The organism is Halocynthiibacter sp. C4, from assembly GCF_028823805.1.
Lineage (GTDB): Bacteria > Pseudomonadota > Alphaproteobacteria > Rhodobacterales > Rhodobacteraceae > Falsihalocynthiibacter > Falsihalocynthiibacter halioticoli.
The window spans coordinates 1-115343 of the sequence record NZ_JAPEIE010000005.1 but is presented as its reverse complement, the minus strand read 5'-3'; the positions used below and the strand labels follow the sequence as shown (position 1 = coordinate 115343).

The following is a 115343-nucleotide window of genomic DNA, read 5'->3' as shown; positions in this document are numbered from 1 at the left end:
TTCCGCGCGATGGTTTCGAACCTTGATGAGCAGGGAAATCTTCTTGGTGTGTCTGCCGCCGTCATGTCTGCCTTGGTAGACGAACATTATTGGCATGTTCCGCTAGATCGCATTGTTCCATGGGGGCAGGGTCCGGTCTTGACCGCCGCCGCTGCACGAAGTGCGTTCCTCGGCAAAGCTATCTCTTAGCAATTGAATACCAAGCTGGCCCATGCTGCGCGCGGGCCAGTGGTTTGTTGGCTTAATCGCCCGAGCGGATGTCGTCGTACATTCGTATCGTCACACCGCCGTCCATGACGATATTTTCTCCTATCATGAAGCGCGCTTCTTCGGATGCCAGCATTGCCGCCACGGCGGCTATTTCGTCGGGGCGACACAGTCGGCCGACGGGCTGCATGGCTTCAACTTTCGCGCGGGCCTTGGCAGCATCTCCCGTTGCGGCAAAGTCATTCTCGGCGATTTGGGTATCCGTGTAGCCGGGTGATATCGCGTTAATTGCGATTCCTTTGTCCGCATACTCCAGCGCAAGAGAACGGGTTAGTCCAAGTAAGCCATGCTTGGCGACGGGATAGGGAAAAGTTCCTTTGATAATCGAAAAGGCGTGATTGGAAATGATATTGATCACGGCACCATTTTGCTTGGCGAGCATGTCGGGAAGCACAGTCTTTGTACAGGTCCAAGCGCCTTTCAGATCGACATTCATGCAGAGATCCCAATCGTCATCGCTGGTCTCAAGTGGCGCGCGGAATACAGCGATTCCAGCATTATTAACCAGCACATCCACAGGGCCAAACCGTTCCAGAACGGCGGCGTGCATGGCCGTAACACTTTGGGTGTTGGATATATCTGTTTTGACAAAAAGCGTCTCTGCGCCAGTTTCGCTTGCGATCTGTTCTGCAGCGTCTCTTCCCTTGTCTTCGTTCAGTTCCGCGATCACCACGTGCGCGCCTTCTGTCGCGAATCGGCGTGCGATGGCTTCTCCGATTCCCTGGCCGGCACCGGTCACGATGGTGGTTTTCCCTTTTAGTCTCTGCACTTGATTGAACTCCTCGCTGCGCTTGTTGACTTTGTCTGATTAACTGATTATATCCTTTAACCGTCGAGATGAAAATACTCGAATAAAGATCACCTTTGGGAGGAGAATACATGCTCAATCGAGTTAAACCTGCACTTCTTATGTCGATTGCAGGGACGGCCCTGCTTGCCGGAACGGCAATGGCCGACGACAAAGAAATCGTCGCGATCTACAAGAGCGGAACGCAACAATACTTCATTGATCAAGGTGACGGCTTTAAAGCTGCCGCTGAAGAGCTTGGCTACACTGCCAAGATCATCAACGTTGAACTTGATGCAAACCTTGCCATCTCTGCGGTTTCTGACGCGATCGCATCCGGTGCAAAAGGCATTGGACTGACCGCGCCCGATCAGGCGCTTGGCCCTGCGGTTGCGCGTTCCGCTGATGAAGCGGGCGTTCTGCTCGTAGCGACTGACGACCCGATCATGAAAGAAGACGGTAGCCCTGTTCCATTCGTTGGTTTTGATGGCGTTGCAATGGGCACCAAAGTTGGTGAGCGAGCTGGTGAGTTGCTGAAGGAAAGCGGATGGCTTGATGGCGCGCGCTACGGTGTTTTGAGCGTTGAGGTTCAAACGCTTTCGGTTTGTAACGACCGCACTGACGCCGCCAAAGAGCAAGTAATTGCGGCTGGTGCGAGCGCAGATAGCATCGTGCAGGTTTCATATGACGGCACAGCTGACACGTCTCTCGCGGCGACTGGCCCAGTGCTAACGGCGAATCCCGGTGTCGACAAATGGGTTGTGTTTGCCTGTAACGACGAAGGTGTGCTTGGCGCAAACAACGCACTTAAGAATGCGGGCTTCAATCCAGATGATGTAATTGCTGTAGGGCTTGGCGCTTATGAAGCGTGCCGTCCTTGGAAAGAGGGTATTCCTTCTGGCTTTAAAGCTGCGCTTTACATCTCGGGTAAGGATGTTGGTGACGCCGCAGCGCGCACACTCATCAATTCCATTGAGACTGGTGAAGATCTGCCACTCAAGACCGTTGCAAACACGACCATCGTCGGCCCCGATAACTACGCCGATTACATGTCCTGCGACTAATAACCTCCCGGGCGGGCGCCAAACGGCGCTCGCTACTCACTACAGGAACAAAAGGAGCAGGTCATGTCATCTGCGATCCTCGACGTTCAGGGAGTCGGAAAGTCTTTTCCCGGTGTTAAGGCGCTCTCGAACGTTAGTATGAAGGTTTTCCCCGGAGAAGTTGTCGCGTTTGTCGGCGAGAACGGTGCCGGAAAATCCACCTTCCTTAAAATTCTTTGCGGAGACTACACGCTTGATGAGGGCAAGGTTGCCCTTGATGGTACAGAAGTAAGTCACGCAAGTCCGCTAGAGGCGCGAAACGCAGGCTTCCGTCTTGTCAGGCAGGAACCGGAAATTGTTCCGCATATCTCGGCGGCGGAGAATATCTTTATTGGCGAATATCCGCGTCGCGCGAGCGGCCGTGTTGATCATGCAAAGATGCGGCAAATCACAACCGAAATGTTAGAGCGTTACGGTTTTGTCGGGGTGCTCGATATCGATGCACTCGGGCGCACGCTTTCACCCGCTCAGCAGCATATCGTTGAGATCCTCCGAGCCCTGAAAGACGGCGTCAAAGTCGTGGCTTTTGATGAGCCGACCGCATCTTTGACAACCGAAGAGGCCGACCGACTTTTCGCGTTGATCCGGCAGCTTCGGCAAGAGGGGCTCGGCATCATCTATGTTTCGCACCGTTTGCACGAGGTGATGGAGATTTCCGACCGTGTGGTGGTTCTTAAAGATGGTGTTCAGACGGGCGATCTGCGGATTGAGGAAACAACCGAGCAAGACATCGTGAACCTGATGGTCGGTCGTGAACTGGCGCACGGATATAGTCGCGAAGAGGTTTCGACCCCAGAAGTCGTACTTGAGGTCGAGAATCTGTCCAGCCGTTGGCATCGCGATATTTCTTTTCAAATCAGAGCTGGCGAAATCGTTGGTTTTGCGGGGCTTGTTGGCGCTGGGCGTACTGAACTCGCCAAAGTGCTATTTGGCGAATTCGAGAAAAGCGGAGGCACAGTGAAAATTTGCGGAGAGGTGAAGACCATCCGTTCACCAGCTGACGCGATTGCCGCAAACATCGGATTTGCGCCGGAAAACCGCAAAGCGGAGGGGTTGATCCTCGTTCGCTCGGTAATTGAAAACGCATCAATGGCTGTATATTCGGCCCTCGCTCGCATGGGCGTGCTGCGTACGTCCGCGATGATTGAAAAGGTTTCCCCATTCATTCAGAAGCTGGAAATCAAGACACCGAGCCTTGAGCAGGAAGTCGGCAAGTTGTCGGGCGGCAACCAGCAAAAAGTCGTTTTGGCCCGCTGGCTCGCGGCGGCGCCCCGTTTGCTTATTCTCGATGAGCCGACCCGCGCGGTTGATGTGGGTGCCAAGGCCGAGATTTACCGTCTGATCGACGATCTATCCAAGCAGGGGTTGGCGATCATGATGATCTCCTCCGAGATGCCCGAGCTTCTGTCTATGTCAGACAGGATTATCGTCATGCGCGACGGACAGATTTCTGAACCAATAGAAAAACAGGATGCCACCGAGGAGGCGATCGTCAATCTCGCCCTCGGGACAAAGGCGGCCTGATATGCCCACGGAGGACAAAAAATTGAGTATCACTGAAAACGCAACGCTCCAGATTGCTTCGCCCAAGAGCAGTGCGCTGAAGCGGTTCACCAACTTCGTTGGCGCCGAAAACCTTTCGCTGATTATAGCGCTGATCATCATGGTGGCGCTCATCGCCACGCAAACCGAGTTCTTCTTTTCCGCGCGAAATCTGATGAATATCGGGCAAAATATGGCCGTGGTCGGGTTGATCGCGGTTGGTATGACGCTTGTCATTGTATCTGCGGGGCTCGATATTTCGGTTGGCTCTATCGCGGGCTGTGCTTCGGTCGTTTGCGCCCTGACGGTTACCCAGATGGGAACAGTGACTGGCGGCGTGTTTGCGGGAATGGGTATTGGTATCATTCTGGGTTTGATCAACGCGACGATCATTTCGATCCTGCGCGTAAACCCTGTTGTTGCAACGCTTGCGACATTTTCGGCCTTTCGCGGAGTCGCGTTTTTGATAGCGCCCGATGGCCGCCCTGTGGGCGTTCTTGATCCAAACCTTGCATGGTTGGGTTCTGGACGGCTGTTTCAGACAGAGAGCTTCCCAGGCCTTCCCGTTGCATTCCTGCTTCTCGTTCTGGTCGCTGTCGTGGCGCATTTCGTAATGACCTCAACGGTATTTGGGCGGTCAATCTATTCGATGGGTGGGAACCCCGTTGCAGCGCGCCTTGCTGGTATCAACCTAACGCGCATGCGCTATGCGATTTATGCGGTCTCCGGCGCTTTGTCAGGCCTCGCTGGCGTGCTTGTAACCGCGCGGACATCATCTGGGCAGCCAGCTTCCGGTACCCAGGGACTTGAACTCGAGGCGATTACGGCTGTGTTCCTCGGCGGCGCTCTGATGGCGGGTGGCAAAGGTACGATTGTTGGCTCCATGTTGGCGGTCTTGCTTCTGGCAACACTATCAAACGGCATGAACCTACTCGGTATTCCAACATTCTATCAGCTTGTAGCTAAAGGTCTCTTGTTGGTTCTGGCCGTTGCGATCGGACAGTGGCGCCTTGCGCGCTCTGAAAAACAGCAGGCCAAGCTTGCGGCTGCAGGGAAGTAAATCCAATGCAGCGCGTCACCCTCTCGAACGATCAGGTGTTGATCCAAGTTGTGCCCGAGTTCGGTGCAAGAGTGGTCGCCCTTGGGTTTCAGAAGAAAGCGATGGCGCTCTTACCTATCGCTATATCGGGGAACAGTTCTCGTTTAGAAGAACGCTGCGCCTCGAGGGACCAAAGCTTCTGTGTGACTACGAGATTTCGGCGGGCACATCGGGCACGAAACTTCCATGGATGTGGAGTCAGCACCTGTTACTCGCAACCCGCCATGGCGAGCGAATTGTACTCGATGGGGTGAGTGATTGGGCAGAGTTTGGCAAGGAACCCGCAACCACTGACGTACTGGGTTTGGAGGCGGGGTTGGTTCGAAAGAGCTACGGCAAAGTAACCGACCGCGCAAGCGTTGGAATTGACGGATCAGACGGCGGCATCCGCCTTGAATGGTGCGGCGCGCAAGTCCCGTATTGCGGTGTTTGGATGGCGTTCGGTAACTGGCCGACCGCAGACAAACTGCTGCACCAAATGGCATTGGAACCGACAACCGCACCGTCAGACGACCTCGAAGGTGCGCGTTTGAACGGAACAGAACGCTGGCTTGAAGCCGGTCAAAAGGAACACTGGCAGATCGAGATAGAGCTTCTGCCGCCTAAGAAAGATTAGAAGGAGCCGATCATGTCGGAAGAAAACATTCTTTATCGAGTTGAGGACGGCATTGCCTACCTCACTATCAATCGTCCGGAAAAGATGAATGCAATCACGGCTGCTATGGGGAGTCGCATTGCGCAACTTTGTCGGGAAATCGATATCGACGACAACGTAAAAGTGCTTATCATCGACGGTGCTGGCGATAGAGCTTTCGCGGCTGGTAGCGACGTGAACATGCTTGATGATCTCGGCACCCCATGGGACGGGCGCAACCGCGCGCAATATGATCGGGATTATGTGGAGCCACTGCAGCGGCTTCGCAAACCCGCCATTGCAGCAATTGATGGATACTGTCTTGGCGGCGGTTTGGAGGTCGCAATGATGTGTGACATCCGTGTGGCCACCCCGCGCTCAACGTTTGGCGCTCCGGAGGTCCAGCGCGGATGGCACGCTGGCGCCGGTAATACTTCTGTTTTGCCGCGTTTGATTGGTTACGCAAATGCCGCGATGTGGATTTTGACAGGCGACAGGTTCCCCTCTGATGAGGCGCTGCGGGTTGGTTTCGTCCAAAAACTCGTTGCTCCAGAAGACTTGATGAGCACCGCGCAAGCGATCGCAAATCGTATCGCGAAAAACCCGCCGATCGCGGTTCAGTCAGCCAAAAACGTCATTAAGCGCAGTCAGGGAACATCGCTGGAGCAGGGGCTCTCGATGGAGAATGACGGCTACACGCTTTGCATGATGACTGAAGACGCCAAAGAAGGAATGGCCGCATTTGCCGAGAAGCGCGAGCCGGTATTCCGAGGTAAATGAAAATGAAGGACCAAACGATGTCTGATACGGCCACAAATACACGCGCGCCTCTCGAAGGGCTTAAGGTGCTGGACCTTACCATCGCAATGGCGGGGCCACTCTGTACACAGCGGATGGGCGAAATGGGTGCCGAAATCATCAAGATTGAAGCTCCTGGCGGTGGTGATTTTTCGCGCCATGCGCCGATGGCCGGCATCACCAAATTCGGCGATGCAACTTGCTTTGTGACGCTGAACCAGAACAAGAAATCACTGGTACTTGATCTAAAGTCTGATGCTGGCCGAGAGGTCCTCTATAGATTGGTTGAGCAAGCAGACGTTCTGATCCAGAACTTCCGCCCTCGTGTGGCAAAAAAGCTGGGAATTGAGTACCAAACCCTTCGCGAAATCAACCCGCGTCTCGTCTATGGGTCTGTCTCTGGATACGGCGAAGATGGTCCGATGAAGGACCGGCCAGGTCAGGACCTCCTTTTGCAGAGCTTTACCGGACTGACGATGAACGGCGGCAAGGCCGGAGAGTTGCCTCAAGCCAGCCCGCTTTACATGGTTGATGTTTCGGCCTCGCACATGGTGTGTGAGGGGGTGTTGGCGGCGCTTGTCGCCCGCTCGATCACGGGCGTGGGACAGGAAGTCAAAGTGACAATGCTGAGTGCTATTATGGAAATGCAGTGTCAGGAAATCATGTCCTATATCACTGCCGATGCCCCGCCCAAGCGCGGCACCTCTCCACAGGTTTCGATCTACCAAGAGCCGCCATATGGTATCTACAAATGTTCCGAGGGATTTCTTTCCATCGCGCAGGCGGATCTGGATGTACTGGCCGAAGTACTGAAGCTTCCCAAGCTTTCCGATATGAAGCTCGCACGACCAGAGCAATCGAACGGTGATGCTGTTGCGGAGTGGCGCGATGGTATTTATGCGGAGTTGGCGGCGCTGTTCCTTACAAATACGGCCACTCATTGGGATGCAATCCTCGCGCCGTTGGGTGTTTGGTGCGTTGTTGTGAACGATTACGACTCCTTCCTGAACCACCCTCAGACACAGGATAAGCTCATTGAAGTCGAGCATCCTGTTGGCGGGAAGTACACAGCGGTTGCGCCAGCGATTTCCTTCTCAGACAATCCGAAACCATCCGTAAAACATGCACCACAGTATGGCGCAGATACCGTTGATATCCTCGCTTCATTCGGTTTCAGCGGCGATGAAATTTCGACGTTGGCAGAAAATAAAACCGTTATTGCGGGATAAGACTGACAATGAAAATTACAGCGCTTCAAACCTATCTGGTTCCACCGAGATGGTTATTCCTGAAGGTGGAAACAGACGAGGGGATTTCCGGCTGGGGAGAACCAGTTCTGGAAGGTCATGCAGAGACGCTCGCCGCAAAGATTAAGGAGCTCGAGGATTTCTTGATCGGATCTGATCCTCTGCGGATAGAAGATATCTGGCAAATGCTCTATCGGAACGGGTGTTATCGTGGCGACCCTGTATTGATGAGCGCACTTGCCGGTATCGACATGGCGCTGTGGGATATCAAAGGTAAGTACCTCGGCGCGCCGGTTCATTCGCTGCTTGGTGGACCTGTTCGCGACAAGATCCGCACGTATTGCTGGATCGGCGGTGATCGCTCTGAAAACCTGATTGAAGGTGTTCTGGCGTTAAAGGCGCAGGGCTACTCGGCCGCAAAAATGAACATCTGTGAAGAGCTTCAGATCGTCGACAGCTATGCAAAGATTGATGGGATCGTCCGTAAGCTTTTCGAGTTGCGAGAGGCTGTGGGCACATCAATGGATTTGGCATTTGATTTCCATGGCCGCGTTCATGGCCCTATGGCTAAAGTGCTGTTGAAAGAACTTGAAGCGATTAGACCCATGTTCGTTGAGGACGCCGTGGTTTCTACGCAGGTTGATCTGATGGCCGAGCTTGCCAGCACCACGTCAATACCGCTGGCGATCGGAGAACGCCTACATTCTCGCTATGATTTTAAACCGGTCTTCGAGAAGCGTGCAGCCAGCATCGTTAACCCAGACACGGCCCACGTTGGCGGAATCTCTGAAATGGTGCGCATAGGTCATTGGGCCGAGGCTTATGATGTTGCGCTTGCACCGCATTGTCCACTTGGCCCGATTGCTCTTGCCGCAAGTTTGCAGGTGGACGCAGTGTGTCACAACGCCTTTATTCAGGAGCAAAGCCTTGGCATTCACTACAATTCGGCGAGCGACTTGGGGGATTACACCTTGCCCGGCGCTGGTTTGACTGTGAAAGATGGTTATCTCGACATACCAAATGGGCCGGGTCTAGGTATCGAAATTGATGAGGAAAAGGTCGAGCGGGCAGCGGCTGAAGGGCATCGTTGGAGAGCTCCGGTTTGGCGGCATGAGGATGGCTCGATCTCTGAGTGGTAACACTGGCAACAGTGTCTTGAATTCTCGACGCAAAAAGGAGGGACGAACGGATGGATAACACAACAAGACTTGCCGAGATGCTCGCGGAGATTGGCGCAGATTGGGCCATTCTGACATCTCCAGACTCTGTGTGTTTTGCGACTGGTCATGTTGTCCCGATCGAGATTGGCCCTTCGCCATTTTCTGGCGGCCCAACGACGGCCTTCGTAAGCCGAGACGGCGTAGCGGGCGTTGTCTGTCCGAATACCGATGCAGGACAGGCAATCGAATGCGAAGAAATCTCCTATACTGGGTTTGCGTGCTCCGTTGTGGATCAGGTTAGCAACTACCTTGCAGCGGTGAAGGCGATGTTAGAGAAGCTGGGTGTCTCGGGGCGTGTTGCTGTTGAGCCTGCGAGTTTGACTGCGGCATTAGCAGAGCTTCTGCCAGAAAATCGCAGTGTAATTGACGACTCTCTCAAGCGCTTAAAGGCGATAAAAACGACGAGAGAAATTGGTCTGTTAACACGCTCTGCAGAGGTTGCAGCGATTGGCCAAAAAGAGGCCGTTGCGATTTCGATTTCTGGACGTACGGAACTGGATGTTCTGAACGGTATTCGTGCACGAATGGAAACTGAAGCCGGAACGCGTTGTGCGCTCGCGGGTGAGTTCCTCGCTGGAATCGAGCGGTCCTCAACTCTCGGTCTGATGCCCGGTGCCTATGAGTTGCAAAAGGGCGATCCAGTTGTTTGCGATTTGGCGCCGCGAGTTCAAGGATATTGGGGAGACAGCTGTAGTAGTTTTGTTGTCGAAGCTGAGAAATCTGATGAATTTGCGAAAATGCACGAAGCGTGTTTTGAAACGCTCCAGTTTGCTATTTCCGAGCTAATGCCAGGGTTGAAAGTTTGTGATTTTGACAGGCTATTGCGAAATCACTTGTCAGAGTATGGCTATTCCTACCCGCATCATTCAGGCCACGGGATAGGAACCTCCGTCCACGAGTGGCCGCGGTTGATTCCGGATGAAACAGCGATGATCGAGGAGAACATGGTTTTGATGGTCGAGCCGGGAAGCTATGTTCCCGGTCTCGGTGGCGTGCGGTGTGAGTTTATGTTGCGCGTTACAAATAGCGGCGCGGTGCCAATGGCGACGTTCTAAGTTTTCGCCAGCGTGCCATATCACCCGATGACGTTATGATCTGGACCATAGGGGAAGCCGGTTATGTTCTCGTTGCCGTCTTCCGTTATGATTAGAATGTCATGCTCGCGATATCCGCCAGCACCGGGTTGGCCCTCGGGTATTGTGAGCATTGGCTCCATTGAAATAACCATGCCGGGCTCAAGCACCGTGTCGATATCCTCGCGCAATTCGAGTCCTGCTTCGCGGCCGTAGTAGTGGCTCAACACACCAAAAGAATGGCCGTAACCGAAGGTCCGGTATTGCAGCAAATCACGTTCAGCGAAGAAGTCGTTGATCTTGTGTGTAACCTCGGAACAGGACGCGCCGGGCTGTAGTAAGCTCATGCCATATTCATGGGCCGCCACATTTGCTTCCCAGATGCTAAGGCTCGCCTTATCGACCGTTTCAACAAACAAAGTGCGCTCCAACGCCGTGTAGTAGCCCGAAATCATCGGGAATGTATTCAGGCTTAGGATGTCGCCGCGTTCGAGTCTTCTGCTCGTCACTGGATTATGTGCGCCATCTGTGTTGAGGCCGGATTGGAACCAAACCCACGTATCGCGATATTCTGCATCAGGAAAGCGATGCGCAATTTCGAGCTCCATTGCGTCTCGTCCCGCCATGGCAATATCGATTTCTCTTGCTCCGGCCTTGATTGCGTCGCTAATTGCATAGCCGCCGACATCTGCAGTTGCGGCTCCCGCACGGATTAGGTCCAGTTCAGCGGATGATTTGTGAAATCGCTGTTTCATCGTGATCGGAGCGATATCAACTTTGCTTGCAGGTTGCAGAAATTCATCAAGCAGTGCCATCTGAGCAATCGATAGGTGATCGCCCTCAAATCCGATTGTTTTGCCAGTTCCGGTCACCGAACGGATCGCGCGCCAGTAGTTGTTTCTCTGCCAGTCAGTGTAGGTGATGTTGTCACCATAGCAGCGTCGCCATGGTTGGGCGGCGTCGATGCCAGCGCTGAAGGTGACGGTATCCGATTGTGTCACGACTTGAGCGTAGGGTCGGCCAAAGGAGCAATACAAAAACCCAGAGTAGTAGGCGACATTGTGCATAGATGTCATGACACAGGCATCAATGCCTTGTTCGGCCATCTTTGAACGAAGTCCGGCAAGGCGCGTTTCATATTCAGCATCCGCAAACGGAAGCAGTTTCTCTCCTTGGTGGAAACGATAGTATTCTGGGCGTGCAATCGCGCTTTTGTTGGCTGTTCTGTCCATCGGTTCACTCCTGTTCCAGCCGCTCGTTTCGGTGGGGAGTGTGCTTGTTCGCTGTACGCACCTTCCCTCACCTTATTGCGGCAAAGTCAGATCCCGGCGTTCAGGATTGTTGGGTCGGGAGACTATGATTGGCATTCAATCACCGGCGACGCCATCGCCGTTCCCTTCTTTCTGGTTAAGCCAATACGGAAACTCAAATCAAGAGTGATTGCGAAATTGAGGTCGCTGCGCGCCGCAAACTTGCTTCAACGCGAAATTACTCCTGCAAGTACTTGATCAGGTGTTTGGCGATTTCATCGGGCTGCTCGGATGAAAGCGCATGTCCGGCATCTGGTATTTCGACATAGCTTACTTGGTCGCCCAGCTCAGCTTTCAGCTTCTTTCCGGCTTTGTCGGGTGGTGCGATATAATCGTCCGCGGCCTGAATAATGAGAAATGGTTTTCCGCCGGCCTTTTTGAAGAAATCTTCACTGATCATGCTTGCGGCAAATGTTTCTGCTTTCCCTAAATCTGGGTACCATCCGTTTAGCCAAACGCTGGCGTCATTCCCTTTGGAAAAGAAGGCGCATTGAAGGCTTTTGGTTCGGTCCTCGTCAGATTGTGTCAGGTCAAACGAGCCAAAAAGGCATTTCTGTTGGTCCTCTGATAGCGAGCTGCCACCCGACGCCATGAGCGCCAGTTTGTCAACTCTGTCTGGAAACAGGGTTGCAAAAGTTCGCGCCAGTCGATTGCCCCAAGCATGGCCGACAAGGCTTACACTCTCAATTCCAAGACCGTCAAAACTTGCTTTCAGATCGTGAGCAAAGGCACTCATCGTAATGTTTTGCGGGGTCAGGTCGCCGCTGCTTTTTCCGATTCCGCGCGGCTGAACGAGCACGACACGGTAGCCTGCTTTGGCCAGATGCGTCACGATTGTCGAGTTATATTGTTCTGTGTAGTCCTCTACGCCGCGCCCCAAAGACGGAATGATAGAGACATATGCGCCGTTGTTCGGGTCTTCGGCAAAGATGCGCACGTGATTAGATGCATCTTGGTGATTGATAATCGTATCGCGAACAAGAAATTCATAAGCGGGCCATGTTGGTTGATCCGATCCATAAATCGGGCCCGCAAAAATGGCGGCGAAAAAAGCAAATGCGAGGCGTCTAAGTAGCGGTTGAGTTGGCATAACTGTTTCCAATACTTCTAAGCTAAAGGTGTAACAGGTTTTAGGGTTTGAGATTGAGCGAGGCTGAACGCCAAATGGGTCTATCCAATGCAGCGATTTTTCCTCCGGCGGTTCGCCTGAGTTGGCCTATTTAGAGGCCTCTCTAAAATACTCCCAAGCATCCCTGCTTTCGCTATCTGGGAGCGTGCAGATACCCTTTTGCGAGCCATCGTCGGCTGTGACGATTTGATAGGATCCGCCACTTTCAACGCAGAATGCTGCTGCTGGGTTAACCATTTTCGTGGATTCAGCATGGGAGGCGCGCAGGTATTCCCAACCATCTACAATCTCGCCATTTGCCAACTCGCAGCTTCCATCTTCAAGATTGTAGGTTCCGCCATTTGCACTGCAAAACGTTGCCGCTGGATTTGCGATTTTCGGGTTTGGTTCATGTGCTTCTCGGAGCATATCCCAAGCGTCTTGCTCGGTTCCGTCGCTCATTCGGCAAACACTGTGGCTTCCGTTTTCGTCGCTTTTTTGCCCGTAAAAGCCGCCTTGGTCGATGCAATAAACCGCCGCGGGGTTTGCGAGCGTAACGCCAGCATCAGCGAGTGTGTTGCTTGGCGAGAAAATAGTAAATCCAATAGTCGCGACCAATAGAATAAGGGCGGTAAGCCTCTTGAAAATAGAGGAAAATCCAATGGAAGGTATCATAATCGAGCCTGTTCGGAAATCAGAATAATATCGAAAAATTAGTAATGCCCGTGTAAAGCATCACACAGTTTTCGCGTTATCTTACTTCAGAACAGGTTGGCGGCAATCGATTTTAATATGGTCTTTTTTGTCAGAGTCGCCTCGGCCGCATCTAGAAACGCAAGCGGAATGCCAAACCCGCGATAGGAGCTGTATCGTAGGATTGCTTCGAGACAGTCTTGCCAGACGTTGTTTCGAGCGCAAGCTCCCCGCCGAACTCTGCGCCGGCAAATGCGCTAAAGCTCAGTCCTGGATTCGGGCTATATTCAAAAGAAACGACAACGGGATAACTCTGGTCTTCGCCTACACCGTTTGGCGCGATACCTTTGTCATCCAATCGAAAACGAACGCTCTCGCTTCGTGCGGTTAGGCCGACGGCGGTCGTATCTGTAGTGGCGTATTTCAGCGTTAACCCAGGACCTTGCGTCGCACCGAGCCCTGATCCGGTTGTCAGATTCAGGCGGTCTGTAATGTCCCAATCGATTAGCAAAGCAGGGAAGAGCTCAAGATCATCGTTACCGATCTGGGTAAAAGCCCCAAACGCTGGACCGATTGTCAGATTGTCGCGAACTTTCCAAGAAATACCGCCAAACACCCCGTATGTCTGACCATCAGAAGCATCGACCCCTTGCTGGTAATCCCACCGGATTGAAGGCGCGAGAAAGACATTCGCGCCGCTATCCAGTTTGAAGCGAACAGGAACAGCGAGCCGAATATCCTGAATATCGGTCCATGGCTGTGTTGCGGTGTTGGCAAATTCATAGTCGAACTGTCCGAGGCTGACGGAAAGCCCAACCGCTGTTCCCGATGCGCTCGTGTTAAGTCCTGTCACACGCAGGAAACTGCGCGTTGCGGTGAATTCATTGCCGTCATCGAGTTTTGTCTCGCTCTGGTAGGAGGTCAGTCCATCAACCTGCGTGCTCCAGCCTGTCATGGATTGAGCGTGCGCGGTGCTGATTGTGAAGGATGCCGTGATTGCAAGGATATAGCGCTTCATTGGATTGCCTGCCTGTTAAATTTCGACCGAGTTTTAATTGGTTACGAAGCATCCCGCACTTTAGATCACAAAAATATGAGTTTAGTTCACATTGAGATGCTTGTTGGTCTGTATGCCACAAAAATACAACGATTTCAGGCCGAGCGTTCAGAAATTTCAATACGTTGCTGATTGCTCGCAGAATTCTGGATGGCTTCCACGACTTTGAGGCTGCGTAATCCTTCGCGACCGCTTACGCGCGGCTCCTCATGGCCGCGAATGACTGCCACAAAATGCCTGATTTGATTTTCGAGAGGATCGGACGGAATGACTTCGGCTTTTGAGGTTCGCATCGGGTTAAGCCAGCTTCGCTCGCCGTCGTTCTGCCAAAGTTGTAGATCTGGCAGCGAAAGTGATCCGTGCGAGCCGCCTATCAAATAACAACTCGCTTCACTTTGCGGATAAGCGTCGTTCTCTCCGGATGTATGCTCCCAACTCCATGGGGCAACGATTGCATCAGAGACAGTGATCGTGCCGACGCCGTTTTCCTTGAATTGAAATACCGCTCCTGCAAGATCCTCGTTTTCAAACCCGCGCTGGGCTGGCGTGGCCATGGCTTGCACCGCGGTAATCTCGCCACACAGATGGCGAATGAGATCAATATCATGCACCAGATTGACCGAGATTGGCCCCGCCCCCTTTTGTGTCCGCCAAGGAGCAACCTCGAAATAGTCATCAGGCTTGTAGAACCACGCCGTCGCCTGAACAGAACGGACTTCGCCAATGGCACCAGATTTAATCAGCGAATGGGCCTTTTCGATAAGCGGATTGTATCGCCGATGGTGCCCGACAAGAATTGGAACGCCCGCCTCCTCGGCCTGATTAACCAGCCGTTCACCCTCCGCCGCAGAGACCGCCAGCGGCTTTTCGACAAGAGCAGGAATGCCATGCTCAATACAGCAAAACCCTTGGTCTACATGCAGGGTCGTTGGCGTTGCGATGATAACGCCGTCGGGCTTGGCTTCAGTAAGTGCCTCAATCAAATTAGCAAAGTGGGGTATGCCTTTTGACTGGGCGAAAGCGCGCGCTGCTTCACTAGGGTCAATAATTGCCGCAACACTAACGCCTTTTGTTTTTTCGATCGTCGAGATGTGACGTTTTCCGATCAGGCCTGCGCCGGAAACGGCAAGTCTAACATCGTTTGTCATAAGGCCTCTCGCTGCGTTACTTTCATTGTGTTGCAATGAGTATGGCTTGAAACGAGGCGGTAAGGCAAAGCGAACTGGCGGCACAATGTGGCTTTATAGATGCTTGATCTAAAGCCGATAACAATTTGCGAGAAACGAATGGGAGCGCATATGGAGTATCTGGATTTTCTTGTTGAGCTACACGGGAATGCAGAACGCCAAGGGCCCGGCGGGGATGAACAGACACGCCGTGCAGTTGAGCTTTCGGGCCTCGCGAACAAGCAAGGATTACGGATTGCAGATATTGGCTGTGGAACAGGAGCGTCCGTGCTTACTTTGGCGAAGATGCTGGATGCGGAGATTACTGCGGTTGATTTCCTTCCCGCTTTTCTCACGGAGTTGAGCTTGCGCGCCGCTTCAAATGGAGTTTTTGACCGGATAACGACAGTCGAAGCGTCTATGGACAAACTCGAATTTGAGCCTTCCTCATTCGATGCGATCTGGTCAGAAGGGGCGATTTATAACATTGGTTTTGAAGCAGGGGTCCGCGATTGGCGACAATACTTGAAGCCCAATGGAATTCTAGCAGTCTCTGAACTGACATGGCTCACGGACACGCGTCCTCAAGACTTGGAGCGTTTCTGGAATGCAGCGTACCCTGAAGTTGGGACGGCATCAGAAAAGCTATCTGTTCTTGAACGCAACGGTTACACGCCACTTGGATATTTCCCACTTCCCAAGGAATGTTGGATGGAGAATTACTATCATCCGGTGCGGAGGAAGCTGAACAGTATGCGAGTCAAATATAACGACTCCGAGGTGGTTCCGAAGTATGTGGAGCAAGAGCTTGAGGAGATCCGGCTCTATGAGGCACATTCAGATTACGTGAGTTACGGTTTTTACATCGCCAAGAAACTTACCGATTGATTACGAGGCGTCTTGCCCGCAAAGTGGCAATGAAATTGATTGAATATTAATAACTTCCACGACGATGCGTTCAGCGCGTCCAATAAGACTTAACGTCAAACACCCGATGCATCAGGGGGACATAATGCAAGACGGATTCCGGCAAACAACCTTCGGGACAGCAGTATTACTCTTGGCAACTATCGGCATGGGGGTTGTCCTGTTTCCGTTCTGGAAGGCGATCTTCTGGGCTGTTGTCCTGACGATTTTGTTCTGGCCTCTTCGCGAAAAGCTGATGAACTGGCTAAACGGTCGCAAAACACTGACCGCTTCGATCATTGTTTTGATGAACCTGCTTTTCATTCTTTTCCCAGCTCTGTTGATCCTCGGTATTATTGCAGAAGGTGCTGTTTCGGTGCTTTCACAAGTTGAGTTCGATTCATTCCCGCCGGGAAAAATGCTTGAAACGATTTCCGGTAAATTCCCAAGGCTTTCCGATGCCCTGGCAACGCTTGGAATTGATTTTGCCGCGATCAAATCTGTACTCGGCAATATGTTCGCGTATATCGCGCAATTCCTTGCGACGCACCTCGCGCAGATCGGGCAGGGTGCATCGACCTTGGTATTCCAAGGCTTCCTCGCGTTTTATGTCTTGTTCACGTTCCTGCTTTTTGGCGATCGCATGTATGAGTCCTGCTTTGCGGTTATTCCTGCGTCTCGTGAGCACAAGCAGAAGTTTTTCACTGCTTTCTCGGAAATGGCGGTCGCTACGATTAGGGGCATGGTCTCTGTTGGGTTCGTTCAAGCCTTGCTTGGCGCGATAATATTCTTCTTCCTCGGCATCGATAATGCTGCGTTTTGGGGCGCTATTATGGGGCTGCTTTCTGTGATCCCGCCATTTGGCGCAGGGTTTATCTGGGGGCCTGCTGGCATCGCGATGGTGCTCTCTGGCGATACTGTGGACGGCATCATACTGCTCGCCTTTGGAGCGGGCGTTATCAGTATGTCTGATAATGTGGTGCGGCCAATTGTTGTTGGACGCGCGAGTAGCGTTCCAAGTTTTCTGATCCTTGTTACAACGCTTGGTGGGCTTGCTGTGTTCGGGCTTACGGGGCTTGTTCTGGGGCCTGTGATTGCGGCAGTGTTTCTTTCGATTTGGCAATTGCTTTATGATGAAAAAAAGAAAGCCGCCTCATCAGTCGTTGATGATGAAACATTGGGAACATTTTCTCATAAGGAGTAAGTCATGAGCTATGTGCTATTCCTAGGATTTCTGCTGATCCAGCTTGCAACAGCAGCACGAGTCATGACGCGCCCGAATAGAGCACCCGCGTCACGTATTGCGTGGCTGGCGATCATCTTCTCAATTCCGGGTCTGGGCGTCATCGGGTATTTGCTTCTTGGCGAAACCAGTATTGGCAAAACGCGGGTGGAGCGGAAAGCGAAACTCAATGCCGAACTTCGCCAGATTGCGGACGTGCCCGATTATGAGGGGTCAGCGAGCGGAATCGAAATGCCGGCGCGGTTCAGATCGATCTTCAACCTTGGGCAATCTATTTCTGGCATGCCTGCTGTCGGGGGTAACGCAGCTGAATTGCTCGCAGATTCAGAGACCGCAATTGATGCGATGATAAAGGATATCGATAACGCCAAAGAGCACGTTCATTTGGTGTTTTATATATGGCTCACAGACGAGAGCGGCACCAAGATGGTCGACGCGCTGGTTCGTGCCGCGCAGCGAGGCGTGACCGTACGCGCAATGGCGGATGATCTTGGGTCTCGCGACTTAATTAAAAGCGAACTCTGGAAGGTCATGGAGCGCGCTGGCGTCAATCTTGCTGTGGCGCTTAAGATCGGAAACCCACTTTTGCGCATGTTTGACGGACGGCTTGATCTGCGGAACCACCGCAAAGTGCTCGTCATAGATAACGAGGTTACATACTGCGGTAGCCAGAACTGCGCCGACGCTGCATTTTCGCCAAAGCCGAAATTCGCGCCTTGGGTGGATGCTGTTATGCGTTTTACGGGGCCTGTTGTTCTTCAAAACCAGATGGTTTTTGTGTCTGATTGGATGACTTACACCGACGACGATATTCTTGATGTTGTCAGAGTAGAGATTCCCCACACCAACGAAGGCTTTCCCGCGCAAGTTATCGCAACCGGCCCGACAGTTCGATTTGGCGCAATGTCGGATATGTTCGCTGCGCTTATGCATGCGGCAACTGACGAGCTTATTATTACGACGCCCTATTATGCGCCGAATGAAGCGATGCAGTCTGCTTTGCGCTCTGCGGCGAACCGAGGTGTGAAGACGACAATCGTATTCCCGGCCCGCAATGACAACTTCTCCGTCGCTGCAACGTGCCACAGTTATTATCAGGAACTGCTCACATCAGGTGTGCGGATTATGGAATACCCTCTTGGGCTTCTGCACACAAAATCGCTCACGATTGATGGGCAAGTTACATTGATCGGCTCTGCAAATATGGATCAGCGTAGTTTCGATCTGAACTACGAAAACAACATTGTGTTTTACGATCCGGAAGCAACTTCACAACTGCGGGATCGGCAACTCGAGTATATTGAAGATAGCAACGAAGTATTGTTGTCTAATGTTGAAAGCTGGCCATGGCGGCGGCGGCTGTGGAACAACGTTATGGCCGTCATCAGCCCCGTGTTGTGATACCAAACTGAATGAGCAACCGTGCCGCCTGGGTTGTATTATTCTTGGGCGCCAACAAAGTCTATCGTGCTAATTTGAAGCTTTAAGATTTACTGAACAAAAATTGGATGCACCAAATCGCATTTGGAGAAGGACAATTTGATATGAAACAACTCTATTCGCACATAACCAAGACTTGCATCGCCGCAGTGTTTGGCGCGGTCGCCAGCGTTGCTATCGCACAGGATGACCCATTGCCTTCGTGGAATGATGGCCCGTCAAAAACGGCGATCCTCGAGTTTGTTGCTGCGGTTACGGAAGAGGGCGGGAGCGATTTCGTGCCAGAGATGGATCGCATTGCGACCTACGACAATGACGGAACGCTTTGGGTCGAGGCTCCGATCTACACACAGATATTGTTTGCGCTTGATCGGATCAAAGAGATCGCTGCAGACCATCCGGAATGGCAGGATGACCCTGTTTTGAAGGCCGCGATTGATGGTGATATGGAAACCATTGCGAAATCGGGCGAGAAAGGTGTAGCGCAGATACTTGCGGTAACACACACGGGCATGACCACCGATGAATTTGCTCAGATCGCGACAGATTGGATTACGACAGCCAAGCACCCAACGATGGATCGCTTGTATACAGATTTAACATATCAGCCGATGAAAGAACTACTGGCATATTTGCGAGAGAACGGGTTCAAAAACTATATCGTATCGGGCGGCGGCGTTGACTTCATGCGACCATGGACACAAGAAATCTATGGTATTCCGCCAGAGCAGGTGATCGGGTCGAGTGTCGTAACCAAATTTGAAATGCGTGATGGGACTCCAGTATTGGTGCGCGAACCAGAGCTGTTTTTTTATGATGACAAAGAAGGCAAACCAGTCGCCATTCAGAAGTTTATCGGCAAACGCCCAATCGCGTCTTTTGGGAACTCGGATGGTGATTTGCAGATGCTGCAGTGGACTTTGGCGGGTGAAGGCCGCCGCCTTGGGATGATTGTTCATCACACAGACGAGGAACGAGAGTTTGCCTATGATCGTGACTCACACGTTGGAACGCTTGTGGACGGGTTGGACAATGCAGAGGCGGAAGGCTGGCTCTTGATTGATATGAAGTCCGAATGGAATACGGTGTTTACTGAAGAGTAGCCTTACCATAGAGGGATATCCCTTTTTGTTTACACGTTAAGGTTGAATTGATAGGGTGACGGTACTGTTAACTGAAAGGCATGTACCGTTACTGTCCATTCTCTCATAGTTCCGGTTGTTCTTGCGGGTGGGTCCGGCACGCGGCTTTGGCCTTTGTCGCGCAAGAGTTACCCCAAACAGTTCTCCAAGCTGCTTGGAGAAGATACACTCCTTCAGTCGACTCTTCGGCGTTTCAAATCGAATGAGTGCATTGAATTCGCGCCACCAACGGTGATGACGCACTCTGATTTTCGGTTCATCGTCAAAGAGCAGATGGACGAAATAATTCCCGAATGCGGGCCGATTTTTCTGGAACCATTTGGTAAGAATACAGCGCCAAGTGTGCTCGCTGCTGCCTATCACCACGCGGCTTTGAATTCAGATGCGCTGCTTTTGGTTGCGCCTTCTGATCATGCAATCTCCGATTACGAGGCTTTCCATGCGTCTATATCGAAGGGTTTGCATGCGGCGCGTGAAGGTCATCTGGTAACTTTCGGAGTGTCGCCTACGCGTCCTGAAACGGGATACGGGTATCTCAATGTCGGCGATAGTTCGGAAACCTCACAGGTGGCGCGCGTCGACGCATTTGTTGAGAAACCGGATATTGCAATTGCGACTGAAATGGTTGCTTCAAAGCAGTTCCTTTGGAACTCAGGGATGTTTCTGTTTAAGGCAAAAGCGATCATTCAGGCCTTTGAGACACACGCGCCACAGATGTGCGAGGCAGTGCGGTTGGCCGTTCGATCTGCGCGCCGAGATTTGGATTTTCTTCGGCTAGACGAAGCATACTGGCGAGAGGTTAAAAGCATCTCGATTGATTATGCGGTGATGGAAAAAGCCAAAAATCTTTTTGCGGTGCGATACTCTGCGGATTGGTCAGACCTCGGCGGCTGGGATGCGGTTTGGCGCGAAGCATCAAAAGACAACTATGGTGTCGCAACATCTGAAAATGCGCATGCGATAGAATGCCAGAACACGCTTCTTCGCAGTGAGAATGCGGGGCAAAAGATTGTTGGAATTGGGCTAACCAACATTTTAGCGGTTGCAATGCCAGATGCGGTTTTGGTTGCCGATATGAGTCGGGCGCAGGATGTAAAACGCGCGGTTGACGTATTGCTAAAGCACGCTTCTCAACAGGCTCAAGTATTTCCAAAAGAGCATCGACCTTGGGGATGGTTTGAGAGCCTAGTGATTGGCGCAAGGTTTCAAGTGAAACGCATTCAGGTGAAGCCGGGCGCGTCGTTAAGCCTACAGAGTCATTACATGCGGTCGGAACATTGGATTGTTGTAGAAGGCACAGCACAGGTTACGGTGGACGAAAAAACCGAACTGGTCAGCGAGAACCAATCTGTCTATGTGCCGCTGGGATCAAAGCATCGCCTAGAGAATCCGGGGAAGTTGCCTATGGTTCTTATAGAAGTCCAAACCGGCCCATATGTTGGCGAGGACGATATTGTAAGGTTTGAAGATGCCTATGCGCGGGTATGAAAGTCAGGACCCTGTTTGCGCGAAGGCCACTCGGACGGTTTTCAGAATAAGTTTGATATCTAGTAAGGCCGAAACAGAGTGGGCGTACTCTTTGTCCATTTGAATGCGCTGTTGATAGCATGGGTTTTTACGGCCCTGCGTTTGCCAGATGCCAGTTAAGCCCGGCTTGGTTGCACGATAGGCCCAGATCGCATTTTTGTACCTTGGGGCTTCTTCTTGGGTGATCGGGCGCGGACCGACGAAACTCATATCCCCAACAATGATGTTCCATATTTGCGGAAGTTCATCCAACCCTGATCTTCGTAAATATCTGCCGAATGGCGTCACCCGTGGGTCGTCTTTTAGTTTTTGACTATTTGCCCATTGGAGCGCAGCCGCCTCATTTTGCTGGATAACAGCATGCAGTTTTTCATCTGCCTCCTCACACATGGTTCGGATTTTCCAGCATTTGAAGCTGCTGCCGTCTTGACGCAGCCGCTCGTGTGCGAAGAAGCCCGAACCCCCGTCTCGACGTGCGCCTAACCACAGAGCAGCGACGACGATCGCTGTAGGTATAAGAAGTATCAGAGCCAACCCAATATCAAAGACGCGCTTGAAATGCCTTTGATAGCTAAGACGGCCAAAGGGGGATGTTCGCAAAAATCTTGAAGCAGAGAGTGGGTAACTAGAGTTCAATTGTTTAGCCCGTTCCGATGGTCATACTCCATTATCGATACGGCTGAGTCCTTAGCACTCAGTAAAGAGCGAGGGCATTTGGGGTGTTCGTTTCTTGTGCGGGACTAGAATGTGTTGCCAATTTTATTAGCTTTTTTCGGGGCAGCTTGTATGGAGAAGAGTGTAGATAGTATTTTTCCAGTGTTTGGTTTATCAGTTTGCCATGAAATTTATTCGAAATATTTTTAGTAAACCTAAGCGAGAAGTTAGTTTTCCTGACCCCGCGCCTGAACAAGAATTTTATGCGATTGGGGATGTTCACGGTCGGGACGACTTGCTCAAACTTGCATTGCGGAAAGTTCCCCGTGGTTCGACCATTATTTGCGTGGGCGACATTATTGACCGTGGCGAGAATTCTGCTCAAGCATTGCGGCGTTTGCACGCGACAAGCCTGCGCCCAACGCGCACGCTTATCTGCTTAATGGGCAATCATGAACGCATGATGCTCGATTTTCTGGATGGGGCTGATGCAGAGGCGGAGCGTTGGCTTCGCAATGGTGGTTTGCAGACGCTGGGGAGCTTTGGGGTTACATCTGTCGTTGATCTGAGCAGCAAAGAGTCGCTGGATGAAGCGCGCGCAACGCTCAAACAGGCGATGGGCCGCGAGCTGGAAGAGTGGCTTCGCGGATTGCCATTCCAATGGCAAAGCGGAAACGTCGCTGTTGTTCATGCTGGCGCGGACCCAGAGCTGCCGATGGACGAGCAGCCTGAAAAGGCGCTGGTTTGGGGGCACGCTGACTTTTTCAAGGTGCCGCGCAAAGATGGAGTTTGGGTTGTTCATGGGCATACGGTTGTCGACGAGCCCTATATCAAGCGCGGTCGGGTTGCGATTGACACGGGCGCTTATGTTACCGAACGACTAACCGTAGCCCACGTGACACCAGAAGGAATAACCTTCATTTAACCGCGCCTAACGGTCAGATGTTTGCCAATCTGGATGTATCCACGGCTTTGCATGATCTTTTGGTAGAGGAGTCTTGCCAAGGATGTGATCCGCGGCCTTCTCGCCAACCATGATTGAGGGTGCGTTAAGGTTCCCGTTGGTGATCCTCGGGAATATGGAGCTGTCTGCAACATAGAGCCCCTCTGTCCCGATGACTTTGCAATCCGGCCCGACAACTGCTGTTGGATCATCCACCGCGCCCATCTTGCAAGTGCCGCAGGGGTGATAGGCGCTTTCGGCTTCTTCCTTGATGAACGCATCGATTTCTTCATCTGATTGAACCGAAGCTCCTGGCTGGATTTCAGCACCACGGAATGGGTCTAACGCGGCCTGACCAAACACTGTGCGGGTCAGCCTTATGCAATGTCGGAAATCAATCCAGTCCTGTGGATCAGACATATAGTTGAACTTAATGCGCGGGGCCTCAAACGGGTCTGCCGAGTTAAGCGAAATATGACCTCGAGACGCGGATCGCATCGGGCCAACATGGGCTTGAAACCCATGTCCCTCGGCAGCGGCGGTGCCGTCATACCGAATAGCCATTGGCAGGAAATGAAACTGGATGTCCGGATACGGAACACCAGCAGCGGAGCGCACAAACGCCGCGCTTTCGAATTGGTTAGAAGCCCCAAGACCCTTTTTAAAGAAGAGCCATTGCGCTCCGGCGAAGGCCTTTCCAAAGGTGTTCCAATGCTTGAACAAGGTGATCGGCTGTGTGCAGGCTTGTTGGATGTAAACTTCAAGATGATCCTGCAGGTTCTGACCAACGCCTTTTCGGTCCGCGACGACGTCGATACCATTTTCAGCAAGGTGAGCGGCGGGGCCTATACCGGAAAGCATGAGAAGTTTGGGCGAGTTAATCGCGCTGGCCGCTACAACGACAGAACGGCGCGCCGTGATGACTTCGCTCCGACCATTTCTGCGGATACGAACGCCAGTGGCACGTTTCCCGTCAAACTCGATTTTCTCTGCATAGGCCCGAATTAGAGACAAATTTTGCCGCTTTAGAGCTGGTTTTAGATAAGCGTTCGCTGTGGACCACCGCACTCCTTTGTGGATCGTATGTTCCATCGGGCCGAAGCCCTCTTGCTTCTCACCGTTATAGTCATCGGTTGTTTCAAACCCTGCTTGCTGACCAGCTTTCACGAAAGCTTCAAATAGGGGGTTTGATCGCGGTCCGCGCGTAACATGCAGTGGTCCGGATGTGCCGCGCCATTTCGGGTCACCACCTTGGCCGTTTGGGCTCCAATGCTCCATGCGTTTGAAGTACGGCAGGACATCAGCATAGCTCCATCCCTTCGCACCGCTGTCTTCCCAATGGTCAAAATCCATCGCGTGTCCACGCACATAGACCATCCCGTTAATCGAAGATGAGCCGCCGATCACTTTGCCCCGCGGTGTGGCGAGGCGTCGGTTGTTAAGGTGTGGCTCCGGTTCGCTCTGAAAACCCCAGTCATAGAGCCGCATTCGCATAGGATAAGAGAGCGCGCCTGGCATCTGAATGAATGGCCCCGCATCGCTTCCCCCATACTCAATGAGAATGACGGAATGCTTGCCGTTTTCGCTCAGTCGCGAAGCAAGAACAGATCCGGCAGACCCAGAACCAATGATGACGAAATCAGCTTGCATCATGTTTCTCAATAGGGGCTGTCGACGCGGCCCATGCCGACATAAACGGATTTGATCTGGCTGTAGTAATCAAGCGCGGCTTTGCTGTTCTCCCGTCCCACGCCGGATTGTTTAGAGCCACCAAACGGAACTTCTACAGGCGCAAGGTTATAGGTGTTGATCCAGCAGGTTCCGGCTTCAAACGCTTTGGCAACGCGATGCGCGCGCGAAATGTTCTTTGTAAATACACCTGCGCTCAAGCCAAACTCGGTCCCATTCGCCCGCGTTAGAGCCTCTTCTTCGGTGTCAAAGCCCAAAACGGCCATGACGGGCCCAAAGATTTCTTCGCGCGCGATTGTCATGTCATCGGTCACATCCGCAAAGACTGTGGGTGCAATGAAAAAACCAGCTTCATGACCGTTGACGCGCGGAGAGTCGCCTCCTGTTACAAGTGTAGCGCCTTCGCTCTTGGCTATTTCAATATAGCGTGTAACTTTCTCCAACTGAGCCTTGGAGACCAACGGCCCTAGGTGCGTGTCTTCGTTCAATGGGTCACCCACGCGAATAGCTTCAGTGCGCGTTTTGAGGCGCGTTAGAAACTGTTCTTTGATCGAGTTATGAACAAAAACGCGCGTTCCGTTGGAGCAAACCTGACCAGTTGAATAGAAATTACCGAGCATTGCCCCGCTAATGGCATCTTCGATATCTGCGTCTTCGAACACAAGTAGTGGAGACTTACCGCCAAGCTCCATCGTCACATGACGCAGCCCTTCAGCAGCGGCGGCATAGACCTTGCGCCCTGTCGGGACGGACCCTGTAAGAGAGACTTTATCGACGCGCGGGTCTGTTGAGAGCGCTGCTCCTACATCGCCAAGCCCCTGAACCACATTGAATAATCCGGCGGGGGCGCCAGCTTCTATAAAGATCTCAGAAATTTTTAAGGCGCAAAGCGGCGTGGTTTCGGATGGCTTGAAAACCATAGCGTTACCACAGGCGAGTGCTGGGGCGGCCTTCCAGCATGCGATTTGGGTTGGATAGTTCCACGCGCCAATGCCGACACATACGCCAAGTGGTTCGCGGATGGTGTAGGCAAAATCCTCGCCCAGGGGCACGGTTTCGCCTGTCATACCAGAGACTATTCCACTGAAATACTCCAATGCATCCGCACCAGAGGTCGCGTCGGCAACGAGCGTCTCCTGAAGGGCTTTGCCCGTGTCCATGGTTTCGAGTTCGCTCAGTTCGCGGTTTCGATCACGAATGATATCAGCCGCGCGCCGTAGGACCCGCCCACGCTCTACAGGCATCAAAGCAGCCCATTGTTTCTGTGCGCGTCGGGCAGAGATCAGCGCAGCTTCAATGATAGACGGCGTGGCAGAATGAAACTTTGCGATCACTTCTCCGGTTGCGGGATAAACGCAATCAAATGCTGTTCCTGCTGTGTCTTCAATATAAGCGCCATCAACAAAATGGCTCTCTTTGGGCTGGAATAGGGTCATATTTCGGGCCTAGTTGTTTTGGTGTCTCAGGAGGCAGAGGTCGAGATAGTCAACAACCAGTGCTTTTGTGGTTTGCCTGTTTGGAGCCATATCTTGAAGCGCGTGCCGGATGTAAAATCCGTCAATCATCGAGGCGAGGCCTTGTGCGATGTTGCAGGCTGCGTCGTCCGAGACGATCTCCTTTAACTGAAAAACGAGATTGCTGTTCAGACGGCGCGCGTAGACACGCAGCAGACGGGCAACCTCATTTGAATTTTGTGCTTTGACATAAAAGGCGAGCCACGCCGCAACGACATTGGGATCGAATTGCTCCTGATCAAAGCTCGCATCAATAATTGCGATGATCCGGTCTCGTGGAGACATTGCCGTGCTTGAGCGTTCAGCAACGCTTTGCCCAAATTGACGAAGGATATGTCGGATCACGGCGAGGAAGATTTGCTCTTTACTGCCGAAATAGTGATGGGCAAGCGCCGAGGACATGCCGGCGCGCCGCGCGATTTGGCTCACAGTGACGTCAAGCGAACCGTTTTGTCCGATCTCTGCGATCGTCGCATTTATAAGTGCGCTGCGGCGCACAGGTTCCATTCCAATCTTGGGCATAAGCCGACTCTTTCACCAAGGGCGTTTACAATAACGAGCTTATGAGGTTAATTGACTAGTCAATCAATAAAAATCAGACATGGCCAAGCATGTAAAGATTGCGTTAGGTATGTCGCATCAACGGGAGATTAATCATGACAAAAACATTTCTTGCCAGCACCACGGCGCTTGTTGTGGCGACAACGGCTGCTTTTGCCGAATGTAACACAGTGACGTTCGCCGATGTGGGCTGGACCGACATTACAGCAACGACCGCAGCAACAACTGTTGTGCTTGACGCTCTGGGCTATGAAACAGAGGTGAAAGTTCTCTCTGTTCCTGTGACCTACAAGGCACTTGAGGGCGGCGATGTTGACGTATTCCTCGGCAACTGGATGCCGACGATGGAAGCGGATATTGCAAGTTATCGCGAAGCTGGAACGGTTGATACCGTTCGGGAAAACCTTGAGGGCGCGAAGTATACGCTTGCAGTGAATGCGGCGGCTGCGGCGCTTGGTATCAAGAGCTTTGCAGATATCGCAGCGCATAAAGATGCGCTTGATGGCAAAATTTACGGTATTGAGCCAGGCAATGATGGCAACCGTCTTATTCAGTCAATGATTGACGGCAACGCCTTTGATCTTGAAGGTTTCGAAGTTGCGGAAAGCTCCGAACAGGGCATGCTGGCGCAGGTAGATCGCGCAACCAAAAGAGACGAGCCGATTGTGTTCCTTGGTTGGGAGCCGCATCCGATGAACGCCAACTTTGAAATGTCGTACCTAGAGGGTGGCGACGAGTTCTTTGGCCCTGATCTGGGTGGTGCGACAGTCTATACAAACACGCGCGCGGGTTATGTTGATGAGTGCCCGAACGTTGGTGCGCTTCTCAAGAATCTCAAGTTTACCCTTGCTATGGAAAACGAGATTATGGGTGCGATCCTGAATGACGGCGCTGACCCAGAAGAAGCTGCATCTGAATGGCTCAAAGGCAATCCTGATGTTTACGCATCATGGCTCGGTGGTGTGACGGCGCTGGATGGCGGCGAAGCCCTCGCAGCGGTTACAGAAGCACTGAAGTAAATCAATCGGGGCGCTTGATCGGTTCAAGCGCCCCTTTTTCGATCAGCTCAACAGTATACAGGCATCCATGGACTGGCTCACCGAAACGAAAATCCCCGTCGGCAAAACGGCGGCGCGCATGTTTGACTGGCTTCAGGCGCGCGGCGAGCATGTTTTCGATTGGATATCATACGTCATGGAAGGCATGATTGATGCGTTCCTATGGCTTATGCAGACGCCACCACCGCTTGTTGTTGTTTTTGTGTTCGCAGCGCTGGCTTATGTTTACCAGAGAAGCTGGAAGATCTCCCTCTTCGTCGTGCTTGGGTTCCTGTTCATTCTGAATCAAGGGTATTGGGAAGAGACAACAGAGAGCCTAACGCTGGTACTTTCGGCCTGTGTTGTCTGTATGGGGATTGGCGTGCCGATTGGAATTGCTGCCGCGCATCGTCCTCGGTTTTACCGAGCATTACGGCCTATTTTGGACCTGATGCAGACTCTGCCGACGTTCGTATACCTCATTCCTGCGATTGTATTCTTCGGGATCGGTATGGTGCCGGGGCTAATTGCGACCGTAATTTTTGTATTGCCCGCGCCGGTTAGATTGACGCACCTCGGGGTTACATCAACGCCCCAGCCGCTGCTTGAAGCGGCAGAGGCCTTTGGTGCAACGCCGCGACAGAAGCTTTGGAAAGTCGAACTTCCCTATGCATTGCCGCAGATCATGACCGGCTTGAACCAAACGATTATGTTGTCGCTCTCGATGGTGGTGATTGCCGCGCTCGTTGGGGCAGATGGGCTTGGCGTTCCGGTTGTGCGGGCGTTGAATCAGGTGAATACGGCGCTTGGGTTTGAGAGCGGCTTCGTGATTGTTGTGGTGGCGATCATGCTGGATCGAGTGTTGAGGATAGATAGCAAATGAGCGCGGAACCACTTCCCTCTGTTGTATTTGATAATGTGAGTATTGTTTTCGGGAACAAGCCACAAAAAGCGCTGCCGCTGATGGATCAGGGTATGTCGCGCGCAGAAGTGCAGTCTGAAACCGATCAAATCCTCGGTGTCCATGATTGTAGCCTTTCCGTTGCCGAGGGTGAAATTCTCGTGCTGATGGGGCTCTCTGGTTCGGGGAAATCGACCCTATTGCGGGCGGTTAACGGCCTAAACCCCGTTGTGCGTGGCGCTGTGCACGTCAATGACGGCGAGGGCATGATAGATGTTACCAACGCCTCGGCTGATACTTTGCGGGAAATGCGCCAGAGGCGTATCGCGATGGTGTTCCAACAGTTCGGCCTATTGCCTTGGAGAACGGTTGAGCAGAACGTTGCATTGGGGCCGGAATTGGCCGGAGAAGCCGCGTCTGATTACCTTCCTTTGGTGCAGGAAACCCTAGCACTTGTCGGTTTGGCCGACTGGGCAGACCGTAAGGTTTCAGAATTGTCTGGTGGCATGCAGCAACGTGTTGGCCTTGCCCGTGCATTTGTGACGAAAGCACCGATTTTGCTGATGGACGAGCCATTCAGCGCGCTTGACCCACTTATCCGTACAAGACTTCAGGATGAATTGCTCGATCTTCAAAATAATCTACGGCGCACCATTATCTTTGTGAGCCATGATCTGGACGAGGCGTTCAAACTGGGCGATCGGATCGCAATTCTTGAAGGTGGGCGAATTGTTCAATGCGGCACACCCCAACAAATCATCCGAAATCCAGCAAACGAATACGTGCGCGACTTTGTAGCTAATATGAACCCACTTGGCGTGTTGTGTGCGGGCGATGTGATGACCGACGGAACAGACAGCGAAGCGCCGGAAATACAGTCTAACGCGCCGCTTTCCGAAGTAATGACCCTTTTGAATTCGGGCGTTATGCAGGTTTCCGTTAAAAACGGAGAAACCCAAGTCGGTTTGATCCGCGCGCGGGATATTGTTCGTACGCTTGGCGCCGTAGCCGAAGGCGAAATTTCAGACGAAATGCAGAGTTAGAGACTATTCGTCGAGCAAATTAGGCGCGCCGAAATGGCGCTCGCCGCGTTTCTCGGCAAGTGCGATCTGTTTTTGGCGCTCGCGGAAACGCTCTTTGCGCTCTTCCGTGGTCTTGTCGTGGCAGAGATGGCAGCTCACACCGTCTTCATACTCTGGGCGCTTCGTATCCTCGGGCAGAATTGGTTGGCGGCAGGCATGGCACAACAGATGTGGCCCTTCGACAAGCCCGTGGCCGATTGAAACGCGGCCGTCAAAGACGAAACACTCGCCGTTCCAAGTGCTTTCTTCGGCAGGGACCTCTTCGAGATATTTCAGAATACCGCCCTTTAGGTGGAATACGTCTTCAACACCCTGGCCAAGCAAGTAGTTCGTTGATTTCTCGCACCGGATACCACCGGTGCAGAACATCGCGACGCGCTTGTTGTGAAAGCGGTCTTTGTTCTCTTCCCACCACGCAGGAAACTCGCCGAAAGTCTTGGTTTCAGGGTCTATTGCGCCTTCAAACGTCCCGATTGCCACTTCGTAGTCGTTGCGTGTATCAATCACTACAACGTCTTCCTGCTGGATCAGGTCGTTCCAATCTTCGGGGGCGACGTAATGTCCAACCTTGGCGCGTGGGTCTACATCGGGTTGGCCCATTGTGACGATCTCTTTTTTGAGACGCACTTTCATCCGCCCGAATGGCATCTCGCTTGCGGCGCTTTCTTTATGCTCGAGATCCGAGCAACCGGGCAGGGCGCGCAGATGCGCGAGCAAACGATCAATACCTTTGCGCGGACCGGCAACAGTTCCGTTGATGCCTTCTGCGGCAATCAAAAGCGAACCATTAATGCCTTCTTCCTTGCATAGAGCCTTAATAGGGGCACGCAAAGCGTCCGGATCATCGAAACGGGTGAAGTGATATAGTGCGGCTACAACTGTCATGGGCCTCAAATAGTGTGAACCTGAGCGCCCTGCAAGAGCAACAGTTGACGCAGGCCAGAAGGCAATCTACCCCTTATGCAACGAAAGGTTGTCTCATGCGTCCAGCAAACGAAGCTCTTCTGGTTATCGATGTTCAAAATGATTTTTGCCCTGGTGGTGCGCTTGCAGTCTCTGAAGGGCACCAGGTCGTGCCCTACATCAATGAAATGATGCTGGATTTTCGGCACATCGTGCTTACGCAGGACTGGCATCCCAATAGGCATTCGTCTTTTGCCTCGAGCCACTCCGGCAAGGGCGAATTCGAGCTTACGCAAATGCCCTATGGGCCACAGGTTCTCTGGCCGGACCATTGCATCCAAGGAAGCGAAGGTGCGGCGTTTCACGAAAAGCTCGATACCGACCGCGCAAATGTCATCATTCGTAAGGGCAGCAATCCTGAAATAGACAGTTACTCCGGCTTCTTTGAGAATGATCATAAAACCCCAACTGGTTTAGACGGATACCTCAAAACCCGCGGAATAGACACTGTTACCATTGTTGGTTTGGCTACGGATTATTGCGTGCGCTTCACTGCGACGGATGCGAGAACGCTTGGCCTGAGCGTTGCTGTGGATTTGGCAGGTTGTCGCGGGATTGGGCTGGGTGACTCGCTTGGAGAAGCATATGACGAGATGCGTAAATCCGGCGTGACTTTGATCGAAGGCTAACAGCAGGAAATTGTTAAACAGTCTGCCCTAGAGTGGCTTCCATTCAATTGGAATCCACTGTTTATGTACTCAAATGTTCGACGAACGCGCCTGCAAAGCGAACTTGATAGTTTTGAAACGCGCAACTCTACCGAGGGCCTGCTGCTGCGATATGCTAGGGGGCGTGTTCGGCAAATTGGCAATCGACAGATACTTGCGCTTGTTGGCGGAGTTGCGATCGCTAGCCTTTATGACTTTGAGCTTGGCATTGCGCTCGCCCTCCTTTCCTTGTTCGGAGACTTAATCGAGTGCACGTACCTTTTTCGAATTTCAAAAAACGGAATCAAGCGAAATGGGCTCAATCGCGCGCAAGTAATTTCAACCACCTTAGCTGGCATTCAAGGTCTATGCGTTTCGTTGATTGTCTGGACACTCTGGAACCTCGGCGAAGCTGGAGAATTACATTTCTTTGCAATGGCGATTTTACTGGGCGCGGGGATCAACTCTGGGTTGGTTACGCCGTTTCACCGATATGCAGGGCTCGTCCGGGTTGTCACATTTCTGGCTCTCGGAGTTTGGCTAACCTTCTCCGAGCTCCCAAGTCCGCAAGGAACCTACAAAGAAATTTATGACGCATTGGCCTTTGCGCTCCTGCTCTATCTTGCCTACGTTTTCGTTCAATTTTCAAACGTCAGCTTTGCGCGTCGGCAGTCTTATGAGCGGAAACTGTTGGAGCAGAAAAACGCAGTGGAGCGCATGCACGCTGAGCTTCGCGAAGAAAGCCAGCGCGCTAGAAATCTTGCTCTTGTTGCAAAGCATGCCAATGACAGTGTCATTATCTCTGACGCTGATCGAAGGATAGAGTGGGTTAACCCAGCATTTAGCGAGGTGACCGGATACGGGAGCAGCGAAGCGATTGGTAAGACTCTTGGGCAGCTTTTGAATGGCAGCAATACATCAATGGAAGCCGTTGATGAGATCAAAAATGCAATCGAGCAAAAACGATCAATTCGTACAGAGATCATAAACTATACTAAATCCGGCCGCGAAATTTGGATTGAGACCAATATTACACCTCTTACAACGCCTGACGGCGAGTTGGACAAAATCATTTCGGTCGAGCGCGATATTACCGAAACCAAAAAACGGGAGCGGGAACTGGCTCTTGCTCGAATCGAGGCCGAGGACAATGCGAAAAGCAAAGCGAACTTCCTTGCCACAATGAGCCATGAAATTCGTACACCGTTGAATGGGATCATCGGCATGGCGGAATTGCTGTCGCGTGCGCCGATTTCAAACGAACAACAAGATTACGCCTCGACAATCCTATCATCTGGCGAGGCTTTGCTTCAGATCATCAACGATGTGCTCGACCTTTCCAAACACGAGGCAAAAGGCATCACGCTTGTCGCGGAGCCATTCTCAGTACCTGATTGTGTTCAGAGCGCCGTAAAGCTTCTAGAGCCGTTGGCCCAAAGCAAGGGGCTTGAATATGAATTGAATTTGCCAACTTCGCCTTTGCCCCATCTAATTGGGGATGCGGGACGCCTTCGCCAGATCGTGCTGAATCTGGTTGGAAATGCGATCAAGTTCACAAGCGAGGGCCATGTCAAAATCGCTCTTTCTACAAAGGCTCTGGCGGACAGACAGAGAGTTGTGATTGAAGTTTGCGACACGGGTATCGGAATTGCACCCGAAGCACGGCAGAGAATTTTTGAAACATTTACACAGGCTGAAGGCGATACGCCGCATAAGTACGGCGGTACTGGCCTTGGCCTGACCATCTCACAGAACCTTGCGCGCCAAATGGGCGGCGAAATTTCAGTAGAGTCAAGGGTTGGTAAGGGATCAGTGTTCAAGCTTGCCCTTGAGCTAGACATTGCTGAAACGCAAACGCAATCAAAGGCGCTTAGTGCTACGAAGAAAATCAAAATCACTTGCCTTAGTAATAAGAAAATTCTCGTAGCAGATGATAATAAAACCAACCGCTTGCTTCTTAATAAAATGCTTGGGCCACATGCAGCGCACATCGAGTTTGCGGTTGACGGAGAAGAGGCAGTGAACCTTTTCAAGAAACAAAAGCCGGACCTTATTTTGATGGATATATCGATGCCCAAGAAAAACGGGTTAGACGCCACAAAGTGTATTCGGGAACTCGAAAAGCATCGGAGTGCGACAACGGTTGTTATCGCGCTAACTGCGAACGCATTTGAGACCGATCGCGAAGAGTGTTTGCGCGCTGGCATGAATGGTTTCATGACCAAGCCCTTCAAGCTTGCCGATCTCGCAGAAAATGTTGCAGAGCATATGCGTGAAAACTAATTGCGGTTTGCGTTGCTTCTGTGATCGTCTATCAGGGATGGAAACCTAATTTTGGGGTGCCCCGTGGTCGATATTGCTTCGCGTGTATATAATCATAAGTGGAAGATCGATCCGATCGTACGGTCGTTGATTGATACAGATTTCTACAAACTCCTGATGTGTCAGTCTGTGTTCCGCAATCACCGCGACGCGAACGTTACATTCTCGCTCATCAATCGCAGCAAAAAGGTCCGGCTCGCGGATATCATTGACGAGGGCGAATTGCGGGAGCAACTCGACCATATGCGTTCGCTTTCGCTAAGCCGCGGCGAGAGCACATGGCTGCGCGGGAACATGTTTTACGGCAAGCGCCAAATGTTTCGGTCAGATTTCATGGAGTGGTTCGAGGGCCTAAGATTGCCGCCCTATCACCTCGAAAAGCGCGACGGGCAATATGAGCTGACTTTCGAAGGCACGTGGCCGGAGGTTATGCTTTGGGAAGTTCCTGCGCTGGCCATTTTGGTCGAGCTTCGCAGCCGTGCTGTCATGTCTGACATGGGGCGTTTTGAACTTCAGGTTCTTTATGCGCGCGCGATGACAAAAGTCTGGGAGAAGGTTGAAGAACTTCGTCCAGTTGAGAACTTGCGTATTGCTGATTTTGGCACGCGCCGTCGCCACAGTTTTCTTTGGCAGGATTGGTGCGTTCAGGCCATGCAAGAAGGCTTGGCGCAGAAGTTTGTTGGCACGTCAAACTGTTTGATTGCCATGCGTCGCGAGGTCGAGGCGATAGGTACAAACGCACACGAACTTCCGATGGTTTATTCCGCACTCGCCGAAACTGATAAGGAATTGCGCGTTGCGCCGTACAAAGTTTTGGAAGATTGGCAGGAAGAGCACGAAGGGAATCTTCGAATAATTTTGCCAGATACCTACGGCACATCGAGTTTTCTTCGTCAGGCGCCGGATTGGCTGGCAAGCTGGACAGGCATCCGGATCGATAGTGGCGACCCTGAAAAGGGTGCGGAGACAGCAATTCAGTGGTGGAAAGATCGCGGCGAAGATCCGCGCGAAAAGCTTGTTATTTTCTCTGATGGATTGGATGTCGCGAAAATCAAAGAGCTGAGCGCAAAGTTTGCGGGTCGTGTGCGGATTTCTTTCGGGTGGGGCACATTGTTGACCAATGATTTCAGAGGCCTCGTCGCGGATGACGGCCTCGCACCATTCTCGCTTGTTTGCAAAGCGGTGGAGGCCAATGGCAAACCGACAGTTAAGCTTTCGGATAACCCGAACAAGGCAATGGGACCGTTAGACGAAATTGAAAGATACAAACGCGTGTTTGATATCGGTGCGCAGCAAAAATTCGACGTAATTGTGTGAACTAGTCGTCTCCAGAAACACGACCGCGGAGTGATTTTATCTGGCCACGTCGGACTTTGCTTTCGACACGACGCCTTTTGCTTGCCAATGTTGGGCGGGTTTTGATCCTGCGTTTTGGACGCTCAAGCGACTTTTGAACCAATGTACAAAGACGTTCGCGCGCAATTTCCCGATTACGTGCTTGCGAGCGTGTGTCCTCAACCCGAATAAGAACCGCGCCTTCTTGGGTCCATTTCTGACCAGCAAGCTTTTTCAGGCGGGCCTTGGCATAAGGGGGCAGGTTTGGGCTTCGCGCGGCTTCGAAACGCAATTCGACTGCGGTTGAGACTTTGTTTACATTCTGTCCGCCGGGCCCGGAACTGCGGGTGAAATTCTCTGAGAACTCCCAGTCTTCCAAGGTTATGTCGTCGTTGATCCGCATGCCTTACCAATATGGGAATTCAAAGAAAATTGCATCTGAAATTGAAAGAGCCTTAGCGGATGTCGCTAAGGCTCTCCTCGAGAATCGGAGGTGGCTAGTGGGACAGAGCTGCCCCTAAGCCGGTGCATAATTTAGGAGGGTTGCCCCCTAAACAATTCCCAGCTCGTGACCTTCGCCATCTGCTCCATTTTCCCAATAATCATAGGCACCTCCTTTCAAGTTGTTTCTATAACTAGGAGGTTGCCACAGATTTTGTGTTTGTCAAAACTTTTTACGCAACATTTGGGTGAAGTTTTGTGACAATAAGGCGAAATGGCACCAAAGCGATTAATGCTAGGGCAAGTTTGACCAACCAATCAGCAAAAGCGAGAGAAACCCAAAGCGGCACAACGCCACCGAAGCCGAGGAACGGAACGCCTTCCCAAGCCCAACTGATCGCGGCGTCAGCGTTTGCTCCGAAGATTGTTACCGAGGCAGAGAACGCGATTGTGAAAAACAGCACAGTGTCGAGCACAGAACCGAAAAGCGTCGAGGCCAAGGGAGCGCGCCACCATGCGCCAGAGCGCAACCGATCAAAGATTGCGACGTCAAGGAGCTGCGCCGAAAGGAAGGCAACCGCAGAAGCAACAGCAACGCGGAGCGCAACGAGCGGGCCGTATTCCCCGTGAATTTGCGAGCCAATCAAGGAGCAGGCCACCCCAACGCAGAAGCCAACAAACACGACGCGTCGCGCAGCGCTTGCGCCATACACGCGGTTCATAATGTCGGTTACAAGAAAGGCGAGCGGATAGGTTAGGGCGCCCCATGTGAGCCAGTCGCCCAATAGAAATTGAACGAGAATGTTGCTGGCCACAACAATGGCCGCCATGGCGATAACGCCGGGGAGAAGTCTTGTCATGACGTAATCCGTTTTATCAAGGTAGCGGAGACTCGGCCCCGATTATTCGGGACGGATGGGGTCTAACGACCTCGCAGCACGTTGGCAAGCCCCTTCGAAGGCCGCGATTGCCGATGCCGTGCTCGCAATTTACTTGGCGCGTAGAACGGTTTCACACTGGTTTGGTAGGTCGGCCATCACGAGTTCGCGCCGCTTGGGCGGGGGCGGTGCATTCGGATCAGCTGGCTTTGGCTTTGGCGGATTGAGGATATCCTGCACCCATTTTTCCGCCTCGGCGCATCCGTCGCCCTTGGGGGGCGGGGCTTGATCAACGCAGCCTTTCGCGCCTCTTGGGCAAGCGAGCCGTACATGGAAGTGGTAATGATGCCCCCACCATGGCCGGATTTTCCGAAGCCACGCACGGTTGCCTTTCTCGTCGTTGCACATCTGAACCTTAGCGCCGGGAAATACAAAAATCCTCGCAACGGCTTTATCCTTGGCCGCGGCCTTGAGAATGTTGTGATGCGCTCTTGTCCAGCTGTTGTTGACATAGGCTCCGTTGGCGCGGCGCATAGAGATCGAAGAGATGTTTTCGCGTGCGTTTCGCGAGAGGGTCAGGTCTTGGGCTGGCAGCATCCAGATATCTGCATCCAGCCCGATTTGGTGGCTGCGGTGACCAGACAGCATCGGGCCGCCGCGCGGTTGGGCCATGTCGCCGATATAGAGGCCGTTCCACCCATCTTGCTTGGCGGCGTATTTGGATAATCTCTCGATAAACTCAACGGTTTCGGGATGCCCCCAGTTTCGGTTTCGGGAGAGGCGCATGGCCTGCCAAGTCGGACCAGTTTCCGGAAGTTGAACGCCGCCTGCAAGGCATCCTTTTGCGTAGCTGCCGAATGGAGCGGCCTTATGTGGCGATCCAGCCGATTTAGAGCCGAAAAGCTGGCGAGCTTCGGGCTCTGCTAATGCAGCCGTGCCGGAAATCAACGCGATGACGAATGCGAGTTGCTTAATCATGTTGTTTGATCTCCCTGTGGTTTCACCCAGATTAACAAGACTAAGCCAATCGTAAACAGCGCGATGAGAGGCGTAATGCCAATCCGCTGATTTCCGCTCAGATCGGAGAAAATTGCGATCAGCCCAGGGGCCATAAACGCGGTTGCTTTGCCCGAGAGCGCATAGAGGCCGAAAGCTTCGGTTGGGCGCTCGGCATCCGCATGACGGACCATCATGGTGCGGGAGCTGGCTTGAAGCGCGCCGCCAGCAGCACCGATAATGCCGCCGCAAATAAAGAAGATGATGTCAGGTACAGAAGAGCCCGCGGGAAAAGGCACGCCAAAGATGTTGTCGCGCGACATCCCGACCACGATGATACAGACCGTGATGAGACAGAAGATAGAGAACTTGATAACGGGTTTTGGCCCTTTCCGAGCATCGACAAGCCCGCCGACATAGGAAAAAACGGCCGCTGTAATAGCGCCAACAATCCCGAATACGCCGATCTGGATAAGCGACCAGTCAAGCACCCCTTTGGCATAGATCGCGCCAAAGCCGTAGAGGCCGTTCAGCGCATCACGATAAAACAAGCTGCTTGAAAGAAACGCAAATAGCGAAGAGCGATGGGGAAGTGACTTGATTGTACTCCAAAGCTCTGCGAGCGCGTCTTTTGCGCTGCCGCCAGATGCCGTGTCGCTTGGCTTTTCGCGAACCCAGAGGAAAAAGGGGATCATCGCGACGATAAACCAGATTGCGGTAAATGGCCCGACAAAGCGCGTCCCTTCGCGCTGGGTCGGATCGAGGCCGAATAGCGGCTCAATTCCGATAAGTGTCTTGCCCGTTGCGTTCTCTGCGAAGAGGAGCAGCATAATAAACAAAGACAATACGCCGCCCCAATATCCGAGCGCGAAGCCAGAGCCGGAAATGCGGCCGATGTCTTCTTTTGGTGCGAGTGAGGGGAGGATCGAGTTTACAAAGATAGTTGTGAATTCGACACCAATGAAGCCGATGCCAAACAGAACCAAAACCCAGAAAATGTTAAAATCGGTTGGATGCGCAGTCCAGAGAGCGGCGGCTCCGAAGATATAGAAGGCGGAGAATATCTTGATCCACAACATTCTGTTGCCAGAACTGTCGGCAAAGGCACCCAGGACAGGTGCAGAAAACGCAATGAGAAGGCCTGTTACGGTAAGCCCATAGCCCCAGTAGGCCTGCGCTTGTGCTTTGGCCCCTTCAGGGTCCATTCCGCCAGAGAGCAGCTTCAGACCGACGATTTCGGCGAAATAGGGACCGAAAATAAAGGTGAGCATGAGCGTATGAAACGGTTGGCTGGCCCAATCAAACGCCATCCATCCCCATACACGCTTCTTCTGCGAGATTTGTGCCACTGCTCGAAGTCCTGTTTGTTTTAACTAGGAGTAAGACAGTGAACGCAACGTCAAATCAAGGGGTGATTGCTGTATCGCCCATTGGGGGCCAAGGGCGTTTGGTGTCTGCGTCGACCCAAGCGGCGCTCCACTGCGGCATTTCCGGAGCGGTTGCTTCAAGCCCAAGTGCATCCATAACCCGTTTGGTTGACACGATACCGTTTCGATCTGTAACAGCCGTTCGAAACAGGGCGTGGCTCGCGCATTCTCCACGGACCCACATGCCTTGCTCCAGATAGATGAAACGTTCATCCCAAGACACCAATCTGCTGCGCATCTCTATCTTGTCAAATGCGCGAATGCGGCGGCGATAGCGAATGCTCGTCCCCGCAACCGCCAAACCCCATTTTTCGCGCCGCAGCACTTTGATCAAGCCCATACGCCGCGCGAGCGGGATGCGCCCAAGATCATAGAGCGACAGCGCTCTGCCATTGTTAAGCTCCGCCCACATATCGAGATCCCACGGCCAACAAATATGATGCGAAACATGGTTCTCGCCAACCTTGAGCGGCGTGGCGTTTCGGTATTTGACGGCTTCTTTGAACAGGCGAATAAACGGATACATGGCAATCTCCTTTACCTTTTTCTGTGAAGAAGTTTTCGCAACGGTCAACCACGACGTCACGGCAAGCTCTTGCCAGATGTGGATGGGCGCATTAGGTGAATAGGAACGCGGAAAAAAGGGGCAGGTATGTCGTCGCTATATCAAATTCTCAATCTTGTGCTGGACATCGTCTGGTTCATCATGATTGCGCATATCATCATGAGTTGGCTCATTAATTTTCAGGTTCTGAATTTGCGCCAGCCGCTTGTTGCGCAGATTTGGTACGGGCTAAACAAACTGCTCGAGCCGGCCTATAGCCGCATCCGACAATTCCTCCCCGATATGGGCGGAATCGATCTTGCGCCATTGGTTGCCTTTGTGATCCTGATCGCAATTCGCATTATTCTTCAGAACAACGCGGCGTTTTTCTTCTAGCGACTCTTGTTCTTGGTTGCGGCCTGTGGAACTGTAGGGGAAACCCTAAAAACAAGCAGTACTACAGGCTATGACCACCGCTCAGACACTTTTGTCGACCGTATTCGGATTCGATGAATTTCGCCCCGGACAGGCGGAGATTGTAGACGCGGTTGCGAAGGGTTCGAACACCTTGGCGATTATGCCAACGGGTGGTGGTAAGTCTCTTTGCTTTCAACTTCCTGCGCTGATGCGCGACGGTGTGACGGTTGTGATCTCACCGCTGATCGCCCTCATGCGGGATCAAGTACGGGCGCTGAAAGAAGCTGGTGTTTCGGCTGGCGCGTTAACGTCTGGAAATACTGAAGAAGAGACCGAAGAGGTGTTTGCCGCATTGGATGCGGGCCATATGAAGCTGCTTTATATGGCTCCTGAACGGCTTGCCAATTCCGGTACGCACAACATGTTGCGACGTATCGGGGTGTCTTTGATTGCGGTCGACGAGGCGCACTGTGTGTCTGCGTGGGGCCATGATTTCCGGCCCGATTACCTTAGAATTGGCGAGTTGCGCCACATGTTGGATGTGCCGCTGGCGGCCTTCACCGCCACGGCAGATCAGGAAACCAGAAGCGAAATTATTGCGCGCCTCTTTGACGGAAACACGCCCGAAACCTTTTTGCATGGGTTCGATCGCCCGAATATTCACCTAAAGTTTGAAGCAAAGAACGGGCCTCGAAAACAGATATTGGCCTTTGCGCAAGAGCATCGCGGGCAGGCAGGAATTGTTTATTGCGCCAGCCGCGCCAAGACAGAGACCCTAGCCAAAGCGCTCCGAGACGCTGGGCACAACGCTTTGCACTACCATGGCGGCATGGAGGCGGATGATCGTCGTTTTGTCGAGGCGAAGTTCCAGAGCGAAGATGGGTTAATCGTTGCCGCAACCGTCGCGTTTGGAATGGGCGTTGATAAGCCCGATATCCGCTGGGTTGCGCATGCTGATTTGCCCAAATCTATCGAAAGCTATTATCAGGAAATCGGGCGCGCAGGGCGCGATGGCGGGCCGGCCGAAACTTTAACGCTCTATGGTGCGGATGACATCCGCCTTCGACGGGTTCAGATCGACGAAAGCCTTGCGCCGCTCGAGCGAAGGGAAGCCGATCACGGGCGGCTAAACGCGCTACTTGGCTTGTCTGAAGCGCTTCGGTGTCGGCGCCAGATGTTGCTGTCCTATTTCGGTGAAACAACAGAACCCTGCGGCCATTGTGATCTTTGCGAGAATCCTGTCGAGATTTTTGACGGTACAACTGCCGTTCGCAAAGCCCTTTCTGCGATTTTGCGGACTGGCGAATATTTCGGCGCTGGGCACTTGATTGATATTCTGCTCGGCGCGGAAACGGACAAGGTTCGCGAAAAGGGGCATGATACATTGCCGACATTCGGAGTTGGCAAAGAGTACAGCAAGCGCGAGTGGCAGGCTGTTTTCCGGCAGATGATGGGGCATGATCTCATACGCCCTGATCCGGAGAGATTTGGTGCGCTTCGAATGACAGAGGCGGCGCGCCCCATTCTGCGCGACGAAGCGACAATCGATTTGCGCAAAGACACGATCCAGCAAGCCAAACAAAACAGACGCCCTGCAATCAAACGGCTGGTGTCCGAAGAAGACGAGCCGCTCTTGAGTGCGCTCAAGGCGAAACGTCGCGCTTTGGCAGAGGCTGCTCGCGTTCCGGCCTATGTCGTTTTTACGGATCGTACGTTGATCGAAATGGCAGAAACAAAGCCGCAGAACCTTGATGAGATGGCGGCGATCAGCGGTGTTGGCGCGAAGAAACTGGAAGTTTACGGCGCAACGTTCTTGGAAGTCATCGTTGGCGAGAAGCCAACAGACGTACATCCGATGAGACGGCAGCTCGCAGGGAAAGAGGCAGGCACAACATTCGACAGGCTTGCCGAAGAACAGCTTCGTCTTGCCCGAGGGGACTGCGGAGGCGAGAAATACCTGAGTTGTAGCACGTCGACGTTAAAGCAAATTGCCGAACGAAAGCCTTCTTCGCTCGATGACATGATGCGCATATCAGGTATGGGCGAGGCGAAGGCAGAGCGTTTCGGACCGGCTTTTCTTCAGATTCTAAGCGAAGCTTCCTAGCCGTTAACTCACCAGATCCGCGTTAGGGGATAGAACATTTTGCAGCGCAGGGCGTACGTCCTTTGGCGCATACTTCTCGATGAACTTATAGATTTCATTCTTTCGGAGCGGCTTGGTCGAGTATTCGTCGAGCCCTGCTGCAAGCATTTCTGCCTTGTCTGTGTCCAGAGCATGAGCGGTTAGGGCAATAATTGGTGTCGGCGCTTTTCCGGCGGCTTTCTCGTGCTCCCTAATTTGGCGAGTCGCTTCTTTGCCGTCGACCTCTGGCATGGATATATCCATAAAAACCAAGTCGGGCTTGAACTGTGAAAAGGCTTCGACTGCTTCTCGCCCGTTAACGGCAAACTCCAGTTCAATGTCGAGATTGCGAACCATCTTGCTGAATACCAAACGGTTTGTGCCATTGTCCTCTGCGGCCAGAACCCGAAGTCTTCGGGCTTCGATTTGGGGCTTCGCTGGAACCTCGACGGTCTTGCTGATTTCGGTTTTTGCATTTCCCCGCGGTGCAGAGGTTGGAAGGTCTAATATGACATGAAAGGTTGATCCGTTCCCTTCCGAAGACTCAACCCAGATTTTACCAGACATAAGCTCGACAAGTTGTTTGGTTATTGCAAGTCCAAGGCCGGTGCCTTCAAACTTTCGGTTATGATCACCGTCGACCTGATTGAATTCACCAAAGATGAACTCGGCGTGTTCTTTGGAAATGCCAATTCCGGTGTCTTCGATTTCGATATGCACTTTTTGTTTCTTCGGGTTCCGAGACGGCGTGGCATGCACACCGATGCGAATGAACCCGTCCGACGTAAATTTGACCGCGTTTCCGATCAAGTTGGTGAGCACTTGCCGAAGCCGCCCTGGATCTCCGACAAAATGGGCATCTTCTGGAAGTGTATTCTCTACGCGTAGTTCAAGTCCTTTGTCTTGTGCGGACGGCGAAAGGAGTGTGACGGTTTCGTTTACAACGGCCTCAAACGAGAAAGGTTCAGGATTGAGAGTGAGTTTTTCGGCTTCGATTTTTGAGTAATCCAGAATGTCGTTGATAATGACGAGAAGCGCTTCGCCAGAATGTCGAATGGTCTGGATATAGAGTTTCTGTTCCTCGCTTAGATCGGTGTCTTGCAGAAGGTCCGCCATGCCAATCACCCCGTTCATTGGCGTGCGGATCTCATGGCTCATGTTGGCGAGAAAAGCAGATTTGGCCCGATTGGCAGCTTCAGCTTTTTCACGCGCTGCTTTGAGTTCTGCCTCGTAGCGGATGGTGGCGGTGATGTTGAGGGCGAGCGTAACCGTGTCACCACCTTCTGCGCGCCGCTCAATGAGTTTAATGTAATGTCCGTTCCAGAGTTGAATGGTCTCTTCGCGGATCTCGGGTTCGTGCCAGCGTTCGAGCATCCTCGCGCACCATTCGGCTCTGGTGGCGTTGCCGATATCAACGATGCCCTCCTCAGCGACGAGCTGTAGAACGCGATTGTATTTAACACCCACACGAATTTCTTCGAGGCCGTCGAAGGTCGCCATATAGGCGTTGTTTGCAGCTACCAGCCGTGAGTTGCTATCAAAGACCGCGAAGCCGTCCTGAATGGACTGGATAGAATCCCACAGGCGGCGTTCCGCGATCTGAACTTTATTTTCTGCGGTCCGAAGCTCGGATAGAACCTGCGACTTCTCGCCCTTTAGTTGCTCGGCTTGCGTGCGCGCGGAGCGCACTTCTAACCGCTTCTCAACGATTTCATCAGAGAGCGCTCGGGCGTGCTTGCCAAGCCGCGAGTTTGCGGAAAACAGTTCGGATTGTTTTTGGGCCAGCAACCGCTCCGCAGCGAGCCTCGCGCGTCTTTCCTGGGCTAGTTTGTCCGCTATATCAAATCCCAAAGCTCTTCTCCGAACTACCTTTCAGGAAGATTGTTCGATTCTGGTGAATAGAGTCTTAACTCGGAAGAAATTCGGTGCTTGGTGAGTGGTTTGAATGCAAACGGGGCGCGCAACAACTGCTGCACGCCTCGCAAGAAATTCGTAATTTAAGCCGGATTAGAGCCGTTCAATTGCCAATGCGATCCCTTGGCCACCACCGATGCACATCGTGATAAGCGCGCGCTTGCCACCGATTCTTTCCAACTCATAGAGGGCTTTGACGGTAATAATCGCGCCTGTCGCACCAACAGGGTGACCGAGCGCGATCGCGCCACCGTTTGGATTAACGACATCTGGGTTCATGCCAAGTTCCTTGGCGACGGCAAGCGCTTGGCTGGCGAAGGCTTCGTTGCTCTCGATCACGTCGAAATCAGCAATGCTCAAACCCGTACGCTCAAGAAGGTTTTGAACTGCCGGAATCGGTCCGATCCCCATCACTTCCGGCCTTACACCACCAAGCCCATAGCCAAGTACGCGTGCCTTCGGAGTGAGGCCAGCTTTCTCTGCGGCATTTGCGGTTGCATAGATGATAGCAGCGGCCCCATCATTGATGCCAGAGGCGTTTCCGGCTGTAACAGAGCCTTCTTTTTGGAATACGGGTCGCAACTTGGCGAGATCATCTAGTGTCGTCGCGCGGGGATGCTCGTCTGTGTCGAAGAGGACTGTCTGGCGTTTGACCTTAATCTCTACAGGAACGATCTGGTCCTTGAAGTAACCGGCATTTTGAGCTGCAATTGCATTGGTTTGGCTTCTTAGAGCGAAGGCGTCTTGTTCTTCGCGTGTGATGCCGAATTCGCTTGCAACGTTTTCGGCGGTTACGCCCATGTGCCCCGTACCAAACGGGCAATTCAGCGCGCCAAGCATCATGTCCTGCGCAACAGCGTCGCCCATTTTGCTGCCCCAGCGCGCAGACGGAAGGATGTAGGGCGCGCGGCTCATGCTTTCTGCTCCGCCAGCTAGGGCAAAATCGCAATCCCCCAGCATTAGAGACTGAATTGCAGAGATTTGAGCCTGAACGCCAGAGCCGCAGAGCCGGTTGACGTTCATCGCAGGAACGCTGTCAGGAATGCCAGCCTGCATGGCGGCGACGCGGCTGATGTACATGTCGCGGGGTTCTGTGTTGATCACATGGCCCATGGCAACGGTACCGATTTGGGCCGGTTCGACGTTGGCGCGGGACATGGCCTCTTTGGCGACGACAGTTCCAAGGTCCGCTGGGGACACTCCGGCAAGGCTCTTGCCGAACCCGCCGATAGCTGTGCGCGCGCTGCCTAGAATTACGATGTCTGTCATGTCGGGCTCCTCATTGATTTTGAGGAAGTCTAGCACCCGAAAATGACCCGAAAAGGATTACGCAGCGTCTCTGGCTGCCAAAAGATCAGCAATGGCTTTGCGGAAGGAGTCCGGGCTGTCACCGAGTGATGCGAGGACCGCTTCCTCATACTCGAGCGCAAGTGGTGTAATTTCGTCGATCATTGTGCGGCCGTCAGGCGTTAGAGACAATTCGACCAAACGGCGATCCGTTTCGCTAACAAGCTTGTTGATCAATCCACGTTTTTCGAGACGCGCTGCGGCGCGGCTTATCTTTGACTTATCCATATGAACCATCTTGTGAATCTCACGCACACTTAGTGGTTCGGATTGTTGTGAAAGATGCGCAAGGATGCGCCATTCGGGAATGGTGATCCCAAATCGGTCTTGATAGATTTCAGAGAATTCCTGACTGATCTTTGCCGACAGAACGGCAAGCTGATAGGGCAAAAACTCTTTCAGGTTCAAATCGGTCAAGGGGCGGCCTTTCTCGGGGATTTATATCTGTTTGCACGAGTATACACGAGTTTTCAAGAATTCTTGCGAATGAAACGACTTGCGGGAATAGTAGAACAAGATGGTTTGCATATGCGTGAGCGTTGGGTGTGAAATAGAGCCTATTCATGCATAACAGGGAGAGAATGATGGGCGATAGAGTTGTGTTGCTTGGGACAAAAGGCGGGCCAGCTATTCGCCCAAATGGGCCAATGCCCACCTCCTCTCTGCTTGAGATGGACGGCAAGCGCATCGTCGTCGATTGCGGCCTTGGCGTTGCGAGAGGGCTCGTGAATGCGGGAATGAGCCTTAAAGAACTGGAAACGATTTTTATCACGCATCTGCATTCGGATCATCTCTTGGAGCTTGGGCCATTAATCCACACCGCATGGACGACGGGATTGGCACAGGAGGTGACCGTGTTCGGCCCAGAGGGAACGCGAGCCTATTTCGCGGGTTTCTTGCAATCGATGAGCTTTGATAACGCACTTCGCGTGGCGGATGAGGGGCGCAGACCACTTGAGGAGTTGGTTCAGATTGTCGAGTATGGTGAAGGTGAAATTGCTGGCTCTCCTGTATCGACCACCGCGCTGCGTGTTGATCATCCACCTGTCACGGATTGTTTCGCGTTGCGGTTTGAGGCCAATGGAAAACGCGTGACGTTTTCGGCTGATACGGCTTATTTCGAGCCACTTTCCAAATTTGCCGAAGGTAGTGATTTGTTGATACACGAGGCGATGCTTGCCGAAGGTGTGGACGCATTGGTTGCCCGAACGGGCAGCGCCGATCGATTGCGTGCGCATCTAATGGCAAGTCACACGGTCGCAGAAGACGTTGGCAAGATCGCGACCGCTGCAAAGTGCAAGCATTTGGCCTTGCATCATTTGGTGCCCGCGGATGATCCGGATTTCAGCTTCAAAGATTGGGAGAAGGCGGTGCGCACCTCTTGGGATGGGGCGCTCACAATTGGTTTTGACGGTGTAGAGATACGTTACTAAGCGGCACTAATATGGCTTAAAACGAAAAAGCCCGCCGGATTAAACCGACGGGCCTCACTGAATTTCAGTTGCCGGTGGGCCTAGGCAACATCAAACTCCAGCGGTTTCACAGACTGGAATAGTCCGGTATCGCAAAGCTCTTTGATAAGAGTTTCGTTCACTTTGCCATCAACATAGAGCAGCGCGATTGCGTCACCGCCTTGCTCGGAACGGCCGAGGGTAAAGTTAGCGATGTTAACGCCGTTCTTACCCATGATGCCGCCCAGCGTCCCGATGATGCCCGGAGCGTCTTGGTTGGTGGTGTAGAGCATGTGCTCGCCAACTTCGGCGTCGATGTTGATGCCTTTGATCTGGATGAAGCGTGGCTTGCCATCGCTGAACACGGTGCCTGCAATAGACCGCTCGCGCAGATCGGTGACGACGGTCATCTTGATATAAGCATCAAATGCGCCGGTTTGTTCCTGCGTGGTTTTGCTGATCTTGATGCCGCGGTCTTTTGCGATAACTGGCGCAGAGACCATGTTCACATCTGGGTTTGTGCTCTGCATGATGCCAGCAATTGCAGCACACTCGAGAGCGGCGAGGTTCATTTCGGCAACGGCGCCATCATATGTGATGTTGATCGCTTTGATCGGCTCGTCTGTAAGCTGACCGATAAACGCGCCGAGGTTCTCCGCAAGTTTAACCCACGGTCCCATGATCTTGGCTTCTTCGGCAGTCACGGATGGCATGTTGAGCGCGTTGGTCACGGCTCCGGTCAGCAGGTAATCCGACATTTGCTCTGCAACTTGCAGGGCCACGTTTTCCTGCGCTTCAGTTGTAGAGGCGCCGAGGTGCGGTGTGCAGACAACGTTCGGAAGGTTAAAGAGCGGGCTGTCCTTGGCGGGCTCAACCTCAAACACGTCAAAGGCCGCGCCCGCAACGTGGCCAGATTTCAGCGCCTCTGCCAGATCTTCTTCGATCACAAGGCCTCCACGCGCACAGTTGATAATGCGCACACCTTTTTTCATCTTGGCGATGGCTTCGGCGTTGATCATGCCTCGGGTGGCATCTGTTGCAGGAACGTGCAGGGTGATGAAATCGGAACGCTCAAGCAGTTCGTCAAGCTCAACCTTGGTTACGCCAAGTTTGGCGGCGCGCTCTTCGGAGAGGAAGGGATCATAAGCGATCACTCTCATTTTCAGGCCAACCGCACGGTCGCAAACGATGCCGCCGATGTTGCCTGCGCCGATAACACCGAGCGTTTTGTTCGTAAGCTCAACACCCATGAACTTCGACTTTTCCCATTTTCCTGCGTGGGTGCTGGCGGACGCTTCTGGAATCTGGCGCGCTACTGCGAACATCATCGCAATTGCGTGCTCGGCGGTTGTGATCATGTTGCCGAAAGGCGTGTTCATCACGATCACACCTTTCTTGGACGCTGCAGGGATGTCGACGTTATCAACACCGATACCAGCGCGGGCAACGACTTTGAGATTGTCGGCAGCGTCGAGAATTTTTTCGGTTACTTTGGTCGCCGAGCGGATTGCGAGGCCGTCGTAATCTTTGATCTTGGCGAGGAGCGCATCTTTGTCTTTGCCAAGGTTAGGCTCGAAATCAACGTCGATGCCACGGTCACGGAAAATCTGAACAGCAGTTTCAGAGAGCTTGTCGGAAACGAGAACTTTGGGTGCCATGTTGAGGCTCCTTTGCTTTTCGGTTGCGCGTTCTATGCGCGAAAATAAGGGGGAGAGGCGGGCCGCTTGGCCCACCGGAATTACTGTGCTTCGATTTCGGCGTTGAACGCCCAGTCAAGCCACGGCATTAGCGCTGCCACATCGGAGGCTTCAATCGTGCCGCCACACCAGATACGAAGGCCAGCTGGCGCGTCACGATAGGCGCCGATATCAAGCGCAACGCCTTCGTTCTCGAGCCGCTTTGCAACAGCTTTGGCAAAAGCCGCGCCATCTTTGATCCGCTCGTCTGTGAACTTAAGGCAAACCGAAGTTGTCGAGCGCGTGGCCGGATCAGTTGCGAGGAACTCGATCCAATCGTGCGCGTCAACGAATTTGCTTACCTCGGCTGTGTTGGCTTCGGCGCGGGCAATTAGACCCTTAAGGCCGCCTTGGGCGCGGGCCCAATCAAGCGCCACGAGGTAATCTTCAACGCAGAGCATCGACGGCGTGTTGATCGTTGCACCCGTAAAGATACCCTCGATCAGTTTGCCACCTTTGGTCAGGCGGAAAATCTTGGGGAGGGGCCACGCAGGCGTATAGCTTTCGAGCCGCTCAACTGCGCGTGGCGACAGGATAAGAACGCCGTGCGCCGCTTCGCCGCCGAGCACTTTTTGCCAGCTGAATGTGGTGACATCGAGCTTGTCCCATGGCAGGTCCATCGCGAATGCAGCCGAAGTTGCATCACAGATGGTGAGGCCAGCACGGTCCGCAGGGATTGCATCGCCATTGGGCATCCGAACGCCGGATGTTGTGCCGTTCCATGTAAAGACAACGTCATTATCATAGTTCAGCGCAGCCATATCGACGATTTCGCCGTAATCCGCCACATGCGCGGTCGCTTCGATCTTGAGCTGTTTGACAACATCAGTGACCCAACCCGAACCAAAGCTTTCCCACGCAACCATTTCCGCAGGGCGTTCGCCAAGGAGCGACCACATCGCCATTTCCATTGCGCCGGTATCAGACGCCGGAACGATGCCAATTTTGTAGTCCGCAGGAATTCCAAGAACTTCACGCGTTCCTTCGATTGCAGCCTTAAGCTTTTCCTTGCCGATGGCAGCACGATGCGAGCGGCCAAGAGGCGCGTCAGCAAGTGATTCCAATGTCCATGTGGAAGGTTTGGCGCAGGGGCCAGAAGAAAAACGCGGATTTGCCGGCCGCGTGGCCGGGGTATTCGTAACCATTGATGCTATCCTCACAGATATATGCCCTTCGTTGGGGAAGGGTGTCCCACGGACGGACTTAGAGAGGTGAACGGGGTGGCGCAAGCCGTAAAATTGCGATAATCGGCGCCGTAGATCACAAAACTTGCGCAACGCGTCCACTATCGGAAACTTCCCATGTATATTGCAACGCTACTGACCAACCCTGAAAATCCATCGCTGAGCCGCGAGACCGTCGAGTCGCTGCGCAATGCATGGGGTGGCGGGGATGCGATCTGGCTGGCAGTTGGTGAAGCGGCAGAATTTGCGCTGGGCGAGAAGCCAAGCAACCTTTGGGATGTATGGGAAAGCCTTCAAAGCATCGGTGTTGATCTGGTGGTGCAGCCGCGTGAGGGGCGCGTGAAAAAGATGCTGCTTGCTGATATGGACAGCACGATGATCCAGCAAGAGTGTATCGATGAATTGGCCGACGAAGCAGGTGTTGGCCCACGCGTTGCGGACATTACTGCGCGCGCGATGAATGGCGAGTTGGATTTCGACGGGGCGCTGCGCGAACGCGTTGGGCTGCTTAAGGGATTAGAAGCAAGTGTAATCGAACGCGTCCTTCAAACGCGCATCACTCTAATGCCAGGCGGCCGAGCGCTGTTGGCAACGATGAAGGATGCGGGGGCATTTGCTGCTCTTGTTTCGGGCGGGTTCACGGCGTTTACGAGCAAAGTTGCCTCTGAACTCGGCTTTGACGAAAACCGTGCAAACACGCTTATTGTAAAAGACGGTGTTCTAACTGGTGAAGTCGGAACGCCGATCCTTGGTCGGCAGGCAAAGGTAGATGCGCTTGAGCAGATCACCGCGCGCCTTGGTATCTCCGAGGCCGATGTAATGGCAGTGGGCGACGGCGCGAATGATCTCGGGATGCTCGGCCGCGCAGGCTCTGGCGTTGCGCTTCATGCAAAACCGAGCGTTGCTGCGGAATGTGATATTCGTATCAATCACGGCGACCTGACGGCGCTTCTCTATATCCAAGGTTACAGCAAGGACGAATTTAAAGGTGTTTGAAGTCGGGCTCGAGCTTCTTGCGCTTCTAATACTTGCTGGATTTTGTGCCGGATTTGTTGATGCCATCGCTGGCGGTGGCGGGCTGATAACGGTGCCTGTTTTGCTTTTGTCGGGCGCATCGCCGATCGAGGCACTTTCGACCAACAAGGTTCAGGGTGTTTTCGGCGCGGGAACGGCCGCGCTTTCCTATGCCCGCGCGGGGCAAGTGAACCTGCACGAGCAAATTGGTCCTGCGGCCTTGTCTTTCGTCGCGTCTTTCTGCGGCGCGTTGCTGGTTGCCTATATACCGGTGGATTGGATCAAGATTGTTCTGCCTTTCTTGATGGTGGCGATAGCGTTGTTTTTTGCTCTTAAGCCGGGGCTTGATGATGTGGATCGCGTTCGGCGCATGTCTATTCCGGTATTTACCGTTGTGATGATCCCGTTGATTGCGGCCTATGATGGGCTCTTGGGGCCAGGAACCGGCTCGTTCTTCATGATCGCGTTCGTGACGCTTGCTGGGTATGGCGTATTAAAAGCGACGGCGCATACCAAACTGCTGAACTTCGCCTCTAACCTTGGCGCAATCGTTGCATTTTCTGCCGTGGCGACGCCGTGGTGGTTTACGGGGCTTGCCATGGGCGCGGCGCAGATTGCAGGCGCGCAGGTCGGCTCTAAACTTGCGGTAAAAGTTGGCGCACGGGTGATTAAGCCACTGCTTGTTGTCACGTCGGCTGCCCTCGCCGCGCGCCTGATTTGGGACTGGTTTTAGGGCTTGTTAAGCTAGACTAGAGCCGATCCGGGCTTGATTGAGGCCGCCTTAATACCGCGACGATTCACCATGGGTGCATTCATTCGGCGCAGAGTCGCCGGATGGTTGGCATCCAACACGCCGAGTTTCACCAGAATGGCTGCTATCGCGCATTCGCTCGCGCGGGTTGCGCCATCAGTAACCTTAAGCGCGACACCAAGCTTTTGCTCGGGAAGGATTGCGGTAAACACGCCATCTGCGCCAGTCTTGATCGCAACCCTGCCTCCCATGGCCTGCATTAACTCTGTGCAAGCGCGCGTTGTTCCGGCAACCAATTCTGGATGGGTAACCATTGCTTCTACAAGGCGCGCCGCGCTTGTCTCGCGCGTTCCTGTACCTTCACGCGCCGCTGCGAAAAACGCCATGGATCGAGCCAAACCATGCACAGAGGTCGCAAAGTTCGGCGCGCTACATCCGTCGATGCCAAAGCCAGGGCTCGTTTCTTGAGTGACTTCTTCAAAGGCGTCTTTGACCGCGATTTGCAGAGGATGATCCGGCTCCACATATTCTGCCTCGCCGCCCATGTGCTTATTCAGCGTCAAGAAACCTGCGTGTTTGCCAGAACAGTTGTTGTGGCACTGGCAAGGCTCCTCATGGGCACGGATCAAGCGATTACGCTCTTCGATGTCAGGTGCAAGCTGTGGGCCGCAGCGCAAATCACTATCGTCATATCCCAACGCCTCAAGCCAAGATTTCACGCGGGTTACATGCATTGCCGCGCCCTGATGGCTCGCGCAGGCAAGGGCAAGCTGCTCTGTTCCAAGCGAAGCCTGATCGGCAGCGCCCGAATCCAGCAGAGGTAGAGCCTGAATCATCTTGCAAGAGCTTCGCGGGAAGATGATTTGATCTGGCTCCCCCCACGCCTCGATGATTTCTCCGCGCTCGTCACAGACAACGGCGTGGCCCGTATGGATCGACTCCAATATCTCGCCGCGCCAGATCTCGGCCAGCGTTACCGGTGCGTTCTCTGTTAGTTTCATGGGCCACTCCTAAAAAACGTGATTGTCTTGGACGTAAAATTGCACGAACGGGGCTTTTAAACCGGTTCCGAATACGGATAGACTAGGCTTATCGAGATTGAAATCAGCAGGCCAGCGCAAAAGTCACCAGAGAGAGATAGCGCCCTGCATAAATTGAGGCCCTACAGTCCGGAGGCTGTGAGAGATGAATTCACTTATTGCAAATTTTCGGAGCGCTATTATCGGGAGCGCCGCATTGGCCACTGTTGCGGGCGGCGCTGCATTTGCGCAATCCTCGGAGAACCGCGTTGCAACCAACACCGACTGGAGCGTTTTTGTCGAAGATGATCCGACAGAATGCTGGGTTGTGTCCGCGCCAAAAGAAACCGTGAACAAGAAAGACGGTCGCGTTGTTGCTGTGCGTCGGAGTGATATCCTCTTGTTCGTGACATACCGTCCGGGATCAAATGTTGACGGTGAAGTTTCCTTTACCGGCGGATATCCCTTTGCAAACGGCTCCACCGTCAGTGTGAAGGTCGGAGAGTCAACGTTCGAGTTCTTTACAAAAGATGAGAATGCTTGGCCCGCGACATCAGGCGACGACAAGAAAATCGTAACTGCGATGAAGCGCGGTACGTCCGCGATTGTCACAGGCCGCTCAACACGCGGAACAGTCACACAAGACACGTTTAGCCTTCTTGGCTTTACGGCAGCGATTGAAGAAGCTGAAAAACGCTGCGGCTCTTAATCGCTATATGTGGCTCTATTCCTGCGCTTTCGAGCGCAGGGTATGCTCAGAACATCGACGGCTTTGAGTTTTCGCTGGGCGACATTTCGCGCCGCTGTGAAATCGTTGTGATTGGACCTGACATTGAAATTTCCTGTTCGCCCGAGCTTTGGCCGGTCGAGCAGCTTTGTTCTGTTGCGCGAGACTCTACAGGGCTGGCTTATGTCGAGTGCATGGGCGGCGAGTTGGCCGAGGTTGAAGCGCGTTGCGAAGTTCTGATGTATGACGAGGACATCGGCGACCTGCTCTGTTAGTATTTCCGAAAGGCGTGATTTGGCTTTTGCGAAAATCCCCTGTATGACGCGCGCTTGAGTTTTCGGAGACCTGCCATGACTGATTCCAGCCCCAAGGGTGACGCCCCCAAATCCGCGCCAACTGCGCCGGTCACACAAGACGTGCGCACGTTTCCTCGCAAAGTTGAAGCGACCGACAAGATCAACCTTGTTGGGCTGACGCGCCCAGCGTTGCGCGAGGCGTTGATCGAGATTGGCACCAAAGAAAAGCAAGCCAAAATGCGCGCTGGGCAAATTTGGCAGTGGATTTACCAAAAAGGCGTGCGCGACTTTGATCTGATGAGCAATCTGGCCAAGGATTACCGCGCGCTCTTAGCGGAGAAATGCGAGATCCGTGTTCCCGAAGTCGTGACCAAGCAAGTTTCCGAGGATGGAACGCGTAAATACTTGGTGCGGATCGCGGGCGGCCATGAGGTCGAGATCGTTTATATCCCAGAAACAGATCGCGGGACGCTCTGTGTCAGCTCACAGGTTGGTTGCACGCTGACATGTACGTTCTGCCACACGGGTACACAAAAGCTTGTGCGGAACCTGACAGCCGCCGAAATCATCGGCCAAGTTATGGTCGCGCGGGATGATTTGGGCGAATGGCCCAAGCTCGGAGAGGCCAATCCGCCCAAGGTTAGGCTCTTGTCGAACATCGTTTTGATGGGCATGGGCGAGCCGCTCTATAATTTCGAGAACGTCCGTGACGCGATGAAAATTGCGATGGACCCTGAGGGCATTTCACTATCGCGCCGTCGGATCACCCTCTCAACAAGCGGCGTGGTTCCCGAGATTTGGCGCACCGCGGAAGAGATCGGATGCCAGCTTGCGGTGTCGTTCCACGCCACTACTGACGAGGTGCGCGATGTCTTGGTTCCGATCAACAAACGCTGGAATATCGAAGCTCTTTTGGAGGCTTTGCGGGCGTACCCGAAAGTGAGCAACAGCGAGCGGATCACTTTTGAATATGTGATGCTCAAGGATGTGAACGACAGCGACGAGGACGCACACAGGCTGATGAAGTTGATTGAAGGCATCCCTGCTAAGATCAACCTTATTCCGTTCAACGAATGGCCGGGTGCACCTTATCAGCGGAGCAGCAACAACCGAATTCATGCCTTTGCGGATATCGTACACAATGCGGGCTATTCCTCGCCGATCCGTCGTCCGCGGGGCGAGGATATTATGGCCGCATGCGGACAGCTCAAATCAGAGACAGAGCGTGCCCGCAAAAGCAAGAAACAGATCGAAAAAGAAGCGGGATTAGGCTGAATTAGAGCCTGACTATCGTCCCGGGACTTCTTTTCTCGGGGGCTGGATATCCCAGTTTTCGATCACTTCAACAGCTTCAGCCGCGGTATCGACAAAGCGGAAGAGATCAAGATCGTCAGCAGAGATCGTTCCGGCTTCTGCTAGAGCTTCCCAGTTGATGATTTTTTCCCAGAATTCCTTGCCAAAGAGCAGGAACGGAACCGGCTCCATCCGACCTGTTTGAATGAGGGTGAGGGCTTCGAATGTCTCGTCCAGCGTGCCAAACCCGCCTGGAAACACTGTGATGGCTTTGGCGCGCATCAGGAAGTGCATTTTGCGAATGGCGAAATAGTGGAAGTTAAAACAAAGCTCCGGTGTCACATATTCGTTCGGGGCTTGCTCAAAGGGCAGCACGATATTGAGGCCCACAGAGACGCCGCCCGCGTCAACCGCGCCGCGGCTGCCGGCTTCCATGACGCCGGGCCCGCCGCCAGTTACGATCACGTTGTCTTTGTTTCCGGTTTCCATCGACTTCAAAGTCATCAAACGGGCAAATTCCCGCGCTTCCTCGTAATAGCAGGACAAATCCGCGAGCGTTTTCGTGCGCGCCGTGTCCTTTTTCGCGGGTTCCGGTATGCGCGCGCCGCCAAACATAACGACGGTTGAATTGATACCGTGCTCGTCCAGGCCCATCTCCGGCTTGAGCAATTCAAGCTGAAGTCGCACAGGGCGCAACTCTTCGCGGCACATGAAATCGCTGTCATCGAAGGCCAGTCGATAGGCAGGAGAGCGTGTTTGCGGCGTATCTGGCGTATGGTGTGATTGCTCGCGATCTTGGTGGCTGTCTCGGAAAGGGTGGCGGCGGCTGTCGTCGTTCATCGGGTGTTTCCTCTAACCTGCATTGCGTGCTTACCCTTAGCGGTCTATATGCTTCAACGAACTGACGCCATAGAGGATTAGGGTTACGCATGTCTAACGCACAACTGGAAACCGCAATCGAAGCAGCATGGGACGCGCGCGACACGATCACGCCCGACACCAAAGGCGAACAACGTGATGCGATCGAAGCGACACTTGCCGCACTTGATGGCGGTACGCTGCGCGTGGCCGAGCCGCGCGACAATGGCGAATGGCACGTAAACCAATGGGCCAAGAAAGCTGTGCTTCTTGGATTCCGCATTAAAGATATGGAACCACAAAGTGGCGGCCCGCAAGGTTCCGGCTGGTGGGATAAAGTCGACAGCAAGTTCCTTGGTTGGGGCGAGAACGAATGGAAATCTGCGGGCTTCCGCGCTGTTCCAAACTGCGTTGTTCGTAAATCCGCCTATATCGCACCTGGCGTTGTCCTGATGCCATCCTTTGTGAACCTCGGCGCTTATGTGGATGAGGGCACCATGGTTGATACATGGGCAACAGTCGGATCCTGCGCGCAGATCGGCAAAAACGTACACCTCTCTGGTGGTGTAGGCATCGGCGGCGTTCTTGAGCCTATGCAAGCTGGCCCAACCATCATCGAGGACAACTGCTTTATCGGTGCGCGCTCTGAAGTTGTTGAGGGCTGCATCGTCCGCGAAGGCTCTGTTCTTGGCATGGGCGTGTTTATCGGCAAGTCGACCAAGATCGTTGATCGTGAAACCGGCGAAGTGATGTATGGCGAAGTTCCACCATATTCTGTTGTGGTCGCAGGCTCTATGCCAAGCAAAAACGGCGTTAACCTCTATTGCGCAGTGATCGTTAAACGCGTCGATGCAAAGACACGTAGCAAGACAGGCATCAACGAGTTGCTTCGCGACTAACGCGGCATTCATTGACCATGCGCCCCTGCCTTGCTAAGCGGGGCGCATGACAGCAAAAAACGCTAAATCAAAGAAATCCTCACGCCAGAAAGTCTTTACGCTTCTGGTTGAAGTCGGCCGCAGCGAGAATGACGGCTTACCTGAAAAGGCAACGGGCGCGGCGCTGATGGTCTACGCAAGCGGTGTGGATGAGGCCGAGGCCGTTCGCGAAACGGTTGCGATCCTGAAGCAAGCTGAAATGGCTCCGCTTGATGTCTCTGGCTACGGCACTCTTGAGGAGCGCCTCAAAGAGGGGCACGACATCTCTCAGGAAGAGCGTGATCTTATGGCGCGCGCCAAAGAAGAAAACAGCGTTATCGTCGTGCAGTCGACTCCGTTTTTCGACTGAATTAGACACTGTTCTGGGCAATTCATCGCCCAGTTTGACAGTATATGCACAACGCCTGAGCGGGTATCAAACCGCAAAGACAGGAACCAGACATGACCAACACAGACCCTGTAAGCCTAACCGCAGATTTGATCCGCTGCCCCTCGGTGACGCCAGAAGAAGGCGGCGCGCTTGTCTTGCTTGAGAAGCTCCTGTCAGACGCTGGTTTCGAATGCACGCGGGTGGATCGTGGTGGCGTAAGCAATCTGTTTGCGCGCTGGGGGCATCGCGGCGCAAACAAGACGTTCGGGTTTAACGGGCACACCGATGTTGTCCCTGTTGGCGATCTCGCTGCTTGGACGGTTGATCCCTTCGGTGCCGAGGTGAAAGACGGCTGGCTTTATGGTCGTGGCGCGACGGATATGAAATCCGGAGTTGCAGCTTTTGTTTCTGCGGCCATTGACCTTGTCACAGATACGCCACCGGACGGCGCCATTATAATTGCCATAACTGGCGACGAAGAAGGCGACGCCATCGATGGTACGACTGCGCTTCTGGACTACATGGCCCAGGCGGGCGAGAAAATGTCGGTTTGCCTTGTCGGAGAGCCAACATCGCCGAATGTGCTTGGTGATATGATGAAAATCGGACGTCGCGGTAGCTTGACCGCGTATTTCACAATCAACGGCGTGCAAGGGCACTCGGCCTATCCGCATCGTGCCAAGAACCCTGTGCCTGCAATGGCGCGGCTCATGGATCGGTTGGCGAGCCATACACTCGATGAAGGCACAGACCATTTCGATGCCTCAACCCTCGCGATCACAACTATTGATACCGGAAATACCGCGACAAACGTTATCCCCGCGGCGTGCAAAGGCACCGTAAATATTCGGTTCAATGATACGCACAGCGGCGCAAGCCTTGACGAATGGCTTCGTAGCGAAGCCGATAAAGTGGCGCAGGAGTTTGGCGTTGATATCGATGTTAAGGTCACTGTTTCGGGCGAAAGTTTTGTAACTCCACCCGGAGAGCTTTCGGCTATGGTTGCCAAAGCGGTGACGGAAGAAACGGGCGTGACCCCCGAACTTTCGACATCCGGCGGTACTTCAGATGCGCGGTTCGTAAAAGATCACTGTCCTGTTGTGGAGTTTGGCCTTGTTGGAAAAACCATGCATCAGGTAGACGAATGCGTTGAGATCGACCAGATCAACCGTCTTAAATCTATCTACGCCCGCGTTCTGAACGACTATTTTGCATGACGGTTTTTATCGAACAAACAGACGATCTCGAGGCCTGCCTTGCGCTTAGGATCGAAGTGTTTGTTCGTGAACAAGGTATTCCTTTTGATGAAGAGATCGATGATCTAGATGCAGAAGCTCTCCATCTGATTGCCGTTGATGATGGAAAACCAGTTGGAACGGCGCGTTTGATTGTCGACGGAAAGACGGGGAAAATCGGGCGCGTATGCGTTGCGAAAAGCCATCGGGGCACGGGCTTGGGCGCAGCTTTGATCAAGGCAGGGCTTGCGCGGTTTGAAGGCAATTCAGGCCTGAATAGAGCCTATCTTTCGGCGCAAGTTTCCGCGATTGGATTCTATGAGCGGCTCGGGTTCAAAGCCTACGGAGAGCCTTACGACGACGCTGGCATTCCGCACCGTGATATGGAGCGGCCTTTGTGAAACCAACGCTCGTGATCATGCTCAAAGAACCACGGCCCGGACGGGTGAAAACGCGGTTGGGCAGAGGTATCGGCATGGTTGGGGCCGCGTGGTGGTTTAGGCATCAGGTCTCGTCGCTGTTGCGTGAGTTGGCTGATCCGCATTGGCAAATTTTGCTTGCTGTCTCTCCAGATGTTGATGGAGCCAAGAGCCGCGTTTGGCCTGCGCAGTTTCAGCGTATTCAGCAAGGGCGCGGCGACCTCGGTGATCGGATGGGGCGGCTTTTCCGTGGCTTACCAGCCGGTCCAGTTGTGATTATTGGAGCGGACATTCCAAACATCAAAAGGTCCAATATTAGAGCCGCTTTTTGGGTGCTCGGACAGCATCAAGCCGTTATCGGACCAGCGCCAGACGGGGGCTATTGGCTCATCGGTTTGAAGCGCGTTGCGCGCCCACCGGCCACTCTGTTCGAAGGTGTGCGTTGGTCAAGTGAGCACGCTCTTGCAGATACGCTAAAATCGCTTGGCACTTATTCGGTTGCGATGATTGAAACCAAACAGGATGTTGATAGCGTGGACGATCTCCGCGCCCTTCGAAGCAACTCCATGCGTGACGTGCCCAATTCCCCGTGCTAGTGCAGGCGGATGGTACATATCCCTTCTAAAGACGAGATCTTACAGTGGATCTCGGACAATCCGACGAAAACGAGCAAACGAGACATTGCCAAGGCATTTGGCATCAAAGGTGCTGCGCGGATTGATCTGAAGCGCGCGCTCAAGGAACTCGAGAGCGAAGGCCACCTACAGAAGCGCAAGCGCAGCTATACCGACCCTGAAGAGCTACCACCCGTGAGCGTTCTGGAGGTCATTGGGCCAGACGCCGATGGTGATCTGACCGCGCGACCCCTTGAATGGCAAGGAACCGGTGAGGAGCCCAGAGTTGTGGTCGTTCCAAAGTCTGGCGATCCGGCCCTTGGTAAAGGAAACCGCATCCTCGCGCGCTTGAAAAAGGTAGGCGGCGATGAGTTTGATTATGAAGCGCGCCTCATACGTAAAATCGGCTCTAACCCGCTTCGAATTCTCGCAATATTCCGCGAAAGCCACGAAGGTGGTCGCCTTGTTCCGATTGATAAAGGGGCGGATAAGGAATGGCTCGTACCCGAAGGCGCAACCGATGATGCACGCGATGGCGAGCTTGTCGAAGCGCAGCAAACAGGCCCAAAAGGGCGCATGGGGCTTCCGCGCGCCAAGGTTGTTGCGCGTCTGGGAGATCCTAGCGAACCGCGTGCTGTTTCTCTTATCGCCATTCACCAGCATGGGATTCCCGATCATTTTCCTGACGCTGTAATCGCGGAAGCCGATAAGGCAAAGCCTGCGCCGTTGGGTGATCGGCTCGATCTGCGGGACATGCCTCTCGTGACAATCGATCCTGTCGACGCGCGCGATCATGATGATGCCTGTTTCGCCCAAATAGACACTAATCCTGCAAATAAGGGCGGCTTTATCGTTTGGGTCGCTATTGCGGATGTTGCGCATTACGTCACTCCTGGGTCTGCACTTGACCGAGAGGCGCGCAAGCGGGGCAACTCCAGCTATTTCCCTGATCGCGTTGTGCCGATGTTGCCAGATCGGCTTTCTGGCGATCTTTGCTCGCTACACGAGGGCGTTGAGCGCCCCTGCGTTGCGGTAAAAATGGTCATCGACAAAGATGGGACTAAGATTTCTCACGAATTCCATCGCGCGATGATGAAGTCTGCGGCCTCGCTTGCATATGCCGAGGTTCAGGACGCGATGGACGGCCGCGCAAATGAAAAATGCGAGCCGCTGTTAGAGGATGTCATCAAGCCACTTTACGGGGCCTATGCGGCTCTAACACGGGCCAGAGAGGCGCGGCAGCCACTTGAATTAGACCTTCCAGAGCGCAAAATCGAGCTTGGCGAAGATGGAAAAGTTGCGTCGATTGCGTTTCGTGAGCGGCTTGACGCGCACAAAATGATCGAAGAGTTCATGGTGCTTGCCAATGTCGCGGCGGCGGAAACTCTTCTGAAAAAGAAAACACCTCTGCTCTATCGCGTTCACGAAGAACCAAGCACAGAGAAGCTAGAAGCTTTGCGAGAGACAGCTGTTTCGTCAGGTTTGGTTTTGGCAAAAGGGCAGGTGCTCCAGACGCGGCACTTGAATCAATTGCTGGCACAGGCCGCAGGCACGGATCAGGACGAGTTGATCAATATTTCAACGCTCCGCTCCATGACGCAGGCTTATTACAGCCCTGAGAACTTTGCTCATTTCGGCCTCGCGCTTCGAAACTACGCGCATTTCACATCGCCCATTCGGCGGTACGCTGACTTGATCGTGCATCGCGGTTTGATCTCCGCGCATGGGTGGGGCGATGATGGTCTGAGCGAACAGGATATTGAGTCACTCGAGGAAACAGCACAGCAGATTTCTGATACCGAACGCCGCTCTATGGTTGCGGAGCGTGACACGACCGATCGCTATTTGGCGTCTTATCTTTCTGAACGTTTGGGAAATGAGTTCAGTGGCCGCGTTGCCGGAATTGCGCGGTTTGGCGTGTTTGTTAAGCTGGATGAAACTGGCGCTGACGGGTTGGTTCCAATCGGGACAATCGGGCGCGAATTCTTTGTGCATGACGAAGACACCAACACCCTTCGTGGCGAGAAATCAGGACTCACGATTGGGCTTGGTCAACGTGCGCTTGTGCGCCTCGCAGAGGCAACTCCGGTCACTGGTGGCATCACATTGGACCTTCTGGAGTTGGATGGAAAAGCACTTCCCAAGAGTTCCAATTCGGGTGGCGGCAAAACACATCGCGGCCGAAAAGTGGGTCAAACACGGGCGAAAAAGGCAAAATTGAAGCGCAAGGTTAAGCGGAAGCGTGGGAACTAGGTATCGGCAAAAATCGGCGTAGCTTTGCCAAAACAAGGCTGGCCAATTTACAGAGTTGAAAAACGCGATACTCTGAAGGGAGAGCAGCAAATGATAAAACCATGCAATTACTTCGAACGATACTCATTGCCCTTTCCCTTTGTATCCCGGCATTTGCATATGCCGCGGGTGAAAAGACCCGCCCAATGGCACGCCCTGATGTGACGGGAGATATGCACATGAGCGCAGCACAGGGCGAGCAGGGTTTTGAGGCGTGGATTCACCAATTTCGGCCGCGAGCACGCGGCCAAGGAATTTCGGATGCGACCCTAAACAGTGCTTTTGGCAGCATTTCCTATGATGCGGATGTTGTGAAAAAGGATCGCAACCAGTCTGAATTTACCAAACAGATTTGGGAGTATCTTGATAGCGCGACCTCTGATGCGCGTGTTTCGAACGGTAAGAAAGCGTTGAACAAACACATTGAGTTGTTGCAGCAGATCGAAGCGACCTACGGTGTCGAAAAAGAGATCGTTGCCGCTGTTTGGGGGCTTGAAAGTGCCTATGGTGCGTTTCGTGGTGATGTTCCGATTATAGAGGCGCTCGCAACATTGGCTTATGACGGGCGGCGTGGACGGTTTTTTGAAAGCCAACTGATTGCGGCGCTTAAGATCTTGCAAGCAGGGGATGTTTCCCAAGGCAAAATGAAAGGGAGCTGGGCCGGGGCTATGGGCCACACCCAATTTATGCCCACCTCCTATCTGAGCTATGCCGTTGATTTTACGGGTGATGGAAAGCGCGATATCTGGGACGATAATCCGGCCGATGCGCTGGCTTCAGCGGCGGCTTATCTGCGGGAGTTTGGATGGAAGACAGGCCAGCCTTGGGGTGTTGAAGTGCGCCTTCCGAAAGGATTCGACTATCGGCAGACAAGCGAACGTGTAAAGAAACCGGTGTCGGCATGGACCGAAATGGGCGTGCGCGATGTAAGCGGCAAGTCGGTGCCGAACTATGGCCGCGCGTCAATCTTGCTGCCTGCTGGTGCGCAGGGGGCGGCGTTCATGATTTTTGACAACTTCCATGTGATAGAGCGATACAACACGGCGGATGCCTATGTGATTGGTGTGGGGCATTTGGCAGATCGAATTGCTGGCGGCCCGCCGATTCAAGCGACCTGGCCGCGTGGTGACCGTCCGTTACATTTTAGGGAAAAGATTGAGATGCAACAGCTTTTGGCAAAAGCTGGTTTCGATCCACAAGGCACGGACGGCATTATTGGGCCGAATACGATTGCGGCGATTAAAGCGTTTCAAGAGAATGTAGGGATGGTGCCCGATGGGTACGCCAGTGTTAACGTTTTGAAGAAGCTTCGATAACCAATGCGTAGCTTTGATGAGATCTATGAGATTTCGGCAAGCCGCAAGGGCGGCGCGGATGCGCTTGAGGAACTGTTAGGTAAGCCTTTACCTCAGAGCGAACTGTTGGAAATTCCGGATGACAGATGGCTGTCGCGGTTTAGCCAGCATGTGTTTTCTGCTGGTTTTAACTGGAAGGTGATTGAAACAAAGTGGCCGGGGTTTGAAGAAGCTTTTCACGGGTTTGATCTTGGGCGCTGTGCATTCATGGATGACGAGATGTTTGACTCCCTCATCCAAGATACGCGGATCGTGCGGCACGGGGCAAAGATCCTGTCGGTTCGAGACAATGCGGCGTTTCTGCTCGAACTGCGTGATGAACATGGCTCTGTTGCTCAAGTATTGGCGGGATGGCCCAAGGATGACTATGTCGGGCTGCTAAAAATGCTTAAGAAGCGCGGCACACGTCTTGGCGGGAATACTGGGGCGTATGCGTTGCGGTTTATGGGCGTTGACGGGTTTATTTTCTCGCGGGATGTGGTGGGAAGGCTGGTTGCTGAAGGGGTAATCGACAAGGCACCGACGTCGCAAAAGGCATTGGCGCAAGCACAAAATGCCTTCAACACTTGGGCTGAACAATCAGGCCGCAGTTTAACGGAAATCAGTCGAGTGCTGGCGTTTAGCCTTTAGTCTCTACGCTTTTTGCGCTTCAGAGTATCACCGAGCTTCAGTTTTGGCGTGAGTTCAACACGATCCTCTGGGCTCGGATCTTCCCCCTGCGCACGGCGCGCAATGATTTGCGCGGCAAGCTTGCCGATCTCGCGGCGTTCCGACCCCATAGAGGCAAGTTTGCGCGGCAACCCGTCTAGAAGCTCAACACCATTGAAGCCCGCAAGGCCTATGTGTTTCGGAACCTTGATACCTTTTTCCAGACAGTAAAGAAGCCCGCCTGCGCCAATCATGTCATTGGAATAATAGAGGAAATCTAGGTCTGGTGTGCGCTCAAGCATCGCCTCTGTCATTTCGCGGCCTTTAAGGAGCGCAGAGCCGCCAGAGTAAAATTCCTGATCGGCCACCTCAAGCCCAGCTTTTGCCAAGGCTTCGGTAAAGCCTTCAAACCGTTTGCGCGCACGGTGATCAAGCGGCATCTTTGTGCCCATAAACCCGATGCGTTTGTAGCCAGCCTTGATAATCGCTTGCGCCATCTTGCGACCGGCGCGGCGATGCGAAATGCCGACCATTGCATCTATGGGTTCGCCATCGACATCCATAATCTCAACGATAGGAATGCCTGCGTTTTCCATCATTGCGCGTGAAGCGTCGGAGTGCTCCAAGCCAGCAATGATTACGCCGGAAGGCCGCCACGAGAGCATTTCAAAGAGAACTTCTTCTTCCTTTTCCGGCAGGTAATTCGTGACGCCAACAACGGGTTGAAGTGGCGTGTCATCAAGCACGTCTGAAATGCCCGTCAAAACTTCGGGGAATACCATGTTTGAAAGCGACGGGATGATAACCGCCACCAGATTAACCCGCTGGCTGGCCAAGGCACCCGCGATCTTGTTGGGGACATATCCAAGGCGCTTTGCGGCCTCCTGAACCTTGACCCGCGTCTCCGCCGAGACATCGCCACGATTTCGCAGCACGCGGGATACCGTCATTTCGCTCACGCCCGATGCTTCAGAAACATCGCGGAGGGTGAGGGGACGCTTAGTTGCAGGGGAGGACTGGCTCAATGTAACCACCATATGAAATTTTGATTTCTTTATTGATAGCGCGAAAATCTCTCTTGTCCAATGACGGATGCTGGAGTATGTTATCGCTAACAGTAAAGTCCGGCGCGTCCTGCAAGCTCTCTATCTCTTGGCGCAATGGATTGAGGGGGATGTGGTGGGCCAAATTCACTCCCCCTTTACTGTAACCTCCAACGGTATTTCTCTTTGCTCCGGTCTGCGGAACGTGCCACTGTTTTCGCAAGAAAAACGGAGGTAGGCATGGCGGATTTATCGGAAGTCGGGCAGCATTTTCTGATGGGGCTGCGGCCGACAACGTCGTTGCACAAAGATGACAAGCACATGTTGGCCACGCTTAAGCCGCTCGGGATTGTCCTCTTCCGCGATAATTTCCTCCAAGATGCGCCCTACGATGAATGGTTCCCTGCCTACCAGTCATTGCTAAATGAGGTTGCAGCTGCGCTTGGGCGCGATGACTTTGTTGTCAGTATTGACCATGAGGGTGGTCGGGTCTGCCGGCCTCCCGAGCCAGTAACCCAATATGATTACGCTCGAAATTGGGCGGACAAGGCCGAAGATGTAGGCGTTGCCGTTGGGCGCGAGCTGGCGTCTTTGGGCATTAACCTGAATTTTGCGCCGGTGCTGGATATTGACTCTAATCCGGACAATCCGGTCATTGGCCCTCGTGCGTTTGGCGCTACTCCCGAAGATGTTGTTAAAGCCGGTTTGACGTTTGCGCGGGCGATGGAAGGCGAAGGGGTTGTAGCATGTGCGAAACACTACCCTGGCCACGGAGATACAGCGCAGGACTCACATTACGAATTGCCTGTGGTGAATACCCTTGCCGGAGAGCGCAATATCCGCGAGTTGGTGCCGTTTAAGGCCGCAATCGAAGCGGGGATGCAGATGATCATGACCTCGCACGTTATGATTCCTGATATTGATCCAGATTTTCCTGCGACGTTATCAAGCCGAATTGTTCGCGAAGAACTTCGTGGTCGGTTTGGCTACGATGGCGTTGTGATTTCAGACGACACAGGCATGCGCGCAATGGACAGCTATTTCAAAGCCCCCTCCGTCGCGGAGGATTTCTTTGCGTCAGGGCATGATATCCTAATGATCTGTTCCTATTGGGCAGATACCGACAGAGCGCTTGGCCTTGCGGAGCATCTTATTAAAGCAAAGAAATCAGCGAGCTATGCACAAGGTATTCTCGCACCTTCCGAACAGCGGCTGGCCCGTTTCCGCGAAGCTTTGCCAAAGAATACACCAAAGCACATGCAGCCAGAGTTCTGGGCAGCACATAAAGAAGTTGCCCCGCTATTTGCGGGGGAGCGGGCTGTTATCGTTCGGTAATTGACGTGGCGAATGCGTCGCCATCTGTACTGTAGGGATGCGCATATAGGGATGTCTATATGCTTGATTTAATTAATGAATTATTCGGATCTTTGCCTGAAATAGTGTGTAAGATTTGCGCCTGAATTTACGCTACATTCCCAGTACGTTACCCAAAAATCTATCGTTACGCGTTAGTGCTAAGCTTTGCCAAAAACGCAGACTTTAGACACTCGAGAGTGGACGCCAACGGAGGTATTGCCTTACTTATTCAGTAATAGCAGGATGATTGCAAAGTACTGGTTAGATTGGCTACCCATTGTTTTCGTTACCAAATTGGCTTCGTGCAAAACCAAGACAAATTTCCGAGCCGCAGCGGTTCGGTTCTGATGCTATGCCCCGAACGGCGGCAGCAAGCTTTGCAAACAACATTGATCAGTTAGTGATCGATCTCTACCGACCTCACATTTTATCCAACGACTGTTTGATCGTTACCGGCTACCAAGACTTTTTGTCTTCGCTTTCCATTTTGATGAAAGAAGTTCCTGAGCTGAGGAATCCTGCGCAGGGAAGTGAAACCCGAATTCGGGTCGCCTTTGGTGTTGATACAGCAAATGCAACGCGCCTAGGCAGATCCATTCCAGTTACCGAGGAGATGAAGCTTTTTTGGCTCGAGCGCTCGGGACTACATGTAGAGGATGACGAAGACCTTCTTGCAGTTCTTGCAAGGCAAGCGATTCTTAAAGGCATCATCCAACTGAGGGTATTTGACCCAATCCTAGCGAAAGAAAAGTTAGGTATCTCAGGTGAGCGGCGTCTTCATTCGAAAATCGTGAGCTCGCCAAAGGGCGCAGTCGCTGGCTCTGCTAACTTCTCAAAATCGGGCCTTTATCGAAACATCGAATATGCCGATGATTTGGATAATGGGAGCCATGACCTCCAGCTAAAGAGGACCCAATCGGCCGAACAAGTTTGGGATGCCTCGGTCGATTGGAGTGAAGAAGCACTGGAAATCCTCGATAAACTCATCAAGCCAGTCACCGCCGAAGATGCGATGGCGCGAATGATTGCAGAGCAGACAGGATTTGAACCGTGGCTTACTGGACAGCGACAATCGATTACTGGGCATACCCTTTTCCCCTATCAACAGGAGCTAACTTATGAAGCCTGCTCAATCGTCTACGATCACGGAATTGCGTTTGTCGAGGCGCCCACAGGATCAGGAAAAACGGAAATCGGGTGTCATCTAGCTGAGTCGCTTTCTGAAACCTTTTCTCATGTCATTCCCATGTCTTCCGTGCATGACATCTCGCGGAAAAACGCGGCTGTAATCGCCCCGCCGAAGGTGATCCCGAGTTGGGAAAAGCACTCGACCAACTCTTTAACTGCAATTGCAAACAGCAAGCTTGCAAAGCAAAAACTCAGAGGAGCTGGAAACCAAGTAAAATCGGGACTGCGCCTCGACCAATTTGGGACTATCATCATTGATGAAAGTCACACAGTCACACCCGGGTTTGAACGGGCTTCGCAGATGGCGGCGGCAATTGAACTGGCTCCACCATGTTGGAATGTATGCCTGTCTGCAACGTTACTTGGAAATCGTGACGTCGACTGGCTTACTCACATGCAGGAAAAACGTGCATCAATCTTTATGACGCCGGACTACATCCAAACAATGGGCGAGCTTTTCCAAAAAGAGATGCATAAGCAACCTATCATTTTCGATCAAGGCGCGCCGCTTGCCGCCCTAACAGAGCCAGACACTACCTTATCTAGAGAGACGCGATCACAACTGGCTGCGCTGATTTCGCCATTCCTGACACGCCGACAACGGCACTGCATCGGTGAAAGTAATGATCGGACCAAACACACTTATCCAAGACTGGCTAACCACGGTCGCCCCACCGTGCTCAAGACGACGAAAAAGCATCGCCAGTTACTAGACGAAATTGTCGCCCTTTGCCGTGAGCTTGCACCTGGGGGCCGCGTTACTGCTACTGAGAAAAGCCGCTTTGGACACGAAAGAACCCAGCAGAGCACCCAAGATCAACTCCACATCCGCAATCTGTTGAACATACTTAGAGCCAATTCGGCACAAGCAAGCTGGGAAATGTCTCACGGCGTCATCGGTAAATGGTTGCGCGAGTTCGAGGGCGGTTCCAATGCACGAAAGAACAAACTGCAGTCCAAGCAACAGGACATGTTCTCGCTCTTGGATATCGATCAGCCTGGACCGACAGGTACGTGTGATGAACTCAGCAAGAAGCTCAAAGCGAAACCGTTGGCAGAGTTGGATGAGCGCCGGTACAAAGCTTGCCTTGATATCCAAGCAACCAAAGATCGGGTTGTGTTTTTGGCTGAGCGAACAGATACCCTCGAGATTTTTGCAGAGGCACTATCGCGCAAAGGGCATCACACGAATTTTGTCGTGGGAAATCAGACAAAAGGCGAAAATCGCGCCGTAAAGGCCATCTTTGGGGACGCCCCTGATAGCTTCGAGCGCATCGTATCAGGTAAGTCTGTAGAACAGTTTTTTCGGCCGGGCGGGAAGAAGGCACCGAAGGGTCCGGCATCTATCTTCATGACCTATAAGATGGCAGAAGGTATCAATCTACAGTCTTCAGACACGCTTGTCTTGCTTGGGGTAACTTCTAACCTCAAGGAACTCATTCAAGGGCTTGGCAGGATCGACAGGATAGATAGCCAATTTGGGATCGTAAATTACCACCTTGTCGATGTTCCTGTAGGACAATTCGCCTCCGACGAGAAAATCACACAGCGGATCGAAAACTACAAAACCCTATCTGGCGAGGAACTGATTGATGCAGTTCAGGAAGAAAGGTCAGAAGATGCAGAGGCTATCTTGGCAAGCGTGGTTGAGTATTTGCGCGCCCCGCGGCGGCTTCGCAATAACAATTTCCATGACGTTCTCTCAGTTACAAGAAAGGCGCTTAATCCTTACAAATATGAACAGATTTCTAAGGCAAAAATTGAGGGCACTTGGGGAGCTGAATTATCCTTGTTATCTGGAAAGGAGAGCTTCACGGCCCTGCATCTCAAGGGCGCGAACACTCAGAACCGCTTTTTGCCGCCGCGTTTAATTTTGCTCAGACAAGATCAAGATGGCCTCAGGCTGGAAAGAGAGCAGTTAAGCTGTGCGCAAACGTTGAACGCAGCGTATGAACGGACCAAAGACCTAGGACAAGAAACAACCCATATGTCGGTTGCAAAACTTACGAACGCGCTGGAAGTCGTGTCCGGACAACTTGGGGAAATTACAGAATGGGATTTACGGCCCGCGCGAGTGGAAAGCTTAATGAAGGCATGTGCAGAGTTTATGAACCAATGGGAAAGAGACAAACTTGATGATCAACAGCGCTTCGGTCTCCTATCGCTGCCCTCAATAGAAATGATCTGCGAGAGCTGGAGTAGGCTCCTTGATCCCTACTGGGAGCAGGTGAAACACGAGCTACGCCAAAGTTTTGCCTATGAAGACCTACCCAAGGGCTACATTGCCCTCCAAGAAGTACTCAAAAAGCTCGAGCAGGATCGCCTACAATCTCCTGAAGTTTACGATCTGATGTCCACAGTGATTTCAGAGGCAGAGCGCCTGTCGTACAGCCATGAGCCTGAGATCGGTCGGCGCGTGTCAGTCGTGTTCTTTTCAATTGGCAGCGGTGACCTGTAAAGTTTCCTGGGGGTGGCCCAATCCGGCTCCCAACCAGATTACCCGGCGTCTGCAGGTAGTCTTATCAGTGCTCCGATGCGAGGATTTTTGCTGCTTGTTCAGAGTTTGAACTTCGCAAAACAGAATTCTCCCGCGGTCTTGCAAATCGCTACAGTGGCTATTGAATGCGATGTTGAAGCAACTTGATTTCGTCGCCCGATATTTTAACGCCCTTGCGCCAAAGATTGTCCTTCATCACGGACGGATATTTGTGTGCATAATCACGATATTTGTCATTGGACACAGCAAAGGATATTGGCAAATAATTGAGGCATTCGAGAATGTATTTGTCAGCTTGAACTCCGCTAGGCACGACATAGATTTCGTCTTTCTTGAGCCCGAATATACTTTCGAGCATCGCCAATGAATGTCGCGTGCCGCTTGAAAAAGCCCCGTGTTTGCCGAGTGTGTAAAAAATATTGGCGTCAAAAAAGCAAACGATACGATATCTCTGTGAACGAAGAAGGTCTACAACTTCGCCAAGCGGTTGGGCGTCTAGGCCATGTTTGTGGCCAAGATGGTAAATGTTGCTTCCATCAAAAACCGCTGTTTTCTCATCCAGTCGCAATTCACGCATAAACCCCTGACGATCATTACGCAGCAGAAAATGTTGCTTGTGCGTGCGAGCACTGCGATTCAGCAACCACCAGAGCACCGCCACTGTCGCTAAAAGGATCAAAACGGGGGCCATGCCCAAGTCTGTCTCTCCCAAAAACAACCACAAAAGCAGCGCAGATATGCTTGCGAGAAGGCTTAGGTTTGCGAGATTTAGAAGGGTCCGACCGATCCACGACCCAGCATTGGTGCTTGGTTGAGAGTCAAAATTATTTGTGAGCAATTCGCCCAATGTTACGGGTTTTGAGGCCAAAGTGTTTCTCATGTAGATGCTGTTTGAAGAAACGTATCCAAGCAACTCTGGAAAGTCTATGAGGGCTTGAAAAGCTTTGTATGTATTCAAAAAACCAGTCAAACAACGCTTGCCTAAAGCTCGAAACCTTCGTGCTGCGGATTCCATTGTCCGCAATCTTTCTTCCCGCTCATTGGCAGTCATGGCCCATCGCCGACAATCTCCACGGGTTAGCGTGCTGTTCATCAAAGCAGACATTCGCTGCGAGCGCTCGGATTGACGAATTGATTTCACGCGTTCGTTCTGTAGTTGAGAGCGGCTAAAGCGAACCTCTATTTTCGAGATTAACAACGAACCTTCAATGTAATGGTCAAATTCGTTACACTTGGTAAGTTGACCAGAACCGCCTTGACCTCATTGGAATAATGCGCAGTCTCAGCGGGTAACGAATTTCAGGAGAACCGACGATGAGCCACTACTTAAAAAAATCATTTGTGCTCGGAGGAGCGCTCTCATTGGCAGCGCTAAGCGTTCAGGCTGAAAGCTTCAACTGGGCGTCGAAGACAGATCCACAGACGATGGACCCTCACGCAGTCAACTCTACGCCAGTGTTGTCATTTCTAAACAACATCTATGAAGGTCTTGTACGACGTGCGCCGGATATGTCGATCGAACCGTCCCTCGCGACGTCATGGGAACCGCTGGAGGGCGAGAACGGCTGGCGATTCAATCTGCGTGAAGGCGTGACATTTCAGGACGGCGCTGCCTTCACCTCCGAAGATGTCATGTTTTCTTATGAACGCGCGTCAAGTGAAGCAGCCGATACTCGGTCATGGTTCTCACCAGTCACTGATGTGCGCATTGTTGATGATTACACGATTGAATTCCTGACGAATTCCCCAAATCCATTGTTCCCATCGTCTATCGCGAACTTCATGATCCTCGATTCCGATTGGGCAAAGTCGAACGATGCGGTTTTACCTGCCAAGGATTCCGAGAATTTCGCGACCCTGAATGTGAATGGCACCGGGCCCTTTACCGTCGCAAGCCGCGATCCTGGCGTGAAGACCGTTTTGGTGCCGCACGCCGAATGGTGGGACACGCCCACTCACAACATCACCGAAGCCACGTTTACCCCGATCGGTAACTCCGCTACGGGCCTGGCCGCGCTTTTGTCAGGTGACATTGATTTCATCGAGCCGATCCCGTTGCAAGACGTTGAACAGGTCGAAAGCCGTGATGGGTACCGTGTTATCGAAGGTGAAGAAACCCGAGTCATCATGTTCGGGTTTGGACATGAACACGACACGCTGCTCTACTCAAACGATGTAACCGACACGAACCCGTTTACTGATCCGCGCGTGCGACTGGCTGCGGCACATGCTATCGATATCGCCTCCATCGACCGCGTGCTATTCCGCGGTAAGATCGAAGCGGCGAGCCAGTTGGTGCCAGCAAACATTTCCGGCTATTCCGAGGCCAATCAGGACCGCCCCGCGTATGATCCCGAGCGAGCAAAAGAACTTCTTGCAGAGGCAGGGTATCCCGATGGGTTCAGCTTCGGTTTGAAATGCACAAACGACCGTTACATTAACGACGAAGCCCTGTGCCGTGCGGCAGCTTCGATGTTTGCGGCTGTCGGTCTGGATGCACAATTGTCCACAGGTCCGGTGCGCGACTATTGGGAGCAGCTGCGAGCAGACGATTTCGATATGTACCTCTTGGGCTGGTCCCCAGGCACATTCGATATCGAGCATCCGGTGCGGTTCTTGCTTCATACCCAAGACGACGAGGCCAAATTGGGGTCATGGAATTTCGGTAACTATTCCAACGCCCGCGTTGATGAGCTGTTGCCTTTGATCTTGAAAGAACTCGATCCTGCGGCACGTCAGGAAATGATCGATGAGTTGGTCAAGATTACGCAAGATGACGTTGCATATATCCCGCTTTATACGCAGCCGTTGATCTGGGCAGTGAAAGACAACATCGACGTTACTCAACGCGCCGATAACTTCTTTATGCTGCGTTGGGTCACTGTGAACTGATCGAGATAGAAAAGCAGTAAGGCAATGGTGTTTTTCCTGACAAAACGGCTGATACAGTCGGTGTTTGTGATGCTCGCCGTTGCCTTTCTGGCGTTCTCTTTGTTCCGCTATGTGGGCGACCCCGTGTCTCAAATGACAGGGGTCGAAACTTCGGTGGAAGATCGCGAACGCTTGCGTGAAGATCTCGGTCTGAACGACCCGTTCGTCTATCAGTTTGTGCGCTTTACTGGCGACTTGCTGAAAGGTGATTTCGGATACTCCTATCGAACGCGACAACCGGTGGCGGAAATGATCGCATCGCGTATTCCCGCCACATTGGAGCTTGGGCTAGTTGCGCTGTTGATCTCGTTGCTGGTTGGCATTCCGGCGGGTGTCTACACTGCGCTGCGGCCGCGCGGGTTTGCCACGCAATCGATATTGATGATCACACTGGTCGGCGTTTCAATCCCCACCTTTGTCATCGGCATCATGCTGATCTTCTTTTTTGGCGTTCAGCTGGGTTGGCTGCCTACGTTCGGGCGCGGCGGCACAGTGAGTGTGGGCGGTTGGGAAACGTCGTTTCTAACGATCGACGGCTGGCGCTCCCTGATTTTGCCAGCGCTGACACTCGGTGTGTATCAGCTTACGTTGACGATGCGACTCGTGAGAGCAGAAATGATGGACGTTATGCAGTCCGATTATATCCGCTTCGCAACGGCGCGCGGTGTCCCGATGGGACGTCTGTATTTCCGTCATGCACTGTCAAATACCATGGTGCCTGTCATCACGATCATCGGTCTTCAGTTCGGTGGCGTAATTGCATTTTCCATTGTCACCGAAAGTGTATTCCAGTGGCCGGGGATGGGTTTGTTATTTCTCGAGTCGATCCGCTTCGTCGATATTCCTGTAATGGGCGTGTATTTGGTCGTGATCGCATTTTTCTTTGTTCTCGTGAACCTGATCGTTGATCTTCTGTATGTGTTGATCGACCCACGTTTGCGCATAAGTGATGTGTCCTGATGCTCGACTTTATCAAACGCCATGAAGGCCTCTGGCTTTTCACGCACTCACCGTCAGTGATGATCGCCGCGATTGTTGCGCTGGCCATCCTGATCGGAGCAGTTTTCGCGCCGTGGATTGCGCCGGTTGACCCCTATGACCTTTCTTCGTTTTCGCTGATGGATGGATTGCTGCCTCCTGTATGGGAGGAATTCGGAACATCTAAATTCCCGCTCGGCACCGATGATCAGGGGCGAGATATGATTTCCTCCATCCTGTACGGGTCACGGCTTTCGCTCATCATCGGGGTCTGTGCAATGGCTATCGCGTCGATCTTGGGTGTTGGGCTTGGGTTGGCTGCCGGATACATTGGCGGGCGATTTGATGCTGTTATCATGCGCATCGCTGACATCCAACTGGCTCTGCCCGCTATCCTGACTGCCCTGTTGATCGATGGCATCGCCCGCGGAATCCTGCCACCAGAGTTGCGGCAAGACATGCGCGTTGTTGTTCTGACGCTCGCAATTGCGCTGTCGCTTTGGGTAAACTTTGCGCGGACCGCACGAGCATCGACATTCGTCCAGATGAACAAGGAATACGTGCAGGCAGCAATGATGCAGGGCCAACATCCGTTGCGGATCATGTTTGTGCATATCCTGCCGAATATTCTGGGGCCGCTGCTGGTAATCATGACTGTCGATCTAGCCTCTGCGATTTTGCTTGAGGCGACCTTGTCATTTCTTGGTATCGGTCTGCCTGCTGACAGCCCGTCATTGGGCACATTGATCCGAATAGGGATGCAATTCCTACTCTCTGGCGAATGGTGGATTTTGTGGATACCCACGCTGTTCCTGATCGCGCTGGTCGTGTCCATCAACGTGCTGGGCGATTTCCTCCGTGACGTCTTTAATCCGAGGCTGCGCTGATGTTGAGGGTTGAGAACCTAACCGTAAAATTCCCGTCCCGCTTTGGTGATTTCACCGCCGTGCAAGATTTGTCGATGACCATCAAGCCGGGTGAAATTCATGGTCTCGTTGGTGAAAGTGGCGCAGGTAAATCCACCGTCGGCGCGGCGATTATCGGGCTGCTGCAAAGCCCGGGCTATATCTCGGACGGCACCATGATGCTGGGTGACACCGATTTGCGCGGTCTGGACCAGCAAGAAGCCCACCGTCTGCGTGGCAAGCGTATTTCGATGATCTTTCAAGACCCGCAGACAAGCTTGAATCCTTTAATGCGCATTGAGGACCAGCTCGTAGAGACCATCCTCGCGCATGAAGACATTTCCTCCGCTGCAGCCAAGAGCCGCGCAATTGATCTGCTTGAAGAAATGGGAATCAAAGACGCGGCCTCGCGCATGCAATCATATCCGCACCAATTTTCCGGGGGCATGCGCCAACGTGTTGTTATCGCCTTGGCGCTTTGTACAAATCCCGAATTGATCATTGCCGATGAGCCGACAACCGCCCTTGATGTTGCGGTGCAATCGCAGGTGCTGGATCTCATCCGGCGTCTTGCAGAAGTACGCAAGGTTGGGTTCATGTTGATAACCCATGATATCGGCGTGATTGCGCGAATTGCCGACACAGTAACGGTCATGCGGCACGGCAAAGGAATTGAAAGCGGCCCTACCGCGCAGGTTCTGGGAAATCCGGTTCATACTTATACCAAACAATTGATGGCGGCTGTTCCCCCACTCGATCGAAAGATAGACCGTTTCATGGTGCCGGAGAAAGACGACATTGTGACATCAAATATGAACAGCGGTGCCCAAGCAGAGGCGTGGTTGCTTAGCGGTACAAAGTCGGACCCGATCGGCCTTTCTCTCTCTGATATCGACGTTACTTTTCCGGGCGTTCGGACATCTATCTTTAAAAAGCCGGATCCGTTTGTCGCGCTAAGCGAAATCAATTTCGACGTGCGCCCGGGATCCGTCATGGGAATTGTCGGAGAAAGTGGCTCCGGAAAATCTACGCTGGCGAAAACACTGACCGGACTGGTCAAACCAGCCAATGGCACGATGACACTTGGGGATTCCGATCTGCCAGGTGGAAAAACAAGAGCACGCAAACATCCATCTCGGCAGCTGATGCAGATGGTTTTCCAAGACCCGTTCTCCTCCCTGAATTCGAGGCACAAGATCGGTGATATCTTGGCCGAACCACTTTGGCTGTATGGTCTGGTCAAGGATCAGAAGGAACGACAGGAATTGTGTGCAGACATGCTCGGCCTTGTCGGTATGCCACCTGAGGCAATCAATAAGTTTCCTCACCAGTTTTCCGGCGGCCAACGGCAACGCATCGCGGTTGCGCGGGCTCTTTTGGCGCGGCCGAAAATACTGATCTGTGACGAGCCAACTTCGGCCCTCGACGTATCCATTCAAGCACAGCTTTTGAACCTGCTGAAAGACCTGCAAAAGGCGTTTGGACTAACCGTCATCTTTATCAGCCACAATCTATCAGTCGTGCGCCAGATGTCGGATGATGTTGTGGTTTTGCGCAACGGGCGCATTCAAGAAAAAGGCCCTTCAGAGCAGGTGTATGAAGATCCTAAAGCGGACTACACAAAGAGATTACTGGAGCTGACCCCAACCATGCCGAGCAAGTGGATGTCATGATGACCCAAATGACAGGTGAGCAGGCATTGCGTAGTTTGCGGCAAAGGTCTGGTTCACGCCGTTAGCGCGGAATGTCGAACTACATCTCCTTGTCGGAAGAAGCGTTCTGACTTTGAATCAACTGAGCAAGTATTTACCTGTAATCTGCATGCAAATTGATTGCGCCAGAGGTGCATTTTAGCGCCGGTAAGGCACCTCCGGCGTGAAATTAAGCTAGCTTATGGGCCAACTACGCAGACCTTTACTGCGAATGCAGAAATTTACGTGACCCCTATTCGCACTTAGAAGTCGAGGTTTTCGACGTTTAGGGCGTTGTTTTGGATAAAGTCGCGACGCGGCTCAACAACATCTCCCATAAGCTTGGTAAAGAGATCGTCTGCCTCTGCCATATCCTCGACCTTAACTTGCAAAAGGATACGCGCGTCAGGGTCTAGCGTGGTTTCCCAAAGCTGATCAGGGTTCATCTCGCCCAAGCCTTTATAGCGTTGAAGAGACAGGCCTTTTTCGCCTTCCTTCAAGATCGCTTGCAGCAACTCGCTTGGTCCGTGGATGAGAGTTTCCTTATCCTTGCGGACGAGCTTAGAGGGCTTGTTGTAAACATCCAGAAGGCTCTCGGTATAGCTTCCGAGTTTGCGTGCCTCACCAGAGCGCAGTACGTGGCCGTCAAGTGTACGAACCTCTTCAACACCGCGCAGGATACGCGCAAGACGAATACCTTTGTCCTGTGTTGGACGGCCGCGCCAGCCGCGCTCGTATTCAACTGCGATGCTATCCAGACGTGCAGCGATTGCATCTGCAACAGCCTGTAGGTTTTCATCTACGGCGCCCGGTACGAAAGCAGCAGCGATAGCAGCCTGTTCGATAATGTGCTGCGGATAGTGGGTCGGGAAGGCTTGCAGGATGCGGCGCACTTGGCGCGCCTCATCCACAACACGGCGCAAATCAGCGCCAACGATTTCCTCGCCAGATGCGAGACGCAGCACAGCGCCATCGATGCCCTGCTCGATCAGGTAATCGTCCATTGCGGCCTGATCTTTGAGGTAAACCTCTGACTTTCCTCGCGAAACTTTATAGAGCGGTGGCTGCGCAATATAAAGATAACCGCCTTCGATAAGTTCAGGCATCTGCCGATAGAAGAACGTTAACAGGAGCGTGCGAATGTGTGCACCGTCCACGTCGGCATCGGTCATGATGACGATCTTGTGGTAACGCAGTTTGCTGATGTCAAATTCGTCGCGGCCGATACCAGTGCCGAGCGCCATCACGAGGTTGCCGATCTCTTGGCTGGCGAGCATGCGGTCAAACCGTGCGCGCTCTACGTTCAGGATCTTACCCTTGAGGGGCAAAATAGCCTGTGTCATCCGATCTCGGCCTGTTTGTGCAGAACCGCCGGCGGAATCCCCCTCCACAAGGAAGACTTCGGTTTTGGACGGGTCTTTTTCAGAGCAATCCTTGAGCTTGCCAGCGAGGAAATTCACGTCGAGCGCGGTCTTACGGCGTGTGAGTTCCCGTGCTTTCCGAGCCGCTTCACGGGCAAGTGCAGCCTCTACAATCTTACCAACGATCTGCTTGGCTTCGTTCGGGTTCTCTTCAAACCACTCTGCGAGCTTTTCGTTTACGAGGCTCTCAACCGCTGGACGGACCTCGGAAGACACAAGTTTGTCTTTGGTCTGAGAGCTGAACTTCGGATCAGGCACTTTTACGGACAGCACACAGGTAAGCCCCTCACGCGCATCATCACCGGTGAAGGAAACCTTTTCCTTCTTCGCGATACCGCTGGATTGGGCGTAGCTGTTGATTGTGCGCGTCAACGCGCCGCGGAAACCGGCCAAATGGGTGCCGCCGTCGCGCTGTGGGATGTTGTTGGTAAAGGGCAGGACGTTTTCGTGGTAGCTGTCGTTCCACCACATCGCGACCTCAACGCCGATGTCATCTTTCTCGCCAACCATAAAGATCGGTTCTGGCATAACGGCGGTTTTGCTTCGGTCGAGGAACTTCACGAATTCCTTAACGCCACCTTCGTAATAAAGCTCTGTTTCAAGAGGTTCTACGGGGCGATTGTCGCGGAGGATAATGCGGACGCCGGAATTGAGGAACGCAAGCTCGCGAAGACGCTTTTCGAGCGTTTCAAAGCTGAAATCGCGGTTAGAGAATGTATCGGTCGAGGCAAGAAAGCGCACTTCGGTTCCTTTGCGCCCGTTTGCATCGCCAACTACGCGCAGGTGTTCAACCGTGTCGCCGTGTTCAAAGCGTGCGAAATGCTCTTTGCCGTCACGCCAAATGCGGAGCTCAAGAAAATCAGAGAGCGCGTTCACAACCGAAACACCAACGCCATGAAGGCCGCCGGATACTTTGTAAGAGTTACTGTCGAACTTACCGCCTGCGTGAAGCTGGGTCATGATAACTTCGGCCGCAGAAACGCCTTCGTCTTCGTGCATTCCAACCGGAATTCCGCGTCCGTTGTCACTTACGGATACCGAAGAATCTTCGTGAATCGTTACGGTCACGGCGTCAGCATGACCAGCTAACGCTTCGTCAATTCCGTTGTCCACAACTTCATACACCATGTGGTGCAAACCAGAGCCGTCATCGGTATCACCGATGTACATACCAGGCCGTTTTCTCACGGCCTCCAAGCCCTTGAGAACCTTAATGGAATCGGCACCGTATTCTTCTGGTTGCTGCTCGTTTTCAGCCATGTTCGCGATCCTTCAAATTTTGAATATTTATACGGTGTTTCCAGAGGATTGTCACGCAATTGAGCGCAATTATACGAGGGCAGAAACCGTAAGATACGCCCCGACTCCGAGTAGGAGAGCGCCAGCAAAAATATTCAGCCTGGAAAGTGCTTTGGGCGTGCTGAGAAACCCTCTTAATCGGTGGACCAACGCGGCGAATATCAGGTTGCCGACAAAGGGCACAATGATCGACAAGAACACGATTGCGGCAATGTCTGGTGGTGTGATCTGTGTGAGATCGAAGAAGCCTGGCAGCATACCCATATAGAACAGGATCGCCTTGGGATTTCCGAGGATAACGGCGACGCCGGCCAGAAATCCGGCCAGCACTCCGGGGCGGGTCAGGCGGCTATCGGTGTCGATTGTCCGGTCTGCGTGGCGGATAAGCTGTACGCCGAGATAGAGGAAAAACGCAGCGGCGCCGTAGCGGAGTATCGTCATCAACCCATCAATTTCCTCAACTAGCCAGCTAACGCCAAGAACAGCAAGCAATGGCCAGAAGGCATCGCCAATCGCAACGCCAAATGCGAGCGGCCATGCCGCAGAGAAGCCGCCAGACAAAGCGCGCGCCACAATCGCAACCCAGACAGGGCCGGGGGTTAGGAATAAGACGAGCAACGCGAAGGCGTATAGGGCGAGGTCAGAGGCAGCGAGCGTCATTCTGCAACATGAATTTCAGATGTGCCGTCATTATCGGTGACCTCAAGATGATCCGCTCGCGCACCAAGCTCAACAAAGAGTTCCGCTCCTGTACCTGTCATGAAGGCCTGTGCGTTAAGGGCGCAAAGCTCGTCATAGAGCGCGGCGCGGCGGCTGGAATCTAGGTGTGCAGCCACCTCATCAAGCAACAGAATCGGCGGCGCTCCGATTTCGTTTGCCAAGGCCCGCCCATTTGCGAGGATGAGCGATATCAGCAGCGCTTTTTGTTCGCCTGTGGAGCAGTCTTTGGCAGGTACGTTTTTTTCGGCGTAAACCGCTCCAAGATCTGCCCGATGGGGGCCGATGAGCGTGCGTCCGGCGCGAATATCGAGCGCGCGATTGTCCGCGAACGCAGCGGCTAGGTCTTGGGCTTGTTCTGGCTTTGGCGCGGAGTCATCAACATGAAAGAGGGCGAGATCGGCCTTTGGAAAGCTGGTTTCCGCCGCCTCTTGCGCGTCTGTGAGTTTGTTGACGGTATGGTGCCGATTGGCCCAAATTTGCGCGCCGACGTCTGCCATTTGTTTCTCAAGTGCGAGATACCATGACGGATCGCGTACTTGGTCTTTCAATAGCCTGTTGCGTTCGCGCATGCATTTTTCATAAGTCAGCACTGCGTCGGCGTGTTCGGGCAAAAAGCTGAGCACCATTCGATCAAGGAACCGACGACGCCCTTCAGCGCCCTCTATCCAGAGCCGATCCATTGAAGGGATTAGCCAGAGAACGCGTGCAATCTCGCCCAAGGCGTTTTGCGGGGCGGATTTTCCATCAATTTTGACCTGTCGTGCCGCGCCACCTTCAGACCATGTTTCAATTTCATATAGGTGGGATTGCGAGTTTAAGACCGCAGAGATTTTCCAGCCGTCCACACCGGCCTTGCGTGTCATATCAGCAGCGCTTGCGCGGCGGAGACCCCGACCAGGAGAGAGAAGCGAAATCGCCTCAAGGACATTGGTTTTGCCTGCGCCGTTTGGGCCGAAAATCGCAACGGGTTTGCCAGATAGCTCCAATCGGCTCACTTTGTGCGAGCGGAAATGGGAAAGGGTTAGCGCATGAACCGAGAGGCCTGTCATTGGCAATTTCCTGCGCTTTGTGTCTGCCCTAGTGCGGGCAAGCCTTAGACTCGCATCGGCATGACAACATAGACCGCCGAGGTGTCATTGCCTTCGCGCATCAAAGTCGGGTCACCAGCAGAGTTGAACATGAACACCGCGTTCTCACGATCAACTTGGCTTGCGATCTCAAGAAGATACTTGGCATTAAACCCGATCTCCAAACGTTCGTCGCCATAAGCCACGGCGAGTTCCTCTTCCGCAGCGCCACTGTCTGGCGCGTTGACGGAAAGTACCAAACGGTCTTCATCGAGCGAAAGCTTAACCGCACGGCTGCGTTCGCTGCTTACGGTGGATACACGGTCAACAGCTTTCGCGAACTCGGCCGCGTCGACCTCGAGCTTGCGCGTGTTACCAGCTGGGATAACGCGCGTGTAATCTGGGAAGGTTCCGTCGATGACTTTGGAAGTCAGCGTGATCTCGGGCGTGGCAAATCGCACCTTGGTTTCGCTTACGGAAACGGCGATTTGCACATCGTCGTCCTCAAGAAGTTTACGCAACTCGCCAACGGTTTTTCGGGGAACAATCACACCGGGCATGTCCGCAGCACCTTCTGGAAGATCAGCATCAATGCGGGCTAGACGGTGACCGTCGGTGGCCACACAACGCAACACTTTGCCGCCTTCGGCATCAGCGATATGCATGAAGACACCGTTTAGGTAATATCTTGTTTCCTCAGTCGAAATCGCAAACTTCGACTTATCGAACAAGCGGCGCAGGACAACCGCACTCGCCGTGAAATTGGCGGTGTATTCTGAAGTGGCCATCACAGGGAAATCTTCGCGCGGGAGCGTGGCCAGAGAGAAGTTGGAGCGGCCAGCCTCGACAGTCAAACGACCAGATGCGCCATCGTCGGTCAATTGAACAAGTGCACCGTCAGGAAGCTTGCGGACGATCTCGTGAAGCAGAACTGCCGAAACCGTTGTTGCGCCAGCGCGTTCAACTTGCGCAAGAGTCTTGTCCACAACTTCAATATCAAGGTCAGTGGCGCGGAAAGAAACGGCCTCACCCTCGGCCTCGATCAAGACATTGGCGAGGATAGGTATCGTGTTGCGACGCTCGACCACGGATTGTGCTTGCGAAACCGCTTTTAGAAGTGCGGCGCGTTCGATACTGATTTTCATTCTGTTGCTCCTACCGACAGGTGCAGGGGCGAAGAGGCAAAGCCTCCGCCCGATGTTGCGAGTTCAATGGAATGTCCGACGATATGAGGGGGGCGTCAAGGGAAGAAGCCCCCTCAGAGAAGGTTTTCAAGCCTCTAGGCTGCGGCGCAACAGTTCAAGGTCTTCTGCGATCTGGTTGTCGTGCGCTTTGAGCTCTTCGATGCGCTTCACGCCGTGCATTACGGTCGTGTGGTCGCGCCCGCCGAACCGACGTCCGATTTCAGGAAGTGAACGGCTGGTGAGTTGCTTGGAAAGGAACATCGCAACCTGACGCGGACGTGCGATTGTTCGCACACGCTTCGGGCCAATCATTTCGGAAAGGCGGATGTTGTAGTGCTCGCTTACTTTGCGCTGGATTTCCTCGATTGTGATCTTGCGATCAGAAGCGCGGAGGATATCTGCGAGGCAGTCTTGAGCGAGTTCGAGCGTAATCTCACGACCCACGAGAGACGCGAAGGCAAACAGACGGGTCAGCGCGCCCTCAAGAACACGGACGTTCGTTGAAATGCGGTGGGCGAGGAATTCAAGAACGCCATCAGCCAGAACCAGTCCGGAATATTGTTTACGATAGAGTTCGACCTTTTGCTGCAGAATGCCAAGGCGCAATTCGTAGTCGGTCGGATGAAGATCAACCACAAGGCCGCACTGCAGCCGCGACTTGATACGATCTTCGAGCTCTTTGATTTCTCCGGGTGCGCGATCTGCTGAGATGATAATCTGTTTGTTCTGATCGACCAGCGCGTTGAACGTATGGAAAAACTCTTCCTGCGTTGAATCTTTGCCAGCGATGAATTGCACGTCATCAACCATCAGAACATCAACGGAGCGGAAGAGCTCCTTGAAATCCATCATCTTGCGCTCGCGAAGTGCTTGAACAAAGCGGTACATGAACTGCTCGGCAGAGAGGTAAACGACATTCAGGTCGGGGCGCTCGCTCTGAAGCTCTTGAGCGATTGCGTGCATCAGGTGTGTTTTACCGAGGCCAACACCGCCGTAAAGGAACAGAGGGTTGAATGAAACGGGGCCACCTTCGGCCACGCGTTTGGCGGCGGCGTGGGCAAGTTCGTTAGGTTTGCCGACAACAAAGCTGTCGAACGTAAAACGCGAATCCAGCGGCGCGCCGGGAAGCTCTACTTCGGGGGCTTGGGGTTGTGTTTGGGCAGGGGTAGCGCCTTGGGACTTCTTGGGAGCGGTGCGCGTTGCGGTTTTGGCCACAGCGAATTCCAAACGGTGTACCGCTTCTCCTGCTTCATTCAGCAGGTGTTTGATCTGCTCACCAAAATTGCGAGAGACCCAGTTTCCCATGAAACTTGTCGGAACTGAGAACACGGCAACGCCATCACGAAATCCGGAGAACTCAAGTGGTTCTATCCAATTTGTGAAGTTGCTCGTTCCAACAGTTCTTTGCAGCTCTTCCCGTACCGATCCCCAGGTCTCGTTGGTCATTCTTGTCTTACCCGCTTCGTCAAATATTCCTGAAACCACCGCAGCAGCGATTCCAGAATCCCCAAATAAAGCAACCACGCTTCGACTGTTTGCGTCATTGACATAACGCAAACGCCTTCCCCGTTCGGACTCACATAGAATCCGGGACTTGTGACAGCTCGCTACGCTGGAACTCCCGAATTCCAGCAAACAACCTGGCCTCACACAAGCGAGGGGGCGAAGAGGGATGCGGCGCGCTCGCGAAGAAGATCTCCGCAAAATGCGCTTTAACCACCCAAGGCAGTGGCAAAACCAAGCCTTGAGAAACAAATCAACCCAGCGTTGTTCTCTCGCCGAGATGTCAAACCACTGGTTGCCCGGCGTTTGTTCTACTTCGGCTGTGTTGATGTCGACTCTTCAGACGCGACGTGAATCGCATGGACAAGCTAGCAAGGGTTCAGCGACACGCGCAACTTATCTTCGGCCTTGACTCTGTCTTTCTTCAAACGAATCTGAGAAGCCCTTTTTTAGTCTCTTTTGAAGAAACATTTTTGTCGCAACGACAAAAAAAGAGCGCTCCCATAGGGAACGCTCTCTCAATAACCAAAGCGGTCGATTCGTATTAGGCGATTGCCTTAACGCGTGCCGAAAGGCGCGACAGTTTACGAGCGACTGTGTTTTTGTGGTAGATGCCTTTAGTCACACCGCGCATCAGCTCTGGCTGAGCAGCGCGAAGTGCAGCAGTTGCATCTTCCTTGTTGCCGGACTCGATCGCTTCCTCAACCTTGCGGAGGAAGGTGCGAACGCGCGAACGGCGTGCTTTGTTTACTTGGAAACGACGCTCGTTTTGACGGGCGCGTTTTTTAGCTTGGGGCGAATTTGCCATATCTCGAATTCCCACTTGTTGGGGTCGTGTAAATCTGAAGTTGGGCTTCTAGGCCCGACTCGCTCGTAAGTCAACGGGGTTTTCGCGCTTTTTCCTACTTATCGCGGAACTGCGCTTCTCTTTTTTCCTGAAACGCAGCCATTCCCTCTTTTTGGTCCTCGGTCGCGAAGAGCGAGTGGAACAAACGCCGTTCATAGAGCAGCCCCTCGGAAAGCGTTGTTTCATAGGACCTATCGACCGCTTCCTTGGCCGCTTTCGTTGCGAGTTGGGACTTCTCCGCAATCTTGTGGGCCGCGCTCAAGGCTTCATCCATAAGTTTCTTGGCGGGGACCAATCTGCTTACCAAACCGGAGCGTTCCGCTTCTTCGGCATCCATGAAACGGCCCGTCAGGTGCATATCCATTGATTTCGACTTCCCGACGAATCGAGTCAGACGCTGGCTTCCGCCCATTCCGGCAATGACGCCGAGGTTGATCTCGGGCTGTCCAAACTTTGCGTTGTCCGCGCAGATGATAAAATCACACATCATTGCAAGCTCACATCCGCCACCAAGAGCATAGCCCGCGACGGCGGCAATGATTGGCTTCCGGTTGTTCAGAAGGCGTGTTGTCTCGGCGCCGAAATAGTCAGAGCCAAACATGTCGACAAAGCTCTTATCCGCCATCTCTTTGATGTCTGCGCCCGCGGCAAATGCTTTTTCCGAACCTGTCAGAACAATGCAGCGGACTTTATCGTTCTTCTCGGCAGCCTCTAAAGCATCCGCCAATTCGCCCAGAAGTGTCGAATTGAGCGCATTTAGTGCTTCGGGTCGGTTGAGTTTAATAAGAGCGACGTGGTCTTCGACATCGACGATCAGGGTCTCATAAGCCATGTTCAGGTACCAATTTGTTACAGTTAGCTCTTGGATTATCAGTCTTGCGAGACCATTCAACCTATCTTTGGCACGTGGGGCAATAGAATGTCGAACGGCCCGATTGGGAAATACGCTCGATTTTTGCGCTGCATTCAGTGTTCACGCATGGCTCTCCTTCGCGGCCATACACCTTGAAACTATGTTGAAAATAGCCAAGATCTCCGTCTGCCTGCCTGTGATCCTTTAGTGTTGAGCCCCCAGCCTCAATCGCTTCAGACAGAACATCACGGATGGCAGGAACCAGTGCAGCAATATCACGCTGCCGAAGTTTTTTTGCCTGTTTACGTGGCGATATGCCCGTGCGGAAAAGAATCTCACAGACATAGATATTGCCCAATCCCGCGACGATTCTTTGATCCAGAAGTACGGATTTCATTGGTGCTGTTTTGGTTGCGATTTTTTCGGCGAGGTAGGTTTCGTTAAACTCATTCCCGAAGGGCTCCGGGCCAAGGACTTTGAGGAGTTTGTGCTCCTCCGCAGTGTCGGTATTTAATAAGTCCATAGCGCCAAAACGGCGTGGGTCATTGAATGTCACACGAGCGCCGTTGTCGAAATTGAGCACAACATGATCGTGTTTCTCTGGTGCGGGATGGTTGAAATGAAAATCGCCAACCGTTCCGCCGGATATCAGCATGCGACCCGACATGCCTAAATGGATCAGAAGTGTTTCTCCGGTATCAAGGTCCGCAAGAATGTATTTTGATCTGCGTCTCAACCCCAGAATCCGCGCCCCTGTTAACCGCGTTGCCATATCAGGCGGAAAAGGCCAGCGCAGATCGGGACGTCGGATATCGGCTTTTGTTATCACCGCGCGCTCCATTACTGGTAACAACCCGCGACGAACCGTCTCTACCTCGGGTAATTCGGGCATGAAATGTTTCCTTCTGTGCGGCGTTCATTGTAACCAAGACTGAGCGCTCTATAAGAGTGGTGTGATTTAGGAATGGGCAAGTCAAAATGACCGAGAACTCCCAAAAAACAACTCACTTCGGTTTTCAGACCGTCGACGAGGATGCAAAAGCGGGCATGGTGCATGGTGTTTTCACCAATGTTGCCTCGAAATACGACGTGATGAACGACGCCATGTCGATGGGAATTCATCGCATCTGGAAGGAAGCGATGATGGATTGGCTCGCGCCGCGAGCAGGCCAGCAGCTTCTTGATGTGGCCGGCGGTACAGGGGATATTTCCTTTAAGTTCCTGAAGCGCGCCGGACATGGCCATGCAACGATATGTGACATGACCGAGAGTATGCTGGTTGAGGGCGCACAACGCCCGCAGGCTCGCGAACGGGCGGATGAGTTGGATTGGGTCGTCGGCGATGCAATGGCTTTGCCGTTCCCTGATAACTCTTTCGATGTGTATACGATCAGTTTTGGCATTCGGAATGTAACGCGCATTCAAGATGCACTAGACGAGGCGTTTCGCGTATTGCGCCCTGGCGGTCGGATCATGGTTCTGGAGTTCTCGCAATTGCCGAATGCAGCGATGCAGAAAGCATATGACCTTTATTCCTTCAATGTCATTCCGAAAATGGGGAAGATGATCGCCAACGACGAAGAGAGCTACCAGTATCTGGTCGAATCTATCCGCAAGTTCCCCGATCAGGAAACTTTTGCAGGCATGATCCGCAAAGCTGGCTTCGACAATGTTAAGTATCGGAATCTCTCGATGGGAATTGCCGCACTTCACTCAGGATGGAAAATCTAGATGCGCGGCCCTCATAATATCTGGCGATTTGTACGAACCGGCGCAACTTTTGAGCGGACCGGTGCTATGGCCGTTATTCTCGATGCAATTGATGCGCCGCCGATCATTCGCATTCCACTGCGCAGTTTGGTTTGGCCGTTTCGCTGGCTGGGGCTAAAGGGAGATCCGGCGCTTTCGCCTGTTGTGCGCGCGTTGAATGCGCTGGGGCCAGCTTACATTAAGTTTGGTCAGATGATCTCGACCCGTCCCGATATCGCGGGTGCCGACTTGGCGCGGGAATTGCGCGTTCTACAGGACAAGCTCCCTCCATTTCCGACCGAGGAAGCAATTAAATCCATCGAAGCAGAATTGGATCGGCCGGCATCGGAGCTGTTCAGCGAGTTTGGCGATGCCGTCGCGGCCGCAAGTATCGCGCAAGTACATCGCGCGCGCTTGGCCGAAAACGGCAAAGAGGTTGCGGTCAAGGTTTTGCGGCCCAACATCGAAAAAGCATTCCGAAAAGACATTGATGCTTTCTATTTCGCGGCTGGTCTTTTCGAGTTTCTTTCTCCTGCGTCTCGCCGACTAAAGCCGACGGATGTGATAACTCATTTCGATAAAGGCGTGATGGGCGAGTTGGATCTAAGGCTCGAGTGCGCTGCGGCGTCTGAGTTCGCTGCGAGCACAGCCAAAGACCCTGGTATTCAAATCCCCGATCCGGAATGGGATTTGTCTGGTAAACGGCTCATGGTGCTTGGTTGGGCTGAAGGCGTTCCAATCGGTGACAATGATGCGCTTGATGCTGCGGGCCACGACCGGACCAAGATTGCGGCGCGTGTTTTGCAACTCTTTTTGAGCCACGCATTGCGCGACGGCTATTTCCACGCGGATATGCATCAAGGCAACATGAAGATCGCCGCGAATGGTGACATTATTGCCTATGATTTCGGTATTATGGGCCGGATCGACGAATACACCCGCCGTGTTTACGCCGAGATTTTGTACGGCTTTATTCAACGAGACTACAAACGAGTCGCGGCGGTCCATTTTGAGGCCGGCTATGTTCCTGCTGACCGTGATGTGGATGAGTTTGCCAGTGCCATTCGCGCTGTAGGTGAGCCGATTTTTGGAATGGACGCGACGGGCATTTCCATGGGTCGCCTCCTGCATCACCTTTTCGAGGTGACGGAGCGTTTCGGAATGGAGACCCGCACAGAGTTGATCTTGTTGCAACGAACAATGGTTGTTGTCGAAGGGGTCGCGCGTTCGCTTGATCCGCACATCAACATCTGGAACGTCGCGCGCCCTGTTGTTGAGGATTATATCAAGACGAACCTCGGCCCGCGTGCCTTCCTTAAGGATTTCGCGCAGTCCGCTCGTGTGCTTAGCCGCCTTAGCCCCTTGTTGCCAGAATTGGCAGAGCAGGTGTTGATGAAGCAAACCCAGCCTGAAGAAAAGCGTGCGAAATCGCGTGGCCTCGGGAGCGCTGGGATGTTTGCGCTGGGCGCGGGCGTAGCTCTGGCGGGCGTTTGGGCCGGAACTCTTTTTTAAGCCTGAAGCGCTGTGAGTTCGGCTTGGAACGCCTGCTCGTAGTCGCGATCACCCTGCGAGATCTTCCACAGGCAATAAGCCGCCATGCGCCAGTGAAACAACGGTGAAAGAAGCTGGAAGCGTTTCTGCAGCGAAGGATCGCGGTACGCTTGAAGCAGACTGTGTGCGTCTGCGTCGCGTAAAGGGCCTTCGCCATATAGGATTTGCATCGCGGGAGAGAGGAATATTGCAAAGTCCTCGCAAGGGTCGCCGATTGCGGGGCATTGCCAATCGATGAATTGGATTCCCGTTTGCGTAACAAGGATATTCGCGGGAACGAGATCTCCGTGCAGGAACACTGGAGGTGTTTCTGAAATATATGGAAGGTCAGGCGGAGGAGGGAGTAACTGCTTTTGTGCCTCGTCGCACAGAGACAGGATTTTCTGGCCTTGAAGTAAGAGTTTTGATGCAACGGGTGGGCCAGCCTTCAGCAATGACGGAGCGTTTTGGTGATGGAGAAACTGCATAGCCTTACCGAGCTTGGAGGTGCTTTCGCGGGCTGGTTTCCAAATCTCGCCATCAACGTATACATAGATTAAGCAAAGCCCCTCACGCGTACTGAGGAGTTTTAGCGGGTTAGGTGAAATGCCTTTTCCACTGAGCTCGGTCAGCGCGGCAAGCTCTGCGCCTGCTCTGTTGGGAAAGAGGGGGTTCGTGCTTTCTTTCGGGTAGAGCTTGCAAACGAGCGTTTCGGTTTCGGATTGTAGCTTCCATGAACGATTGCTCCGACCACCCTTAAGAGGCGTCCAAACCGTGCGGGCATTGGCTAGGCCTTCGGCGCAGAGTCTATCCTTAAGGTTTTGCGGAGCTTCTGCCATCTCTTGCCTGTACCAAATAAATGTCTGGGCAAGCTAGTCAGACGGGCTCGAATGATCAACACTCGCTATTCCTTACGTAGAGCCGTGACTTCATCAACAGCGACAATTGCGCCGCTATCCAAAACAAGTTTGGCCGTGCCTCCATCTTGTCGAGCTTCAACAACCTGCGAATAGCTTTCTATTTGTTTGGTCGCTAGCTGCTCCCCTTCGCTATAGCTTTCTAACGAAAAGCTATAGTTACCGTGAAGCATTGGTGATCCAGATGCATTCTGCCCCGTCCATTCGAAGGGCTCGTCGGTGATCGGGATCTCGGTTCTTTGAACAACTGTCCCCAACTCGTTCCGAACCAACAGGAATGTCTGGTCAGCGCCGCTTGGTGGATTTGGCGCAAGTGTAATTGGGGCGCCATCAAACTTTGTTGGGGCAGTTGAGCGGGCATCCATGCCGACCCAACTAGCGACTTGAGACATCCCGTTTGAACCGTAGTTCGCAACAAGATTCTCCAACAATTCGTTTGTCTTAACACCCTGCTCAACATTGGAAAACGTGGCAAGTTGCGCGGCAAAGTCGGTTGAGTCCGTCGGGTTCAACGGGTCCTGATTGTTGATTTGCGCGGTCAACATAGTGAGGAAAGTATCGAAGTCTGAAGCCAGTGCTTTCCGATCGGCGGTTGATTCCCTAATTGGCTCAGATGTCTGAGTTGGCGGGGTTTGAGGGGAAATTTCCATCTGTGTCCTTTCTAGACGCGGTAGTCCACACTTTCGGCGGACCCCAATTTGAGTTTTCTTGGTGGGAGAGTTTCAGAACCATTCTTGGTTGAAGCGCTGAAGTCAGAAATGTCTTCTCGGTCGTGCCCGTGATGATCGGGGGTATTCTCCGAGCCTGATTGGGAGAAGCTGAAAGCCGTATTTTCGTATCCCAGCGATTGAAAGCCTTGGGAGAGCATTTCGATGTTCCGGCGCATGAGTTCGAGCGTTTCAGGCCGTTCCGCAACGACAGATAGCATCATGCCGTGTTCAGCTGGCAGGAGCGTAAGCCGAACTTTTCCTAACTCTTCCGGCGATAGAGCGATTTCTATTGGGCGATTGGGCTCATGAGGGATTGATTGGGCGAGTTGCTGCACAATCAGTCGCGGCACCTCTGGTCGCAAACCTGCAACTTCCCTTGAAGACGTCGTGGGTGCTGATGCTGAGGATTCAATTCGGCTAAAGCTCGTTTCGATCTCGGTCTCTCTCGGCTGCGGATCATCTATCTGAGCAATTTCAATCAATGAACTGGAGGCGAGATGCTGCGGTTCATTCGAACCAATCCGAATATTGCTTGGTGCGTTCGGCAGCTCGAATTTCTGTCGATCCAATTGCGCTGCAGATTCTTGCTTCTCTGGGCGTGCCGCCGCGGAGCATTCGTGCGTAGAGATTCCTAGAGGCGCGTCGCTATGGAGAACGTCTTTGGGACCGTCAGGCTTATGAGTCGAGTTTGTGCTCGCGTCGGTGTTTGCAACGACCGATTGATCGCGCTGGCTTGTTTGATCCTTTCGATAAGCATCTAAGGAAGCGGAAGACTCCGACGGAGTTGTTTTCGTAGTTTCTTGTGTCTTGGGTTGAGTTACAGACCCGATCTGAGCAGTTTGCGTTTCAATCTTGGTAGAGTGCAAAGGGGCCTCTGTGGGTTCCGATGCAACGCTCGTCCGCGTTGGCGCGAATGGATTTTGCCCGGTATTATGGGCAACTTTGTGAGTTTGTGATGCCTGCAAAATGTTTCCATCTCCACCGGCAAGCGTCCTATTTTGTGGTTCTTTCAAGTAGGAAGCTGGGCGCCAACTTTCTTTGCCCCTTTGATTCTCTGGAGGCGACTGAGTACCAACTATTCCCGCCTGTTTGTCGCTCCAGTTCTCGTGTTTCGCTTGGATTGGTGCCGGTGCCTCACGCTTTTTCTGGGACCTGTCGGTGTTAGATTCCAATGACTGGGCGATACTTTTTTCGCTTATTGCAGCCGCTAATACTGGAGCCTCGTTTCCGATAGGTGCTGCTTCAAGCTGGCCCTGCGTTACATTCAAAGGAGTTGAGTTGTAGTCCCGTTCTTGGGCGTTGGTATCGCGTGCATCGGCTATGGTCGTCTTTGTGATTTCGATCGGGCTATCAAGCAGAGAAATAGGCGTTTCTTGGGGGACACTAATGTCATTCTGTGTTTTCTCGATTTTGCGATCATCAAAAGCTGCCTCTCTCGCATGACCGACCAGCGCTACTTTTTCTAGAGCGCGCGCTGCTTCAGATTCCTTCTTCAATCCATCCGACGCATCCATTTGGATGAGAGACGCTGTCGGATTTGAAACAACATCGACCGGGATTGTAGGTTGGGCGGCTGTAACTTCGCCACCAATAATCGACTGTTGAAAAGAGGCGCCTTCCAATTGCGTCTCCGACAGGGCGCTTAAGAAACTTTCAGCACCAGACACATCACTTTCGCCACGCGACTTTTCCGCTGCGGATATTGTGGGTAGCGCCGTCATGAGTTGCGCGAGAATAGTGCTTTTCATCCAAAGTCTCCGGAATTCTTCCTCGAGAGAACTTAGGCTCCAGATAGTTACCAGTTATTTACTGATCGCATCGCATACTCATGAAAATGCATACAATTGCAGGTAATCTATGACGAGTATCCATCACATTACGCCCGCTGTTCCGCTGAAACCTAATTTGTCATCTGATACGGATCTCATGAAGGTGGCAAAGGATCTGGAGGCGAACTTCTTAGCTGAGATGCTGAAGACTGCGGGTTTAGGCAAAACCAGCAAAACCATGGGGGGCGGAGCAGGCGAGGAGCAGTTTAGCTCTTTTCTTCGGCAAGCTCAGGCGGAAGCGATGGTAGAGAAGGGAGGGATCGGGCTCGCCCAGTCTCTTTTTGAGGCATTGAAGGAGCACGTCGATGAATAGTTCAGATACAATTTCTCAACTCTCCGAAACTTTGGATTTGGAGCGTGCGCGGCTCCTTTCCGGAGATATCCTTAAATTTGAATCTATTCTGGCGGAAAAGACGCGACTTTTTGAAATGCTTTTGGAAAGCGACGCGCCGGACAGGTTGGCGCTCGATACTTTGCGGAAAAAGGCGTCCGAAAATCAAGCGCTACTTGCGACGACAATAAGAGCGATCCGGAGCGTAAACGGGCGAATTTCCGCCCATAAGAATCGCCAGGCAGGCATTGTTTCTTATTCCCAAAATGGGGCGCGCGTACAAATCGGCGGCACAAGCATGACAAGCTTCGAATCCCGATCTTAAGAACGCGCCATTTGTGTCAAATTGGCATGAAATGGGCATCCGAGGTTAGGATAGTGTTCACGTTTCACCCCCATTCTTAAATCACTTCCAAGGGGAAGGCTGAAGCTCTGAAAAAGGGCTTCGAGGACATGTCAGAACGGCATTCGCACATCTTTGAGGTGTAAATTCATGACTGCGCAAAAGCGCATACAGTTAAGGAAAGCAATATGTCTAGTATTCTGACAAACACAGGTGCAATGGTCGCGCTGCAAACGCTGAAAGGCGTTAATGTAAATATGGCGACTACCCAAAACGAGATTTCGACGGGTAAGTCGGTATCTTCTGCTAAAGACAATTCCGCTGTCTGGGCAATTTCCAAAGTAATGGAAGCAGACGTGAACGGTTTTAAGGCAATTTCCGATAGCCTTGCTCTCGGAGAATCTACGGTCGCGGTCGCTCGGCAGGCTTCTGAAACGGTAACTGACTTGTTGACTGATATTAAAGGCAAGATCGTTGCGGCCCAGGAGGAGAATGTCGACCGGACTAAAATCCAAACTGATATTTCTGCGCTTCGTGATCAGATTACTGCGGTGGTCAGTGCTGCGCAATTTAACGGTCTGAACCTCATTCAAGGAACTGAAGACGTTGATATTTTGTCTTCTCTTGATCGTTCAGCAGATGGTTCGGTTGCAGCCACAAACATTACGATCTCTCGTCAGGATCAATCAACGGCCGCAGGGACATATGGTTCAGGCACTGACATCTCCGCTAATGCGGTAATCGCAGATAGCGCTTCAGCAGTGGCATCCTCGGCAAACACCGCAATTGTATCTTATGCGAATACTTGGGCAGCGAATGATACTGCAACTTTGACGGTTGCCGGAGTTGAACTCAGCTTTACTGCGACAGGTGCTGCCGTTGCCGATGTTGCCAGTTTTTTTGAGGGTGCGATCAATGGCCTTGGTCTTGATGGTGTCACGGCATCTTCGTCCGGTGGTGATCTTACAATTAGCTCCACGCGTGCCTTTGAAGACCTTTCCGTAACGTCTGCGTCTTCAACCGCTGGAGACGGTGACGCACTCATCACATCGTTGAACGGCACCGGTTCACTTACGCTTTCAACCGGTGATATCAGTAAGCGTGCTGAGCAGATTGATATGTCGACCGCAGCAGCTGTTTCCGAAGGCGATAGCTATAAAGTTACTGTCGGCTCTAATTCCTACAACTACATCGCTGGCAAAGGCGAAAGTATGGAGGATGTAGCTAAGGGCCTTAAAACGGCAATCGATGGCGGCAGTATCGCAGGCGTAACCACTAAGGTTGTTCAGGATGCTACGACAAAGCAGTGGAGCGTTCAGATTGACAATGATGGAACCGGCTCGACGTCTCTTGCCTTGTCAACTGCGGCGAACCAAGACGGGAAGGCTTCGGGCGGTCTTTTTGGGCTCGATAAAATCGACGTGCGCACCGACGCTGGAGCTAGCTCTGCTTTGGATAGCATCGAAACACTAATTCAATCATCAATCGACGCAGGTGCAAATTTTGGCTCCGCACAGGCACGGATTGAGAACCAGAGCGATTTCATCAGCAAACTCACCGACTCGCTAAAGTCAGGAATCGGGACTTTGGTTGATGCAGATATGGAAGAAGTATCAGCCAGACTAACTGCGCTTCAAACTCAGCAACAGCTTGCCGTACAATCCCTATCGATTGCCAATCAGGCACCACAGTCGATCTTGTCTCTATTCCGCTAACTCAAACCGACAGTCGGAGCACTAAACACTAGCGCTCCGACTATTCTGTGAAATTGTTCAATCGGAAGGATTCGGAGTGAACGCAATTCAAAGGGCGAAGTCCGCCTATGGAACAACTCGAGAGACAATAAGAACGCCTAAAAGCATTGAGTTTGAAGCCTTTGCACGTATTTCACACAGTTTGAAATCCGCCGAAGAAAAAGGCAAAAAAGGGTTCAATTCTCTTGTTCAAGCTCTAGACACAAACCGGAAACTTTGGACCATACTCGCCGCCGATGTTGCCGAGGAAAAAAACCCTCTGCCTCAAGAGCTAAAAGCAAGAATTTTCTATCTTGCTGAGTTTACCAATCTACATACGCGGAAGGTGCTCAAGCGAGAGGCATCAGCTCAAGTTCTAATTGAAATTAATATGTCGATAATGCGTGGCCTAAAAGCGGGAGCAGCGAACCAATGAGTGGACTTGTACTTAAGCTCGGACCGAAAGAAAGAGTGCTGATAAATGGTGCGGTAATCGAGAATGGCGAGAGGCGGTCGCGTTTGTCAATTGTAACGCCAAACGCCAATATTCTTCGACTTAAAGACGCTATTCATCCAGAGGAGGCAAACACTCCTGTCCGTCGCGTTTGCTATATTGCGCAACTCGTCTTGTCTGGTGATGCTGAGCCAGATGACGCCAAGTTGCAAATTCTCAGAGGAGTCGAGCAATTAAGCCAAGTACTGACTGACATTGATAGCCGCGAACAATTAACGAACGCTACAAATGCTGTGCTCGACGGGCGTTTCTATTTTGCACTCAAATCCTTGAGAGCACTTTTGCCGAGAGAGGATAGGCTTTTCGCGGCATCAAAAGCATCATGACATTCCAAGCCATTATTCCTGTAGGTGGATATGCAGGATGGAAATTTCTTGAGAGGACAAGAGACGATCAGTCTCAACTCATGAACAAGTCACCTGTTTTGGCGCGCGAGGTGAAGTACTTCGAAGAAAAAATAGGTAGCGTAAAAAATGCCCAGGACCTAATTAGAGATCACACTCTGTTAAAGGTCTCGCTTGGAGCATTCGGGTTATCCGAGGATCTTCCAAATAAAGCTTTCATTCGAAAGGTGCTCGAAGAAGGATCGGCTGCGGAAGGAGCTTTTGCAAATAGGTTGTCGGATAAGCGCTACTTTGAGCTAACAAAAGCCTTTGGATTCGATCAACAGGTTCCCAACACACAGAAAAGCAGTTTCGCAGAGCAAATCGTAAGTGCATATCAAAAACAAAGTTTTGAAACTGCGGTGGGTGAGCAAGACCAGGATATGCGATTAGGGCTAACGGTTCAGCGCAAATTAACTGAAATTGCGTCGAGCGACAAAAGTGAGAAGGCCAAATGGTTTTTGGTCATGGGAAGCCCGCCCCTAAGAGAAGTTTTTGAGACGGCGTTCAACTTACCAAAGTCCTTTGGAACTTTAGATTTGGATAAGCAACTCGAAGTTTTTTCAGAGAAAGCAGCCAAGTCGTTTGGGTCACCGGACCTCTCTCAGTTTGCAGGCAAAGAAGCGCGCGATGAGCTTATTCAAAAGTTCCTGATAAACGCGCAAATAAAACAAGCGAACCAATCGTTTAACGCGCAATCAACCGCTTTGCAGTTGCTGCAAGCCTCCAGTGGTCGCGCCCTTCTCGGTTTTTGATGCGAATTTAAGATATGGGGAGCCCAACATTTCATTCCATAGTCGAACCAATGCAATTTCTAAGCTGTTCAAAACTGTTTTCAATTCCTTGTACATCCGCCGACCCAATGAATTCGTCTAACGTTGGCCAGATTGAAATAGCTTCATCAATGAGTGGATCAGAACCCTTCGCATATAAGCCTGCTTGGATCATCGCTTCTGATCTTTCATAGGCTCCGAGAAGTTGGCGCGTTCTTTGAATAAGTTTGTTCTCATTGTCGTTCGCTGCGGATGGCAAACTTCGAGAAACTGATCGAAGTAAATCAACAGCAGGATATCTTCCACGTTCAGCGATTTCTCGGTCTAGGATGACGTGCCCATCCAGCACTCCTCGCATTATGTCGGCGATTGGTTCTTCCATATTGGACCCTGCCACTAACACGGTGAAGATCGCCGTAATATCTCCGTCGCCAACCTTTCCTGGCCCGGCTCTTTCGGAAAGTGACATGATCGCGTGTGACATCGACGCGGGATATCCACGGAGCGAGGCATCTTCGCCAGCGGCCAGTGCAACTTCGCGATGAGCTTCCGCGAAGCGTGTAATTGAATCGACCAAAAGCAAAACCTGAAGCCCTAGATCACGGAAATACTCAGCAACCGTCATTGCTGTAAAGACACATTTGCGCCGCGTTAGAGGCGACTGATCTGATGTTGCGGCGATTAGAACCGCCTTATCGAGACCTTCTTTGCCAAGACCGTTTTCGATAAATTCACGAACTTCTCTTCCGCGTTCGCCAACCAGTGCAATTATCACCACATCGGCCGACATTCCTTTTGCAAGTTGGGATAGGAGTGTTGATTTACCAACGCCAGATCCGGCGAATAGTCCCATGCGTTGCCCGCGCACAATTGGAAGTAGTGTGTTAAAAACCGCGAGGCCAGTCTCCATACGTTCGCCAAGCGCTTTTCTTTTTGTGGGCGATGGCGGTGCTCCGTGAATAGGACGCTTGTTTGGCCCTTGATGTAATTTTCGACCATCAAGCGGTTGACCAAATGGATCAATGACGCGTCCAATCCATGACGTGCTCGGAGACAATTGAAATGATCCAGAATGCAAAACACGATCACCAATTCTAATGCCATCAACATTCTCGGCTAAAAGCATTTTCGCCCGGCCGGGTGTAACGACCAGCACTTCTCCTTCAACAGATGTCCCGCATTTACGGACAACCGTTATGCTATCTCGAACACACACATGATCTGATAAGCCTGCCACCCAAAGCGTGTTTTGCGAAATTTCGAGAACACGCCCAACTGCGCGTGAAAGCTGAAGCTCTTCAATCTGTGAGGTTAGCGAATTCAGTTGCTCGAGCGACATTCTGTTCTCCTTTTGATCACTAAACCCTTTCTAAAGGAATCAGGGTTAAGAGTTGGTTGAAGCCGATCAAGGGAGAAGCCCTGTGTTTGAAAACCTATCAGTTCTTCGCATGTCTCAAGCGATGACCAACCACGCATCTACGCGGCAATCCGTGATTGCTGAAAATGTAGCTCATGCGGATACGCCAGCTTATAAAGCTAAGACGGTTAAACCCTTCGCTGAGCTTTATGGAAGCGGTGACGGTGCGCAGTTGAAATCAACGCGTTCTGGGCATCTGGATTTCCAACATTCATCAATTTCTGCACAGAATGTAATTGTACCATCCGAAGCTGAAGCGTCCCCCAATGGAAATAACGTGGGCCTTGAGCGAGAGCTGATGAATGCCAGCATTGCGCGGCATGATTTTGACACGGCGATCGCGATCTACAAGTCCACGCTTAACGTTCTTCGAACGAGCATTCGCTAGGAAAGGGACGAGCTAGATGAGTGATCTATTAAAAACAATGACCCTCTCAAGCAGTGGCATGCAAGCGCAGGCTAGCAGGCTGCGGCATGTATCTGAAAATATCGCAAACTCGGATACGCCAGGCTATCGACGGAAAACCATTTCGTTCGAGGAGATTGCGGGAAAAAGCGCAGCGGCTGGCGGCGTGCAAATTGGAGCAGTGCAACTGGATAAAACAGAGCTGCAACGAGTTTACGATCCCTCTCACCCGCTCGCAGATGTTTCAGGTCACTACGAAGGCTCGAATGTAGAGCTAATTGTTGAAGTTGCAGATGCTCGAGAGGCGCAACGTTCATACGAGGCGAATTTGAAGATGTTCGATCAAGCACGGCAAATGTCGTCGGCCTTGCTCGACCTACTCCGTCGATAGAGGAGAGTTTTTATGAATATCAACACAACTTTGGCCGCGCAAAACTACAACGCAATGCGAACGGCGACGGCGCCGAAACCAGCTTCGGGTGAAACCTCTGGTTCGTTTACGAAAGTCGCGCAAGATTTTGCAACCACGCTGGTCAACAGTGAAGAGCAAGCTAAAGCGGCGATGACGAGCGGAGCAGACCCGAACTCTCTTGTTCAGGCGCTCGCGCAGACCGAACTTGCAGTCGAAACAGCTGTGAGTGTGCGAGATAGGGTCGTCGAGGCATATCAGGAAATTCTACGGATGCCGGTGTAATCATGGATGAATTTCAGATCTACGATACGCTACGGCAGGGGCTTTGGATCGCAGTTGTTATATCAACGCCTATTCTTGTTGTTGCATTGGTCGCTGGCTTGATTATCGGCCTATTCCAAGCACTTACATCTATTCAGGAAATGACGCTGACTTTTGTGCCCAAACTTGGCGCAATGCTCGTCGTATTTTGGATGACAATGGGGTTCATGACCGAAACGTTGGTTTCGTTCTTTAAAAGCGGCCTCGTCCCTCTAATTGCGGGAGTGTAGCCAATGGACAATGCAAGTTATACCTCGCTCACTCGGCAAGCAGGCCTGCGAAAAGAAATGCAATCGATTGCCAACAATATTGCGAACCTTTCGACCACCGGATTTCGCAAAGAAGGCGTCGTTTTTGCAGAACATATCAAGGCCCTTGATCCAGAAAGCGAAAGCCTGTCGATGGCCCATGCGAGCGTCGCCAGAACTGATTTTTCGCAAGGAGCACTGAAGCAAACCAACGGTACGTTCGATCTTGCCATCGAGGGCAACGGGTTTTTCCTAGTCGAAACGGAGGGTGGACAACGGTTGTCTCGTGGTGGGGCGTTCCTTGCCAATAGCGAGGGGGATTTGGTGACACCAGATGGCGCGCGAGTCCTCGACGCGGGTCAAGCACCGATATTTGTGCCTCCGGACGCCTTGGAAATTAGCATTGGCAGCGATGGAACGTTGAGCGCAGACGGTCGCCCAATATCCCAGATTGGGGTGTTCGAACCAACTGAAACCAACAGCCTATCCCGTGAAAATGGTGTTCGCTTCTCATTTGAGGGCGATCTTCGGCCGCAAACCGAAAGTCAGGTTCTTCAGGGGTTTGTCGAGGATTCAAATGTAAATCCAATCATAGAAGTGTCTCGGATGATCGAGGTCCAGCGCGCTTACGAACAGGGGCAGAGCTTTCTGGAAAAAGAAGATGAGCGAATTCGTTCTGTTCTGAGAACTCTCGGCTAATCGAAAGGGAAAAACATGCGAGCTTTAGCAATTGCCGCCACCGGTATGTCCGCCCAACAGATGCGGGTTGAAACGATCTCCAATAACTTGGCGAATATGAACACTACCGGGTACAACGCGCGCCGCGCGGAGTTTGCGGACCTACATTACCAACAGCAAACACGGGCTGGAACGATCGTTTCCTCGGATGGGACTGCGCTTCCAACCGGCGTCCAGCTTGGACTTGGTGTTCGTCCAGCTGCGGTTACGGTTCAACTTGCGCAAGGATCGCTTGCTGAAACTGGCGGTGATCTTGACCTCGCCATCGAGGGGGCAGGATACCTTGAAGTTACGCTCCCATCGGGCGTTTCAGCTTACACCCGTGACGGCGGCTTACACCGCTCCGCTGAAGGACTGATTGTTACGTCAGACGGCTACCCCGTGGTGCCGGACATAACCATTCCTGATGATGCTCGCAGTATTTCAATCAACGCCGAAGGCGAGGTTCATGCATATTTTTCAGATCGTGTTGAGCCAGAGGTACTTGGTCAGTTCACGCTAGCTGGTTTTTCAAATCCGAAAGGTCTTGAGGCCATTGGTTCGAACCTATTCCTTGAATCTGCGGCATCTGGCCAAGCTAACATTTCGGTCCCAGGGGAAGACGGAATAGGAACCCTGCGCCAGGGTTATCTCGAGTCGTCATCGGTTGATGCCGTTCGAGAAGTGACTGAACTCATCGAAGCCCAACGAGGCTATGAGCTAAACGCCAAAGTGCTTACCGCCGCTGATCAGATGCTTAGCGCAACTTCACAGGTGCGCTAATGAGGCTGTTAATGTTCATTGCCGCAACTCTATTTAGCGCTGACGTTGCGACTTCTGATATTCTTGTTGCGGCGAGAACGCTCAGAAGCGGCGACATAATTGGGGCGAGCGATTACGCCATTGCCGAGGGCAGTGTCGCCAGCGCGATCGATGCAGCAACAAACATCGCAGGGCTTGAAGCTAAAACTGCAATTTATGCTGGTCAGCCAATCCAAGCAGGCTCTATCGGAGCACCTACTGTCGTTGCCCGAAACCAGCCAGTTTTGCTGATTTATTCCCAAGGTGGAATCTTCATTGCTACCGAAGCGCGCGCGCTCGGTCGCGGCGGCGCTGGAGATGCAATCAAAGTCATGAATTTGGCGTCGCGGTCGACGGTTCTGGGCGTTGTTCAGACGGATGGAAGTGTCAAAGTTAAATAGGATGATTATGAAAAAAGTACTGATTTCTGCCGGTTTTCTCTGTGGCGCTGTAGCCTGTTCACCGTTGGAGGAGGTTGGGCGTGCTCCCGACTTTACCAACTCCGTTACCGGCCCAGAATACAATGCAATGATGTCGCCTGGGTTTCCTGCAACGGTTGACCGCAGCCGCAAAGACGTCGCCTCGCTTTGGAGCAGAGAGCAGCAATCGCTTCTTGGAGATCGAAGAGCGCTGAAGCGGGGAGATATTCTCACTGTTGTAATTGAGATAGATGAGAAAGCAGAAATATCCAATTCCACCGAACGGAGCCGTGACGGGCAGAAGTCAATGGGAATTCCTTCGTTCTTTGGGTTGCCTCAACGTGCAAACGAGTTGCTTCCTGTCGGGGCAAACATGGCAAACGCAGTCGAAACGAACTCGTCTACTTCACATCAGGGCGACGGCCAAGTGAAGCGCAAAGAGAAAATCACGCTTCGAGTCGCGGCTACTGTCGTTGACGTTTTACAGAACGGCGTTTTGGCAATTCAGGGATCGCAAGAAGTTCGGGTCAATTTCGAAATTCGGGAATTGCTTGTTTCTGGTTATGTTCGACCTGGCGACATCACGCGCCAAAATCAAATTACCTATGACAAAATCGCGTCGGCCCGCATTTCATACGGTGGCCGCGGTCAAATTACGACGGTTCAGCAGCCCGCATACGGACAGCAGATAGCCGATATTGTGTTACCATTTTGAGGCGCGCGATGAAGTTCCTACTACCAATAGTATTGTGTCTATTTGGAATTGCGGTGGGTTTTGGCTCTTCTAAAGCGGTTCCACTGATGCAGGCAGCATTAAATGATGAATGCACGCTGGACACAACGGAAACTCACCCATTGGAGGTGGCTGAAATTGAAAGCATCTCAAGCGAGTACTTAAAACTTAGTAACCAGTTTGTTGTTCCAATTGTTCGTGAAAATGATGTGGGAGCATTGGCGGTTCTTTCGCTGAGTCTTGAGGTGAAGGAGGGGCAGAAAGAAGCTGTATTTGAGATGGAACCAAAAATCCGCAATGAGCTTCTGGCAGTGCTCTTTGATCACGCGAATGACGGAGGCTTTGACGGGCAATTTGCATCGCGCAACAATCTCGACCTTCTGCAAACTAGGTTGCTTGCGTCGGTTAGAGAGGCAACAGATAATCAAGTTACCGATGTTCTTATCACCGATATTGTTAGGCAGAACATATCGAACTAGCGACTATTCTTCGATTTTGAAAGCGACTTAAGAGCTTGAGTTTGCCCAAAAGCCTTGGCCGCTTTGTTTTTCTGGGCATCAATCTCGGCCATAATATTTGAACGCTCTGTGTTTATCTCCACCGCGCGCATTGATCGCCAGTCGTTCCACCTCGAACTGAGTTCACAGTAAGCGATGGTGGTTTCGATACTGGTGTCTGTCCCGTAACAAGCTGAAGATTGGGCCAGAGACGTGAACTCTTCCGATAGAATTTGGTTAGCACTTTCCAATGCATTTAACTTGCCGAGCTCGGTGTCGAGTTTGAGCTTTGCAAGCATCTTGAGTTGTTCGAGGTTGCGCTGCTTCATGTAAGTTTTCCTGCTTTCTTTCGAACGCTCTCAGCGAACCGGATCGCAAGTGCAACCGCCTCGTAGTGTTCCGCATGGACTTCTTCGCCAAGTTCGACAGTCGCATAAATGGCGCGGGTTGCGGGTGGGTCTCGGTGAATTGGGACACCGTTCTCCATCGCTGTCTCGCGAATTCTCATTGCAACTTCATCTACTCCCTTTGCAACGCAGACCGGAGCGCCCCCGTTCTTTTTGTTCCAAACTAACGCAACAGCGAAATGGGTTGGGTTAACCAGCACAACATCAGCCTTCGGCACTTCCGTCATCATTCTATTGAGTGCAATTTCTTGCCCGCGCTGACGACGCTGCCCTTTTTGATGTGGGTCGCCTTCGGAATTCTTCTGTTCGTCTGTTAGTTCTTTTCGAGACATCATGTTTTTTCGGTGATGTTCTTTGTACTGGAACAGATAATCAACAGCGCCGATACAAACGGAAATCAACACTACGACCATAACAAATTGGACTATCAGCGACATCATTCCAATGATTGCTTGCTGCGCGGAGAGCTTTGCGATTGATAGAATTACATCGCGTTTCTTCGCTAGAAATACGCCGAGAATAATTGAAACCAGCACCAGTTTTGCTGTGCTTTTGCCAAACTCAAATAATCCTGAACGACCAAACTTATTCTTCAAATTCGACAGCGGAGAGATTTTGGACAGTTTGGGTTCGAGTTTTGCTGGCGCAAAAACAAAGCCTTTCTGAAAGAAAACGACACCAATAACCATCACTACAGGCAAGACGAAAAGAGGGGCTAACGGAAACAGTGATGAAGCAATTGCTCCGGTCAAACTCGCAGATGTCGTTGCAGCTACGAAGTTTTGTGGCGAATGCAGTAATATGGAAAGTGCCGCCGCTGAGCGCGGAATTGCATTTGGCCCGAACACAAACAACGCAATTAGAAAACCTGTAAAAGAAGCAGCTGTGATCAAATCCGTTGAGCGCGGAATCTCACCTTTCTTTCGAGCGTCATCCAGCTTCTGCTGAGACGCTTCATATTGTTTTTCACCTTCGTCGTTTTGGCTCATTGAGGTTTCAAAAACGGATTAGAAAGAGTTTCAGAAAACGCTGCCCACCAAAGGGAGATAATTGCGGGCGAGATCAGCAGAAGAAGCGCAATTCCTCCTAAGGTGATCGCGGGCGCACCGACCATCGCGACCATCAACTGTGGCATCGCACGGTTAATGACGCCGATTGCAACGTTGTAGAGTAAAGAAGCAGCGACAAACGGCGAAGAAAGGACAAAGGCGAGCGAAAATGCTCTGGCGATGTGACTAACACCTAAGTTGGTAAGATTTTCGCCAGATGGAAGCTGCCCAAAGGGAATAGCGGTATAGGAGAGTGTTAACGCTTCGATAACGAGAAGATGAAATCCGTTTGCGAGCGCCACCGAGAGCCCACCCCAGAACAACAAGTGCCCGATGGCGGGCTGTGGCTCCGATGATGCCGTACCAAACATTTGCGAAAGCGAAATCGATTGAGCAACAATCGCACCAATCATTTGAAGTGCGAAAACGAATGAACGAAGAATTATGCCCAAGGACAGGCCGGCTGCTATTTCGACGGCTACTTCAACAATCCCAATTTCCGGAAACGCTTGGTGCTCTGGAAACAAGATTGAATATACCGGTACAGTGAATGCCACCGATAGGCCCAGACGTATTCGCATTGGAATTGCGTGCTCACCGAATGCTGGCAGTAGTGCCATTGTTGCGCCGACTCGCAGGAAAGTAAGGAAAAACGACGTAATAATTGCCTGATTTTGGGCTAAGAGTATGGAAAGGTCGGCTGTCATTTCGTGACAAACCCAACAAGCGCTGGTTTCGCGTCTGTCCCAATTTCCTCAAATGAGAGGACTGGGTTAGAGATGCCTTTGGCGGTCAGAACGGTTCTGAGGAAACGCCGCCGCATTCTTGAAGTTACGATTGCTGGGAACGCTCCGTTTTCTCCGGCGCGTGCGACTTTCTGCGCGATTCCAGCAGCCAGAGAATTGAATTCGTCAGGAGGAAGGGCAACGTCTATTTGCCCTCGATCACCCTCGATTTGATACTGACTGAAGGTCGCCTCCCATTCCGGAGCGAGTTGGACAAGAGGGATTGAGCCATCGTCGCGGCGAAGCTCAGAGACGAGTTGAAAGCCAAGCCGCTGGCGGACGTGTTCTGTAATGCCTTCGCTTTTTTGATACACAGGTCGAGCTTCAGAGATGGCTTCCAGAATGAGTGCAAGATTTCGTACAGAAACTTGCTCTTCGAGCAGTTGGCGCATCACGCTAAGTAGAAGATCCACAGGCACTTTTTCGGGAATGAGTTCGTCGAGTAGCTGCTGATTTGCGCGCGCGCGAGATTCGTCTGAAAGATTTGTGAATTCCTCGAGTATGCGGCGAAGAGCTTTCAGTGTTAGAAGCCGGGGAAAGTTGCTTCTGATTGTTTCTAAAAGGTGTGTGGCGAGCACTTCGCTGGGGGACACAAGGGTGATGCCTGACGTGGCAACAGCCTCTTGATTCTCAGAGTTTATCCAGCGGGCCGGAGCGCCGTATACAGGTTCCTTTACATTGGTGCCTGCTTCCAGAAGATCTTGGTTGTCGGCCAGCAATGCGAGAACCTTGTCTTGCTCAACTCGGTCGCTTGCTTGTTCGACACCTTGAATGTTGATGATGTACGTACCGTTTGGAAGCGTAGCGTTATCAGAAAGCCGTATTTCGGGAAGAATCAAACCGTAGACGGTCGCAATATGTTTGCGCATATTCTCGATTCTGACGTCGAGTCCTGTTGCTGGGTCGAGCACCATATTTATGAGATCGGGCGCAAATTCTATATGGATGTCATCAAGGTCCAACAAATCCCCTAGCGATTTTTCAGCAGCGACCTGTTCGGCGTTGCTTTCAGCGGTGAGTTCATCGGCCTGGGAAGTTTTGTTTTTCGCGAAAACAAACCAAGACGCAGAACCAAGCAAAGCTGCGCCGAGCATAAATGGGAGAAATGGAAGCCCCGGAACCAGAGCAAATATGCCCATAAGGAAAGCGACGGTCGCGAGTGCAGAGTGGTGGCGCCCGAGTTGTGAGAATATTGCGAGATCTGTTGAGCCTGTTGCCCCGCCGCGTGCAAGCAAGAGCGCTGAAGCGATAGAGATTATGACGGCTGGAATCTGTGAAACTAAGCCATCTCCGACTGTTAGTATTGCGTAAGTTTCTAGGGCTTGTCCCGCTGGCATTTTGTGAACAACCAAGCCCATTACAAGCCCCATCACAAGATTGAGCAGTGTAATGAGAAGCCCTGCAACAGCATCGCCTTTCACAAATTTTGACGCACCATCGAGAGAACCAAAGAAGGTTGTTTCGGCTTGGTCGTTCTCACGGCGGGCTTTCGCCTCGGCGTGGCTGATTGCTCCTGCGGACATGTCTGCATCGATGGCCAGTTGTTTGCCGGGCATTGCGTCCAATGCAAACCGCGCTCCCACTTCAGCCATTCGGCCAGCGCCTTTAGTGATGACGATGAAGTTGACAATGAGAAGAACACCAAAAACGACCAACCCCAAGAAAACGCTGCCGCTCATTATGAAACTTGCAAAGCCTTGAATCACATTGCCGGCCGCGTTCGCGCCGGTATGTCCCTGGCCGATGATGAGCTTGGTCGATGACACATTGAGCGACAAACGCAGCATGAGTGATGCTAACAGAACCGTCGGAAACGCTGAGAAATCCAAGGGGCGTTCGATGAATAGGGTGACCGTAAACATCAATATCGCAAGAGCAAACGAAGCAGCTAATCCAACGTCGAGAACCCAAGAAGGGACGGGCAAAATCATCATCACGATAACTGCCATCAAGGCCAAAGCCAGCAGTACTGTTGGGCTGAATAGCAAGGGAATCTGGTTCGAGAGTCGCATTATGGATGACCTAATTGCTTGCTATGAAACGAGATGTTTGTCGCTCGCCCATGGGCACCAGGGAACCGAGCACTGGCAGTTGATCTGTTTGTCGTAGAAGCGGGAATAGGTTCTCGTTTGCGACGACGCTGCTGCTGTCCTGTTCTTCGGAATGGGTCTCCGTTATGACCTCTTTAGGTAGCGAACTCTTTATACGTTTGAAGCGTTTTTTGTATTTGTTGGCAAACTCGGGTGTACGTGAGTGGTATGCGCCGGCAGCGTCTTCCCAGTTGCCCATTTCCTGATAGAGATCTTTCAAAAATCGCGCCGCATATATCGCGTTTTTCTCCGGGTCGAACATTTCTTGGATCGAAGAGAAATTGTGGCCGTGCCACCTGTAGTTAATCTGAAAGCAACCAATGTCGAAACTGCGCGCGCCACCTAGATAACTATCTTGAACATAGTCGAAAGCTTGGTTTCTTGAATCGAACCAGACACCTTTGCCTTCCATATTTACCGTCCAGGGCCAGGGCGAAAAGCTCCCGTTTTTCTTTCGGCCTGTCTCGGCTAGCGAAATAGAATATAGGACTTCTACCGGCACACCTGTTTGATTTGCAGCGGCAAGCGTCGCATCTGAACATACCGAGTTTTGTGAGTTGTTTAGACTTGCGTGGCCTGCAAATGGGGCAGCGAAGGCCAGCAGTACTCCAAGAATAGCTTGAAGCGCGCGTCGCTGGACACGAACAAAAATTTTGTCATTTTGGAGGCTGCCAAGAGCCTTGCAATTCTTGCATCTCATTCTCCCAAAATACAGAGCGAACCTTAAGCAAAGGTTAGTGCCGCTGGCTGCTATTCCACGGTGATTGAGTTAGACAGTTCACTCAATCTCTCACGGTCTGCTCGACTATTTTGAAGAAGCTGCACTGCGAATTTAGGGGTGATTTGGCTCTGAGGTGTATCGTTAACAACTCCGACGGTATGTGTTTCGATTTGGGAATCGGCTCGTTGCCCATTGTTGGGCATCTCTCGGTTGCCCCAATCTCGAGTTCTTTCCGCTGTAGGCTTCACTGAGCCTGTTTGTCTCGGCTGAGATTCGTGCGTTATGAACCCAAGTGTGTTGAGCCTCTCGGAGATCTTTTTTTGTAGATTCGGAGGTAGATCGCTGCGCTCTTCCAAAGCGCTTTCGCTCAGTTGAAATAGTAGAAACTCCTCGATCTCCGCATCAATGTTTGCTTGGAAAATACGCTCAATTAAGCTTGGTTTATACGGACTAAGCAGATTGAATTGATTGCTCTTTTGCGCAATTTCGAGCGCAACCTCAAATTCTTTTTGGTTTATCAACGCTTCAACTAAGATTTCTTTTGTGTAGCGACCCATTTCCGTTGCGCGGAATTCTAGATCAATACTTTCCAGGATCACTCGTTCGCTTGCGGTAACCGATTGGGATGTTGAAAAGCCGCTTACAATCGATTTGAGAGCGCTTGCTTCAAGCTCCCCAAGTTCACGAGCTACTTTTTCACCGATCAAAGGGAAGTATCTGTCTTCGCCGTAGCTGACATCGCCATCTAGTTCGACGTTGTATAACGCAGAGATTTTCTTTTGAAGGTGTCCAGGTAGTAATGCGAACTGCCTTTTCATTTCTTCTGTTTTAGTTCTCGGTTCGTTGCGCCCTAGGTTCGTCCAGAAAAGCAATCGTATGCCGCAATTCTCTGGTAAGTTTGCGGTTAGCTCATCGTTTGGATTCTTCCCAGTTAGCCTTTGCGCAATTAGGCTAAGCACGCCTCTAGAATTAAATTTTTGACTTTTCTGTTCGAGTAGGCCTAAGGCTTCAGATCCTAACCCAGCATAGATATGTGCTTTGATCTGCCGAAGTTTGTTACTCTCAGTTGATTCTAATTGGACTGCATGATTGGCTTTGCGTAGATTTTCTATCGGGTCCTCAACGATCGCCCAGTTGTTTAAGTTAAAATCAAAATCGCAGAATGGCTTTTTATGAAATTTCGATGCATTTGCATGTTGCAAGGGGTCATGGATTTCAGACTGTAGTTGTGTGGGAGTAGCAGAACGCGGGGCCTCTTCCTGAATTGAATTATTCCCTCGCACTGGGTGTGCGTTGCTGTCTAATTTGACGGCCGAGTCGGGTTTCATCTCTGTTATCGGTGCAATTTCCACGAAACCGTGATTTGCAACTCGACCTAGTTCGGTAAGCAATTGTCGCTCAAAATTTGAAGACAGTGAGGTCAAACTTGAACGCCTATCTTTTGCAATTTCTTCAGGGTCGTTTGAATCGATGAAATTCACAACTAGTTTGTCGCTAAGTATTCGGGCTTGAGGCTGCAGTAGAGCCATTTGGGTTATTGCGTAGCCCAATACAGATTTAATTCTACCAACTAGCGAAGCGGCCTCTTTGTTTTCTTCGGTATTGTTATGCGCGGACCTAGTCGGGTCTTCGTTAAACACGTCTAACACGAGCCTATCGCCGTCCAGTACAAACGCTTCTGTCTTGCATTCACAATTTAAACGAAGTGAAAGGACTTGGTTTCTCGCGTCAAAACTAACATCTTCGATGCGCGTGCGAGGTATGCGATCAAATATTTCGTTCGTGAGTATCGATAGGTCATTGGATTCAAAGTGAAGCGTGTAACCGCTTTCCACTTTGCGCAGGCTCCAATCAACTTCTTTGGAAAAGTCGAGAACCAGCCTGGAAAAATCTTTGTGTTCGCCAGACCGCGCGACAATCGTTTCAGCGGCGAGCGGGACGCCCAAAAACAAAAGCGCAAGGATTAAGCCAAAGCGTTTCATACCGCGACCGACTTAACTTCTTTAAGCGCCTCTTCTAGCTCTCCGAAACTTGGGCGACTGTGGCTTGGAGTGTTTTGCCGTCCGACCTCGATGCAAATATTTGTGGCGTGGTTGTGCAGGTTGGCAACGAGCACATCTTTTATCAGGCTGTAGAAATGTGCATCTTCTTCGACGACCGATTGAACCTTTGCAGCAAACGGGCCCATCAACCCATAAGCGAGAAAGACGCCGAGAAAGGTCCCGACAAGCGCGCCGCCAATCAGTTTTCCAAGTATTTCAGGGGGTTGATCAATCGATGCCATTGTTTTGATAACACCAAGAACCGCGGCAACAATGCCAAGCGCAGGCAGCCCATCTGCAAGCGCCTGAAGGGCGTGACTTCCGTGCATTGCGTGTTGAAAATTTGCTTCTATGCGCTTCTCCAATACGTCCTCAACTTGATGCGGATCATCGTAGTTCATCGAGGCAGAACGCAATGTGTCGCAGATCAAGCCGATTGCCTCGGCGTCGGCGAGAATGCGCGGGTAACGTGTAAATATTTCGGACGTTTCCGGTGCTTCGATGTGTTCTTCGAGTGCAACCGAGTTTTGCCGTGCGAGTCTAATGAGCTCAAATAACAAGCAAAGTAGATCGCGGTAATCATTGTGTTTCCAGCGTGTGCCGCGAAAGACTTTTAGAACGTCAGATAATGTGGATTTCGCCCCAGAAGAATCATTCGAGATGAGGAATGCACCAACACCCGCACCGCCGATCATCATCAACTCAAAAGGTAATGAATGAAGTATTATCGACATCTTGCCACCAGCGGCTAAATAGCCACCAAAGACCATGACGAAAATCACGACAACGCCTATTATTCCAAGCATTTACTTTGCTCACTAACTAGGGAAAACTCTGAAAAGAATTGCAGGTGTGTATTAAAAAACCCTCAATATGCCCATCATTCGGACTGAATGTTCGCATTGCGCCCTGCTAAAACGACGCTAATTGCATATGCGGACTCAGCTGGTAGTGATGCGAGAATATTGGCAGCGGTTTCGGACCGCATTCTCGCGATAAAACCGGCGGCAAAATCAGGTTCCATCTGCTCAAAGAGAGGCGCAGATTCGCTGGCTTTCATGTTCTCGTATAGTGCGGTGAGCTTATTAATATCTTCGTCCGCAGCGGAGTTTGCTTGGGCGATTGTTTGGCTTAAGGCCTCTTCTGCGGCGAGGAGATCTTGCATATTTTCTTCATAGACCCGTTCCGCAATTGCAAGCGTTGCTAACCTCTCTGCAATTTCGGCCTCTCGTTTCTCTGCATTTCGTTCTCGTTCTTGCAAAGAGGTTACAAGTGCCTCAAGGCCATCCGTCGGAATACAGTAATCGGGTTCTGCCGGAGCGGTTAAACTCTCAAATTCGCGTGCAAGCGCTGGGCCCGCGCCACTGCCGAGGCGCATGAGCGCGGAGAGAATAAAGAAGCTAGCAACGATGATAAGGACGTTTCGGCTGCTTTTTCGTTTTCTGGAACGCACGTCTTTAGTTTGCTTAGGTCTCATTTGGCCCCCGATCGATGAAAAAAGCCAGCGCCCTTTACACTCTCTTTCGGGGCTGCTTCAGCTTGCGGAGCCTCGCCGTTCACGGGCAGATCGTGCAGAGAGGCAACGAGAATTTCGAGTTGCTTTGCGGCAGTTTCTGCACGTTCGGTTAGTGAATGAAGCGAAGCGGTTGAGTTGACGGCCGCCTGCTGGGCGTTCTGCAAGGTGGTCGTCATGTCATCGACCTGTGCCGACATGACGGCGACCGCGCCTCCAACCCCTTTCTCAAGGTCATTAAATTTTTTGAGCCGCCGTGAAAGGATCACGCAATAAAGAGCAGCGCCTAATGTTCCTGCGAGCAAGAATATGTCTGAAATTAAATCCATCTAAGCCTCTCTAGTTTAAAACGAATTCCATGATTAGGAGATCACTCGCATTCTCCTCGCCGACTATGAGTTGAACGCGATAGAGGACTTGGATCCGGAGCATGTAGAGTGAATTCGAACGCTCCAAGTCTTGGACTTTCAAGGCCCTCAAGTAGCGGTTCAGGGTGTCCACAATCCTGGGCTTTAAAGCCTCAACGGCCTTTTCCTTACCCTTCGGGACTTCGATTTGAGCGGAGAACCTAAGATGCCGTTGGTTGTTGCCGTCGTTGAGCGAAATGAGCAAAGGCTCAATGGGAACGAACGAAACGTCCGAGTAGTCAGGTGTTTCGCTGGCGTGCTCCTTCGAACTCTTCTTAACCGCATTGGTTCCCATGCTGAAATAAAAGTAGCTACCGGCACCGCCAGCCAAAAAAAGTACGAGACTTAACAGGACCATTCGAATGGCTCCTGATGAGCGGCTTATCTTTTCAGAATCCTGGGCAACCATTTCGTCCACCGTTAATTGCGATGGAATCGTTATGCCGCATGAAAACTAACCGATTGTTAAGGCTGATCGGTGAAAGTTGATTCTGTTGATTTGGCAGAAGCCAATTGAAAAGGAATCGAAGTGCAACAATTTCTCGCTCTCTGGCAGTCTCTGAGTATGCCTCGGAAAATTTCTGTCGTCGTGGCAACTCTGGCTATGTTTAGTGCGGTGTTGATGATCTCGCGGGTCGCATCTTCTACATCCATGTCTCTATTGTACGCGGGTTTAGAGCCAGGAAGTGCTGGTGAGGTCGTTGCAGCTCTTGAGCAGCGTAGTGCGCCATATGAGGTGCGTGGGAGCGCGATCTACGTCGATAGCCAGCTTAGAGACGAGTTGCGGCTCTCGCTCGCCGCAGATGGGCTCCCTGAGAACGGCGCACAAGGCTATGAGCTGCTCGATTCTCTTACAGGTATCGGAACCACGTCGCAGATGTTTGACGCGGCGTACTGGCGTGCGAAAGAAGGGGAGTTGGCGCGCACAATTCTTGCCAGTTCAAGCTACAAAAGTGCTCGTGTTCATCTATCGAATATGGTCAAGCAGCCGTTTAGTCGGGATGGTGACCGCACCGCATCGGTGACAGTCAAAGCGCAAAGCACAGTTACCCCAGATCAAGCGCGCGCCCTAAGATTTCTTGTGGCGTCGGCCGTTTCTGGTCTTATGCCAGAGAATGTTTCCGTGATTGATGGGCGTATTGGCAAAGTGATCGGCGCTGAAAATGAAGATCACGGTTTCCAAAATCCGGACGAGCGCGCGAAGGACATCAAGAATCGAGTGCTCCGGATTATTGCGGCACGCGTAGGGCCGGAAAATGTTGCTGTCGAAGTCAGCGTTGAAGCCGACATGGATAGTGAATCTATCGTTTCGCGTGAGTTCGATCCTGAGAGCCGTGTGGCGATTAGTACGGAAATTGAAGAACGGACTGCGAAATCCAATGATTTTCGGGGGTCTGCTGTGACCGTCGCGAGCAATTTGCCGGATGGTGATGCGGGGGCAAAAGATGACAACCGAAGTAGCGAAGATCGAGAATCAAAAGAGCGGACAAACTATGAGGTTTCTGAGACGAAACGCGAAGTTCTAAAGGCTCCGGGCGCGATAAAGAAGATAACTGTAGCAGTACTTGTCGACGCGGTTCATACGGTCGACGAAGCGGGCAACGAAAGCACAGCCCCTCGTTCGCAAGAAGAATTGGATGCGCTCAGAGACCTTGTTGCCTCCGCGGTCGGGTACGACGAAACTCGCGGCGATGTAATTACCATCAAGTCCATGGTGTTTGAAAAAACAGCCGAACTTGGGACGGAAGCTGATGTCGGTATTCTGACTACAATGGGAATCAATCTGACCCAAATCGTTCAGCTTGTGTTGCTCGGTTTGGTCGCGATGACAGCAATTCTATTTGTGATCAGACCATTTTTCTTGGGGAAACATAACGTAGGTCAGGCTGGTGAAACGCTTGAACTGCCAAATGAACTCACGCGCGAGCAGCGCCAAAACGCTCCAATCAGCGGTGAAATTGATGATGGAAGTCTGCCGATTCATCAGATGAACACAATTGCAGAATTTGATTCTGGTAACGAGTTTGAGCCATTGCCGGAGCTCAATGTGGCCTCCGGATTTGTCGGTCAAACCGAGTCTAGTGATCCTGTCGCGCGACTTCGTAAGATGATTGAGGAACGTCAGGAAGAAACGGTTGCGACATTGAAAAACTGGATGGAAGAAGGGGAGACAACATAATGTCAAAACCTGTTCAGCTTGATGATTTTTCAGCTACAGAGCGACTGGAAATCAAAAGTCAAAAGCTTCCAATTGAAAAGCAGGAAGAAATCCGTCTCGCGGCATATGAGCAAGGGTACAAGGCGGGATGGGAAGATTGTGTTGCCGCTAATGAAAGTGACCAGACGAGAATTTCGGAAGAACTCGCGGGCAACCTTAATGAGTTGTCATTTACCTATCATGAAGCACGGTCGTCAGTTTTGAAATCACTTGAGCCCGTGCTGAAGAAAATAACGGCTAAAGTTCTTCCAAGTATTGCGATGGATAGTTTTGGCGATCTTGTGGTTCAGAAAGCGTTAGCGCTGGCGAATGGTGCCTGCGATGTTCCGGTTGAGATTGTCGCATCCTCTGCAACTCTTGAAAAGATCACACCTTCTTCCAGCAAAGTTGAAAGCCTTCCATTGCAGTTCGTTGAAGAGCCCTCTCTTGGGGTCGGCCAAGTGTTTTTGCGTTTTGGAGCAAGCGAGCGTCAGATCGATGTCGAAAGCGTATTTGAAGGCATTAATGAAATCGTAGACGGCTTGTTTGAAGAAGACGGAGGGCTGGTAGCAAATGGATGAGAATTCAATGAACGAGACTGTGGGCAAACTGTATACCGACTTCCCGCTAGAGTTAACCGTATCAGTCGGGCGCGCGCGCCCTCTGATTAAGGATTTAATCGAAGCACAAAAGGGAACAGTACTGCCCTTAGATGCGCGCGTTGATGATCCGGTAATGCTCTACTTGGGCAACAAATTGGTGGCAACGGGTGAGCTGGTTGAGATGGACGGAGATCAACGCGGCAACCTTGCCGTCAAGCTCACGACAGTTAGCGGTTTGACAGAAAGTCAAAACAGATGAACTCGCTCCCAATTCGCGTTCTATTCCTGACCTTTCTAATTCTAGCCGTGTCAGGAGATGCAGTTAACGCACAGGAAATTGCGATCTCCTTTGGCGAGGGTACGTCGGTAGCTGGTCGAAGTATTCAACTCATCGTGCTGCTGACGATTCTCAGTGTCGTACCTGGGCTGGCGATCATGATCACGTGTTTCCCATTCATTGTGACTGTGCTGTCGATATTGCGACAAGCTATTGGCTTGCAGCAATCACCTCCCAACATGTTAATTGTCAGTTTGGCAATGTTTTTGACTTATTTCGTAATGCAGCCTGTGTTCGAAGAAGCATGGGAGACCGGGCTTGATCCTCTCGTTGCCGAGGAGCTGGAACTGAAGGATGCGGTAGAGAACATGCTTTCCCCGTTCAAGATGTTCATGATGTCGAGAACAGATCCGGAAACGCTCCAGTCGCTAGTCGATCTGCGAGAATCCACAGTTTCCGGCTCTACAGTGGCCGAGGAACAGCTTTCAATATTAATACCTTCATTCCTCATTTCTGAAGTGACGAAGGCATTTCAGATCGGTTTCATTGTTTTCCTACCATTTCTCATCATCGATTTGGTTGTTGCCGCGATCCTTATGTCGATGGGTATGATGATGGTGCCACCCGCTATCGTTTCGCTTCCGTTTAAGCTGGCTTTCTTTGTCGTAGCGGATGGCTGGACGCTCATCAGTACAGCTCTTGTCGGTAGTTACTTTTGAATTTGCGCACACAATGAGATCGCCAAGATCATCATAATAATCGTCAGCCTCTTCTCACGAAAAAAACTCGATTCGGCTAATTTTTCATGGCTAGCGCAGGGTTGCGGGTGGAAACAATTCAACCGATTGCGGCGAATTTGTGATGTTTAGACATGTTTCTGACATAATTTGAGCCAAATTCGCCTAAGTTCTTCCATATTTCGATGGGTTGGCGCATATTGAAGGTAGTTTAAGGCGCTCCGAGCGTCATAGTAATTCGTATCAGGAGTACAGAGTCATGAGACGCTTGGGTTTCAAGAATACAGTCGCAATTGCAATTTTAGGGTCATTCGCAGCAACCGGTGCTATGGCTCAGAGTAATTCCAGCAGCGCGAAATTCTACACGATTTCAGATGTTAAGAGCGCTGGAGATATCAAAATTCTCTGCGCCTTCAAGGATCTTTCCAATGGTCAGGTCGCGTATCTTCAAAGCATGCCAAATTTCGACGACATACTCGCGGCTGCGGTTAAAGTTTGCCCAGATACGGCGCTCGATCTAACTGATTTTGCAACTGCTTCGGTTGGCGGCGGCGATGTCGGAAATGATAAAGACGAAAACCCAGTTTTTATGGGTGAGCCAAAACGCAAGAAATCTAGCTCCAAGCCAACTTCCGTCAAAACCAAGCCAACCTCCGTCAAAACTGTGCGCGACTATGATGATGACATAGAGGACGAGGAAGAAGAGACAGGCGACGACAGTAACAGCGGCGGCGACGGCAACAGTGGTGGCGACGGTAACAGCGGCGGCGACGGTAACAGCGGCGGCGACGGTAACAGCGGTGGCGACGGTAACAGCGGCGGCGACGGCAACAGCGGCGGCGACGGCAACAGCGGTGGCGACGGCAACAGCGGTGGCGACGGCAACAGCGGTGGCGACGGTAACAGCGGTGGCGACGGCAACAGCGGTGGCGACGGTAACAGCGGTGGCGACGG

The 115343-nt window shown here is 52.2% G+C and carries 111 protein-coding genes (1 of these 111 running past the window's edge); 64 read left to right on the top strand and 47 right to left on the bottom strand.

Features of this window, described 5'->3' with window-relative positions:
- On the top strand, nt 1–189 hold the final stretch of the coding sequence (locus OU789_RS16035) for a glycoside hydrolase family 88 protein (protein WP_274656716.1). 897 nt of this gene lie to the left of the window's left edge; 189 of the gene's 1086 nt are visible here — the last part of the coding sequence; the start codon falls outside the window, past its left edge; the stop codon is at nt 187–189.
- A gap of 52 nt (nt 190–241) precedes the next feature.
- Here OU789_RS16035 and OU789_RS16030 read toward each other — a convergent pair whose 3' ends face one another.
- Nucleotides 242–1036 carry an SDR family oxidoreductase gene (locus tag OU789_RS16030; protein WP_274656714.1) on the bottom strand — a complete coding sequence of 265 codons (795 nt, stop codon included), beginning with the start codon at nt 1034–1036 and terminating at the stop codon, nt 242–244.
- 110 nt (nt 1037–1146) lie between these two features.
- Between OU789_RS16030 and OU789_RS16025 the strand changes: the two genes are divergently transcribed.
- From OU789_RS16025 to OU789_RS15990, 8 genes are all read left to right on the top strand, one after another.
- Nucleotides 1147–2118, top strand: a complete 972-nt coding sequence (locus OU789_RS16025) for an arabinose ABC transporter substrate-binding protein (protein WP_274656712.1) — start codon at nt 1147–1149, stop codon at nt 2116–2118.
- 63 nt (nt 2119–2181) lie between these two features.
- Nucleotides 2182–3681: a sugar ABC transporter ATP-binding protein gene (locus tag OU789_RS16020; RefSeq protein ID WP_274656710.1), complete on the top strand. Its 1500-nt coding sequence runs from the start codon at nt 2182–2184 to the stop codon at nt 3679–3681.
- A 22-nt stretch (nt 3682–3703) separates the two neighbouring features.
- Nucleotides 3704–4759: an ABC transporter permease gene (locus OU789_RS16015; protein ID WP_263951816.1), complete on the top strand. Its 1056-nt coding sequence runs from the start codon at nt 3704–3706 to the stop codon at nt 4757–4759.
- Nucleotides 4740–5414, top strand: coding sequence for a hypothetical protein (locus OU789_RS16010; protein ID WP_274656708.1), 675 nt, complete (start codon nt 4740–4742; stop codon nt 5412–5414). Before OU789_RS16015 ends, OU789_RS16010 begins: the two co-directional genes overlap by 20 nt.
- Nucleotides 5415–5426: 12 nt before the next feature.
- Entirely contained in the window at nt 5427–6212 is a 786-nt protein-coding gene (locus tag OU789_RS16005; protein WP_274656706.1) for an enoyl-CoA hydratase/isomerase family protein, read from the top strand.
- 2 nt (nt 6213–6214) lie between these two features.
- Entirely contained in the window at nt 6215–7459 is a 1245-nt protein-coding gene (locus OU789_RS16000) for a CaiB/BaiF CoA transferase family protein (RefSeq protein WP_274656704.1), read from the top strand.
- Nucleotides 7460–7467: 8 nt separating this feature from the next.
- Nucleotides 7468–8616: a galactonate dehydratase gene (dgoD, locus tag OU789_RS15995; protein WP_274656702.1), complete on the top strand. Its 1149-nt coding sequence runs from the start codon at nt 7468–7470 to the stop codon at nt 8614–8616.
- A 50-nt stretch (nt 8617–8666) separates the two neighbouring features.
- Nucleotides 8667–9752, top strand: coding sequence for a M24 family metallopeptidase (locus tag OU789_RS15990; RefSeq protein ID WP_274656701.1), 1086 nt, complete (start codon nt 8667–8669; stop codon nt 9750–9752).
- A gap of 20 nt (nt 9753–9772) precedes the next feature.
- Here OU789_RS15990 and OU789_RS15985 read toward each other — a convergent pair whose 3' ends face one another.
- The 5 genes from OU789_RS15985 to OU789_RS15965 all read right to left on the bottom strand — a co-directional run bounded on the left by OU789_RS15985 (nt 9773) and on the right by OU789_RS15965 (nt 15086).
- On the bottom strand, nt 9773–10975 hold the full coding sequence (locus tag OU789_RS15985) for an aminopeptidase P family protein (protein ID WP_274656787.1): 1203 nt from the start codon (nt 10973–10975) through the stop codon (nt 9773–9775).
- 283 nt (nt 10976–11258) lie between these two features.
- A complete protein-coding gene (locus tag OU789_RS15980) occupies nt 11259–12170 on the bottom strand; it encodes an alpha/beta fold hydrolase (protein WP_274656700.1) in 912 nt (303 codons plus the stop codon).
- A 126-nt stretch (nt 12171–12296) separates the two neighbouring features.
- Nucleotides 12297–12863 carry a DUF333 domain-containing protein gene (locus tag OU789_RS15975; RefSeq protein ID WP_274656698.1) on the bottom strand — a complete coding sequence of 189 codons (567 nt, stop codon included), beginning with the start codon at nt 12861–12863 and terminating at the stop codon, nt 12297–12299.
- 151 nt (nt 12864–13014) lie between these two features.
- The gene (locus tag OU789_RS15970) at nt 13015–13899 is read right to left on the bottom strand and encodes a hypothetical protein (protein WP_274656697.1); all 885 of its coding nucleotides are present in this window, start codon (nt 13897–13899) and stop codon (nt 13015–13017) included.
- Nucleotides 13900–14033: 134 nt separating this feature from the next.
- Nucleotides 14034–15086 carry a Gfo/Idh/MocA family protein gene (locus OU789_RS15965; protein ID WP_274656695.1) on the bottom strand — a complete coding sequence of 351 codons (1053 nt, stop codon included), beginning with the start codon at nt 15084–15086 and terminating at the stop codon, nt 14034–14036.
- Between the two features lie 99 nt (nt 15087–15185).
- Here OU789_RS15965 and OU789_RS15960 point away from each other — a divergent pair, with 99 nt between their 5' ends.
- The 5 genes from OU789_RS15960 to OU789_RS15940 all read left to right on the top strand — a co-directional run bounded on the left by OU789_RS15960 (nt 15186) and on the right by OU789_RS15940 (nt 21323).
- Nucleotides 15186–15992: a class I SAM-dependent methyltransferase gene (locus OU789_RS15960; protein ID WP_274656694.1), complete on the top strand. Its 807-nt coding sequence runs from the start codon at nt 15186–15188 to the stop codon at nt 15990–15992.
- Between the two features lie 124 nt (nt 15993–16116).
- Nucleotides 16117–17214 (top strand): AI-2E family transporter, encoded by a 1098-nt coding sequence (locus OU789_RS15955; protein WP_274656692.1) that lies wholly within the window; start codon nt 16117–16119, stop codon nt 17212–17214.
- 3 nt (nt 17215–17217) lie between these two features.
- Complete coding sequence (gene cls, locus OU789_RS15950) at nt 17218–18654, top strand: cardiolipin synthase (protein ID WP_274656690.1); 1437 nt, start codon at nt 17218–17220, stop codon at nt 18652–18654.
- A gap of 143 nt (nt 18655–18797) precedes the next feature.
- A complete protein-coding gene (locus OU789_RS15945; protein ID WP_274656689.1) occupies nt 18798–19796 on the top strand; it encodes an HAD family hydrolase in 999 nt (332 codons plus the stop codon).
- A gap of 105 nt (nt 19797–19901) precedes the next feature.
- The gene (locus tag OU789_RS15940) at nt 19902–21323 is read left to right on the top strand and encodes a mannose-1-phosphate guanylyltransferase/mannose-6-phosphate isomerase (RefSeq protein ID WP_274656785.1); all 1422 of its coding nucleotides are present in this window, start codon (nt 19902–19904) and stop codon (nt 21321–21323) included.
- 3 nt (nt 21324–21326) lie between these two features.
- Here the strand turns inward: OU789_RS15940 and OU789_RS15935 are convergent, their stop codons facing one another.
- Entirely contained in the window at nt 21327–21998 is a 672-nt protein-coding gene (locus OU789_RS15935; RefSeq protein WP_274656687.1) for a sugar transferase, read from the bottom strand.
- A gap of 202 nt (nt 21999–22200) precedes the next feature.
- Here OU789_RS15935 and OU789_RS15930 point away from each other — a divergent pair, with 202 nt between their 5' ends.
- Nucleotides 22201–22941 (top strand): metallophosphoesterase, encoded by a 741-nt coding sequence (locus OU789_RS15930; RefSeq protein ID WP_274656685.1) that lies wholly within the window; start codon nt 22201–22203, stop codon nt 22939–22941.
- Between the two features lie 6 nt (nt 22942–22947).
- On the opposite strand, the gene betA is transcribed toward OU789_RS15930, so the two are convergent.
- From betA to betI, 3 genes are read right to left on the bottom strand one after another with little or no spacing between them, the layout of a single operon-like run.
- A complete protein-coding gene (gene betA / locus OU789_RS15925) occupies nt 22948–24609 on the bottom strand; it encodes a choline dehydrogenase (protein ID WP_274656784.1) in 1662 nt (553 codons plus the stop codon).
- Nucleotides 24610–24617: 8 nt separating this feature from the next.
- The gene (gene betB / locus OU789_RS15920; RefSeq protein WP_274656683.1) at nt 24618–26084 is read right to left on the bottom strand and encodes a betaine-aldehyde dehydrogenase; all 1467 of its coding nucleotides are present in this window, start codon (nt 26082–26084) and stop codon (nt 24618–24620) included.
- A gap of 9 nt (nt 26085–26093) precedes the next feature.
- Nucleotides 26094–26684 carry a transcriptional regulator BetI gene (betI, locus tag OU789_RS15915; RefSeq protein ID WP_274656681.1) on the bottom strand — a complete coding sequence of 197 codons (591 nt, stop codon included), beginning with the start codon at nt 26682–26684 and terminating at the stop codon, nt 26094–26096.
- A 134-nt stretch (nt 26685–26818) separates the two neighbouring features.
- Between betI and OU789_RS15910 the strand changes: the two genes are divergently transcribed.
- The 3 genes from OU789_RS15910 (at nt 26819) to choV (ending at nt 29704) form a co-directional block, all read left to right on the top strand.
- Complete coding sequence (locus OU789_RS15910; protein WP_274656679.1) at nt 26819–27742, top strand: choline ABC transporter substrate-binding protein; 924 nt, start codon at nt 26819–26821, stop codon at nt 27740–27742.
- A gap of 67 nt (nt 27743–27809) precedes the next feature.
- Nucleotides 27810–28643, top strand: coding sequence for a choline ABC transporter permease subunit (choW, locus tag OU789_RS15905; RefSeq protein ID WP_274656677.1), 834 nt, complete (start codon nt 27810–27812; stop codon nt 28641–28643).
- Entirely contained in the window at nt 28640–29704 is a 1065-nt protein-coding gene (gene choV, locus OU789_RS15900; protein ID WP_274656676.1) for a choline ABC transporter ATP-binding protein, read from the top strand. Before choW ends, choV begins: the two co-directional genes overlap by 4 nt.
- 3 nt (nt 29705–29707) lie before the next feature.
- Here choV and trhO read toward each other — a convergent pair whose 3' ends face one another.
- On the bottom strand, nt 29708–30628 hold the full coding sequence (trhO, locus tag OU789_RS15895; RefSeq protein ID WP_263951839.1) for an oxygen-dependent tRNA uridine(34) hydroxylase TrhO: 921 nt from the start codon (nt 30626–30628) through the stop codon (nt 29708–29710).
- A gap of 95 nt (nt 30629–30723) precedes the next feature.
- Here trhO and pncA point away from each other — a divergent pair, with 95 nt between their 5' ends.
- The 3 genes from pncA to pncB all read left to right on the top strand — a co-directional run bounded on the left by pncA (nt 30724) and on the right by pncB (nt 34992).
- The gene (pncA, locus tag OU789_RS15890; RefSeq protein ID WP_274656673.1) at nt 30724–31335 is read left to right on the top strand and encodes a bifunctional nicotinamidase/pyrazinamidase; all 612 of its coding nucleotides are present in this window, start codon (nt 30724–30726) and stop codon (nt 31333–31335) included.
- A 453-nt stretch (nt 31336–31788) separates the two neighbouring features.
- Nucleotides 31789–33636 (top strand): PAS domain-containing hybrid sensor histidine kinase/response regulator, encoded by a 1848-nt coding sequence (locus tag OU789_RS15885; RefSeq protein WP_274656672.1) that lies wholly within the window; start codon nt 31789–31791, stop codon nt 33634–33636.
- Nucleotides 33637–33699: 63 nt separating this feature from the next.
- Complete coding sequence (pncB, locus tag OU789_RS15880) at nt 33700–34992, top strand: nicotinate phosphoribosyltransferase (protein WP_274656671.1); 1293 nt, start codon at nt 33700–33702, stop codon at nt 34990–34992.
- Nucleotide 34993: 1 nt separating this feature from the next.
- Here pncB and arfB read toward each other — a convergent pair whose 3' ends face one another.
- The 5 genes from arfB to OU789_RS15855 all read right to left on the bottom strand — a co-directional run bounded on the left by arfB (nt 34994) and on the right by OU789_RS15855 (nt 39278).
- The gene (gene arfB / locus OU789_RS15875) at nt 34994–35413 is read right to left on the bottom strand and encodes an alternative ribosome rescue aminoacyl-tRNA hydrolase ArfB (RefSeq protein ID WP_263951845.1); all 420 of its coding nucleotides are present in this window, start codon (nt 35411–35413) and stop codon (nt 34994–34996) included.
- A gap of 271 nt (nt 35414–35684) precedes the next feature.
- A complete protein-coding gene (locus OU789_RS15870; RefSeq protein ID WP_263951846.1) occupies nt 35685–36311 on the bottom strand; it encodes a queuosine precursor transporter in 627 nt (208 codons plus the stop codon).
- Between the two features lie 129 nt (nt 36312–36440).
- A complete protein-coding gene (mepA, locus tag OU789_RS15865; RefSeq protein WP_263951847.1) occupies nt 36441–37307 on the bottom strand; it encodes a penicillin-insensitive murein endopeptidase in 867 nt (288 codons plus the stop codon).
- Nucleotides 37304–38674, bottom strand: a complete 1371-nt coding sequence (locus OU789_RS15860; protein ID WP_274656670.1) for an MFS transporter — start codon at nt 38672–38674, stop codon at nt 37304–37306. Before OU789_RS15860 ends, mepA begins: the two co-directional genes overlap by 4 nt.
- Before the next feature lie 55 nt (nt 38675–38729).
- Nucleotides 38730–39278: an acyl-CoA thioesterase gene (locus OU789_RS15855; RefSeq protein ID WP_274656669.1), complete on the bottom strand. Its 549-nt coding sequence runs from the start codon at nt 39276–39278 to the stop codon at nt 38730–38732.
- 126 nt (nt 39279–39404) lie between these two features.
- On the opposite strand from OU789_RS15855, the gene OU789_RS15850 reads away from it, so the two are divergent.
- Together OU789_RS15850 and recQ are read left to right on the top strand one after the other, a co-directional pair.
- A complete protein-coding gene (locus OU789_RS15850) occupies nt 39405–39692 on the top strand; it encodes a YggT family protein (RefSeq protein ID WP_274656668.1) in 288 nt (95 codons plus the stop codon).
- A 70-nt stretch (nt 39693–39762) separates the two neighbouring features.
- A complete protein-coding gene (gene recQ / locus OU789_RS15845) occupies nt 39763–41817 on the top strand; it encodes a DNA helicase RecQ (protein ID WP_274656667.1) in 2055 nt (684 codons plus the stop codon).
- A 3-nt stretch (nt 41818–41820) separates the two neighbouring features.
- Here recQ and OU789_RS15840 read toward each other — a convergent pair whose 3' ends face one another.
- The 3 genes from OU789_RS15840 to OU789_RS15830 all read right to left on the bottom strand — a co-directional run bounded on the left by OU789_RS15840 (nt 41821) and on the right by OU789_RS15830 (nt 45513).
- Nucleotides 41821–43686 (bottom strand): ATP-binding protein, encoded by a 1866-nt coding sequence (locus OU789_RS15840; protein WP_274656666.1) that lies wholly within the window; start codon nt 43684–43686, stop codon nt 41821–41823.
- A 156-nt stretch (nt 43687–43842) separates the two neighbouring features.
- The gene (locus tag OU789_RS15835) at nt 43843–45018 is read right to left on the bottom strand and encodes an acetyl-CoA C-acyltransferase family protein (protein ID WP_274656665.1); all 1176 of its coding nucleotides are present in this window, start codon (nt 45016–45018) and stop codon (nt 43843–43845) included.
- Nucleotides 45019–45075: 57 nt separating this feature from the next.
- Nucleotides 45076–45513: a MarR family winged helix-turn-helix transcriptional regulator gene (locus OU789_RS15830; RefSeq protein ID WP_263951854.1), complete on the bottom strand. Its 438-nt coding sequence runs from the start codon at nt 45511–45513 to the stop codon at nt 45076–45078.
- Between the two features lie 167 nt (nt 45514–45680).
- Here OU789_RS15830 and OU789_RS15825 point away from each other — a divergent pair, with 167 nt between their 5' ends.
- Nucleotides 45681–46529: an MBL fold metallo-hydrolase gene (locus OU789_RS15825; RefSeq protein WP_274656663.1), complete on the top strand. Its 849-nt coding sequence runs from the start codon at nt 45681–45683 to the stop codon at nt 46527–46529.
- A gap of 80 nt (nt 46530–46609) precedes the next feature.
- Here the strand turns inward: OU789_RS15825 and serA are convergent, their stop codons facing one another.
- The gene (gene serA / locus OU789_RS15820) at nt 46610–48205 is read right to left on the bottom strand and encodes a phosphoglycerate dehydrogenase (RefSeq protein WP_263951856.1); all 1596 of its coding nucleotides are present in this window, start codon (nt 48203–48205) and stop codon (nt 46610–46612) included.
- Between the two features lie 80 nt (nt 48206–48285).
- The gene (locus OU789_RS15815) at nt 48286–49428 is read right to left on the bottom strand and encodes a phosphoserine transaminase (RefSeq protein WP_274656661.1); all 1143 of its coding nucleotides are present in this window, start codon (nt 49426–49428) and stop codon (nt 48286–48288) included.
- A 156-nt stretch (nt 49429–49584) separates the two neighbouring features.
- Here OU789_RS15815 and serB point away from each other — a divergent pair, with 156 nt between their 5' ends.
- Together serB and OU789_RS15805 are read left to right on the top strand one after the other, a co-directional pair.
- Nucleotides 49585–50463 (top strand): phosphoserine phosphatase SerB, encoded by an 879-nt coding sequence (serB, locus tag OU789_RS15810; RefSeq protein WP_274656660.1) that lies wholly within the window; start codon nt 49585–49587, stop codon nt 50461–50463.
- Entirely contained in the window at nt 50456–51214 is a 759-nt protein-coding gene (locus tag OU789_RS15805) for a TSUP family transporter (RefSeq protein ID WP_263951860.1), read from the top strand. Before serB ends, OU789_RS15805 begins: the two co-directional genes overlap by 8 nt.
- 11 nt (nt 51215–51225) lie before the next feature.
- Here OU789_RS15805 and OU789_RS15800 read toward each other — a convergent pair whose 3' ends face one another.
- Complete coding sequence (locus OU789_RS15800; protein WP_274656658.1) at nt 51226–52233, bottom strand: asparaginase; 1008 nt, start codon at nt 52231–52233, stop codon at nt 51226–51228.
- Nucleotides 52234–52417: 184 nt separating this feature from the next.
- On the opposite strand from OU789_RS15800, the gene OU789_RS15795 reads away from it, so the two are divergent.
- From OU789_RS15795 to rlmN, 3 genes are all read left to right on the top strand, one after another.
- Nucleotides 52418–52960 carry an invasion associated locus B family protein gene (locus OU789_RS15795; RefSeq protein ID WP_274656657.1) on the top strand — a complete coding sequence of 181 codons (543 nt, stop codon included), beginning with the start codon at nt 52418–52420 and terminating at the stop codon, nt 52958–52960.
- Nucleotides 52961–53067: 107 nt separating this feature from the next.
- Nucleotides 53068–53253, top strand: a complete 186-nt coding sequence (locus OU789_RS15790; RefSeq protein WP_274656655.1) for a hypothetical protein — start codon at nt 53068–53070, stop codon at nt 53251–53253.
- 75 nt (nt 53254–53328) lie between these two features.
- Entirely contained in the window at nt 53329–54549 is a 1221-nt protein-coding gene (rlmN, locus tag OU789_RS15785) for a 23S rRNA (adenine(2503)-C(2))-methyltransferase RlmN (RefSeq protein WP_274656653.1), read from the top strand.
- Between the two features lie 12 nt (nt 54550–54561).
- Here rlmN and OU789_RS15780 read toward each other — a convergent pair whose 3' ends face one another.
- Nucleotides 54562–55407, bottom strand: a complete 846-nt coding sequence (locus tag OU789_RS15780; RefSeq protein ID WP_274656651.1) for an LOG family protein — start codon at nt 55405–55407, stop codon at nt 54562–54564.
- 89 nt (nt 55408–55496) lie between these two features.
- On the opposite strand from OU789_RS15780, the gene dapD reads away from it, so the two are divergent.
- The 8 genes from dapD to OU789_RS15740 all read left to right on the top strand — a co-directional run bounded on the left by dapD (nt 55497) and on the right by OU789_RS15740 (nt 63278).
- Nucleotides 55497–56324: a 2,3,4,5-tetrahydropyridine-2,6-dicarboxylate N-succinyltransferase gene (dapD, locus tag OU789_RS15775; RefSeq protein ID WP_274656649.1), complete on the top strand. Its 828-nt coding sequence runs from the start codon at nt 55497–55499 to the stop codon at nt 56322–56324.
- Nucleotides 56325–56370: 46 nt separating this feature from the next.
- Nucleotides 56371–56712, top strand: a complete 342-nt coding sequence (locus tag OU789_RS15770; protein WP_263951867.1) for a hypothetical protein — start codon at nt 56371–56373, stop codon at nt 56710–56712.
- A gap of 92 nt (nt 56713–56804) precedes the next feature.
- Nucleotides 56805–57950, top strand: a complete 1146-nt coding sequence (gene dapE, locus OU789_RS15765) for a succinyl-diaminopimelate desuccinylase (RefSeq protein WP_274656647.1) — start codon at nt 56805–56807, stop codon at nt 57948–57950.
- Entirely contained in the window at nt 57947–58369 is a 423-nt protein-coding gene (locus tag OU789_RS15760) for a GNAT family N-acetyltransferase (protein ID WP_274656645.1), read from the top strand. The genes dapE and OU789_RS15760 overlap by 4 nt, the downstream gene beginning before the upstream one ends.
- The gene (locus OU789_RS15755; RefSeq protein WP_274656643.1) at nt 58366–58983 is read left to right on the top strand and encodes a TIGR04282 family arsenosugar biosynthesis glycosyltransferase; all 618 of its coding nucleotides are present in this window, start codon (nt 58366–58368) and stop codon (nt 58981–58983) included. Before OU789_RS15760 ends, OU789_RS15755 begins: the two co-directional genes overlap by 4 nt.
- 9 nt (nt 58984–58992) lie before the next feature.
- Nucleotides 58993–61254, top strand: a complete 2262-nt coding sequence (gene rnr / locus OU789_RS15750) for a ribonuclease R (RefSeq protein WP_274656641.1) — start codon at nt 58993–58995, stop codon at nt 61252–61254.
- A 101-nt stretch (nt 61255–61355) separates the two neighbouring features.
- On the top strand, nt 61356–62609 hold the full coding sequence (locus OU789_RS15745) for a lytic murein transglycosylase (RefSeq protein WP_446719194.1): 1254 nt from the start codon (nt 61356–61358) through the stop codon (nt 62607–62609).
- 3 nt (nt 62610–62612) lie between these two features.
- A complete protein-coding gene (locus tag OU789_RS15740) occupies nt 62613–63278 on the top strand; it encodes a DNA-3-methyladenine glycosylase I (RefSeq protein ID WP_274656639.1) in 666 nt (221 codons plus the stop codon).
- On the opposite strand, the gene OU789_RS15735 is transcribed toward OU789_RS15740, so the two are convergent.
- Nucleotides 63275–64321, bottom strand: coding sequence for a LacI family DNA-binding transcriptional regulator (locus tag OU789_RS15735; RefSeq protein ID WP_263951874.1), 1047 nt, complete (start codon nt 64319–64321; stop codon nt 63275–63277). The genes OU789_RS15740 and OU789_RS15735 overlap by 4 nt on opposite strands.
- 258 nt (nt 64322–64579) lie before the next feature.
- Between OU789_RS15735 and OU789_RS15730 the strand changes: the two genes are divergently transcribed.
- Entirely contained in the window at nt 64580–65674 is a 1095-nt protein-coding gene (locus OU789_RS15730) for a glycoside hydrolase family 3 N-terminal domain-containing protein (protein ID WP_274656636.1), read from the top strand.
- Nucleotides 65675–65972: 298 nt separating this feature from the next.
- Nucleotides 65973–69341: a DEAD/DEAH box helicase family protein gene (locus OU789_RS15725; protein ID WP_274656634.1), complete on the top strand. Its 3369-nt coding sequence runs from the start codon at nt 65973–65975 to the stop codon at nt 69339–69341.
- Between the two features lie 157 nt (nt 69342–69498).
- On the opposite strand, the gene OU789_RS15720 is transcribed toward OU789_RS15725, so the two are convergent.
- Nucleotides 69499–70431, bottom strand: coding sequence for a hypothetical protein (locus OU789_RS15720; RefSeq protein WP_274656633.1), 933 nt, complete (start codon nt 70429–70431; stop codon nt 69499–69501).
- A gap of 263 nt (nt 70432–70694) precedes the next feature.
- Here OU789_RS15720 and OU789_RS15715 point away from each other — a divergent pair, with 263 nt between their 5' ends.
- From OU789_RS15715 to OU789_RS15700, 4 genes are read left to right on the top strand one after another with little or no spacing between them, the layout of a single operon-like run.
- The gene (locus OU789_RS15715; RefSeq protein WP_274656631.1) at nt 70695–72272 is read left to right on the top strand and encodes an ABC transporter substrate-binding protein; all 1578 of its coding nucleotides are present in this window, start codon (nt 70695–70697) and stop codon (nt 72270–72272) included.
- Nucleotides 72273–72296: 24 nt separating this feature from the next.
- Nucleotides 72297–73271: an ABC transporter permease gene (locus OU789_RS15710; protein WP_274656629.1), complete on the top strand. Its 975-nt coding sequence runs from the start codon at nt 72297–72299 to the stop codon at nt 73269–73271.
- Nucleotides 73271–74176: an ABC transporter permease gene (locus tag OU789_RS15705; RefSeq protein WP_274656628.1), complete on the top strand. Its 906-nt coding sequence runs from the start codon at nt 73271–73273 to the stop codon at nt 74174–74176. Before OU789_RS15710 ends, OU789_RS15705 begins: the two co-directional genes overlap by 1 nt.
- Nucleotides 74176–75867, top strand: a complete 1692-nt coding sequence (locus OU789_RS15700; protein WP_274656626.1) for a dipeptide ABC transporter ATP-binding protein — start codon at nt 74176–74178, stop codon at nt 75865–75867. The genes OU789_RS15705 and OU789_RS15700 overlap by 1 nt, the downstream gene beginning before the upstream one ends.
- Nucleotides 75868–76148: 281 nt before the next feature.
- Here OU789_RS15700 and gyrB read toward each other — a convergent pair whose 3' ends face one another.
- The 8 genes from gyrB to mutM form a co-directional block, all read right to left on the bottom strand.
- Entirely contained in the window at nt 76149–78566 is a 2418-nt protein-coding gene (gene gyrB / locus OU789_RS15695) for a DNA topoisomerase (ATP-hydrolyzing) subunit B (RefSeq protein WP_263951881.1), read from the bottom strand.
- A 69-nt stretch (nt 78567–78635) separates the two neighbouring features.
- Entirely contained in the window at nt 78636–79265 is a 630-nt protein-coding gene (locus tag OU789_RS15690; RefSeq protein WP_274656625.1) for a LysE family translocator, read from the bottom strand.
- Nucleotides 79262–80374, bottom strand: a complete 1113-nt coding sequence (gene recF, locus OU789_RS15685) for a DNA replication/repair protein RecF (protein WP_274656624.1) — start codon at nt 80372–80374, stop codon at nt 79262–79264. Before recF ends, OU789_RS15690 begins: the two co-directional genes overlap by 4 nt.
- A 44-nt stretch (nt 80375–80418) precedes the next feature.
- Entirely contained in the window at nt 80419–81537 is a 1119-nt protein-coding gene (gene dnaN / locus OU789_RS15680; protein WP_263951884.1) for a DNA polymerase III subunit beta, read from the bottom strand.
- Between the two features lie 126 nt (nt 81538–81663).
- Nucleotides 81664–83022, bottom strand: coding sequence for a chromosomal replication initiator protein DnaA (dnaA, locus tag OU789_RS15675; RefSeq protein WP_274656621.1), 1359 nt, complete (start codon nt 83020–83022; stop codon nt 81664–81666).
- A gap of 601 nt (nt 83023–83623) precedes the next feature.
- Nucleotides 83624–83887, bottom strand: coding sequence for a 30S ribosomal protein S20 (gene rpsT / locus OU789_RS15670; RefSeq protein ID WP_263951886.1), 264 nt, complete (start codon nt 83885–83887; stop codon nt 83624–83626).
- A 94-nt stretch (nt 83888–83981) separates the two neighbouring features.
- On the bottom strand, nt 83982–84758 hold the full coding sequence (locus OU789_RS15665; RefSeq protein ID WP_263951887.1) for an enoyl-CoA hydratase: 777 nt from the start codon (nt 84756–84758) through the stop codon (nt 83982–83984).
- A 61-nt stretch (nt 84759–84819) separates the two neighbouring features.
- Entirely contained in the window at nt 84820–85671 is an 852-nt protein-coding gene (gene mutM / locus OU789_RS15660) for a bifunctional DNA-formamidopyrimidine glycosylase/DNA-(apurinic or apyrimidinic site) lyase (RefSeq protein WP_274656618.1), read from the bottom strand.
- An 86-nt stretch (nt 85672–85757) separates the two neighbouring features.
- Between mutM and ubiE the strand changes: the two genes are divergently transcribed.
- Entirely contained in the window at nt 85758–86510 is a 753-nt protein-coding gene (gene ubiE / locus OU789_RS15655) for a bifunctional demethylmenaquinone methyltransferase/2-methoxy-6-polyprenyl-1,4-benzoquinol methylase UbiE (RefSeq protein WP_263951889.1), read from the top strand.
- Complete coding sequence (ubiB, locus tag OU789_RS15650) at nt 86511–88040, top strand: 2-polyprenylphenol 6-hydroxylase (RefSeq protein WP_274656617.1); 1530 nt, start codon at nt 86511–86513, stop codon at nt 88038–88040. It abuts the gene before it with no gap.
- Here the strand turns inward: ubiB and OU789_RS15645 are convergent.
- The 3 genes from OU789_RS15645 to OU789_RS15635 all read right to left on the bottom strand — a co-directional run bounded on the left by OU789_RS15645 (nt 88037) and on the right by OU789_RS15635 (nt 91433).
- Entirely contained in the window at nt 88037–88897 is an 861-nt protein-coding gene (locus tag OU789_RS15645) for an aminoglycoside phosphotransferase family protein (protein WP_274656615.1), read from the bottom strand. The two genes, ubiB and OU789_RS15645, sit on opposite strands and share 4 nt — an antisense overlap.
- Before the next feature lie 65 nt (nt 88898–88962).
- Nucleotides 88963–89625, bottom strand: a complete 663-nt coding sequence (locus OU789_RS15640) for a flagellar hook capping FlgD N-terminal domain-containing protein (protein WP_274656613.1) — start codon at nt 89623–89625, stop codon at nt 88963–88965.
- Between the two features lie 11 nt (nt 89626–89636).
- Nucleotides 89637–91433, bottom strand: coding sequence for a flagellar hook-length control protein FliK (locus tag OU789_RS15635; RefSeq protein ID WP_274656611.1), 1797 nt, complete (start codon nt 91431–91433; stop codon nt 89637–89639).
- Nucleotides 91434–91611: 178 nt separating this feature from the next.
- Here OU789_RS15635 and OU789_RS15630 point away from each other — a divergent pair, with 178 nt between their 5' ends.
- From OU789_RS15630 to OU789_RS15610, 5 genes are all read left to right on the top strand, one after another.
- The gene (locus OU789_RS15630; RefSeq protein ID WP_274656780.1) at nt 91612–91827 is read left to right on the top strand and encodes a rod-binding protein; all 216 of its coding nucleotides are present in this window, start codon (nt 91612–91614) and stop codon (nt 91825–91827) included.
- Nucleotides 91828–92376: 549 nt separating this feature from the next.
- Complete coding sequence (locus OU789_RS15625; protein ID WP_274656609.1) at nt 92377–93903, top strand: flagellin; 1527 nt, start codon at nt 92377–92379, stop codon at nt 93901–93903.
- 76 nt (nt 93904–93979) lie between these two features.
- The gene (gene flaF, locus OU789_RS15620; RefSeq protein ID WP_274656608.1) at nt 93980–94357 is read left to right on the top strand and encodes a flagellar biosynthesis regulator FlaF; all 378 of its coding nucleotides are present in this window, start codon (nt 93980–93982) and stop codon (nt 94355–94357) included.
- Nucleotides 94354–94761, top strand: coding sequence for a flagellar biosynthesis repressor FlbT (flbT, locus tag OU789_RS15615; protein WP_274656607.1), 408 nt, complete (start codon nt 94354–94356; stop codon nt 94759–94761). The genes flaF and flbT overlap by 4 nt, the downstream gene beginning before the upstream one ends.
- Entirely contained in the window at nt 94758–95573 is an 816-nt protein-coding gene (locus OU789_RS15610; RefSeq protein WP_274656605.1) for a DUF1217 domain-containing protein, read from the top strand. The genes flbT and OU789_RS15610 overlap by 4 nt, the downstream gene beginning before the upstream one ends.
- A 31-nt stretch (nt 95574–95604) precedes the next feature.
- Here OU789_RS15610 and OU789_RS15605 read toward each other — a convergent pair whose 3' ends face one another.
- Nucleotides 95605–96930, bottom strand: a complete 1326-nt coding sequence (locus OU789_RS15605) for a FliI/YscN family ATPase (RefSeq protein ID WP_274656603.1) — start codon at nt 96928–96930, stop codon at nt 95605–95607.
- A gap of 82 nt (nt 96931–97012) precedes the next feature.
- On the opposite strand from OU789_RS15605, the gene OU789_RS15600 reads away from it, so the two are divergent.
- From OU789_RS15600 to OU789_RS15560, 9 genes are read left to right on the top strand one after another with little or no spacing between them, the layout of a single operon-like run.
- Entirely contained in the window at nt 97013–97396 is a 384-nt protein-coding gene (locus tag OU789_RS15600; protein ID WP_274656602.1) for a FlgB family protein, read from the top strand.
- A 16-nt stretch (nt 97397–97412) separates the two neighbouring features.
- On the top strand, nt 97413–97805 hold the full coding sequence (gene flgC / locus OU789_RS15595; RefSeq protein WP_263951900.1) for a flagellar basal body rod protein FlgC: 393 nt from the start codon (nt 97413–97415) through the stop codon (nt 97803–97805).
- A gap of 12 nt (nt 97806–97817) precedes the next feature.
- Nucleotides 97818–98108, top strand: coding sequence for a flagellar hook-basal body complex protein FliE (fliE, locus tag OU789_RS15590; protein WP_263951901.1), 291 nt, complete (start codon nt 97818–97820; stop codon nt 98106–98108).
- A gap of 2 nt (nt 98109–98110) precedes the next feature.
- On the top strand, nt 98111–98377 hold the full coding sequence (locus tag OU789_RS15585; RefSeq protein ID WP_263951902.1) for a flagellar biosynthetic protein FliQ: 267 nt from the start codon (nt 98111–98113) through the stop codon (nt 98375–98377).
- A 3-nt stretch (nt 98378–98380) separates the two neighbouring features.
- Complete coding sequence (locus OU789_RS15580; protein ID WP_274656599.1) at nt 98381–99094, top strand: flagellar hook-basal body complex protein; 714 nt, start codon at nt 98381–98383, stop codon at nt 99092–99094.
- 15 nt (nt 99095–99109) lie between these two features.
- A complete protein-coding gene (gene flgG / locus OU789_RS15575) occupies nt 99110–99895 on the top strand; it encodes a flagellar basal-body rod protein FlgG (protein WP_274656597.1) in 786 nt (261 codons plus the stop codon).
- Entirely contained in the window at nt 99895–100314 is a 420-nt protein-coding gene (gene flgA, locus OU789_RS15570) for a flagellar basal body P-ring formation chaperone FlgA (RefSeq protein ID WP_274656596.1), read from the top strand. The genes flgG and flgA overlap by 1 nt, the downstream gene beginning before the upstream one ends.
- A gap of 7 nt (nt 100315–100321) precedes the next feature.
- Nucleotides 100322–101047, top strand: a complete 726-nt coding sequence (gene flgH / locus OU789_RS15565) for a flagellar basal body L-ring protein FlgH (protein ID WP_274656594.1) — start codon at nt 100322–100324, stop codon at nt 101045–101047.
- A gap of 8 nt (nt 101048–101055) precedes the next feature.
- Nucleotides 101056–101544, top strand: a complete 489-nt coding sequence (locus OU789_RS15560) for a flagellar basal body-associated FliL family protein (protein WP_274656592.1) — start codon at nt 101056–101058, stop codon at nt 101542–101544.
- Here OU789_RS15560 and OU789_RS15555 read toward each other — a convergent pair.
- From OU789_RS15555 to OU789_RS15510, 10 genes are all read right to left on the bottom strand, one after another.
- Nucleotides 101541–101891: a hypothetical protein gene (locus tag OU789_RS15555; protein ID WP_274656590.1), complete on the bottom strand. Its 351-nt coding sequence runs from the start codon at nt 101889–101891 to the stop codon at nt 101541–101543. The genes OU789_RS15560 and OU789_RS15555 overlap by 4 nt on opposite strands.
- Nucleotides 101888–102958, bottom strand: coding sequence for an EscU/YscU/HrcU family type III secretion system export apparatus switch protein (locus tag OU789_RS15550; protein ID WP_274656588.1), 1071 nt, complete (start codon nt 102956–102958; stop codon nt 101888–101890). Before OU789_RS15550 ends, OU789_RS15555 begins: the two co-directional genes overlap by 4 nt.
- Nucleotides 102955–103725, bottom strand: a complete 771-nt coding sequence (locus OU789_RS15545) for a flagellar biosynthetic protein FliR (RefSeq protein WP_274656586.1) — start codon at nt 103723–103725, stop codon at nt 102955–102957. The genes OU789_RS15550 and OU789_RS15545 overlap by 4 nt, the downstream gene beginning before the upstream one ends.
- Nucleotides 103722–105815 (bottom strand): flagellar biosynthesis protein FlhA, encoded by a 2094-nt coding sequence (flhA, locus tag OU789_RS15540; protein WP_274656584.1) that lies wholly within the window; start codon nt 105813–105815, stop codon nt 103722–103724. The genes OU789_RS15545 and flhA overlap by 4 nt, the downstream gene beginning before the upstream one ends.
- Before the next feature lie 10 nt (nt 105816–105825).
- Nucleotides 105826–106593: a lytic transglycosylase domain-containing protein gene (locus OU789_RS15535; protein ID WP_274656582.1), complete on the bottom strand. Its 768-nt coding sequence runs from the start codon at nt 106591–106593 to the stop codon at nt 105826–105828.
- A gap of 50 nt (nt 106594–106643) precedes the next feature.
- The gene (locus OU789_RS15530) at nt 106644–108596 is read right to left on the bottom strand and encodes a hypothetical protein (protein WP_274656580.1); all 1953 of its coding nucleotides are present in this window, start codon (nt 108594–108596) and stop codon (nt 106644–106646) included.
- Nucleotides 108593–109462, bottom strand: a complete 870-nt coding sequence (gene motA, locus OU789_RS15525) for a flagellar motor stator protein MotA (protein ID WP_274656578.1) — start codon at nt 109460–109462, stop codon at nt 108593–108595. The genes OU789_RS15530 and motA overlap by 4 nt, the downstream gene beginning before the upstream one ends.
- 74 nt (nt 109463–109536) lie before the next feature.
- On the bottom strand, nt 109537–110133 hold the full coding sequence (locus tag OU789_RS15520) for a MotE family protein (protein WP_263951915.1): 597 nt from the start codon (nt 110131–110133) through the stop codon (nt 109537–109539).
- Nucleotides 110130–110498 carry a hypothetical protein gene (locus tag OU789_RS15515; RefSeq protein ID WP_263951916.1) on the bottom strand — a complete coding sequence of 123 codons (369 nt, stop codon included), beginning with the start codon at nt 110496–110498 and terminating at the stop codon, nt 110130–110132. The genes OU789_RS15520 and OU789_RS15515 overlap by 4 nt, the downstream gene beginning before the upstream one ends.
- A gap of 10 nt (nt 110499–110508) precedes the next feature.
- Entirely contained in the window at nt 110509–110985 is a 477-nt protein-coding gene (locus OU789_RS15510) for a flagellar basal body-associated FliL family protein (protein WP_274656576.1), read from the bottom strand.
- Nucleotides 110986–111105: 120 nt separating this feature from the next.
- Between OU789_RS15510 and fliF the strand changes: the two genes are divergently transcribed.
- The 5 genes from fliF to OU789_RS15485 form a co-directional block, all read left to right on the top strand.
- Complete coding sequence (fliF, locus tag OU789_RS15505) at nt 111106–112755, top strand: flagellar basal-body MS-ring/collar protein FliF (protein WP_274656574.1); 1650 nt, start codon at nt 111106–111108, stop codon at nt 112753–112755.
- Nucleotides 112755–113354, top strand: a complete 600-nt coding sequence (locus OU789_RS15500) for a flagellar biosynthesis protein (protein ID WP_274656572.1) — start codon at nt 112755–112757, stop codon at nt 113352–113354. Before fliF ends, OU789_RS15500 begins: the two co-directional genes overlap by 1 nt.
- A gap of 7 nt (nt 113355–113361) precedes the next feature.
- Complete coding sequence (locus OU789_RS15495; RefSeq protein WP_274656570.1) at nt 113362–113634, top strand: FliM/FliN family flagellar motor C-terminal domain-containing protein; 273 nt, start codon at nt 113362–113364, stop codon at nt 113632–113634.
- Nucleotides 113631–114371, top strand: a complete 741-nt coding sequence (fliP, locus tag OU789_RS15490; protein WP_274656568.1) for a flagellar type III secretion system pore protein FliP — start codon at nt 113631–113633, stop codon at nt 114369–114371. The genes OU789_RS15495 and fliP overlap by 4 nt, the downstream gene beginning before the upstream one ends.
- A 277-nt stretch (nt 114372–114648) precedes the next feature.
- On the top strand, nt 114649–115343 hold a 695-nt coding region (locus OU789_RS15485), incomplete at its 3' end, for a hypothetical protein (protein WP_274656566.1).

Coding starts and splice junctions, on each gene's coding strand:
- OU789_RS16025 (WP_274656712.1), top strand. CDS start 1,147: ATGCTCAATCGAGTTAAACCTGCACTTCTTATGTCGATTGCAGGGACG.
- OU789_RS16020 (WP_274656710.1), top strand. CDS start 2,182: ATGTCATCTGCGATCCTCGACGTTCAGGGAGTCGGAAAGTCTTTTCCC.
- OU789_RS16005 (WP_274656706.1), top strand. CDS start 5,427: ATGTCGGAAGAAAACATTCTTTATCGAGTTGAGGACGGCATTGCCTAC.
- OU789_RS16000 (WP_274656704.1), top strand. CDS start 6,215: ATGAAGGACCAAACGATGTCTGATACGGCCACAAATACACGCGCGCCT.
- dgoD (WP_274656702.1), top strand. CDS start 7,468: ATGAAAATTACAGCGCTTCAAACCTATCTGGTTCCACCGAGATGGTTA.
- OU789_RS15990 (WP_274656701.1), top strand. CDS start 8,667: ATGGATAACACAACAAGACTTGCCGAGATGCTCGCGGAGATTGGCGCA.
- OU789_RS15980 (WP_274656700.1), bottom strand. CDS start 12,170: ATGCCAACTCAACCGCTACTTAGACGCCTCGCATTTGCTTTTTTCGCC.
- OU789_RS15975 (WP_274656698.1), bottom strand. CDS start 12,863: ATGATACCTTCCATTGGATTTTCCTCTATTTTCAAGAGGCTTACCGCC.
- OU789_RS15970 (WP_274656697.1), bottom strand. CDS start 13,899: ATGAAGCGCTATATCCTTGCAATCACGGCATCCTTCACAATCAGCACC.
- OU789_RS15965 (WP_274656695.1), bottom strand. CDS start 15,086: ATGACAAACGATGTTAGACTTGCCGTTTCCGGCGCAGGCCTGATCGGA.
- OU789_RS15960 (WP_274656694.1), top strand. CDS start 15,186: ATGCTTGATCTAAAGCCGATAACAATTTGCGAGAAACGAATGGGAGCG.
- OU789_RS15955 (WP_274656692.1), top strand. CDS start 16,117: ATGCAAGACGGATTCCGGCAAACAACCTTCGGGACAGCAGTATTACTC.
- cls (WP_274656690.1), top strand. CDS start 17,218: ATGAGCTATGTGCTATTCCTAGGATTTCTGCTGATCCAGCTTGCAACA.
- OU789_RS15945 (WP_274656689.1), top strand. CDS start 18,798: ATGAAACAACTCTATTCGCACATAACCAAGACTTGCATCGCCGCAGTG.
- OU789_RS15930 (WP_274656685.1), top strand. CDS start 22,201: ATGAAATTTATTCGAAATATTTTTAGTAAACCTAAGCGAGAAGTTAGT.
- betA (WP_274656784.1), bottom strand. CDS start 24,609: ATGCAAGCTGATTTCGTCATCATTGGTTCTGGGTCTGCCGGATCTGTT.
- betB (WP_274656683.1), bottom strand. CDS start 26,084: ATGACCCTATTCCAGCCCAAAGAGAGCCATTTTGTTGATGGCGCTTAT.
- betI (WP_274656681.1), bottom strand. CDS start 26,684: ATGCCCAAGATTGGAATGGAACCTGTGCGCCGCAGCGCACTTATAAAT.
- OU789_RS15910 (WP_274656679.1), top strand. CDS start 26,819: ATGACAAAAACATTTCTTGCCAGCACCACGGCGCTTGTTGTGGCGACA.
- choW (WP_274656677.1), top strand. CDS start 27,810: ATGGACTGGCTCACCGAAACGAAAATCCCCGTCGGCAAAACGGCGGCG.
- choV (WP_274656676.1), top strand. CDS start 28,640: ATGAGCGCGGAACCACTTCCCTCTGTTGTATTTGATAATGTGAGTATT.
- trhO (WP_263951839.1), bottom strand. CDS start 30,628: ATGACAGTTGTAGCCGCACTATATCACTTCACCCGTTTCGATGATCCG.
- pncA (WP_274656673.1), top strand. CDS start 30,724: ATGCGTCCAGCAAACGAAGCTCTTCTGGTTATCGATGTTCAAAATGAT.
- OU789_RS15885 (WP_274656672.1), top strand. CDS start 31,789: ATGGCGATTTTACTGGGCGCGGGGATCAACTCTGGGTTGGTTACGCCG.
- arfB (WP_263951845.1), bottom strand. CDS start 35,413: ATGCGGATCAACGACGACATAACCTTGGAAGACTGGGAGTTCTCAGAG.
- OU789_RS15870 (WP_263951846.1), bottom strand. CDS start 36,311: ATGACAAGACTTCTCCCCGGCGTTATCGCCATGGCGGCCATTGTTGTG.
- mepA (WP_263951847.1), bottom strand. CDS start 37,307: ATGATTAAGCAACTCGCATTCGTCATCGCGTTGATTTCCGGCACGGCT.
- OU789_RS15855 (WP_274656669.1), bottom strand. CDS start 39,278: ATGTATCCGTTTATTCGCCTGTTCAAAGAAGCCGTCAAATACCGAAAC.
- OU789_RS15850 (WP_274656668.1), top strand. CDS start 39,405: ATGTCGTCGCTATATCAAATTCTCAATCTTGTGCTGGACATCGTCTGG.
- recQ (WP_274656667.1), top strand. CDS start 39,763: ATGACCACCGCTCAGACACTTTTGTCGACCGTATTCGGATTCGATGAA.
- OU789_RS15835 (WP_274656665.1), bottom strand. CDS start 45,018: ATGACAGACATCGTAATTCTAGGCAGCGCGCGCACAGCTATCGGCGGG.
- OU789_RS15825 (WP_274656663.1), top strand. CDS start 45,681: ATGGGCGATAGAGTTGTGTTGCTTGGGACAAAAGGCGGGCCAGCTATT.
- serA (WP_263951856.1), bottom strand. CDS start 48,205: ATGGCACCCAAAGTTCTCGTTTCCGACAAGCTCTCTGAAACTGCTGTT.
- OU789_RS15815 (WP_274656661.1), bottom strand. CDS start 49,428: ATGGTTACGAATACCCCGGCCACGCGGCCGGCAAATCCGCGTTTTTCT.
- serB (WP_274656660.1), top strand. CDS start 49,585: ATGTATATTGCAACGCTACTGACCAACCCTGAAAATCCATCGCTGAGC.
- OU789_RS15800 (WP_274656658.1), bottom strand. CDS start 52,233: ATGAAACTAACAGAGAACGCACCGGTAACGCTGGCCGAGATCTGGCGC.
- OU789_RS15795 (WP_274656657.1), top strand. CDS start 52,418: ATGAATTCACTTATTGCAAATTTTCGGAGCGCTATTATCGGGAGCGCC.
- rlmN (WP_274656653.1), top strand. CDS start 53,329: ATGACTGATTCCAGCCCCAAGGGTGACGCCCCCAAATCCGCGCCAACT.
- OU789_RS15780 (WP_274656651.1), bottom strand. CDS start 55,407: ATGAACGACGACAGCCGCCGCCACCCTTTCCGAGACAGCCACCAAGAT.
- dapD (WP_274656649.1), top strand. CDS start 55,497: ATGTCTAACGCACAACTGGAAACCGCAATCGAAGCAGCATGGGACGCG.
- OU789_RS15770 (WP_263951867.1), top strand. CDS start 56,371: ATGACAGCAAAAAACGCTAAATCAAAGAAATCCTCACGCCAGAAAGTC.
- dapE (WP_274656647.1), top strand. CDS start 56,805: ATGACCAACACAGACCCTGTAAGCCTAACCGCAGATTTGATCCGCTGC.
- OU789_RS15760 (WP_274656645.1), top strand. CDS start 57,947: ATGACGGTTTTTATCGAACAAACAGACGATCTCGAGGCCTGCCTTGCG.
- rnr (WP_274656641.1), top strand. CDS start 58,993: ATGGTACATATCCCTTCTAAAGACGAGATCTTACAGTGGATCTCGGAC.
- OU789_RS15745 (WP_446719194.1), top strand. CDS start 61,356: ATGCAATTACTTCGAACGATACTCATTGCCCTTTCCCTTTGTATCCCG.
- OU789_RS15740 (WP_274656639.1), top strand. CDS start 62,613: ATGCGTAGCTTTGATGAGATCTATGAGATTTCGGCAAGCCGCAAGGGC.
- OU789_RS15730 (WP_274656636.1), top strand. CDS start 64,580: ATGGCGGATTTATCGGAAGTCGGGCAGCATTTTCTGATGGGGCTGCGG.
- OU789_RS15720 (WP_274656633.1), bottom strand. CDS start 70,431: ATGACTGCCAATGAGCGGGAAGAAAGATTGCGGACAATGGAATCCGCA.
- OU789_RS15715 (WP_274656631.1), top strand. CDS start 70,695: ATGAGCCACTACTTAAAAAAATCATTTGTGCTCGGAGGAGCGCTCTCA.
- OU789_RS15710 (WP_274656629.1), top strand. CDS start 72,297: ATGGTGTTTTTCCTGACAAAACGGCTGATACAGTCGGTGTTTGTGATG.
- OU789_RS15705 (WP_274656628.1), top strand. CDS start 73,271: ATGCTCGACTTTATCAAACGCCATGAAGGCCTCTGGCTTTTCACGCAC.
- OU789_RS15700 (WP_274656626.1), top strand. CDS start 74,176: ATGTTGAGGGTTGAGAACCTAACCGTAAAATTCCCGTCCCGCTTTGGT.
- gyrB (WP_263951881.1), bottom strand. CDS start 78,566: ATGGCTGAAAACGAGCAGCAACCAGAAGAATACGGTGCCGATTCCATT.
- OU789_RS15690 (WP_274656625.1), bottom strand. CDS start 79,265: ATGACGCTCGCTGCCTCTGACCTCGCCCTATACGCCTTCGCGTTGCTC.
- recF (WP_274656624.1), bottom strand. CDS start 80,374: ATGACAGGCCTCTCGGTTCATGCGCTAACCCTTTCCCATTTCCGCTCG.
- dnaN (WP_263951884.1), bottom strand. CDS start 81,537: ATGAAAATCAGTATCGAACGCGCCGCACTTCTAAAAGCGGTTTCGCAA.
- dnaA (WP_274656621.1), bottom strand. CDS start 83,022: ATGACCAACGAGACCTGGGGATCGGTACGGGAAGAGCTGCAAAGAACT.
- rpsT (WP_263951886.1), bottom strand. CDS start 83,887: ATGGCAAATTCGCCCCAAGCTAAAAAACGCGCCCGTCAAAACGAGCGT.
- OU789_RS15665 (WP_263951887.1), bottom strand. CDS start 84,758: ATGGCTTATGAGACCCTGATCGTCGATGTCGAAGACCACGTCGCTCTT.
- mutM (WP_274656618.1), bottom strand. CDS start 85,671: ATGCCCGAATTACCCGAGGTAGAGACGGTTCGTCGCGGGTTGTTACCA.
- ubiE (WP_263951889.1), top strand. CDS start 85,758: ATGACCGAGAACTCCCAAAAAACAACTCACTTCGGTTTTCAGACCGTC.
- ubiB (WP_274656617.1), top strand. CDS start 86,511: ATGCGCGGCCCTCATAATATCTGGCGATTTGTACGAACCGGCGCAACT.
- OU789_RS15645 (WP_274656615.1), bottom strand. CDS start 88,897: ATGGCAGAAGCTCCGCAAAACCTTAAGGATAGACTCTGCGCCGAAGGC.
- OU789_RS15640 (WP_274656613.1), bottom strand. CDS start 89,625: ATGGAAATTTCCCCTCAAACCCCGCCAACTCAGACATCTGAGCCAATT.
- OU789_RS15635 (WP_274656611.1), bottom strand. CDS start 91,433: ATGAAAAGCACTATTCTCGCGCAACTCATGACGGCGCTACCCACAATA.
- OU789_RS15630 (WP_274656780.1), top strand. CDS start 91,612: ATGAAGGTGGCAAAGGATCTGGAGGCGAACTTCTTAGCTGAGATGCTG.
- OU789_RS15625 (WP_274656609.1), top strand. CDS start 92,377: ATGTCTAGTATTCTGACAAACACAGGTGCAATGGTCGCGCTGCAAACG.
- flbT (WP_274656607.1), top strand. CDS start 94,354: ATGAGTGGACTTGTACTTAAGCTCGGACCGAAAGAAAGAGTGCTGATA.
- OU789_RS15610 (WP_274656605.1), top strand. CDS start 94,758: ATGACATTCCAAGCCATTATTCCTGTAGGTGGATATGCAGGATGGAAA.
- OU789_RS15605 (WP_274656603.1), bottom strand. CDS start 96,930: ATGTCGCTCGAGCAACTGAATTCGCTAACCTCACAGATTGAAGAGCTT.
- flgC (WP_263951900.1), top strand. CDS start 97,413: ATGAGTGATCTATTAAAAACAATGACCCTCTCAAGCAGTGGCATGCAA.
- fliE (WP_263951901.1), top strand. CDS start 97,818: ATGAATATCAACACAACTTTGGCCGCGCAAAACTACAACGCAATGCGA.
- OU789_RS15585 (WP_263951902.1), top strand. CDS start 98,111: ATGGATGAATTTCAGATCTACGATACGCTACGGCAGGGGCTTTGGATC.
- OU789_RS15580 (WP_274656599.1), top strand. CDS start 98,381: ATGGACAATGCAAGTTATACCTCGCTCACTCGGCAAGCAGGCCTGCGA.
- flgG (WP_274656597.1), top strand. CDS start 99,110: ATGCGAGCTTTAGCAATTGCCGCCACCGGTATGTCCGCCCAACAGATG.
- flgA (WP_274656596.1), top strand. CDS start 99,895: ATGAGGCTGTTAATGTTCATTGCCGCAACTCTATTTAGCGCTGACGTT.
- flgH (WP_274656594.1), top strand. CDS start 100,322: ATGAAAAAAGTACTGATTTCTGCCGGTTTTCTCTGTGGCGCTGTAGCC.
- OU789_RS15560 (WP_274656592.1), top strand. CDS start 101,056: ATGAAGTTCCTACTACCAATAGTATTGTGTCTATTTGGAATTGCGGTG.
- OU789_RS15555 (WP_274656590.1), bottom strand. CDS start 101,891: ATGAAGCAGCGCAACCTCGAACAACTCAAGATGCTTGCAAAGCTCAAA.
- OU789_RS15550 (WP_274656588.1), bottom strand. CDS start 102,958: ATGAGCCAAAACGACGAAGGTGAAAAACAATATGAAGCGTCTCAGCAG.
- OU789_RS15545 (WP_274656586.1), bottom strand. CDS start 103,725: ATGACAGCCGACCTTTCCATACTCTTAGCCCAAAATCAGGCAATTATT.
- flhA (WP_274656584.1), bottom strand. CDS start 105,815: ATGCGACTCTCGAACCAGATTCCCTTGCTATTCAGCCCAACAGTACTG.
- OU789_RS15535 (WP_274656582.1), bottom strand. CDS start 106,593: ATGAGATGCAAGAATTGCAAGGCTCTTGGCAGCCTCCAAAATGACAAA.
- OU789_RS15530 (WP_274656580.1), bottom strand. CDS start 108,596: ATGAAACGCTTTGGCTTAATCCTTGCGCTTTTGTTTTTGGGCGTCCCG.
- motA (WP_274656578.1), bottom strand. CDS start 109,462: ATGCTTGGAATAATAGGCGTTGTCGTGATTTTCGTCATGGTCTTTGGT.
- OU789_RS15520 (WP_263951915.1), bottom strand. CDS start 110,133: ATGAGACCTAAGCAAACTAAAGACGTGCGTTCCAGAAAACGAAAAAGC.
- OU789_RS15515 (WP_263951916.1), bottom strand. CDS start 110,498: ATGGATTTAATTTCAGACATATTCTTGCTCGCAGGAACATTAGGCGCT.
- OU789_RS15510 (WP_274656576.1), bottom strand. CDS start 110,985: ATGGTTGCCCAGGATTCTGAAAAGATAAGCCGCTCATCAGGAGCCATT.
- OU789_RS15500 (WP_274656572.1), top strand. CDS start 112,755: ATGTCAAAACCTGTTCAGCTTGATGATTTTTCAGCTACAGAGCGACTG.
- OU789_RS15495 (WP_274656570.1), top strand. CDS start 113,362: ATGAACGAGACTGTGGGCAAACTGTATACCGACTTCCCGCTAGAGTTA.
- fliP (WP_274656568.1), top strand. CDS start 113,631: ATGAACTCGCTCCCAATTCGCGTTCTATTCCTGACCTTTCTAATTCTA.